This window comes from Clostridium neonatale (assembly GCF_900465025.1).
Lineage (GTDB): Bacteria > Bacillota > Clostridia > Clostridiales > Clostridiaceae > Clostridium > Clostridium neonatale.
Genome location: NZ_UICR01000002.1, coordinates 749728 through 865070 on the forward strand (window position 1 = coordinate 749728; position 115343 = coordinate 865070).

Below are 115343 nucleotides of genomic sequence, written 5' to 3' on the forward strand. Positions count from 1 at the left end.
TAGATTTAGATGTTCATTATGGCCAAGGATATTATTTGCAAAAACCTGCTGAGAAACTATTTCCCCTAAAGGATGAGATATATAAAAAAATAATTAATTTCAATATAATCAACAGTAATAGACCATCATATACTATAACTACTCTTTCAACTCCATCTAAAACAATAACCTCTAACATTTTGGTTAGTAAAGTAGATGAAGAGTTTAAAAAAAATACTAAATTACTTAGTATGTGCCTTGTTGACAATGATATTGTTAAAGGAACTGTTACTAGAAATTCATTTTATACCAAACTTGGTAGTATGTATGGCTATAGCCTCTATTCTTTTAAACCTATATCATCAATAATGAACAAAACCTTTCTATCTATATCAAAAGAAAATATTTTTTTCCTGTCCTTTAGAGGCGTTTAACAACAATCAAGCTAAGCGTAATACTTAGCTTGACAATTCGCCGTATAAAAAAAGCTGAAATTAAATATTATCTAATTTTCAGCTATATTTATTGTAGAAATCAAAGTCTCTCAATTATTCATTTAAATCTACATAAACTCCATCTTTTGAAAAAATAGTCCATTCGCAAATGTTAGTAACATGATCTGCTATTCTCTCTAAATACTTAATTACAAACAACATTTGTGCTCCATCATTAACCAACTCTTCATGTACCTTTATCTTTTTAATAATTTTATTAAATAAATTTTTGTAAAATGCATCTACTTTATCATCTTCTGCACAAATTTTATATGCCGCTTTAACATCATTATTTGTATAAGCTTCTACTGATGCTTTAATCATTTCTCTTACTTTTTGTTCCATATCCCAAAGTTCATTTATATCTCCATTAAAAGCACTTAAGTTTTTTCCCATTTTTTTAGTTATCTTACATATGTCAATTGCATGATCTGCCATTCTTTCTAAATCAGTAACTATTTTAGATGCTGCAAAAACTCTTCTAAGATCCTTTGCAAGTGGCTGTTCAGTTGCAATGAACTTAATGCATTCTTCTTCTATTTCCTTTTGCATATTATCAACTTCATCATCATTGTCAATAATTATATCTGCTTTTTCTAAATCATACTTTTTTAAGCAGATCATACTTTCATATATTTGTTTTTCAACTAGACTAGACATTGATAATAAATCCCTATGAATATTTTTTACCCTTATATGTTGTGAACCTCTTGTCATAATTTTACACCCTTCCTTTTAACCAAATCTACCTGTTATATAATCCTCTGTTCTTTTATCTCTTGGATTATAGAATATATCTTCTGTTTTTCCAAACTCTATAACTTCTCCATTTAAGAAAAATGCTGTTTTGTCAGCTATTCTACCTGCCTGTTGCATATTATGAGTTACTATTATTACTGTATAATTCTTTTTTAGTTCATCCATAAGATCTTCCATCTTTGATGTTGAAATAGGATCTAGTGCTGAAGTTGGTTCATCCATTAATATAACTTCTGGAGAAACTGCTAAAGTTCTTGCAATACACAATCTTTGTTGTTGACCACCGGACATTCCAAGGGCACTTTCTTTTAATCTGTCTTTAGTCTCATCCCAAAGTGCAGCACCTTTTAAGCTTTTTTCTACAATTTCATCAAGTACTTTTTTGTTTTTTATACCATGAATTCTTGGACCATATGAAATATTATCATAAATAGACATTGGAAATGGATTAGGTCTTTGGAATACCATACCTATTCTTTTTCTTAAATGTATTTCATCATAATCTTTATATATATCTTTTCCTTCAAATAAGACTTCCCCTGTAATTTTTACACTTTCAATTAAATCATTCATTCTATTTATTGTTCTTAAATAAGTCGATTTTCCACATCCTGAAGGACCAATTAGTGCTGTAACTTCATTTTTATTTATTTTCATATTAATATCTTTTAATGCTTGCTTCTCTCCATAATATAAACATAAATCTTTAGTTTCAATAATGCTCATGATTAACTCTCCTACTTTCGCCACATAAATTAACTCTATTTTTATTGTCCACCGTACTTTTTCATAATTCTTTTTCCTATTAATTTAGCTAATATATTGAATAAAAGAACTGATATTATAAGAACCGCTGCTGTTCCGTTTGCTATTTGGGTAGCATCTGCTACAATACCTTCCGAATTTAGCTTCCATATATGAACTGCTAATGTTTCTGCTGGTCTAAATAATGAAAATGCTGATTTACTATTAACCAGACTTATAGTATTAAAGTTTAAAGCTTTTGAGCTTAAACCTGCCGTATATAAAAATGCTGCTGCTTCTCCAAAAATTCTACCTGCTGCTAAAATTACACCTGTTAAAATTTCACCCATGGCACTTGGTACTGTAATTTTAACAAGAGTCTGCCATTTCGTAGCTCCAAGACCTAAAGATGCTTCTTTAACTCTTTTGCTTGCTGTTGCAATTGCATTTTCTGATATTCTCGTCATTGAAGGTATGTTTAATATTGTAACTGATAAAGCACCTGCAAGGATTGAATATCCCCACCCTAATTTATTTACAAAAATAAGCATACCGAACATTCCAATAACTATAGAAGGTAGAGAAGACATTGTTTCAAGGCACATTCTTATAAAATTAAGAACTTTTCCTTCTTTAGCATACTCTGATAAATATATACCTGCTCCAATACCAATTGGTACTGTTATAAGTAAAGAAATTAATAACATATAAAATGAGTTAAATAACTGTGGACCTATTCCTCCACCAGCTCCCGATATTTTAGGCTTTCCAAACAAAAAGCTTGGCTTTAACATGCTTCCACCTTTATATAATATATATACAATAAATAAACCAAGTAATAACACTATAAACGTACTTATTGCATAAAGTATAAATGTTGCAATTTTATCTACTTTTTTAGCATTCATTAGACAGCACTCCTTTTTTCAATTCTTCTCACAATCAATATGAAAATGAATGATATTATTAACAATATTAATGCTAATGTCCATAATGCATCATTCCATGCTGTTCCACTTACTGTGTTTGCCATGTCCATAGTTATTATACTTGTCAAAGTTGACATTGATGAAAGAATACCATCAGGTATCTTAACTGTGTTTCCTATAACCATTTGTACTGCTAATGCCTCTCCAAAAGCTCTAGCAATCCCAAGAACTACCCCTGTAAGTATTCCTGATTTTGCACCTGGAACAATAACCCTTGAGATTGTTTGCCATCTTGTTGCACCAAGGCCATATGATGCCTCAATGTGATCCATAGGTATAGTCTTTATAGCATCTATTGATAATGTTGCTATTGTAGGTAATATCATAAGTGATAGTACTAATACTCCTGCAAGTAACGAGTACCCCATACCACCAACATTATTTTTTATAAAAGGAACTAAAACAGAAATTCCTACCCATCCATATACAACAGATGGTATTCCAACTAAGACCTCTAATGATGGTTTTATTAATTTATTACCTATTCCTTTTGATATTACATTTACAAATATGGCTAAAGCTATAGCAATAGGCGCGCTTATAACAACTGCGCCTACACTAACCAATGTTGAGCCTAAGATGAAAGCCAAAGCTCCAAAAGAAGGAGAATTTTCTTGTCCAGGCTTCCAATTATTAGTGAATAGAAACTCTGATATGCTATAGTGATTTTGCGTAAATGTTTTTATCCCTTTAGATCCTATAAAAATTATTATAGCTACTGTGATTAATATAATGAGTATTCCACAAAAGTTTGCAAAAATCTGACCTATATACTCATTCTTAATCCTTTCCTTTAAACTTCTTTTTTCCATCTTAACTCATCCTCTAATTTAAAATTATTTATGTTTTTTTCTATTTTACTTTCATTTCTGATCCTGATATAAATCCTAAGTTTTCTAAGCTTTCATTATTTTCACTACTTGAAACAAATTCAATAAATTCTTTTGCTGGGCTTGTTGCTTCCCCTTTTGTATACATATGTCCATATGACCAAAATGGATATGATCCATCACAAATATTAGCTTTATCTGAACTTACTCCATCAATACTAACAACTGCCAATGCTTCTTTAGCCTCTTCATTGTTCATATATGCAAGGCCAACATAACTTATTGCTCCTTCATTTTCTCTCATAGCTGTAAGTACCGCACCGTTAGAATCCTGCATAACTCCAATTGAATCATTTTCAAGTGAAGCATCACCATCCAATATAGTTCTTTCAAAAGTAGCTCTTGTACCCGAACCAGATTTTCTATGAACTATAAATATTTCCTTATTAGGTCCACCAATTTCACTCCAATTAGTAACTTTTCCTGAAAATATATCCTTAATTTGATCTTTAGTTAAATTTGTAATTCCAAGACTTTTACTAACTACAACTCCAAACCCTTGTGCTACTACTTGATGATCAACTAGTTCTTTTGCTTTATCTGTATCTAATTTTTCTTCTGCCAATAGATCTGAATTTCCTATATCAACGCTACCTTCAAGTACTTGAGTAAGTCCTGTTCCTGATCCACCTGCTTGTGCACTTATTTCGACTTCTGAATATTTTTCATTAAACTTTTCAATTGATTGTTCCATTAATGGTAATAAAGCAGATGAACCACTTATTGTTAATGTACCACTTAATCCTTCTTGAGCTTCACCGTTGTTTGTGTCAGCACTTCCATTACCACCACAACCTATCATTCCAATTCCAATCATAGCTACAAGTAAAGTACCAACTATGTATTTTAAAGATTTCTTTTTCATTATTTTTCCTCCGTAAGCGATATGTTTTAACATCAATTTAATATACCTATTTATTTTGTCCTTTACAAAACTAATGATAAACTTTGAAAGTTAATAAATTATTAGAATAATGTTAAGATATTAGTCAGTTATGTTAATAAAATTTAACATAACGTTCTATATATGAATAGTTTCTATTTAAATAAAAAATACTTAGAAATATATTTCCTAAGTATTTTTTACAAATAAATATGTTTTTATTCACTCTAAAGATATGGTATTTTAATTTTAAATGTAGTCCCAACCCCAAGCTCACTTTCTACATCTATCTGACCGTTAAAAATCTTAACTATATGTTTAACTATAGCTAAGCCTAATCCTGTACCACCCTTTTTACGCGACTTATCTACCCTATAGAATCTTTCAAATATTCTTGGTATATCTTCTTTCGGAATACCAATTCCATCATCAATAATATCTAAACAATAATATTGTTCATCGTTATAGCTATTTATTGTTATTTTACCTTTATCATTAGAATATTTAACTGCATTTTCTATCAAGTTTAGCACCAATTGATGGAATTTATCCTTATCTCCTAAGATATTTTCACAATTCTCATCATTATATTCAATTTCCACATTTTTATTTACAGCTATTTTTCTCATTACATTTATGACATCTTCAATTATGTTTTCTGGTGAAAACTCCCCAACTTCTGAGACTAAATTACTTTCAATATTAGATAATACTAATATATCATTTATAAGGCGTGTTAATCTTTCAGCCTCTTTATTTATTATATCTAAAAATTTTTCTCTAGTTTCATCATCTTTAACTATCCTCAATGTTTCTGCAAAGCCTTTAATTGAAGTCAGTGGTGTCTTTAATTCGTGAGAAACATTAGCTACAAATTGCGTTCTCATAAGTGCAACTCTTTTTATATCAGTAACATCTTGAAATAAAATTACTCTTCCTATATTCTGAGAGTCATTTATTATATCAGATTTTTTTATTTTTATTTCCCTTTCTATTGGATGAAGAACTTTTATTTCCTCTTCATTTTTATCTTCGTTCTTCAAAAATGACTTTATATCATAATCACTTACATAATCAAATATACATTCACCAACTATATTTTTCTTTATGCCAAGTAAGGTTCCAACATATGGATTAATTAATATTACATTGCTATCTTCATCTATTGCAATTATTCCACTTTCTACACTATTTAATATAGATTCAACTTTATTCTGCTTATCAACCACTTCTTTAATTTTGATTTGAAGCTGTTCAGCCATTTTGTTAAATGTATTACTTAAAGTTCCAAGTTCATCATTACTTTTTATGTTTGACCTTATTTTATAATCACCATGACTCATCTTTGATGTTACTGATTCCAATTCTTTTATTGGCTCAACAATTATTCTAACCAACCTAAATGATAAAAATAATGAAAATACAATGACAACTGCAATTATAAATAAATAATATTTAAGATTAGCTTGTTCAAACATATTTACAGTACTTATTGGTATAGATGTCCTTAATACTAAATTATCACTGACTTTACTTGCATAATACATAAGTTTAGTATCTAAAGTCTCACTATACCTTATCTGATATCCACTTCCATCTTCAAAAGCTTTCTTTATCTCTAATCTTTCCTTATGATTTTCATTACTTTTAATTTCATTATCATATAATACGTCTCCATTTTTATTAACCAAAGTAATTCTAATTGGAGTATTATTGATTTTAACTTCGTTAAATTTGCTCAAATCATGCTTATCAAAATCCTCATTTTTACTTATAAGATAGTTTACGTTCACAAGTATTTGCTTTGTATTATTTATTTCTCTTAAATTAATTAATGTTATAAATGATGATGTTAATAATAATATAGCAAATAAAACAGTTACCATTACAGATGTTAGTATTTTGTTCCTCATATTATTCCTCTGGGTTAAATCTATACCCTACTCCTCTAATAGTCTCAATGAATCTTGGATTCTTATCATCCTCTTCTATTTTCTTTCTCAAGTATCTTATGTGTACATCAACAGTTCTTGTTTCTCCTATATATTCATACCCCCATATTTTGTCTAATAAAACCTCTCTTTTAAGTATCTTTCCTTTATTTTTAATTAATATTTGAAGAAGCTCAAATTCTTTTAGACTCAAGTCCACTTTATTATTATTTACTACTACTTCATGGCGCTCAAAATTTACAGTTAAGCTCTTTGATTTATATATTTCACTATCACTTTCGCTAAAAGTATTTGTTCTTCTTAGAACCGCTTTAACTCTTGCCAATAATTCTCTCACTGAAAAAGGCTTAGTTATGTAATCATCTGCCCCTAATTCCAATCCCAATATTTTATCTAACTCTTCGCCTTTAGCAGTAAGCATTATTATTGATGTATTTTTCATTTCATTATTTCTCTTAATTTCTTTACAAACATCAAAACCATCCATTCCTGGAAGCATTAAATCAAGAAGCATTAAACTTGGCTTATTCTCGTTTGCAATTTTTAATGCATCAATTCCATTATTAGCCTCCATCACTTCATATCCTGCACTTTGTAAATTAAATTTTAATAACTCAACAATATGTTCTTCATCATCAACTATTAGTATTTTTTCTTTAGACATATTTTTCCCCCCTATTTTAGGAATACAAAAGAAAACATTCTTCCATAAGCTCCTTCACTTTTTCTATATGAATATAACTTAATATCTTCATTACAATAAGTACATATTCCTAAAGTAAATATGTTTTTTTCATCTACGCCACTTTTTATTAGATCATCTTCAACGCAGCACTCTAAATTTAGATTTCTTCCATTAAATAATTTATTTTTATCAATATCATATTTTTTTTCTATAAATTTATCTTTAAGTTCTTCAGAAACTTCATAGCAACATTTTCTAATATGAGATCCAATATAGGCTTTAATATTTTTTTCATTGCATTTAAATTCATTCTTCATTTTTTCTATGGTCTTAAAGGTTATTGATTCAAATGTACCTCTCCATCCACTGTGTATAGCTGCTACTACTTTTCTCACTTCATCTACTAATATTACTGGCACGCAGTCTGCTGTAAAAATACCTACTGCTATTTTTTTTATGTTAGTTATTACCGCATCACCTTCCATGTCATTTATATCTTTTCCAGTGTACTCTAATATTTTATCACTGTGTATTTGTTTTAGATATACAACTTTTTCCAGATCAAATTCTCCACTTAAAGAATTCAAATACTTTTTTCCTTCCTCAGTAGCTCTGTTAAAGCTTCTATTTTTTTCTGCATTTGTAAACACAACTTGAAATTTATCACTATCTAAAATCAAATAATCCTCTTTCTTTATAAGAGAATCTAACAGAACTTTGTTCATTTAACTATATCCTCCTAGTCTTAACCCTTACATTATTAATATTAACATTATATATAATAATTAGTATATCTTTTAACTAATTTTTAACTTATTAATAACACAAATCATTTTTAATTATTTTTATATATATAAAAAGGATATTGAAGCTTACTTCTCAATATCCCAATTTTTTTTTATGTTGTAAGGTTTTTTATTTCTTCAAGAAAAGTATTAATATCCTTAAACTGTCTGTAAACTGATGCAAATCTAACATAAGATATTTCATCAAGCTCTTTTAATTTGTTCATAACCATTTCACCAATATCCTTAGATGGAATTTCTGTAAGCATGCTATTAGAAATTGTTTTTTCTATGTCATTTGCTAAATCTTCCATTTGTTTTCTTGATATTGGACGCTTTTGGCAAGCTATTATTAAGCCATTTATTATTTTTTCTTTATTAAAATTTTCTCTAGTTAAGTCTTTTTTTATTACCAATATAGGAAAATCTTCTATTTTCTCATATGTGGTATATCTTTTATTACATCTTAAACATTCTCTTCTTCTTCGAATTGTTGTATTGTCATCTGTTGATCTAGAATCAACCACCTTACTTTCTTCAAAAGAACAAAAAGGACACTTCATTTACATCACCTCTTAACTTTAGTGCATCAACTTTACTTATATATATTATAACGTCATTCTTCTTATATTGCTATATATTATTTATATCATTATCTATTTCACCTTGTGATTTCACCAGTATAACATCCGTCCCTATTTTCACTATATTTTTCCACGGTATTTCTTTTTCTTCATCCTTCCCAAACCATGATTTAACTTCTCCTGGTAATATTAAAGAAATTACTTTATTTGTATCACAGTCTATTTTCAAATCTCTAATAAATCCAAGTTTACTTCCAGTTAGTACATCTATAACTTCCATATTTCTCATTCCATTGATTGAATGTAATTCTAACTCCATCAAATCTCCCCCATAAATTTTTATTTTTTATGTAGTTTAATTAATCTATATTATTAAATATATGATTCATTTTCTTATTTATTATTGGCTTCTATACATATTTTTAATAAAGTTTACGAAATTTAAAAGACGTTCAAAATACTTTTGAACGTCTTTTTGTAATTAAACATGTTTTCTCATATGCTTTAATGCTGTTTTTTCTAGCCTAGAAACTTGTGCTTGGGATATACCAATTTCTTCGGCCACCTCCATTTGAGTTCTTCCATTAAAAAATCTTAAATTCAATATTAGTTTTTCTCTATCTGTTAATTTTTTCATAGCCTCCTTTATTGATATATTTTCAAGCCAGCTTTCATCAGTATTTTTTGTATCACTTATTTGATCCATTACATAAATTGCATCTCCGCCATCATGATATATAGGTTCAAATAAAGACACTGGATCTTGAATTGCATCCAATGCAAATACTACTTCTTCTCTTGGCAATTCTAACTCTTTTGCTATTTGAGAAACCGTTGGTTCTTTGTTATTATCTTTTATAAATTTTTCTCTTGTTATTAAAGCTTTATAAGCTATATCCCTTAATGACCTGCTAACTCTAATTGAATTATTATCTCTTAAATATCTACGGATTTCACCTATAATCATAGGTACTGCATATGTAGAAAATTTTACATTCTGTGATAAATCAAAATTATCTATTGATTTCATAAGACCAATGCATCCTACTTGAAATAAGTCATCAATATTTTCCCCTCTATTATTAAAACGTTGAATTACACTAAGTACTAATCTTAAATTTCCCTTTATAAATGTTTCTCTTGCATTTTTATCTCCTGCTTTCATTTGCAATAGCAATTGCTTTTTTTCTTTTTCTTTAAGTATAGGAAGTTTTGCTGTATTAACACCGCATATTTCCACCTTGTTAATTATCACAAAATTTTCCTCCTTTCGGAAGTAATGATATGTATTGCATTAATCATTATTTCCGATAGCAGATACTTTTATACTCAAAGACAACCTAAATCATTCTACTTATTTCTTTTTTTAATCTTCTAATAATTTTCTTTTCTAATCTAGATATATAAGATTGTGATATTCCAAGCATATCCGCAACTTCTTTTTGTGTCTTTTCTCTTGTTCCATTTAATCCAAATCTTAATCTTACAATTTCTTTTTCTCTATCATTCAAGCTTTTTAGTGCTATAAGTAAAAGCTGCTTGTCCACCTCATCTTCTATTAAATTATATACGGTATCATTATCTGTCCCTAATATATCTGAAAGCAATAATTCATTTCCATCCCAGTCAATATTTAATGGTTCATAAAATGATATTTCTGCTTTTACTTTGCTATTTCTCCTTAAATACATTAAAATTTCATTTTCTATACATCTAGATGCATATGTTGCAAGCTTTATTTTCTTTTCAGGATTAAACGTATTTACTGCTTTAATGAGCCCAATTGTTCCTACTGATATTAAATCTTCTACATTTACACCTGTATTTTCAAATTTTCTTGCAATATAAACTACTAGTCTTAAATTTCTTTCTATTAATATACTTCTAATACTTTCATCACTATTTAATTTATTAACTAAATCTTCCTCTTCATCCTTAGATAATGGTGGTGGAAGTGCATCATTACCGCCTACATAATATAATCCTCTTCTAAATACTTTTAACTTACTTATTAATTTATTTAATAATACAATTATCTTTTCCACTTTGAATCCTCCTATACTATTCCTCTTGATAATAATGCATTAAATGTACTATTTTTGCTGAATTGATCACTACATGGACATATTATTGCATCAATTTTTCTAAATTCTAATCCATGATCTTTTATATTTACATTATTAACTCTAATACCTACAAGTATTCCATTTGATTTTACTGTTCTATAAGGTATATGATATATATTATTTCCCTGGAAATTCACATCACCTAACAAGCTTTCTTCAACTATTATGCAAGGTAAGTTTGTTATTGGTTCTCTCAATTCATTTCCTGTGTCTAAAAATCCTTTAAATATATAGTTTTTATTTTCTATATAACACTCTACAGAAAATATGTAATTATTTACAAAATTTTGTTCTTTAATATAGTAACTAATTCTATCAATAACTATAAATAGTATCATAAAACTTAAAATCACATATTTAATTGAATACTTTGCAATACTAAATTTCTCCCCTAATATATATATATTTTCTTTTAGTGAAAACAGAAAACATATTCCACTTAATGTAAATGAAACCATTAAAAATATTGTAGTAGTCTTAAGTAAATTAATGATACTTGTTTTTCCATAAGTAATCCAAACCATTATTATTGCCATAATTATTTGAAATGGGAAGTAACTAAAAATCTTCAATTCTGGAATCAGTAATACCACTGTATATATGCTTCCTAAAAAACTTGAAAATATCATTATATTTGTCTTACATTTATGATGAATTAATTTCATAGTTAATAATAGCAGAAACAAATTTACTATAAAATTTTCTAATATTAAAACATCTATATATATTTCCATTTTTATTCCTCCATCATATGAATTCATTATAGACTCATCTGTCTTAAAAATTTGTCACAATCTAATAACATATTAATATTTTTTAACTTTAACTTTTTACATTTACTTACATCATTTTTTGTAGACTACTTTTTATATGATAAAATAACTTTTTATGATTTTTTTTACTTTTTCACAATTTAATTTGTAAAATAAAAAAGTGGCTTCGCCACGCTTTATACGTAAAATATAAACCTTAATACTATAAAATAAGCAATTACTCAAACACATTTTTAAATAAGAAGGCACTTTTGCGGGACTATAATTTATTTTTTAACGTATTGAACTATCTAAGTTACAGAAAGCCTCTATTCTTAAGGCTTTTCCTATTATAAAAATTTTATACTTTCCTATACGTTAAAAAATCGCCAAGGCGACTATGATATGATTCTCTATAAAATATAAATCCAATAGAATACAATAACTTTAATTTTAAAAATCGTTTACCCGTAGTTTTTTCATCGCATACTGTTTTTTCTGAGCAAGCCTGTGAAAAGGACAGGCGCATATAATTTATTTTTTATTCTTTAGTCTTTATATTTTATTTATTACAATATTATCAAAAATAACTTAGCCACTGGTTATCTAAATATATAAATTACTAAATAATAAAAAATTATAGCCTTAAAAGATAATTCTTTTAAGGCTATAATTTAAATATATAAAGAAGTAAATATTAATGTTTCTTTTGTCTTCTTAAAAATACAGGTATATCTAAATCATCTGATTCATAACTATTATTTGAAGTTATAATTGGTTCAACTGTAGGTTCTACTGTTGCTGCAACCTCTTCTTTAACAGAAGTATTATTTACTGGCTTAACACTCTCTTTAGTTATTGGTTCTATAGAAGGTTGACATTCAAATCCTGTTGCGATTACTGTAATTCTTATTTCTTCTTTTAAAGACTCATCAATTACAGCTCCAACAATAATATTAGCATCTGGATCAACCGCTTCACGTACTACATCTGCAGCATCATATACTTCTAACGCTCCAAGATCTGCTCCACCAGTAAAATTTATTATAACATCTGTAGCTCCATCGATTGAAGTTTCTAATAATGGTGATGAGATTGCCTGCTTAACTGCATCTTGTGTTCTTGTCTCACCCTTACCAAAACCAACTCCCATATGTGCTAATCCTTTATCAAGCATAACTGCTTTTATATCCGCAAAGTCTGCGTTAATAACACCAGTTATAGTAATTAAGTCTGAAATTGCTTGAACCCCTTGTCTTAGCACTTCATCAGCCAATTTGAACGAATCTAAAAGTGTTGTTTTCTTATCAGCCATTGTTAGAAGTCTTTCATTTGGTATTATAACTAAAGTATCAACTTTTTCTTTTAGATTTTCAATCCCCATTTCTGCATGTCTCATTCTTCTCTTTCCTTCAAATGGGAAAGGCTTAGTAACTACACCTACAGTTAATATATCCATAGATTTTGCTATTTCAGCAACTACTGGTGCTGCTCCTGTTCCAGTTCCACCGCCCATTCCAGCAGTAATAAATACCATATTAGCTCCTTTAATAGCAGCTGTAATTTCTTCTCTGCTCTCTTCAGCAGCTTTTTTACCTATTTCTGGATTAGCTCCTGCACCAAGCCCTTTGGTTAATTTTTCCCCAATTTGTATTTTTTGACTTGCATTAGAAAGCAATAACGCCTGTTTATCTGTGTTTATTGCTATAAACTCAACATTTTTTAATCCTTCAACTATCATTCTGTTAACGGCATTGCTACCACCGCCACCACAACCAATTACTTTTATATTGGTTAATTCTTGCATATCTGAATCAAAATCTAACAAATTAATTCCTCCCTTTAAAAAATCTTATCCAAAAAAGTTTTAATTTTTTTTAGAATATGACTTCCTTCCTCATTTTCGTCTAATAAAAATTCTGTTTCATTCGTTTGAATTTCTTCAACTATTTGAGGTTTATTACTATCCTCTAATAAATTTAATCTATCATATACTTCTTTTGCTAATGCTAAAGAAGTTATATTTTCTGAATTTTTTATTCCTAAGTCTACTTTGCTTACAATCTTAGTCTTTCTCTTAATAATAGCTTTTGCAAACGTATTTATATTTTCAAAATAGCTTAAACCATCTCCATATAAAATTATACTACAAATTCTATCATAATGACCAGTCTTTTTTAATTCAGTATTGACATGAATTAATATTTCTTCAATTCTAGCATTAGTTACTTCATAGAATAATTCTTTAGATACCTTAGTTGTCCCTACTTGTATATCATCATCAAGTGATTCATCTTTATATAATGATTCATAGTTTCCTGAATAAATTATTTTTATATTATCTGCTTCCATAAATGAAAATTTGCCACATATAGCTAAATCATTAGATATATTATTTCCACCAATCGGAATACTAGTTAAATTTTTAGGTATTCCATTATTAAACAAGCAAATATCAGTTTTTCCAGCTCCTACATCTACTAATACAACATCTCCCATTGCATTAGTACCATTCAAAAATATTTGCTTGCCTGAAAATATATTAAGGGTAATATATTTTATTGTATACTTAGTATTTTTAAAAATGTCATAATATTTTTGTATTTCATCTTTATCACCAATTAAAATTGTCAGATTTAATTCAAGTTCATTACCAGTTAAATTTATAATATCTTTATGTAATACTTTACCATCTAGAATATAAAAGTTGACCATTGTATCTACAATACATTCATTTTCTTTTAACATTATGGTTTCTTTTGCTTTTTTTATTCCATTAATAATATCTAGCTTAGTAACTCTCTCATTTTTTATTTTACAAAAGGTTCTTATTTCTTTAATTGATGTTTTCCTTGCTGAAATACCAATAGATATATTACCTATTTCTTTATTAGTACTTTCCTGTAAATCCCTTAATAAAGATAATATGGATATTCTACATTTTTCAATATCTGTCACCAGCCCTTTTTCTATCCCCATGGATTTACAAGACTTTACCCCTAATATATCCATTTCACCTTCTTTATTTGATGCTGCCATTGATGCTGACAACTTTTTACTTCCGAAGTCTATGGATGTTATTATTCCTTGCTGCATTTTTCTCTATCCTTTCTATGTAGAAAAAATCTACTAATAGAAATATATTCAACAAACTTCTATAAATTCCTCTTTAAACTTTGCAATATATTATATTTTTTTATATTAATTTTATCATATTTCAATGATTTTAAAATTATTTTCTTAAAATAAAAAATCAGGAAAATATATTATATATATTTCCCCAATTTTATACAACCCAAATTATGTTTCTATTCATAAGAAATAACTACAGATACCCTATCATTTTGTAAATAGTTCTTTCTTAAGTTTTTTTAATGCTTTTTTCTCTATTCTAGATACATAAGATCTTGATATTCCTAAATTAACAGCTATCTCTCTTTGAGTCTTACATTTTCCATCAATTAATCCATATCTCATTATCAATATTGAGCTCTCTCTTTTAGTTAATGATTCACCTAACTTTCTATATAAAGCTTTTACTTGTAAATTACGTTCTACATTTTCAAGTACACAATCCTTTTCGCTGCTTAATATATCTATCAAACAGAATTCATTACCTTCTTTATCAACACCAATTGGATCTTGAAGATAAACCTCACTTTTTTGCTTTTTATTATTTCTAAATAGCATTAATATCTCATTTTCAATACATCTTGATGCATAAGTAGCTAGTCTAGTACCCTTACTAGAATCAAATGAATCTATTGCTTTTATTAAGCCAACAGTACCAATTGATATCAACTCATCAACATCTTTGTTGGGAAAAGAATATTTTTTAACTATATGTGCAACTAATCTTAAGTTTCTCTCAATCAAAATGCTTTTAGCCTCTTTATCTCCATTTTTAAGTTTATCTAGATACATCTGTTCTTCTGTCTCATCAAGAGGTAATGGAAAAGTGTTGCTATTTGTGATATATCCTGTGAGTAATACTGAGTTGCATAGTAAATTAATTAAACTATTTAATACAAACACCTCGTTCCTCCATAACAGTGCTTGATATTATAATATGTTTATATTTTATAAAAGTTGCTTATATAGATTTATTTTTTTCCTAGCACCCTTTTTATATAATTTAAATTTAATTATTCAAAGCTAATACTATATCTTTAAATATAGGAGCTGCCGTATCACCACCACCTAATGATTGATCCTGGATTTCAGGTGTAAAAATTACCATTGTATATTCTTTGCCATTTAATTCAAAGTATCCTGCAAACCATCCATGTGTGTGATTATTATTTCCTGTAGCCGATCCGGTCTTTCCTCCTGTAAATATATCTTCTATATAAGCATTTTTTCCTGTACCATTAACTACAACTTCTCTCATAGCATTTTTTAGGATCTTAGAAGTAGTTTCACTATATATCCTTTTTTCTTCTGTCTTAAATTCTTTTATTGTATTATCATTTTTATCAATTATAGTTTCAACAATATATGGCTTAACATAAATTCCATTATTAGTTACAGTATTTATTGCTCCTAACATTTGAATTGGAGTTACATTCATACATTGACCAATAGATATGTTGTTTACTCCAGCCTCTTTTTGTGGTTTTATTCCAGCCGCCTCATTTTTATTATTACCTTTAAAATTTAATACCGGCTTATATAATCCTTGATTTTCCGAATATGCGACAAGTTTATCATATCCAACCATAGCCCCTATTTGAGCAAATGAATCATTGCATGATTTTTCAAAAGCCTCTTCTACTGATAAGTTTCCATGAACAGTTTTACAAATCTGTCCAGTACACGTAAAATGATTATTAATATTTAAAAGTCCCATATCTATTGCTGATCCCAGAGTAATTATCTTATATATAGAGCCAGGCTCATAGCCAATTTGTTCTATTCCCAAGTTAATATTCGCTTCGCTTTCATCTTTTTGCATTAAAGCCCTTATTTTCCCTGTATCGCTTTCTATTATACTTACTCCTACATTTTTTAACGAATTATATTTATCATCATCTAAAACTTTCCTAATTTTATCCTCAAAATTCTTATCTATAGTCAGTTGTAGGTTTTTATTATTTTCATTTATATTTACAGTATGTTTTGAATAAACTGCCCTATCATCTAAATAGAATTCACTTTTAGGTGATTCATTATCTTTTAACTCATCATATAACATTCCTTCAATAGAATCCTTCTCTATTTCTTTTTCATCTAATACATTTGATAACATACTACTGATATTCCAAGCTTTTTTAATATTTACAGAATCTTTTGTATATGTATATATTCCTTTTATATTTTTTAAACTATTTATCTTTTTATAAGTGTTTTCTGAAATACTATAATATATTTTTCCATTTTCTTTCATTATATCTGTATAATTAAATTGTGGATTCTCTGATTTCATAATAAAATTTAAAGCCATCAAGCTTTCCAATGTTTCCTCATAATTATTTAGACTGAATGGCTTTGTATCAATTACCAAAATGTATTGCTTATTATAATTCATTAGATCCTTACCATTTGTATCTAAAATCATATACTTCATATCACTTATATTCTCTTGCTGATGATTTTGATATGAAAGAACTACTTTTTCATTTGGATATATTTGAAGTTTAAATAATCTAAAAGTCAATACTACCAAGAATACTATAAATAAAGATAAAATTTGCATCAATCGTTTCTGCATATAAAAATTCTTAGTAAAAATATAAAACACCTACCTTCAACTAGATTCTAGCCTTATAGTAAGTGTTTTATTCATTCTAAATATTAAATTAACATTTTATAATTATTTCAATTCCAATACTGCATTAGACTTTACTAACATATCATTTGCTTTAAGCGGATGCTCAACTTTAGCTTTAAAAATCATATGAGCTCTATTGGCTACATTTGTCTTTATCTGCTTAGCTTCATCAAACATATTTTCAAGTCTTACAGTAAAATATGGAGAATTTGCACGTAATACCTCTACTTCATCATTTTCAAATACTCTATTTTTTTGAAGAATTGTAGCTGTTTTTGTTTCATCATCATATTCTTTAACTATTCCAACTATTTCATAATCTCTTACATATGATGATTCTTCATAATTTTGCTCGCCATTCTTTCCTAAATAGAAGCCTGTATGATATTGTCTGTGGCTTACTTTATTTAATATATCCATCCATTCTTCTTTGAATTCAAAGTTTTCTGGATCTTCCCAGTATGCATCTAAAGCTTCTCTATAAGCCTTAACTACTGATGCGACATAAAACTCGCTTTTCATTCTTCCTTCTATTTTAAATGAGTATATGCCACTTTTAACAAGTTCTGGTATATAATGAATCATACATAAATCCTTAGAATTCATTATATATGTTCCTTTTTCATCTTCTATGACAGGATAATATTGCCCTGGTCTTGTTTCCTCAACCAAATAATATTTATATCTGCATGCATTTGAGCAAATTCCCTTATTAGCATCCCTTCCAAGCATATAGTTAGATATTAAACATCTTCCTGAATAAGCTATACACATTGAACCATGTACAAAGGCCTCTATGTCACATCCTTCTGGAATATTCTCAGTTATTGTGTTTATTTCTCTAAATGTCAATTCACGAGCTAATACTACTCTTTTTACACCTTGCTCATACCAGAATTTTGTAGCAACCCAATTTACTGTATTAGCTTGAGTACTCAAATGTATTTCTAATTCTGGAGCAACTTCTTTTGTTATGGCAATTAGTGATGGATCTGCAATAATTACAGCATCTACCCCCATATCATATAGACCCTTTATATATTCTCCAGCACCTTTTAAATCATAATTTCGTGCAAATATATTCAATGTTACATAAACTTTTTTTCCTCTTTCATGACAGTAGTTTATTCCTTCTATCATTTCTTCATTAGAGAAATTATCAGAAAATGCTCTTAAATTTAATTTACCTCCACCTAAATATACCGCATCTGCACCAAAATCTATTGCTATTTTTAACTTTTCTAAATTTCCTGCTGGTGCTAAAATCTCCGGCTTTCTCTTATTCAAAAAAATTACCTCCTCTTGGTAACTGCAATTCCATCTCCCATAGGAATTACAGATGTTATTAAGTCTTTATCCTTAGTAACTAAATCTAAATATTCTCTCATTCTTTTTACTATCGTTATTTTTCTTCTTTTAACTAATTCCTGTGATGCAACCATACCTCTAAATAATACATTATCAGCCACTATTATTCCATCCTCATTTAAGAGTCTTAAGCAATGCGGCAAAAAGTGATTGTAATGTCCTTTTCCTGCATCCATAAATATTAAGTCAAAAGGTTCATTTAAAGTTTCTAAAATTTCTAAACAATCCCCTTTTTTGATTGTTATTTTTTTTGATAAATCAAACTTATCTAAGTTCATTGTAGCATACTCAATCATCTTATCATCTCGTTCAATGGTTATAATATCAGGATTAGTTCCTGATGATTCATACATCAAAATAGATGAAAATCCAATTGCTGTACCAAGTTCTAGTATTCTTTTAGGTTTTTTCATACTAGTAATAAACTCTAAAAATATACCTGTTTCTTTTTGTACTATAGGAACTTTATTTTCCAAAGCAAAATCTTCTATTTCTTTAAGTGTTCCACTTCTTTCTGGAACTAAGCTTCTTATATAGTCTTCCATATAGTCATATGTAATATTACTCAATTTAAGCCCTCCATGTCAACTAATATCCTAATTCTTTTTTCTTATTTAAAAAATCATTATATTCATTTGTAAAATAATGTGATTTATCTTCTTTCAAAATATAATATAAATAATCTGTCTTATCAGGCATGAGTGCCGCTTTTAGTGATTCTTTTCCCGGATTGCATATTGGTCCTACTGGTAGTCCTTTATATTTATATGTGTTATATGGTGAATCAGTTTCTAAATGTTTATACAATACCACATCTACATGCTCATTCATTGCATATAAAACAGTAGCATCTATTTGGAGCTTCATATCCTTTTCTAATCTATTATAAATCACCGATGATATAAGTGGTCTATCTTTATCAACTTGAGCTTCCTTTTCTATCATAGAACCAATAGTAGTTATATCATTTATTTTACTATTATCAAAGTTAACACCAGATTCTTCTTGTATCTGTGTTAAAATTTCCTCAAATCTTTCAACCATCATTTTGATTATATCCTTTAAATCAGTATCTTTTTCTATGAAATATGTATCCGGATATAAATATCCCTCAAGGTCATATCTTTTATTTTTATTTTTCTCTATAAACCATGGTAATTCATAATTTTCAACTGCTTTTATAAATTCTTCTTTACTAGCAATATTTTTTTCTTCTATAGCCTTTCCTATATCTTCTATTGTATAACCTTCTGGAATAGTCAATGAAATTAAATTTTCATTTACGCTTTTCCCCTCTAAAGCTTCTATAAGTTCATTTAGACTTAAATCTGTATTAATTTTATAAGATCCTTCTCTGAGTTGTATATTTCTACTATTTATGCTTAGGTTTACTTTAATCATAAATTTATTCCTAAGTATATTTTCTTTATCTAATATATTTATGACATCATAAAATCCTTGGCCTTTATCAACTTTTATTATTATCTCTTTTTCTTTTGATTTTATCGGTTTATTTACAGCACTGTTATAGGTTAGAAAAAAGCTTAAAAATATTATACATATAAAAAATATCAAAAAAAGTACTAATCTTTTAGGAAATTTCTTATGCCCCATATTTTCCTCCTAATATAATAAAGTAAATAGTCTAAAAGACCATTTACTTTATTATAGTTAATTTATTTAATATTTTGAAGTAATTGAAACAATTATTTTTTGTTTCTGCTTATCATTCTCTTTCTTTCAGCACTATCTAGAATTCTTTTTCTCATTCTTATATTTTCTGGAGTAACTTCAACTAATTCATCAGCATTTATGAATTCTAAACATTGTTCAAGACTCATTTCTATAGGTGGAGTTAATTTTAATGCTTCATCAGCACCAGATGATCTTGTATTAGTAAGTTTTTTCCCTTTACATACATTTATATCTATATCTTCTGCTCTTGCAGAAACCCCAACTATCATTCCTGTATATACTGGAACACCTGCACCTATAAATAATTGTCCTCTTTCTTGTGCATTGAATAATCCATATGCTATTGAATCTCCAGCTTCAAATGATACTATTGATCCTCTGCTTCTTCCTGGGATTTCACCTTTGAACTTCTCATATCCATGGAATACATGATTCATAATACCATTACCTTTTGTATCAGTCATAAATTCATTTCTAAATCCTATAAGACCTCTTGCTGGTACTGTAAATTCTAATCTTGTATATCCATTTACTGCTGATGTCATATTAACCATTTCAGCTTTTCTTGGTCCTAATTTTTCCATAACAGGTCCCATAAATTCTTCCGGAACATCTATTGTTAAGTATTCAATCGGTTCTTCTTTAACACCATTTTCTTCTCTAAAGATAACATTAGCTTTAGAAACTTGGAACTCATATCCTTCTCTTCTCATTGTTTCAATAAGAACTGAAAGATGTAATTCTCCTCTTCCTGAAACCTCAAAACAATCTGGAGTTATTTCTTTAACCTTTAAACTTACATTTGTTTCTAATTCTTTAAGTAATCTATCTCTTAAATGTCTTGATGTTACAAATTCACCTTCTTGACCTGCAAATGGTGAATCATTAACCATAAAATTCATGCTTAATGTTGGTTCATCAATTTTAACAAATGGAAGTGCTTCTGGACATGATGAATCTGCTATAGTTTCACCTATATTTGCATCAACTACACCGCTTACTGCAACGATGTCTCCCATTCCAGCTTCTTCAGCTTCTTCTCTTTTAAGTCCATTATATGTAAATACACTTGTTATTTTATAATTTGAAGATGATCCATCATGTCTAACTAATGCTACTGTTTGATTTCTCTTTACTCTTCCTCTTTCAATCTTACCAATTGCAATTTTACCTACGAATGCATTTGTATCTAATGTAGTTACAAGCATTTGTAAAGGTTCATCTAAGTAACCTTCTGGTGGTGCAACATACTTTATTATTGTTTCGAATATTGGTGTCATATCCGCATTATCATCTTCAACATTGTATCTTGCAAATCCTTCTCTTGCTGATGCATAAAGAATTTGGAAGTCTAATTGTTCATCGCTAGCACCAAGCTCTACAAATAAATCAAATACTTCATCTATAACTTCTGTTGGTCTTGCATCTGGCTTATCTATTTTATTTATTATGACTATTGGCTTTAATCCTAATTCTAATGATTTCTTAAGAACAAATTTAGTTTGTGGCATTGGTCCTTCATAAGAGTCAACAACTAATAAAACCGAGTCAACCATTTTAAGTACACGTTCAACTTCTCCGCCAAAATCAGCATGTCCTGGAGTATCTACAATATTAATTTTAACATCTCCATATTTAACTGCTGTGTTTTTTGAAAGAATTGTTATTCCTCTTTCCTTTTCAAGATCATTAGAATCCATTACTCTTTCTTCCACTTTTTCATTGCTTCTAAAAACATGGCTTTGTTTTAATAAAGCATCTACCAAAGTAGTCTTACCATGGTCAACGTGGGCTATTATAGCTATATTCCTTATATCTTCTCTTTTTGTTAATTCCATTTTTATTCCTCCAAACAGTATTAAACTGTGAATTTATAAATGTATAAATTGAAGTAATTTTACATATATACATTTACTATTTAGCTTCTAAAATATATATTTATATTATTTATGTAAACATATTCTTATTTTTTTCATAAAATAAAATTGGATACATAAAGTATCCAATTTTCTCACATAACCATATTGAATTTTACTATTTTCAGCATAAAAAGTCAAGTTAATAATAATTATATTAATCAAAATTCCATTATTATTGGTAAAATCATAGGTTTTCTCTTTGTCTTTTCATAAAGGAACTCTCTAAGTTCATCTCTCATTTTAGACTTTAATGTTGCCCAATCTGTAATTTGCTTTTCTTCACATTCAATTAAGACATCTTTCACGATATCTCTTGATTCTTCCATAAGGCCTTCTGATTCTCTAACATAGACAAATCCTCTTGAAATAATATCTGGTCCTGCTACAATTCTTCCACTTTGTTTTTCAATTGTTACAACAACAGTTAATATTCCATCTTGTGAAAGATGTTTTCTATCCCTAAGCACTATATTACCAACATCGCCTACACCTAAGCCATCCACAAATACTTGCCCTGAAGTAACAACTCCATTTTTCTTTATATAATTTCTTCCTACTTCAATAACATCTCCGTTTTCAGGAATAATAAGATTTTTTTCATCTAATCCAACACTTATAGCAAGTTCTCCATGCTTTTTCAAGTGTCTATATTCTCCATGAACCGGTATAAAGAATTTTGGTTTTGCTAGAGTATGCATAAGCTTTAACTCTTCCTGACAAGCATGCCCTGAAACATGAATCTTTTCTCCTGATTCATAAATTACTTCTGCACCTTTTTTAAATAATTGATTTACCACCTTTGAAACAAGCTTTTCATTTCCTGGTATTGGTGTTGCTGAAATTATAACAGTATCGCCTTCAATTATATTTATCTTTTTATGTTCTGAAGAAGCCATTCTAGTTAATGCAGACATTGGTTCTCCTTGACTACCTGTAGTTATTACAACAATTTTTTCATTTGGATATTTATTCATAGCATCAACTGGTATAAGTACATCTTCACCTGCATCTAAATACCCAAGTTCTATTGCTACTTGAACAATATTTTCCATGCTTCTTCCTGATACAGCTACTTTTTTATCATAAGCTTTTGCCGCTGTAATTATTTGTTGTATCCTATGAACATTTGAAGCAAATGTTGCAACAATTATTCTTCCTTTTGCCTTATTAAATAATTTAAAAAATGTTTCACCTACAACTCTTTCTGTTAAAGTATATCCTGGTCTCTCAACATTTGTTGAGTCTGCCATCATTACTAACACACCTTTTTTGCCAAGCTCCGCAATTCTTGCAAAGTCCATCATCTCTCCATCAATTGGTGTGTAATCAATTTTAAAATCTCCTGTGTGAAAAACAACCCCAAGTGGAGTATGGATTGCTATAGCCACTGAATCTGCAATCGAGTGGTTAGTCTTTATAAATTCTACTGAAACGCTATTTAACTTTATTATATCTTTGGGCTTTACTCTCACTAATTCACTTGTGCTTAATAGACCATGCTCTTTTAGCTTTGTTTCAACTATTCCAAGAGTAAGCTTTGTACCATATACAGGAACATTTAATTGTTTTAAAACATATGGTAATGCTCCTATATGATCTTCATGTCCGTGTGTTAAAAATATTCCTTTTACTTTTTCTGAGTTTTTTACAAGATAAGAGACATCTGGTATTACTACATCAATCCCGAACATATCCTCATCTGGAAACTTTAATCCACAATCTATTACTATAATATCATCTTTATATTCAATAGCTGTAATATTTTTTCCAATCTCATTTATACCGCCAAGAGGAATAATTTTAACCTTCGTCTTTTCGCCTTTCATGTTTCCCCTCCTTTTATATTAAATTTTTATAAATAAAGGTCTTTTCTTTATTGTTAAAAGTCCTTTTATTCCTCTTTTAAATTTTTTTGACATTCTTCGCATAAACCATAGAATTTCAAACTATGATCTAAAATTTTAAATTTATATTCTTTTTCAATATCTATTTCAAGATCGTCTAACAAATCATCTTTAACTTCCAAGACTTTATTGCAGACATTACAAATAAGATGATGATGTCTATGAGTTTCATTAGAATGAATTAATTCATATCTACTGCAACCATCGCTTAAATCTAATCTAGATATTATATTAAGCTCTTCTAATAAAAGTATAGTTCTATATACTGTTGCTAATCCTATTTCAGGGCACTTTTTTTTAACTTCATCGTATATCTCTTCTGCTGTTAAATGTTTACCTTCATTTTCAATAATTACATCAACAATAGATCTTCTTTGTGGAGTTAATTTATAACCTTTTTTCTTTAAATTCTCTTTTAAGGCATTCATATCAACTAAATTTGATTGATCCATTATAACACCTCTTTTCTTTTATAATTACAACAATCCATCTTCATTCATAAGAGTATCATATGTTTCTAGCACTAATTGGAATTCATCATCATCTTCTTCAAGTGCTACAAAAATTTCACTACCATCTTCATCTTCATAAATTTTAAATGCATAGGCTTCATCAGTATCTTCAAACGCTGGTGTTGCAATTATATATTTTCCTCCTATTTTCTCTATTTCAAAATATATAATCACCTCAAACTTAACGTCATTGCCATCTTCATCAGGTATATATACATATTTTTCGTCTTGATTCATAACCACATTCCTTTCATATCTCTTTCTATATTTATCTAATCATTATTTATATTAATTTTTAATATTCTATAAAAATTATTTTCATACTCAAAATCATATTTTATACAAATTTAATATTCATATAAAATAGTCTTATTTAATAAATCAAATTTATTATATATAATAAATTTATTTTTATACTTTGCAAATTATATATAGTTAGTCTTTCATCTTAGCATATTATGAACATACCATATTATTTTGATATCATATCTAAATATCCTTGCAATATATATGTAGCTGCTACTTTATCAACTATCTTTTTTCTCTTATTTCTAGACAAATCCGCTTCTAACATTGCCTTATGTGCTGCAACTGTTGTTAGTCTTTCATCCCAAAATTTCACTTCTATAGAAATCTTATCTTCACACAGCTTTCCAAACTCCATAGCAAGTTCCCCAGATGGCCCAATTGTTCCATTCATATTTTTAGGCAATCCTATAAGAAGTAATTCTGCATTATATTCAGCACAAATATTCTTAATTTCTTGAATATCATTTTCTTTATTAGTTCTTCTTATTGTTGTTAAACCTTGAGCAGTAAACCCCAATGGATCCGAAACTGCCACTCCTATATTTTTTTGTCCTAAATCTAAACCGATTATTCTCACTTTAATACTCCCAAAAATTAAGAGTACCCGTAAAACGGGCACTCTCTATTTTATCTCCAAATAAGATTTTAAAACTTCTTCTAGTAATTCATCTCTTTCGAGTTTTCTCACTAAAGCTCTTGCTCCGTTGTAATTTGTGATGTAAGTAGGATCTCCTGAAATCAAATATCCCACAAGCTGGTTAATCGGATTGTAACCTTTTTCTTGTAGAGAATTATAAACATCTGTTAAGATAGTTTTTGTAAGAGCTTCTTTATTCTTACTAACATCAAATTTCATTGTTTGTTCAATATCGTTACTCATACAACCCAGCTGCTTACGCAGCTTCACCTCCTTACATCTTTAAAGGAAACTTTCCTTATATTCATTATTTACTTAAAAATCTAAAATTATTCATTTAAACTATATTTAGATTATACCTCATATTTTTAAAAAAGTATACTATTTTGCTAAACTTTCAATTATTTTATAAGATTCATTTATTGCTTCACCTATCTTTTCTGGTGATTTTCCGCCAGCTTGAGCCATGTCTGGTCTTCCACCACCGCCTCCGCCAAGGATTGATGCAACTTCTTTTATAAGTTTGCCACAATGAGCCCCTTTAGATACTGCATCTTTAGTTGCCATTGCACATATTATAACTTTTTCATTATTCGAACTCATAAGTAAGACAATTGAATTTTCTACCTTATCTCTTACTTTTTCACAAACATCTCTTAATGTATCACTATCCACATCTTTCATTTCATAAGATACTACATTTATTCCCTTTATTTCTTTACTACTATTAATTATCTCATCAATATTCATTGATGCAAATTTTGCCTTTAGGATTGAAATTTCTTTATCTTTTTCTTTTAGTTCTTTGATGTTCGAATCAATTCTTGATAACAATTCTTTTTCTGAGCACTTAAATTTGCTTGAAGCTTCTTTTAATAAATCTTTCTTTTCATTTATTAAGTTATAAGCTTCTTTTCCTATTACTGCTTCTATTCTTCTTGTACCTGCTGCTATACCACTTTCCGATACAATCTTAAATAAACCTATTTTACCTGTATTATCAATATGTGTACCCCCGCATAATTCTTTAGAATATTCTCCAGCACATACTACTCTTACTTTATCTGCATATTTATCATCAAATATTCCTATAGCTCCGCTATTTTTAGCTTCTTGAAGATTCATTATTTTAGTTATAACAGGAGTTACACTTGTGATTGCTTCATTTACTAATTCTTCAACCTTCATTATTTCTTCTTCTGTCATAGCTTCAAAATGAGAGAAGTCAAATCTCAATCTATCATTACTTACATATGAACCTGCTTGGTGCACATGACTTCCAAGAACTTTTTTAAGCGCTGTATCTAAAAGATGCGTTGCTGTATGATTCTTTTTAATTTCTTGTCTTCTTTCTTTATCTACTTCTAGAGTTACTTTATCATTAACTTTTAACTCACCATTTAATACTTCTACAAAGTGTACTATTTTTCCACCAATATTATTTTTAGTGTCTATAACCTTTGCCTTAAAATTATCATTGTAGATAACTCCAGTATCTCCTATTTGTCCACCCATTTCTGCGTAAAATGGAGTTATATTGGTAACAATAACACCTTTTTCACCTTCAGAGATAGTATCCACAAATGCATCTCCACATATTAATACTTTAGCCTCAGCATCTAACACATCATTTTCATATCCATCAAAAACTGTTTCTATATCATTAGAGATTTCATCAGTTATTTTTAAATCTGTTCCCATATAATTAGAAGTCTTTCTTGCTTCTCTTGCTCTTTTTCTTTGAATATCCATTTCTTCATGGAAAGCTTCTTCATCTAAAGATAATCCTTCATCTTCTAGTATTTCTTTAGTAAGCTCCATTGGGAATCCAAAAGTATCGTATAATGTGAATCCATCTTTACCACTTAATACTTTTTTATTATTAGCTTTCAATTCTTTTATAAATCCATTAAGTATTTCTGTTCCAGAATCTAAAGTTTCTCTAAACTTATCTTCTTCTATCTTTATTACTTTCTTAATATATTCTTGCTTTTTAGCTAATTCAGGATAAGCATCCTTAGAGTCTCTAATAACTACATCACAAAGATTGCAAAGGAAGGCATCTTTAATTCCAAGTGTTTTACCGTGTCTTGCAGCTCTTCTTAAAAGTCTTCTTAGCACATATCCACGGCCTTCATTAGATGGCATTACATCATCAGAAATCATAAATGTTATTGATCTTATGTGGTCTGTTATTAGTCTTAAAGAAATATCTTTTTTACGATCTTCACCATATTTAACATTTGCAAACTTACCTACTTCACTTAATATATTTTCTAATGTATCAATTTCAAAGATACTGTTTTTATTTTGCATTACGACTGCTAATCTTTCAAGTCCCATTCCTGTATCTATATTAGTACTTGCAAGTTTTTCATAATTTCCTTTTCCATCCCCATCAAATTGAGTAAATACTAGGTTCCAGACTTCAATTATTTTATCTTCATCTGAATACTTAACAAATTCCTCAGCATTCTTTGGTTTAGCATCATCACTTCTTCTGAAATGTATTTCTGTACAAGGACCACATGGGCCTGCACCATGTTCCCAGAAATTATCTTCTTTTCCTAGTCTGAATATATGTGTCTTATCAACATCAGTTAATGAAGTCCAATACTCATATGCTTCATCATCATCTAAATAAATAGTTACATATAATTTTTCCTTTGGTAATTCTAAAACTTCTGTTAAGAATTCCCAAGCCCAAGGAATAACTTCTTTTTTAAAGTAATCTCCAAATGAAAAGTTACCAAGCATTTCAAAAAAGGTACCATGTCTACTTGTAATACCTACATTTTCAATATCACCAGTTCTTATACACTTTTGACAAGTTGTTACTCTACGTCTTGGTGGCTCTTGAAGTCCAGTAAAATATGGCTTTAATGGTGCCATTCCAGCATTTATTAATAATAAGCTTTTATCATTTTTAGGCACTAAAGAAAAACTATCCATTTTTAAATGCCCTTTACTTTCAAAGAACTTTAGATATGCGTCTCTAAGATCATTAGTCTTTGTAATTTTCATAAAATATTCCTCCAATTTGTAATTTTCAATTAAGAATCATCTTTTCTTAAATTTGCTTGTAATTTCAATATTTTTCTAAAATAAAAAGCTTTCATCCCAAAACAAAGGGACGAAAGCTGAAATTCCGCGGTACCACCCTAATTATGTATTAAATATACATCTCTTAGTTAATTATAGCTCCTAGGTAGCTTCGAAATACATAGTAAGAAGTTTTCACCAGACACTTCCTCTCTAAAATACATATTATATATCTACTCATCCTAATCATTGCTTGATATTTTATTATTTCATCAAAATTATATTTCAAATACATAATTATGTCAATATACAACATTACTTTATCAATTCAAAAACCTTTTATTTATTATATTTTATTTCTAATATTTTATTCACTTCTTCTCTATATGGAAGAGATTTTTCAGCTCCTGATTTTGTAGTTGTTAAAGCACCAACTACATTAGAAAATTCCAAAGCTTCTTCAATACATTTTCCTTCACATATAGCCACTGCAAGAGCACCATTAAAAGAATCACCTGCTGCGGTAGTGTCTCTAGCTTTTACCTTTATGCTTTCTGACAGTATTTCTTTTTCATTTGATAAATAATAGCTTCCCTTTTCTCCAATTGTTACAATAACTTCTTTCACGCCAGACTCCAAAAGTTTTCTTGCACCTAATTTAAGATCATTCTCACCAGATATTATTACAAGCTCAGTTTCATTTGGCGTTATAATATCCACATTTCTTAATATATTATCACTTAAAATCTTTGCAGGTGCTGGATTTAAGATTACTTTTGTATTATGCTTTTTAGCTAGCTCTATTCCATACTCAACTGTTTCAATAGGAATTTCTAATTGAAAAATAACAAAATCTGCCTTTATAATTGCATCCTCATTCTTATCTATAATTTCTTTATTCACACATTTGTTTGCCCCACCATAAACTATAATAGTATTATTTCCATTATTGTCTACAGTAATCATTGCATTTCCAGTTTCAGTATTAACAATTTCAATTCTTGAAGTATCTATCCCCACTTCATTCATTCTATTAATTATTTTTCTTCCATTGTCATCATTTCCGACAGAACCAATCATAACAACATCTGCGCCTAATTTTCTTGCTGCAAAAGCTTGATTTGCTCCTTTTCCTCCAATGGAAGTTTTAAAATCAATCGCATGAATAGTTTCTCCCTTTTTAGGTAAATTATCTGTAGTAAGTACATAATCCATATTCATGCTTCCAATTACAACTATATTCATTCCTATCTCCCCTTTTATAAAATCATTAACTCTCCGAAATTATTATTCTATTTCAGTATAATTATTATATCTTTAATTATATTTAAAATAAATAATAATTTATGTCGTCATATATAACTTTTATTATAACAGCAATTGGAACCACCAGTATCATCCCCATAAAACCTCCAAATTTATCACCTATAAGAAGCAATATAATTATCATAAATGGATGCATATTAATACTATTTCCTGTTATTTGTGGTGACAATATATTTCCTTCTATTTGTTGAATAACTATCATAGCAAGCATTATATATAACCCTTTAATTGGAGAATCTATGAACGCTACAACAACAGCTGGAATTGCTCCAAATATTGGGCCAAAATATGGTATTATATTAAACGCAGCATTCAATAGCGATATCCACAATGGAAATTTAACTTTAAAAATTATTAAAATAAAAAAAGTTAATACACCAATTATCATACACAAAAAAAACTGCCCTACAATATATCTACTAAGTACTTTATCAATATCATATAGAATCTTCTTAATGACCGCCCTTCTATCTGACGGTAATATTAATAAAGCTTTATTAAATAAAGTTCTTCCATCTGATAAAAAATAATACATAATAACAGGAATAACTGCTAAAGAAATAACATTATTAGTTGTAGCTAATATATTATCTATAGCTATAGAAGAAAAGTCATTCAGCATATAATTTCCTTTTTCTATGATTCTATTATATATATTATTCAATATAGGCAAATCATTAAGGTTTAGTTTACTATATAGATTTTCTAATAAAGTACCTATACTATCTAAAATATTACTTATAGTGGATATTTCATTAAATAAGGTAGGAATAAAAATAATTATAATACTTACTACTACCATAAGTATCATAAATATAATCATCATAGATGCAATATTAGCTCCTACCTTTAATTTTTCTTCAATAATATCTCTAATAGGCATTAATACATATGATAAAATAAATGATATTATTATGATATTAATTATATTTTTTATGGAATCATTAAATAAATATAATAGAAATAAGCTCAAAAGAAGAAGAATTGCTAGAGATTTAATTAATAATATTTTATGCCTTTTTTTCAACATACCAGTTCTTCATATTATGAGGCATTATTTTAAATAAAATATTTTCTTCTTTTCTATATAAAATATATTCTTCTCCTAATATGCAATCATTTAATAAAAAGATTTGTTTACCTTTTATCATCTTATCTATCAATCCCGAGCTTACTATAATACCTCTTATGTCATAATTTTCGCTATCTATTATCAGGTCTTCTACCGTGCCTCTAATTTTCCCATTTAAATCAATGACTTCCATATCTTTAATTTCTTCAAAATACAAGCCTCTTTTTTCTTCAACTTCTTTTATAATTATACTTTCTCCTAAAGAGATAAAATCCTCTTTAGCCACATAATTTTTTTTAGAGAATATATTATTTGTAGAGACCTTAAAACCAACTAATTTAGCATTAAAAAAGTCTATACAGAGATCTTCAACTATACCAACCTTTTTACCATCAGTTTTATAAACTTTCTTTAAATAAAAATCCTTAGACCTAAGCATATATTTATCCTCCTATAAATTTATATTATAATTTTATAGTATATTGCCCATTTTATAGGAAAATAATTCTTAAAATTTCACTTTTTAGTATAAAAAAATAATAGCAACAGAAAATCCGTTGCTATTATTTTATAGTATCTTTTCAATTATTCCGCCACCAACTACAATATTACCATTATAGAAAACTACTGATTGGCCTTTAGTTATAGCCCTTTGTTTATCTTCAAAAGAAACTTTAACTTTCCCATTTTCTAATGGATATAAAACTGCCTTTGCCGCTTTTGCAGAATATCTTATTTTAGCTTCTACTTCTAATTTACCTTCCAATTTATCAAACGGAATAAAATTCACATCAGTTGCTAATAAATCAGTTTTAAAAATGTCTTCTTCAGATCCAATAACAACTTCATTAGTTCTAGCATTAATATCAGTAACAAATACTGGCCTTCCAAGAGAAAGCCCTAGTCCTTTTCTTTGGCCTATTGTATAGTATACAATTCCCTTATGTTTTCCTAAAACATTTCCGTTTTTATCAACAAAGTTTCCTGGCTTAACTCTTTTCGGTTCTACTTCAGAAATATACTTTCCATGATTATTATCTGAAATAAAGCATATTTCTTCACTATCTTTTTTGTTATGAACAGCCAGCCCTATTTCTTTAGCAATTTCTCTTATTTTTGTCTTTTCATATTCTCCACATGGCATTAAAGTGTGCGCTAATTGGTCTTGAGTAAAATTATATAATGCATATGTTTGATCTTTACGATCATCTTCTGATCTAATCAGCAAATATCTTCCATCATGCTCCTCTATTTTTGCATAATGACCAGTTGCAACATAATCAGCGCCTATTCCTCTTGCTTTTCTTAAAAGTTCATCAAACTTTAAATGCTTATTACACGCAATACAAGGATTAGGCGTATTACCATCTATGTACTCTTGAACAAAGTAATCAATTACTTTTTCTTTAAAGGAATCTCTAAAATTTAAAACATAAAAAGGAATGTCTAATTTATCGCATACCCTTCTTGCATCATCTACTGCAGAAAGAGAGCAACATCCACCTTCACGTTCCTCAAATTCTTTATCTTCTTGCCAAATTTGCATTGTTGCACCAATAACTTCATATCCTTGTTCTTTAAGAAGATAAGCAGCTACAGAGCTATCTACTCCGCCGCTCATACCGACAAGAACTTTTTTCTTACCACTCAAAACTTATTCCCCGTGAACCATGTTGTGTAGTTCATCATGGTCATGTTCTTTCATAGGTATTATCTCCAACCCATTTTTTTGTCTATAATCGTTTATAGCCTTATGAATAGCTTCTTCAGCAAGAACCGAGCAATGCATTTTTACTGGTGGAAGCCCATCTAAAGCTTCTGCAACTGCTTTATTTGATAATTCCCAAGCTTCATCTATAGTCTTACCTTTTATCATTTCTGTAGCCATTGATGATGACGCTATAGCAGAACCGCAGCCAAAAGTTTTGAATTTAACGTCCTTTATTATATTATCTTCAACCTTTAGATATATTTTCATTATATCTCCGCACTTAGCATTACCTACTTCTCCAACTCCATTTGCATCTTCTATTTCTCCAACGTTTCTTGGATTTTGGAAATGATCCATTACTTTATCTGTATATATCATTTTATTTTTCCCCTTTCTTAATAAAGTCTTCCCATAATGGCGACATATCTCTCAATCTTTGAATTATAGGTGGTAACACTTCAATTACATAATCAACATCTTCTTCTGTTGAATCTTCACCTAATGTTAATCTTAATGATCCATGTGCAAGTTCATGAGGAACACCTATTGATAATAAAACGTGTGATGGATCTAACGACCCCGATGTACATGCACTACCGCTTGATGCACATACACCCTTAAAATCTAATGATAATAAAATAGATTCACCTTCAATAAATTGGAATCTAACATTAACATTCCCAGGTAATCTTTTTTCCCCTCTTGGTCCATTTAATGTTGTATATGGTATTTTTAATAATCCATCTATTAATCTATCTCTAAGTTTAGTTAATTTTTCTGTATGTTCTTTTAAATTATTTTCTGCAATTTCCATTGCTTTGCCTATTCCAACAATAGAAGCTATATTTTCTGTTCCAGCTCTTCTATTTCTTTCTTGAGCTCCGCCATGAATTAAATTATCAATTCTAACACCTTTTCTAATATATAATGCACCTATTCCCTTAGGACCATACACTTTATGTCCTGCTAAAGATAATAAATCTATATTCATTTCTTTTACATCTATAGGAACATTACCTACAGCTTGAACTGCATCTGTATGGAAAAAAACTTTCTTTTCTCTACATATTTCTCCTATTTCTTTAATTGGCTGGATTGTTCCAATTTCATTGTTGGCAAACATAATTGAAACTAATATGGTTCTATCTGTTATTGCATTTCTTAATTCCTCTAAATTTATAAATCCTTCTTTGTCTACATCAAGATAAGTAACTTCATATCCAAACTTCTCTAAAAACTCACAGCTATGAAGTACTGCATGGTGTTCAATTTTAGTTGTTATTATATGATTTCCTTTTTTTCTATGTGCAGTTGCTATACCTTTTATAGCCCAGTTATCTGCTTCTGAACCTCCACCTGTAAAATATATTTCCTCTGGTAAACACTTTAGTGTGCTTGCAACTTGTTCCCTTGCTTTATCTATTGCTCTTTTTGTTTCTCTTGATATACCATAAAACGATGATGGATTACCAAACTTTTCTGTAAAATAAGGCATCATCTCTTCTAGTACTTCTGGCTTAACATATGTTGTTGCAGAATAATCCATATATACATTTCTCATATACTAAAATCGCTCCCATCTATAATTTGTATCCCATTTTTCTTTTCTTTTGCCTTCTCATAGTCATCTACTATATCTTGTAAAGTAATTGAATTTAAAACATCATCTATACTTTTCTTAACTTTAGCCCATACTGCTTTGGTTGTACAATCATTTTCACTGGCACAGCCTATCCCATCTATACAGTCAGCAACTTCTATAGGACCTTCTAAAACAGTCATAATATCACCAACCGTTATTTCTGACGGTGCCTTACATAATACATACCCTCCTTGAGCTCCTCTAATACTACGTATCAAGTTTGCACGTCTAAGTGGACTAAACAGTTGTTCTAAATAATATTCTGAAAGATTTTCCTTCTTTGAAATTGTCTTTATAGACATAGGGGTACCACCATAACTTAATGCTAACGCAACCATTGCTCTAACACCATATCTTCCTTTTGTTGATAATTTCATATAGCAACACTCTCCCCTTATCAGAATTTTAATTATATCTTATCAAAATACTCGGACTTTGTCAATTTATTTTCTTTTGAATATGGTATAAAAAACATAATATATAAAATCTTTAATAATCGATATTTATTATATCATTTTATTAAAGATTTTATAGACTCTTTTTATAATTTATCTAAATTCTTTTTATATTTTCCCAATATTTTTTTATACTGTTTTCATATTTATTATTCTGCTCTTCATAATATTTTTTATTCCTTAATTCCCTTGGTAAATATTCTTGTTTCACGTAATGATTTTCAAAATTATGTGGATATTTATATCCACCGACCCCTAAAGATGTTGCTCCAGAGTAATGAGCATCTTTTAAATGCATAGGAATATCACCGCAATTTGAATTTTCCAAATCACTTAAGGCTTTATCTATTGCCAAAATCGCACTATTAGATTTAGGTAATGTAGCTAAATATATAACCATTTCAGACAAAATTATTCTAGCTTCCGGAAAACCTGTCTTTAATGCTAGTTCTATTCCTGAATTTATTACTGTAAGTGCACTTGGTGTCGCCATCCCTATATCTTCTGCTGCTATAACAGCAATCCTTCTAACTATTGCACTTAAATCCCCAGCCTTTATGAGTCTTGCTAAATAATGAATTGCTGCATTAGGATCACTTCCTCTAATGCTTTTCTGGAGGGCACTTAATGAATTATAAAACTCATCTCCACTACTGTCTGCTCTCATACTGGATTGTTCTAACGTTTCTATATATTCAACAGTTATATTTCTTATATGTTTAATCTGTGAATTTATAGCCAATTCTAAAATATTGTATGATTTTCTATAATCACCTTGTGATATTTCGGCTATATATTTTAATGCTTCTTCGCTATAAGTTACTTTAATACCTTCCTTAATTAATTTTTCTAATGATTTTTTTAGTCCAATTACAATATCATCACTATCTAGCGGTTTAAATGAAAATATGTTACATCTACTTATGATAGCCTTATGTATAACAAAATAAGGATTTTCAGTTGTACTAGCTATTAATGTTATTCTTCCATCTTCAATAAATTCCAATAATGATTGCTGCTGTTTTTTATTAAAATGCTGAATTTCATCTATATAAAGAACAACGCCACTATAACTTAAAAGATTATCCATATTATTTGTTATATCTTGTATATCTTTTACACTTGCTGTTGTTGCATTTAATTTATAAAATTTCTTATCTACATAATTAGCCATTATATTGGCTAAAGTTGTTTTTCCTGTTCCTGGTGGGCCATAAAAAATACAATTACATATATTTTTACCTTCTATTAAATTATAAAGGGGTTTGCCCTTGCTTAATATTTGTTTTTGTCCTACAAAATCTTCTAATTTACTTGGCCTCATTAAATCTGCTAATGGTCTCATCAATACACCTCATTACGATATCAAATAACCTATAATTAAAATATTATCATAAAATCAAAATATATTACATATCTATAATAGTTCTGCTTTAAAGGAAAATTAATAATTGAATAGTAATTAATCCAAAAATAAAAAATCAGACAAGCATTTACTGCCATCTGATTTTTAATATAAATTATGCAAATAATGTTCTATCACTTAATTCATCTGTCACATTAGCTTTGTCAAAAAGAGCCATCAATTTGGAATTATCAAGCTTTTCTTTTTCTGAACCTTTAACATCAAATAATATTTTTCCCCTATGCATCATGAAAAGCCTGTTTCCATTTTCAAGGGCATGTTTTAAGTTATGTGTTACCATCATCGTTGTTATCCCACTATCTTTAACAATATGTCTTGTTATATCCATTATTTTTTCTGATGTTTTTGGATCTAATGCTGCTGTATGCTCATCAAGTAAAAGTAATTTAGGTTTAGACATAACTGCCATAAGTAATGTTAACGCCTGTCTTTGTCCTCCTGATAAAAGCAATACTTTATTGTATATTTTATCTTCTAACCCCAAATTCAATTCACTAACCATTTCTTTATAGTAATCTATTCTTTTTTTATTTATTCCAAAGCTTAAACCAAATGTTTTATTTTTATTATCAGCTAAAGCCATATTTTCTAATATGGTCATATTAGGTGCAACTCCCATTGATGGGTCTTGAAAAACTCTTCCAATATCTTTACAACGAATATATTCTGCTTTATTTATAACCTCAGTTCCATCTAATAATATAGATCCCGAATCTGCTTCTATAGTTCCTGATATCATGTTTAATAAAGTCGATTTTCCAGCACCATTTGAACCTATTATGCTGATGAAGTCTCCTTTATCAACCTCTAAGCTTAACTTGTCAAAAACTCTATTTTCATTTATTGTATTTGGATTAAATACCTTGGACAGTTGTGTTACTTTTAGCATCTTCTCCTGCACCACCTTCTATAATTATTTTCTTCTTAAACTTAAATACTCCATTATTAGAACATAGTGCTATAACTACAATTATAGCTGTCATTAACTTCAAGTCATTTGCAGTCAATCCAATAAATCCTCCGTATTTTAATACAAGTGCTATTGCACATTTATAAATAACTGCTCCTAAAATAGATAATGTGGTTGCTTTAATAAACGAAAATCTCTCAAATAACGAACTTCCAATTATTACGGCTGCAAGTCCCATTACAACTGTTCCAGTTCCCATTCCAACGTCACTAAATCCATTATATTGAGCTGTCAATGCTCCTGCCATAGCGGCAAGTCCATTACTTATGGTAAGTCCTAAAACTTTAACTAAATTTTTATTCACTCCAATAGAAGATACAACTTGCTCATTATCACCAACTGCTCTAAGTAAAAATCCTGATTTTGTTTTTAAATATAAATCTAATATTATTTTTACAATAATAAGTACAATTAAGATTATTATGATTTTAGGAATTTTCAAATCAAATATCTTATCAACACTGAACAAAGGTATATTAGCTTTATTTGACATAATTCTTAAATTTACTGAGTACAGTGCTATCATCATAAGTATTCCGGCCATTAAGTTATCTATTTTTAATTTAACATGTAAAAATCCTGTTATTGATCCAGCAATGGCACCACCAATAGCTGCAGCAACAATTGTTACTATTGGATTAATTCCTTTTACAATAAGTGCTGCTGAAATAGCAGCACCCATAGGAAATGTTCCATCTACAGACATATCTGGAAAGTCTAATATCTTATATGTTATATAAACAGCAATGGCAACAATTGAAAATAGCAGTCCTTGTTCTAAAACATTAATTAAGACTCCCACTATTTAACGCCTCCAGTTACTTTTTTTGCATCTTTTAATATATCATCTGGAATTGTAATTCCTAATTTTTCTGCAACATCAGTATTTATAGTAAATGACATTTCACTTAATGTTGTAATCTCAATATCTGATGGCTTTTTGCCTTCTAATATTTCTACTGCTTTATACCCTGCTTCTTGTCCTAATTTATAATAATCAATACCTATAGATGCTAGTCCACCTTTATCTACAACTGCTTCTTCAGCACCTATTATTGGTACGTTATTTTCAACGCATAAATTACCAACCAAAGCATATCCTGATGCTACAGTATTATCAGTTGGTGTATATAATACATCAATATCACCTAAAGCACTTGATAAATTTTGGTTTATTTCATTAACATTTGTTACTCCAATTTCTTTTACACTTAACCCTTTAGCTTCAGCAGCCTTTTTTAATTCATCTACTTGAATCACTGAATTAGCTTCTGATGTATTATAAATTACACCTAATGTTTTTGCATCTGGGATTAATTTTTTTAATAAATCTATTTGCTGATCTACTGGAACTTTATCAGAAGTACCAGTAACATTTGTCCCAGAGCTCTTCCAATCATTTGCTATTTTAGCTGCAACAGGATCAGTTACCGCTGTGAAAACTATTGGAATGTCTTTAGTTGAATTGTATGCTGCTTGTGCTGCTGGTGTTGCAATTGCAAAGATTAAATCCTTTTTTGCATCAGTAAACTGACTGCAGATTGTCTGTGCATTAGCTTGTTCACCTTGGGCATTTTGTTGCTCTATTGTGATATTCTTTCCTTCTTCATATCCCTTTTCTTTTAACGCATCTACAAATCCTTTATTTGCTGAATCCAAAGCATCATGCTGAACTAGTTGAACAATTCCTATATTTTTCTTTGCTTCATTATTTCCTGCGGATTGTCCGCTATTATCTGCTGTGCTATTTCCACATCCAATCAGGCCTGTACCCATTAATAGCATGCCTAATATCATAGCTATTTTTCTTTTTCCTACCATAATTCTATCCTCCTGTTTCTACTTATCACCTTTATGCCTTCAGTACTACAATAAACTACATTATTAATTTTGTGTTTATTTTTATGTTATATTCTTAACATAAAGCATTATAATTTAAAAATATTTTAATTAATAATATCATAAATTAGTATATTTGTAAAGTTGACCATTGAATCGCTGTATATTCTTTAATATTTATGTAATAAAATTATATTTTTATTTTTTAATACTTTATTTAGTACAAATATCAATTATAACGGTAATGATCTATGACCTATTCCAATTACTACTTCATCTAAATGTAATAAACCTATATTTAAAAATATACAAACAGATATATGTTCTCCACCTCTTGCAATTCCTATTTTCCCTCCAATATTTTGGTTACTTGCTCTATTATAAATCTGCATTATTGCATCTCTTGTTGCTCCTATAACTGCCCCCTCATGCAGATGTTCTTCTCTTATTAAATTATTTCTTTTAGCAGCAACTAATGCACTTTCTAATATCTTTCCTATTGATGTATTTATATTTCCTCCAATATTAACAGCAGTTACTTGTATATTTTCATTCTTATATAATCTCTTTAGCTCTTCCTCTTCTTTTCTATCACATATTGCCATCCTTGTTGCTATCTTAGCTATTTTAGTACTATTGCTTTCCATTACACTTACTCCTTCTATAATTAATTAGATACAATCAAATTATATAACATAACACAATTTATTGTTAGTTCTTTAGTTAATCTTATAATTTCTTTGTTTTAAGATTACAGCTTAGATTCTCTAAAATTTTATTATTTATATAGTTCATTTATTTTTAATACTACTTTATAAAATAAAAGACTGAGAAGTCTAAAATCTAACTTCTCAGTCTTAAATGGATACTAATAAAAATTTCCCATCTTTCTAAATTTATCATATCTATTTTGGATTAGAACATCTAAATCAATATCTTTTATATCACTAAGCCAATTTAATATTTCATCTTTAATGCTTTCAGCAGCCTTTTCAGAATTCTTATGTGCTCCGCCTCTTGACTCTTTTATAATATCATCTATAATACCAAATTCTTTTAAATCTTTAGCTGTAATTTTCATAACCTCAGCAGCTTCTTTTACTCTAGTAGAATCTTTCCATAAAATTGATGCAAATCCTTCTGGTGAAAGAATTGAATAAATAGCATTTTCCATCATAAGAATTTTATCTGCCACTGCTAAGGCTAGTGCTCCACCACTTCCACCTTCACCTGCTAATATTGAAAGTATTGGTGTTTTTAACTTGCTCAGTTCAAAAAGATTTTTAGCAATAGCTTCTCCTTGACCTCTCTCTTCTGCACCCTTTCCTGGAAATGCCCCCGGAGTATCAACAAAACATATTACTGGTCTCTTAAATTTCTCAGCTTGTTTCATAAGCCTTAATGCCTTTCTATATCCTTCTGGACTTGGCATGCCAAAATTTCTCTCTATATTTTCACTTGTATTAGACCCTTTTGATATAGCTATAATAGTAACAGGTAGATTGTTTATTGAAGCTATGCCACCAACTATAGCTTTATCATCTCCAAAATTTCTATCACCATGAAACTCAATAAAATCTTTAAATATTTCATTTATATAAAATTTTCCAGTAGGTCTATCTTTATGCCTGGCTATTTCAACCTTTTCCCAAGCACTTAAATTTCCTTTTATAAAGTCTTTATTCATAACTTCTCACTCCATGTAAAACAAGAATCTTATATATGCATGTTCTCATATGCGTTCTTGGAACAATAGCATCAATAAATCCTTTTTTTAATAAGAATTCTGCACTTTGGAAATCATCTGGAAGGCTCTCATTTATAGTATTTTCAACTACTCTTCTTCCTGCAAATCCAACCAATGCTCCTGGCTCACTTAAGATTATATCACCCTCCATAGCAAAGCTTGCAGTTACTCCTCCTGTAGTTGGATCTGTAAGGACTGTTATATAAAGAAGTCCTGCTTCATCAAACTTTGCAAGTGCTGCACTTACTTTTGCCATTTGCATAAGTGAAAATATGCCTTCTTGCATTCTCGCTCCACCAGATGTTGTAAATATAACTAATGGCAATTTAGCGTCTATAGCATATTCTATTAATCTAGTTAATTTTTCTCCTACAACTGTTCCCATACTTCCCATCATGAAGAAGCTATCCATAACAGCACAGGCAACCTCTATGCCATTTAATTTTCCTATGCCAGTAACTACTGCTTCATTGCTGCTTGTGGATTTCTTGCTCTTCTTAAGCTTTTCTTCATATCCATCAAACTCTAATGGATTTGTAGTTTTAAAGTCCTTATATAGCTCATTAAATGTATCCTTATCTAAAAACATTTTTATTCTTTCTTTAGCTGTAAGCCTAAAATGATAACCACATGATGTACATACAAATTTATTATTTTCCAGATCATCATGATACATCATAGTATTACACTTTTCACATTTATTCCACATACCTGAAGGAATATTCGGTTTTTCTTCTGTTTCAGCTTTCTTTAAAACAGAAGGATTAACAGTTGCATATTGTCTTTTACTAAATAAATCCTTAAGCATCCTTCTTCACCATCATTTCTGATAAAAATGTTGTATCATAATCGCCTTCTAAAAATTCTTTAGTTTGAAGTATTGAAAGATCAAAATCAATGTTAGTTTTTACTCCACCTACAGCAAATTCAGATAATGCTCTATTCATCTTTACAATTGCTTCTTCTCTAGTATTTCCAAATGAAATTACTTTAGCTATCATTGAATCATAACAATGAGGAATCTTATATCCAGCAAAAATTGCACTATCAATTCTTACCCCCATTCCGCCTGGAACACAAAGTTCTTCAATCACTCCTGGGCAAGGTCTAAAATCATGTTCTGGATCTTCAGCATTAACTCTACATTCAATGGCATGGCCTTTAATTTTAATATCATCTTGAGTAAATCTAAGCTTTTCACCAGAAGCTATTCTTAATTGTTCTTTAACTAAATCTATGCCTGTAATCATTTCAGTAATTGGGTGCTCAACCTGTATTCTTGTATTCATCTCCATGAAATAGAAGTTATTATCTTTATCAAATAGAAATTCTATTGTTCCTGCATTTTTATAATCAACTGCAAGAGCTGCTCTCTTAGCAATTTCCCCCATCTTAGTTCTAAGTTCTTCATTTAATACATTAGATGGAGCCTCTTCTAATACTTTTTGATTCTTCCTTTGCATAGAACATTCTCTTTCACCTAGATGTACTATATTTCCATACTCATCAGCTAATATTTGAAATTCAATATGCTTTGGTTTTTGAATAAACTTTTCTATATATAATGTATCATCACCAAAACATGCTTTAGCTTCTGCTTTAGCAGTTTTATATCCCATAAGAAATTCTTCTTCATTATAAGCAATTCTTATACCTTTTCCGCCACCACCAGCAGCAGCTTTTATCATTATAGGATATCCAATATTTTCTGCTATTTCAAGTGCATGCTTCTCATCTCTTATTTCGCCTTCATAACCTGGAACAACTGGAACATCTGAAAGCTTCATTATTTCTCTTGCTTTTGCCTTATTTCCCATATATTCAATTGTTTCATAATCAGGACCTATGAATTTTATATTACACTCTCTACACATCTTTGCAAACTTTGGATTTTCAGATAAAAATCCAAAACCTGGATGTATAGCTTCTGCACCACTTAAAACACAAGCACTTAAAATGTTTGCCATATTCAAATAGCTATCTTTAGGCATCGCTGGACCAATGCATACAGCCTCATCAGCTAATTGAGTATGAAGTGCTTCCTTATCTATTTCAGAATAAACAGCTACTGTTCTTATGCCCATTTCTCTGCAAGCTCTTATTATTCTAACAGCTATTTCTCCCCTGTTTGCAATTAGCACTTTTTTAAACATAACATCACCTTATCCTATAGCAAATAGTATTTCTGCTTCACAAACTGTTTTACCATCTACACTTGCAATTCCTTTACCAATTCCTATAGGTCCTTTAATTTTCACTATTTCACAATATAAATCCAATCTATCACCTGGAACTACTTTATTTTTAAATCTAACTTTATTAGTTCCAGCAAATAACGGTGTTTTTCCTTTAAATTTTTCCATAGAAAGAATTGCAACAGCACCTGCTTGAGCCAATGCTTCTATTTGAAGAACACCTGGCATAATTGGTTCTTCTGGATAGTGGCCTTGGAAAAATGCTTCATTAGCTGAAATGTTTTTATATCCTTTAACATACATTTTTTCTTCTATATCCATTTCAAGTACTCTGTCTATTAATAACATAGGATATCTATGAGGTAAAATCTCCTTTATTTCCTTTATATTCATCATAGGTTATTCCCCCTTTATTTTAAATAACGGTTGACCGTACTCTACCATGTCACCTTCATTTACTAGACATTTTACGATTGTTCCATCATATTCACTTTCTATTTCATTCATTAACTTCATTGCTTCAATTATGCATAAAACTTTGCCCTTAGAAATTTTATCTCCAGCGCTTACAAATGTTTCACTGTCAGGAGATGGCTTTGAATAAAATGTTCCAACCATTGGTGAAGTTATAACAATAGTATCATCGTCATCACTATTTTCTTCTGAATTTATATTACTTTCATTTTTTGCTACGCTTTCATTTTTGCCTACTATATTTTCTGCAATATTTTGTACAGTAGGTACACTATTTGTAGCACTACTTTGGGCAGAATTCTCACTTACATTTCTATTTAAAGATTTATCCATTTTTATATGTTCACTTTGTGTATTAATTTCAAAAAAAGCTAATTCTGATGAATCAACAAGTTTTATAAGCTCTTTAATTTGCTCAAAATCCATGGTATCCCTCCTAAAAGTCTACTTCCACTTCTTTAAAAGTAAAGTTGCATTATGACCACCAAATCCTAATGAATTTGTTAATGCATATTCTACTTTTTCTTTTCTACCTACATTAGGTACATAATCTAAATCTAATTCCTCATCTGGAGTTTCATATCCTATTGTTGGAGGTATGAAATCCTCTTGAACAGCTTTTGCACAAACTATTGTTTCAATTGCACCTGCTGCTCCAAGTAAATGTCCAGTCATTGACTTTGTTGATGATATTGCAACCTTTGTCTCATCTCCAAACACTGTCTTTATGGCAGCTGTTTCAAATTTATCATTTAATGCTGTTGATGTACCATGTGCATTTATATATGAAACATCTTCTGGTTTAATTCCAGCTTCATCTATAGCTTGCTTCATAGCTTTTGCAGCACCGCTTCCATCTGGAGCTGGTGATGTAATATGATAAGCATCACAAGTTGTTCCATATCCAACAAGTTCTGCTATAATATTAGCGCCTCTAGCCTGTGCATGTTCTAATGACTCTAGAACTACAACACCTGCACCTTCTCCCATAACAAATCCGCTTCTATTTTTATCAAATGGAATAGATGCTTTTTCAGGATTATTACTTGTATTTAGCGCTTTCATTCCATTAAATCCACCAACACCGATCCTTGTAATTGGAGCTTCTGCACCACCTGCGAGCATTACATTTTCATATCCATGTTTAATTAATCTATATGCATCACCTATACTATTTGTACCTGTTGCACATGCAGTAACAACAGCTGTACATGTACCTCTTAGTCCGTATTTAATAGCAACATTTCCTGCTACCAGATTTGAAATAGCCATTGGTATAAAGAATGGCGACACTCGTTTTGAAGCGCCTGTATAAAGCTTTGTTCCTTCCGCTTCAATTGTTCCAAGACCACCAATTCCGGATCCTATTATTACACCAATCTTATCTAGATCTTCTTTTTCTAAATCCAAGCCTGAATTCTTTATTGCTTCATCAGCTGCATATAATCCAAATTGTTCAGCTCTATCAAGTCTTTTAGTCTCTTTTTTACTTATTATAGGTTCTGGATTAAAATCCTTAACTTCACCAGCTATTTTTACATCTATTAAATCATTATCTAATAATTTTATAAAGTCTATTCCTAGTTTTCCTTCTTTTGCATTGCTCCAAAATTCATTAACGTTGTTTCCAATAGGAGTCACAGCTCCCATTCCCGTAATAACGACTCTTCTATCCATACTAAAAACCTTCCTTACTACATTAACATTCCGCCATCGACTTGAATAACTTGACCTGTTATATAATCTGAAGCTCCACTTGCTAAAAAAGCTACACATTCAGCTACATCTTCAGCTTTTCCAAATCTCTTAAGTGGAATATTTTTTTCTGCTTCTTCTTTAACCTTGTCACCTAAAGTATTTGTCATGTCTGTTTCTATAAATCCTGGTGCTACTGCATTTACATTTACACCTCTAGAGCCTAACTCTTTAGCTAAAGATTTTGTCATTCCAATTATTCCTGCTTTTGATGCTGAATAATTAACTTGACCTGCATTTCCTGCAATCCCTACAACTGAAGAAATACTTATTATCTTTCCTTGTTTTTGTCTAACCATAACAGGAGTTATTGCTTTCATGCAGTTAAATACACCTTTTAAGTTTACATCTATAACACTATCAAAATCTTCTTCTTTCATTCTTAAAATTAAAGTATCTTTTGTTATACCTGCATTATTAACCATTATATCTACAGACCCAAATTTTTCTTTAGCAGCCTTTACAAGTTCTTCAACTTCATCAAGCTTTGAAATATCTGCTTTTACTGTTAATACTTCAACACCTAATTCTTTTATTTCATTTGCAACTTCTGCTGCTTCCTTTTCACTACTTCTATAATTTAGAACTATGTTCGCACCAAGAGATGCTAACTTTAAAGCTATTGCTTTTCCTATTCCTTTAGCCGCTCCTGTAACTATAGCACATTTACCTTTCAACATAATACCTCCTTGTTTCCTTATACTTTTATTAGATATATTCTATTCTCACTTAAATATTTATCCCATAGCATTTACTTCATATTTTTTATTGTATCAACAGTAACATTTAAGGATGCAACATCTTCTACATTTAGAAGATTCATATTTTTATTTATCTTTTTAACAAATCCTCTCAATGCTTTTCCTGGACCTACTTCAATAAAAGTATCTACACCATTATCTATCATATGATTTATGGTTTTATCAAAAAGTACAGAACTTCTTATATGTCTTTTTAATAATTCTTTAACATCATCATCATTTGTATAAGGCTCACCTTTAACATTTGAATAAACAGTTTTGTTAAATTCTTTTATTGTTGCAGTTTTTATTGTATTATAAAATTCTTCACTTGCTTCTGTAAGCAATGAGCTATGAAATGGACCACTTACCTTTAAAGGTATTCCAAGTCCACCTAATTCCTTTGCAATCTTAACAGCTTCTTCTACAGCTCTATTTTCTCCTGATACAGAAACTTGACCTGGACAATTGAAGTTAGCACCTTCTATAACTCCAAATTCTCCTGCCCTTTCTAATAATTCACTAAACTTTTCATCATCAAGCTTTAGTATTGCCGCCATTTTGCCAAGGCCTTCTGGAAGTGCGCTTCCCATTATTCTTCCTCTTTCTTTTATAAGTAGAAGACCATCTTCAAGAGATAATGCGCCACCATAAATTAATGCAGCATATTCGCCTAAGCTAAGTCCAGCACAATAATCTGCATGTATATTGTTAATCTCTAAAGCCTTTAGTGCCATAAGTGATGCAACTAATATAGTTGGCTGTGCATTTTCTGTTGCAGTTAAAACTTCTTCAGGTCCTTCAAACATCATTTTCTTTAAAGGCATCTTTAAAATATCTTCACTACACTCTAAAATCAATTTACATTCTGGTATATTATCATAGAGATCTTTTGCCATTCCAATAGTTTGAACTCCTTGACCTGGAAAAAGAAAAGCTATCCTATTACTATTCATTTTTACCCCCAAAAAGTTTGAATCTTTCATTTGCTTCTTTAAACATTTCTTCAATTATTTCTTTGCAAGTTTGTTCTTTATTAACAAGCCCTGCAATTTGACCACACATAAGTGATCCATTTTCAACGTCACCTTCAACTACTGCTTTAGCTAAGCATCCTATTCCTATCTTTTCAATTTCTTCGACACTAGCTCCCTCTTTTTCTAACTTCAAATAAGTTCTTGAAAGCTTATTTCTTAAAACTCTTACTGGATGTCCTGTTGACCTTCCTGTTACTTCAGTATCAATATCCTTTGCTTTTAATACTTTATCCTTATAATTTTGATGTATATTACATTCTTTTGCCACCAAAAATCTAGTACCAACTTGAATACCTTCAGCGCCTAACATAAAAGCAGCTGCAATACCTCTTCCATCACCAATACCGCCAGCTCCTATTACTGGAATACTAACTGCATCTGCAACTTGTGGAATTAAAGTCATTGTTGTTAATTGCCCTACATGGCCACCTGATTCAGTACCTTCTGCCACAATTGCATGAGCTCCTGATTTTTCCATTCTTTTAGCTAGCGCTACAGATGCAACTACTGGTATAACTTTAATGTCATGCTCTTTCCATTTATCCATATACTTCCCCGGGCTTCCTGCTCCAGTTGTTACTACTTTTACGCCCTCTTCACATACTAATTCTGCAATCTCATCAACATTTTCCATTTGAAGCATCAAGTTTACTGCAAATGGTTTATCTGTTAATTCTTTTGCTTTTCTAATTTGCTCCCTAACCCATTCAGTTGGAGCTGCGCCAGTGATTATTCCAAGTCCACCTGCATTACTTACTGCTGCTGCTAATGATGCATCTGCAATTCTTGCCATAGCTCCTTGGAATAATGGATATTTAATACCTAATAATTCACAAACTCTATTTTCTTTCACAAAAATTTCCTCCCACAATTGAAATGTAAAATAATATTTCAATGTAATATTTAACTACCATCCCAAATAAACTCTTAAAAAACATATTATAACCAATTTTACTATTACATCGTCTTATTATCAATTGTACTAATTAAAAATTAAAAATAAATTCATATAATTCCTACTTTGCCTTTTGCTCTACATAATCAACTACATCTTTAACATTCTTTAAGCCTTCAACATCTTCGACTTGTATATTATATTTTTCTTCTAATTCAATTACTATTTGGAATAAATCTAAAGAATCTGCTTGCAAGTCTTCAAATGTAGTTTCTAAAGATACTTCATTCTTTTCAATTCCTAGTTGTTCACAAATAACTTCTCTAATTTCTTCAAATAACATATATATTCCCTCCATGAAATATTTCTTTTCATATTCAATGTAATTTTAATATTTTAGATTTATTTATTTTATTACTTTCAAATTTCTTATTTACTAGAATTCCACTAATGTAGCTGCATGAGTTAGTCCACCACCAAATGCAACTAAAATAATCTTATCGCCTTCATTTATAAGACCTTCTTCCATCATTTCATTAAGAGCTAAAGGTACTGATGCTGATGATGTATTTCCGTATCTATCTAAATTAATATAAAATTTTTCTGTTTCAACATTTAGTTTCTTTGCTGCAGAATTTATTATCCTATAGTTTGCTTGGTGCGGAACTATATATTTAATATCATCCAATGTTAAATTAGAATCTTTCAATATTTCTGTAACACCATCTGCTATTGCTGTTGTTGCAAATTTAAAAACTTCTCTTCCATTCATTTTTATTACTCTATCTTTTTCTTTATTTTCTTTTGCAAATGGTGTTTTAAAGTCTGCTGCTTCTATTGTTAATGCTTCTCCTCTTGAGCCATCTGATCTTAAATATGATTTAATAATACCGCCTTTTTCACACCTTGTTAAAACAGCTGCGCCTCCACCATCACCAAACAATATACACGTTCCTCTATCAGTCCAATCCATTAACTTTGAAAGTGTTTCTGATCCAATTACTAAAGCATTTTTATAATTCATAGATTTCATCATACTATTAGCAATTTCAAGACCATATAAAAAACCTGAACATGCAACATTTATATCGAAACATGCTGCTTTATGTGCATTTAATTTGCTTTGAACTAGACATGCAACAGATGGTATAAAATTATCTGGAGATATTGTTGCAACAATTATAAGTTCTAAGTCTTCTGATTTTATATTTGCTCTGTCCAAAGCAATCATAGCTGATTTTACCGCAAAATCAGAAGTATCTTCTCCTTCAGATATTCTTCTTTCTTTTATACCTGTTCTTTCTTGTATCCATTCGTCATTAGTTTCAACAAGTTTACTAATATCATCATTTGTAACAACTAAAGATGGTGAATATGCCCCAATCCCGGCAATTTTTATATTATTCATAACGTTCTCCTCTATTACTAATTAAGCCAATTCATATTTTTCCTTAAAGAATTTATTTATTTTATCTAATGAAGAAATTAAAACTTCTTCTTCTTCTTCACTTAATCCATCAATGGCTGTATTTACCATGTCATGATGAAATTTTTCATGTATTCTATATGCAAGCTTACCTTTCTTTGTAAGTTTAACTAATACAACCCTTCTATCTTCTTCTATTCTCTTTCTCTCAACATATTCTTTTTTTATTAATTTGTTGATGGCAGTTGTTAAAGTTCCAACCGTTATTTTTAAGATTTGAGCTACTTCAGACATACTCTTTTCAGCATACATGCCTATTGCTTCAATTGTATGTATTTCTGTTATTGAAAGATCTGAAATGATTCCTTCTTTTAAACTCTTTTCTTCAATCTGCAAAATATCATTAAATAATTGAACCAACAATTCATTAATTGTTATTGTTGATTTATTCATCTATGTGCTACCTCCAATTTCCTATAAAAACATAATTAATAATATCTATTAGTCTTTTACTAAAACCATTTAACATTTTGAATTCTTAGATCATTAAATAGTTTGACAATCAAAATATACTATAATCAAAATAAATTGTCAATGACCTCCCTCTTCATCTAAAACATAATAAATCCTTTTAATTCAACACCTTATATGTTATAATTAGTTAAAATATCTACTAAAATGTCGTATATATAGGAGGTTAATTATAATGACAAAAAAATTAATTATTGCTACAGTTTTAATATTAAGTGTTACTTTAGTTTCTTGTAAATCTAAATCGAATACAGACGAAATTAATAAAAATAACACTAAACCTACTGTAGAAGACAACTCAGATAATAATTCTTCTGATAATTCTAAAGACGATAATAAAGATAACAAAACAGACGATAATAAAAATACTGATAATACTGAAAATCCATCAAATAAAGAAGAACTTTCTATTTATACTATAGATGATAATACATTAGAGCCAAATGAGTCTTCTAAAATAGAATTATCTACAGATTCTTCATTAGAAGATAAAGTGCAACAATTGTCAAATACTGTTTCAAAAAATTTCTTCGACAATCTACCTATAAAAGTAAAATCTATAGATACAATTGATGGTAAAAAAATTGCTACTATAAACTTACTTGATGATAACAATAATAAGTGGATCAATAAATTCCAAGGTTCAACTGGTGGACAAATAACTTCAAATACATTAATTGAAAATTTCCTACAAGTTTCTTATAAAGGAGAATGGATTGATGGTGTTAAATTCCTATATAATGATGAGCCTATAGAATATGATCATGTATATGAATTATCTGAAACAAAATATAGAAACTAAAATATAGAAAAAGGACGTTTGGAAGATTTTAATCTTACAAACGTCCTTTTTCATTCACTTCCATACAAAAACAAATCAGTGGTTATATCTTCATATTTGAAATAAACTTATACTAAATATTAAAAACATTATTCCAATAGTTATAAATTTACAACATATAGATAATATATGCTGTTTTTCTGTTATTTCTTTATCATCCATTCCACCTATTGAAAGTGATAATGTTCTTAGTTTATTTTTGAATAAATTTATTCCAATAGCTGTACATATTACCCCACAAATAAATAATAAAAAACTAGCCATAAATAATCACCTAAAGTATAATATGAACTATTTATGACTATTGTTAATAAATTCTATTAATTGTAATAGTATTCTACTATTTCTCCAAAATATAGTACATGTTTTGCATCCTTTTCATAACATGCTTTTACTATTGCTTCATCCATATTTTCAAGATTTATATCTTGTTTAAAAACAATCCTACATTCAAAATATTTGCTGCATCCATCAACTACTGGCGTATTAACCTTTTTAGATGGAATAAATTTTATGTTAGCTTCCTTTTCTTTGTCAATATCTCTTCCTGATTTTTTACCACAAATAGAAATTGCTTCTGACATTTCTTTATCATAAGGTATACTAATTGTATATTCACTTCCATTTTCTAAAAATTCATTTGTATATCTTGAGGTTCTTACTAATACCATAAACATTGGCTTTCCCCACATATATCCAACACTTCCCCAGCTGATAGTCATAGTATTGCATTTTTTATCATCACCAGCTGTTAAGAATGCTCCTCCTTTATGTAAGTTGTCCATAACTTCTTCTAATCCTTCGGTAAATGTATCTTTCACGTTTATATGCCCCCTATAACAAATTTATAAATATTGTAAATATCATTAATTAAATTTTATAATATTTAATATATTTCTTCATTATTTCTTATTATATTTTAGAATATCTTTCAACTAACTTTATGTATTCTGAATATTTTCTTATGTTATTAAGCTCTTTATCTTTTTTCATATAATCAAAAAATATATCATTTAATTCTATACTTTTTTCAACATCATTTATAGCTTTAATATCCTCATTAATATTTACATAAAAACAAGCTCTATTATAGTACAAAAATCCTTCATCTGGATTTTCTTTTATTCCTACATCTATTACTTCTATTGCTTTATGAAAATTTTCTTCTTCTCTATAGCTCACAGCTAAGTTTAAATAACTATATGGATAGCTAGGATTTTCTTTTATAGATTTTCTATAATACTCTCTACTTTCTTTTACTCTTTCTAGCTTTTTTAATATAACACCCTTATTAAATAGTATTTTATAATTAGAATCATCAATTTTTAAAGCTTTTTCTATATATATAAGTGCTTCTTCATCTCTACCGCTTTCTTCTAAAATACATGAGATATTTGCATACGCCCATATTTCCTCTTTATTTATCTCAATTGCTTTTTTATAATTTTCTATAGCTCTATCTTTATCATCAAACTGATCATAAATATTTGCTAAAAAGAAATAAGCCTTGTCATAATTAGGATTTTTTTCTATTGCCTTTTTATAATATTTTTTTGCAATTCCTAATTTATCTTCATCATCATATATAATAGCTAACCCGTAATACGCTCTTGCTTCATCTTCATCTAACTTTAACACTTCTAAATATTTATCTTCAGCCTCTTTTTTTAATCCAACTTCATCATACAATAATGCCATATCCAAAAGAAGTTCAACATCTGTCTTTCCAACATCTAATTTGTATGCTTTTTTATAAAAACTCAATGCCTTTAATAAGTTTTTTTCTGTTCTTAAATTTCTAGCCATATTTAAATAATTAATATATAAATAATTTTTATCTTCCATAATTATTCACCTTCATATAAAATAAGTATCATATTATCTAATATACTATAACTTCAAAATAAAAAATAGTTGTTGCACATAAAATAAATAAGGGACGTAGAAAGTTTAGCGAATAACACCCGAAATAAAGCTCTCAGATTCGGCTCGCTTGCTAGAAAAATGGGACTTTAGAATTTTTGAATGCAAGACACTGCCGAACATGAGAGCTTTATTTCTTTGTTTTATCTAAATTCAGAGTATCGGTATTATTGTTGCTATGCATAAATACATTTTTAAATTAAGGAATAGTTATTTATAGATGTTAAAGATTTAAAAAGTTAATATTTTATCATTTTTTAAAAGATATAAATTTATAAATATCAGAATATATATTCTTACGAATTTGCTTATTCTATGCTGGTTAAAGTGATTTTTATGGGTAACTTCATAAGTTACCTTCATTGATTAGAAGATATACTTTAAGGCATAGAATATAAAAAACATTAATCATAATTAAAATAAATTGGGTATATATGATTTTAGAGAAAAACAAAGAAATTCAATATATGAATAGGCGTAGTATTGTATTGGAAATTTCAGCTTTTAGATTCTTTGGCAGAGGCTGTTCCAAAATTGTTTGTCCAAACACTTGCTTTTGGGAGCAAACATTTTTAGGTGCAGCCTCTGCCATTAGAACTTTGGTACTCTATAAGTGTAGATACAAATCATAAATATATGATTTAACATCTGCACTTATTTTAATTTATAATAAAGGGAGTAATTTGGTATGACGACTTTAGAATTGGGTTTTAACATCCGTAGCTAAAACTGTCAGCCATCCCTTATTATAAAGATTCGATTAAGCAGGTTGAAACCGTACGGCTTTCGTGTAACTAACCAAAATGAATTGTAATAAGTGTGGGTGGATTAAAATTACAATAATTTTTTAGGAGGATTAACATGATTAGTGTTGGAATTGATGTTTCAAAAGGAAAAAGTACAGTATGTATATTGAAAGAATATGGTGAGGTTATTAGTGAACCACATGAAATAAATCATACTGAAGCTGATTTAAAAGCATTAGTTGAATCTATTTCTGAATTAAATGAAGAAACTAGAGTTGTTATGGAAGCGACCGGTCAATGTCGTCAACTTAAGTAATTTGTAAATATAAATCACGATTATTTTTAGATGATATATTTAAATTTCTTCTAAAAAATGGTACACTAAATAAATCCACTGGTTAAAGTGAATTTTGAAATATGCAATTATTTGTAATTTAAATGCATGATTTTTTATTGTGATGATGCTTTTTCCTTGGATGTTTGTTTTTTCGCTCACGAGAACGATTGGGACGTATTTGTGAGCGAATTTTTTTAGATTTTTCTAATATTATTTCTAAAATTTTTCTTGTTAATTTAGCATTAACTAATAAATTAATAATTCTATTAAAAACTTGCCCAAGTATAAAATTTCGATTTGCTTGATACATTGATTTTAAATTCTTATCTTTAATTTCATCTGCTATCGCAGCATCGGCCTCATCTTTTATAAGAGCTACAACCATTGATAAATAAATAGAAACAAAAAAGTCTTGTTCTATAGAAATTGGTTTTGTTCCCGAAAATTCTTCTATCTGAATACTACTTTTTAACTCTTTGTATTTACTTTCGACTCCCCATCTAAGGAAATACAACTCTTTAAATTCATCATATTTAATGTTTTCATCAAAAATATTAGTGACTAATATTTCTGTAATGTTGTTTGAAAGCTCTATTTTTATAACACGCAATTTTCTGTATTTTCTCTTTATTTTATATTCCAAAATACAATCATTGGAATCAATATTTTGTACTGTTTTAAATGATGATGGTACTCTCATTAAGAAAAGCATATTTTTAGTATCTAAATAGTCAAACATCTCATAAGAAGGGTATCCTCTATCAAATATTACAATACTGTTTTTTGATAATTTTTCATTGTTGATTTGATCTAGATGTTGTTTTGCTAATTCTCTTTCACTAGTTTTAAATTTAGTTATTGAAGCATCAATTATAATATCATTTAATATATCATATAAGGCTGATGCCGTCGCAACTGCTGTTTGAGTTTTATTTTGATTTTTACTTACTCCAAAGTATTTACCACATTCAATAGTATCAGGAACTTGTATAGATGTTCCATCAACTGCAAGAATATTAAATCCATGCCATTTATTCAATTTCTTTTTTGAATTATAAAAAGAATCAACAAATAATCTACATAGTTCTTTAAAGGCTTCAGGTGAAATATTTTGTCTTGCTTTAGAAAATGCTTGCTTTGATATATTAGGAAAGTTTAAACATGTATGATTTTCAATAAAATTATCTATTTCTAAAGGTATAGACTTTCGTAATACAGAACAAATTAAATAAACTACATTAGAAAACGATAGTTTTCTTTTCCTTGAAAAAGAATTTCCTAAACTATATGACTGCTTATATTCATCTGAAACAATTAATTTATTTGTTCGTTTTAAAATTTGTGATAGTAATTTAATATTTTTCATAAAATCAAACCTCGCTATAAATTTAATATCTATAGCGAGGCTGCATTTTTTTACCTATTGTCAAGTGTTTTTTATTAAATTTTCTATATTTTCTTAAGTTGACGACATTGAGCGACCGGTGCATACCATTTGCCACTACTTACTTATCTTAAAAATCATGGTATATTTGTAGCCGTAATAAATCCATTAATTATGAAAAAATATTCTGCTATAGGATTAAGGAAAGGTAAAACTGATAAATTAGATTCTATCAAAATAGCTAATTATGGAATTGATAATTGGTTTAAATTAACTGACTATGAAGCAACAGATGAGGTGTATTCTGAATTAAAATTATTAGGTAGGCAATATTCTCATTATATAGCTATGAGAATAGAGAGCAAACTTGTACTAAGTAATCTATTAGATAGAACAATGCCAGGAATTAAAAATCTATTAAAAAATAGATCCGATAAGCCAGAGAAAGATAAATTAAATGATTTTGTTAAAGAATACTGGCATTACGATAATATTACCAAGAAAAATGAAAAGCAATTTATAAATAGTTATTTTAAATGGGCAAAAAATAAAGGATACCATCAAAGTGAAACAAAAGCAAAACAGATATATGCTTTAGCACAAGAAGGCATCCCTACACTATCTTCTAGTACCCCATCAACCAAAATGTTAGTATTAGAAGCTGTTCGAGTTCTTAGCGAAATAGATAGAACTCTATCTATGATATTATCACAAATGCAAGAATTAGCAAGTAGTTTAAAGGAATACAATGTTGTTAGAAATATGCCTGGAGTTGGAGATACATTGGCTCCACGCTTAATTGCTGAAATCGGTGATTTAAAACGCTTTTATAATAAAAAGGCTTTGATAGCTTATACGGGTATTGATTCACCTCCTTTTGAGTCGGGACAGTTTGTTGCAAACAAACGTCGTATTTCTAAAAGAGGTTCTGCATTATTACGAAAAACTGGATATGAAATTATGAAATGTATCAAAAGTGCCAAACCAAAGGATGATCCTATATTTTTATATATGTTAAAAAAAGAAGCAGAAGGAAAACCTAAAAAAGTTGCTAAAATTGCTGCATTAAATAAGTTTCTAAGAATATACTACGCTAGAGTAAAAGAAGTCTATAATACTTAAATTTAGATAGTATCTATATCTAAATTAAACAGAATTTCTGTTTAATTTATTTGTCATGCAAAAAATATATAAAAAACCTGCTAAAAAAAACTTGATTTTTCTTAGCAGGTTTTAGCTGAAATTTCCCTACAATCGAGCCTATCATATATTGAATTTCGGTGTTATCCACTAAACTCTGATTTTACGTCCCTTATTTATGTTGTGAATCATCCATATTTATTATTATTTTAATTTTATTTCTTCTCCAAATTTGTATCTATCACTAAATTGAATAAGATCATCTATACCTACTATCATATTCCTATCTTTATCTACATTTGTGAATTCTACCACATATCCATTATCATCATTTTTATCTTTATATATAGTCTTATAGTAATCTTCATCGTAATAGTATTGTTCATTTTCATCATATTTAGGATATATATCCATTGTACTAGCCATTAATAAACTTTTTTCTTTAGAATTCCCTTTACAATATAACTTTACAATATCATTATCTCTTTCAATTTTATATATTTCACCTTTACTCTTATCAGAAAAATCAAATTCCTTCACAAAAGATACACTTTGTTCAGTTGTATAATCTTCTTCATTCACTTCATAACCATCTTTATATTTCTCATCATAAAATTTATTTGATTCATTATAAGTAATATCATTAGAAATAGGAATAATACTGATTGCATCGGTAGTTGTAACTTTATCATAAGTTGCATCTTTTGAATAATACGTTCTATATTCTAAATCATTATCTTCATTATAACTGCCCCAATTTGCACCGCCATAACTGTTTGCTACATATATTTTATCTCCAACTTTTAATAATACTATTGGATCATGAACTTCATTATCAAAATCACTATTTGAGTAATTTTGTGATTTTTGAATATAGTATATATTAGTTCCCAATATATCACTTTCTACCTTTTTAATATTAACATCCAAATCTTTCACGTAAATTGATACTTCATTTTCTTTTACTTTTGCAAATTCACTTGTGAAATCTACAGGAATATTCATTCCAATATTAACTTTATAGTATGGAACAACTATATCTAATCTATAATCACCATTAGATTTATATTCACTATTGTCTTCACACTCATCTTCAATTTCCACTATCAATGTATTGTCGTCAATATTTGATGTACCTTGTCCTCCTCCCCAGCTTTCCTGCATATTATAAATACCTTGAACAAATAATCCATTCTTTTTTTCGTCTTGAAGACCTTTACTGCATTCTAATTTTATATTTGCTTTTATTTTATGCTTTGTTGCAACAACATCTAATAGAGTTACTTTAACTCCGTTTTGTTCAACACTCTTATTTATAATTTTCTTGTAGTCTTTAGTACTGTTTTGAGTTATAGCTGTAGAGCTTGTACTTACTTGATCAGCAAATGCTGATGTTGTGAAAACTCCAGTAAGTAACATAAAACTCATTATCCCTGCTACTGGTCCTAATAATTTAACTATTTTTTTCTTCTTCATTATATCCCCATCTTTCTTTTATAAATATAACTGAATACTTTCTTATGATACACTCTACTGTAATATAATAACATATTTTCAATTTAAATAAACTTAATTCATCCTTAAATATAGCAAAAAATTATAATACTTTAAAAATAAATAAAACCTCTTTCTATTAAATCATTTTCAGATATATTCTTTATAACAACATTTTATGTTTTAAAAAATATCTTTAAGTTAAAATTTCTAAAATACAAAGAAACTAAAAATAAAGTTAATTTAAGTTAACCTTATTTTTAGTTTCCTGGATGATTATTATAATACTTCGATTTCTTTTTCCTTTAGCTTATTATTTATCCATTCTTTAAATAGATTATATACCACTGATATTAATGGAACAGAAATAAGCATTCCTATAACTCCCATTAGTCCACCACCAACTGTTATTGATAATAGAACCCATATGGAAGGTAGCCCCACCGAATTTCCAACAACTTTAGGATATATAAGATTTCCCTCAATCTGTTGTAATACTAGAAATAAAGCTATAAAAATTATTGCTTGCATTGGACTCTGTACAAATATTAAAAATGCTCCTATAATACAGCCTATAAATGCGCCTACAATTGGTATCAGCGCTGTAACGGAAATTAACACTCCTATTAGTAAAGCATAAGGTAATTTTAATACAGACATTGATATGAAAAACATTATTCCCAAAATTATCGCATCAATACATTGTCCATTTATAAAATTAGAAAATGTTTTATAACTTAATCTACCTATATATAGGACATACTCTGCTTTTTCTTTGCTTAAAAAAGCATATAGTACTTTTTTAAATTGTCTAGCTAAAGCCTCACGCTGTAACAAAATATAGCATGCGAAAATTATTGAAATTATAAAATTCACTACTACTCCTACAATTGATACTGAAGAGGATAGTAATGTAAGAGCCCCGCTTTTAAAAAATATCAACCCACCATTCATAATACTCTTTATATCTATTTCTGCACTTTCAATAAATTTAATAAAACTTTTATTATTTTCAAATAACTCCATTAACCATATTTTAACTTCTGGTATAGCTTTTTCAATACTATCTCCCAAGTCTACTAACATATTAATAAGATCAGGTAAAACAATTGATAAAGCAATATATAGTATAGCTATTACAAAAAATATTGAAATTATCAAACTTACTGGTCTAATGATTTTATATAATCTTTTATTAGTTTTAACAACATTAATTTTAATAATATTTCTTTCAATCATATTCATTGGTATATTTAATATAAAGGCAATAGCACAACCTAATAAAAATGGAAGAAATATATTTAAAATTGTAGTTAAAATATTTAATATATTACTTATATTTTGTGATATAGTATATAATACTACAGCAAAAAATATCACTAAAACTATCTTTTTAATACCAGTACTTTCTTCTTTCATATCTTTATAACCCCCATATATAGAAATCTATTTTCTATATTGTATTTAATATATTAATTTTATATTATGCTCCATCAAATAACAGAAAAAGCAATTAATATTACATATATTTATAGTAACTAAAAAATCTACAAAATGATTTACATGTTGATTTTGATTTCTTCATATTATATCTTCTCCTCTATTAATTGTCAAAGAGTAATTTCTTTAATATATTACAATTGTCCAATAGCTCTTAAAAAACTCTAGAAAACACAAAAAGCTCAGCATAAAACTCTCTTTTAATGCTAAGCTTTTCTTAATCTTACTTATGAATTCCAATATCAGTTCTGCAGTATGAATCCTTAAAGTTAACATATTTGATGTTTTCATAAGCTTCTTTTCTAGCTTCCTGAACATTGCTTCCACAACCGATAACTGATAATACTCTACCACCATTAGTTTTTAAAACACCATCTTCAAGCTTTGCTCCAGCTAAGAATACCTTGTCTTTTACTTTTTCATCTATGGTAATCTCATATCCTTTAGTAAAGTTTCCTGGATATCCATTAGATGCTAAAACAACATTTATACATACTCCATCTTTCCACTTAACTGTAGTTTTATCTAATTCTTCTCTAAGTGCAGCTTCAATTAATTCAACTAAATCACTTTCCATTAAATAAAGTACTGATTGAGTTTCTGGATCGCCCATTCTTACATTATATTCAAGAAGATAGACACCCTTTTTAGTGATCATTATTCCAAAGAAGATAATTCCTTTAAAATCAAATCCTTCTTCTCTTATTCCTACTAATGTGTTTGCCATTATGTTTTCTTCAAAATCTTTCATAACTTCTTCTGTAACATATGGATTAGGAGCCATAACTCCCATGCCTCCAGTGTTAGGTCCTTTACCACCATCAAAGATCTGTTTATGATCCTTTCCTGATAAGAATGGAATTATTGTCTTTCCGTCAGTTATTGAAAGAATAGATGCTTCGATTCCTTCTAAAAATTCTTCAATTACAATTGTTTTACCTGCATCTCCAAAAGTATCATCAACCATACAAGTATTAACTGCTTCTATAGCCTCTTCTTTATTTGCGCAAATTATAACGCCTTTTCCTGCTGCAAGTCCATCAGCTTTTACTACTGTTGGATATGAACATGTTTCTAAATACTTTAATGCATCATCAACATTTGTAAATGTAGCATATTCAGCAGTTTTAACATTATATTTCTTCATGAAATCTTTTGAAAAACTCTTACTTCCTTCAAGCATCGCACCATTTTGAGCTGGCCCAAATATTTTTAAACCTGCTTTTTTAAATTCATTAACAATTCCCTTAGTTAATGGATCTTCTGGTCCAACAACTGTTAAATCAATATTTTCTTTAATAGCAAAATTTATCAAATCTTTTATTTCAGTTATATTTACGTTTTCACATTTATTTTCAATTGCAGTTCCACCATTACCTGGTGCTACAAATATTTTTTCAACCTTTGAACTTTGTGCCATTTTCCAAGCTAATGCGTGTTCTCTCCCGCCACTACCTATTAAAAGAAGTTTCATAATATAATATACCTCCTAAATTAAATTATGCCCCTGAGGTTTAAAGCCCCAGAGGTATTTTATATTTGTAGAATGAATTGTGAACTAAAATTAATTTTAATGTTTAAAGTGTCTAAGTCCAGAGAATACCATTGCTATTCCATATTTATTACAAACATCAATAGATTCTTGGTCTCTTATAGATCCACCTGGTTGAATTATTGCTTTAATGCCTGCTTTAGCAGCTAATTCTGCAACATCTCCAAATGGGAAGAATGCATCTGATGCAAGTACTGTTGCACCTTTTCCTCTCTTTAATGCATCTTCAGTTGGCCATACTCTATTTACTTGGCCTCCGCCAATTCCTACTGCTACTCCATTATTTACTGTAACAATAGCATTCGATTTAACATATTTAACAACCTTCATACCAAAAAGTAAATCTTTCATTTCTTCGTCTGTAGGTGCTTTTTCAGTTACTACTTTTATCTCATCAATAAGTTTCTTATCTTCCTCTTGAACAAGCATTGCTCCATCAACAGTTACCATATATTTATCAGCTTTTGGAGTATTATGGAATTTAAGAACTCTCAAGTTCTTTTTAGTCTTTAATACTTCTAATGCATCATCATCATAATCTGGTGCTGCAATAACTTCTAAGAATATCTTAACCATTTCTTCAGCTGTAGCTTTATCAACTTTTCTATTAAATCCGATTATTCCACCAAAAATTGATGTTGGATCTACTTCATAAGCTTTCATATAAGCTTCATAAGCACTTTCTCCTGTTGCAACTCCACATGGTGTGTTATGTTTTAATGCACAGCAAGCTGGCTCATCAAACTCATTAGCGCATTTCCAAGCTATATCTACATCCTTAAAATTATTGTATGATAATTCCTTACCATTTAATGTTTCAAATGTATTCATAGCTCCATCAAGCATTGTTGATGAGTAAACTGCTGCACTTTGATGAGAATTTTCACCATATCTTAAGCTTTGCATCTTTTTATATGATACTGAAAGATACTCTGGATATTCTTCTTCACCTTCAAGCATAAAGTTTGCAATAGCTGCATCATATGCACTCATAAGATTGAATACTTTACCTGCAAGTTTCTTTTTAGTTTTAAGACTTGCTTCACCATTTGATTCTATTTCTTCCATAATTACTTTATAATCTTCTTTATTAGAAATAACAACAACATCTTGAAAATTCTTAGCTGCTGCTCTTAGCATTGTTGGTCCACCAATGTCTATAAATTCAACTTTTTCTTCGAATGTTAAATCTTCTTTCACCTTTTCAAAGAATGGATAAAGATTAACAACAACATAATCTATTGTCTGAATATCTCTAGATTTTAATGTATCCATATGCTCTTTATTATCTCTTATAGCTAAGATTCCAGCATGAACTAGTGGATGTAGTGTTTTAACTCTTCCATCAAGCATTTCAGGGAAGTTAGTCACCTCATTTATTTCTATTACATCTATTCCATTTTCTTTTAAGTATCTATAAGTTCCACCTGTTGATACTATTTCAACATCCTTTGAAACTAAAAATTTAGCAAAATCTAAAACACCATCTTTATCAAATACACTTATTAAAGCTCTCTTTTTCACGAAAAGACCTCCATTTACTTTTAATCATTTATTTTTACTTTATTGTTCACAAATTCTACTTTACCTTCACTTATTAATTTAATTGCTTTAGGAAGCAGAATATGTTCTTTTTCAAGAATTCTCTTTTGAAGAGTTTCCGCATTATCTTCAAAATATACTGGAACGGCTTCTTGAAGAAGTATTGCTCCACCATCTACTTTAGAATTTACATAATGTACTGTACAGCCTGAATATTTAACTCCATATTCAATTGCTGCTTCATGTACTTTAAGCCCATACATTCCAGGTCCACAAAATGATGGAATAAGTGATGGATGAATATTTATAATTCTATTTTCAAATTCATCTAATATTTTTCCATCTAATATAGATAAAAATCCTGCAAGAACTATTAAATCCACTTTATCTTTTACAAGCTCTAATATCTTATCACTAGATTCTTCTTTATATTCTTTTCTAGTTACAACATGAGTTTCTATTCCATGCTTTTTAGCTCTTTCAATTGCATATATATTGTCCTTGCTTGCTATAAGCATTTCAATTTTTATGTTTAATTCTTTGTTTTCTACAGCATCAATTATAGACTGGAAGTCTGTACCTCCACCTGAAGCTAAAACTGCTATTTTAAACAAATACCTTCACCTCCAGATGTTACATAACCTATTTCATAAGCTTTTTCTCCCATTTCCTCTAAAGCTTTTAGTATAGGTTCAACATCTTCTGCATCAACAGCAAGCACAAATCCTATTCCCATATTGAAAGTGTTATACATATGTTCTTTATCTACACCTTTTTCAATAATCTTTTCAAAGATAGTTGGAAGCGGATATGAATCTTTATTTATCACTGCTGTAAGCTCTCTACCATTAAACATTCTTGGAACATTTTCTATGAATCCACCACCAGTAACGTGTGCCATTCCCTTAATATCATAATTTTCTAGTAATTTAAGAACTGGCTTAACGTATATTTTAGTTGGAGTAAGTAAAGTTTTCCAAATTGGTTCGCCATTAAAATCTTCATTTAAATCTGTAAATATTTTTCTAACTAATGAATATCCATTAGAATGAATTCCAGAAGAAGCAATACCTATAAGCTTATCTCCTTCTTTAATCTTGCTACCATTTATTATCTTATCCTTATCAGCTATACCTACTGCAAAACCTGCCATATCATATTCGCCTTCATCATAAAATCCTGGCATTTCTGCTGTTTCTCCACCTATTAATGCACAATCAGAATATAAGCATCCATCAGCTATTCCTTTAACTAAATCTGAAGAAACTTCAGCTTCAAGCTTTCCACATGCAATATAATCAAGGAAAAATAATGGTTTAGCGCCATGGCATAAAATATCATTTACGCACATAGCAACACAATCAATTCCAACTGTATCATACTTTTTATTCTTAAATGCTATTTCAAGTTTAGTTCCAACACCATCTGTTCCAGAAACAAGTACTGGTTTTTCATATCCTGATGGAAGTTCAACCATTCCTGCAAAGCTTCCAAGTCCATTTAAAACATACTCGCTCATTGTTTTAGCAGCATATTCTTTTATAAGTTTAACACTTCTGTATCCTTCTTCTATATTAACTCCTGCTTCTTTATAAGTAATCATTAATAAACACTCCTTTTGGCGGTTTTCAGTTAACAGCTTCCAGTTGGCAATTTAACTCTTTTAACTGTCAACTGATTAGCTGTCAATTTTCAACTAAATATTATTCAGCTTCTACTGGTGCTGCTACTGGATAAATTCCATTAAAGCATCCCATACAAAATCCTTCTTTACCCCTACAACTTATTCTTACGCCTTCTTCACTTAAATAACCTAAATAATCGGCACCTATAATATCTCGTATTTCTTCTACACTATTATTTGCTGCAATAAGTTCACTTCTATATGGTGTATCTATTCCAAAATAGCATGGATATTTAACTCCTGGGGAAGCAATTAAAAAGTTAATTTCTCTGACTCCAGCACGTCTAAGTGAATCTATTAAATGTTTTGAAGTCGTTCCTCTTACAATAGAATCATCAATTAAAATAACGCTTTTCCCTTCTAGATTAACTTTTAATGGATTTAATTTAACTGCTACTGCTCTTTCTCTTATTTCTTGAGACGGAGAAATAAATGTTCTTCCAACATATCTGTTTTTAATAAATCCAGTATCATAAGGAATTCCTGAAGCCTTTGCATATCCAATTGCTGCAGGTATACCTGAGTCCGGAACAGCTATAACTACATCTGCCTTTATAGGATGTTCTTTAAATAATTGCTCTCCTGCTCGTACTCTTGAAGTATGAACATCTAGTCCATCAATTGTTGAATCTGGCCTTGCAAAATAAATATATTCAAATGCACAAGTTTGGCATTGAGTATTTTCCGAATATCTATATGAATGTATTCCATTTTCATCTATAATAACAATTTCCCCCGGTTCTATATCACGTACAAGTTCAGCGCCTATTGCATCTAAAGCACAACTTTCTGATGTTAATATATATCCCTCATCGATCTTTCCTAGTGAAAGTGGTCTTATTCCATGAGGATCTCTTGCCCCTATTAATTTATCTTGTGACATTATTGTTAATGCAAATGAACCTCTTATAGCTGACATTGCATCAACAACAGCCTTTGCTAAACCTTTTTTAGCGCTTCTTGCTATAAGACATGCTATTACTTCTGAATCACTTGATGTATGAAATATTTGACCTGCATCTTCAAGTAATTCTTTTATTACATCATCATTAACTAAATTCCCGTTGTGAGCCATAGCTATTGAACCAATTTTAGATGTAGTAACTATTGGCTGAGCATTTTCAATTCCTTTCCCTCCAGCAGTTGAATACCTAACATGGCCTACAGCAATATGTCCTTTTAGTCTTTCTAAATCTTCCTGCGTAAAAGCATCAGTAAGTAAACCTAAACCTTTATGGACTTCAATTTTTTCTCCATCTGCTACTGCAATCCCTGCACTTTCCTGCCCTCTATGTTGAAGAGCATAAAGTCCATAGTAAGTCATTGAGGCTACATCCATAGGTTGTGTACAATATACACCAAAAACACCACATTCATCTTTAAATTTATCCAAGCTTGGATCCATAATTAATTCAAAATCTGAATTTGTCATGTATTTAATCCTTTCACTTAAAAATATTTTAATAATTTTGAAATTCAATGCTCAATTAGTTATTGTAATTGAGCATTTCTTTATTATGATTTTATAATATTATTTTGAAATTCTCTTTAATATTTCAATATATGCATCTTCAACATTTCCAAGATCTCTTCTGAATCTATCTTTATCTAGCTTTTCTCCTGTTGTAGCATCCCAGAATCTACAAGTATCAGGTGAAATTTCATCAGCTAGAACTATTTCCCCATCTGCAGTTTTACCAAATTCAATCTTGAAATCAATTAAGTTTATGTTTTCTTTTGCAAAAGCATCTTTTAATATGTTATTTATTTTACCAGTCATTTCTAAAATAGTATCAATTTCTTCAAAAGTTGCTGCTCCAATTGCTACTGCATGATAGCTGTTTATTAATGGATCGCCTAGTTCATCATCTTTATAAGAAAATTCGAATACTGTAGTCTTAAGAGCTGTTCCCTCTTCAAGACCTAATCTCTTAGCCATACTTCCTGCTGCTACATTTCTTACGATTACTTCAAGAGGAATAATTTCAACCTTTTTACATAATTGTTCTCTATCATTTAATTTTTTAATAAAGTGAGTCTTTATTCCTTGTGCTTCTAATTGTTCAAATAGTATTGAAGTTATATTGTTATTCATAACTCCTTTATCGTGTATTTGACCTTTCTTTTCTCCATTAAAAGCTGTTGCATCATCTTTATAATAAACTATTACTTCATCTTCCTTGTTAGTTCTATATATTTGTTTTGCTTTTCCTTCATATAACATTTCTAATTTTTCCATTATAATTCCACTCCTTCAGCATTATCTTCAATAAATTTCTTTTTCATATTTGTTCTATATTCTTTAAGCCTAGCTTTTAAGTCCTCATTATTTACTGATAACATTTGTACAGCAAGCATTCCTGCATTATAGCTGTTATTTATTCCAACTGTTGCAACTGGAATTGACTTTGGCATCTGCACTATAGAGTAAAGTGCATCTAATCCTTCAAGAGCTGCTTTAACTGGAACTCCTATTACAGGTAATACAGTTTTTGATGCTATAACACCTGGTAAATGTGCTGCAAGTCCAGCACCAGCAATTATAACCTTACATCCTTCTTTTTCGATTTCTTCTAAAGTTTCTTCTAATTTTTCTGGTACTCTATGAGCTGATAAAACAAATGCTTTATAATTTATTCCAAACTCTTTTAATGCATTTGCAGCTCCTCTCATAACTTCTGTATCAGATTTGCTTCCAAAAAATATTGCTACTTCCATTTTTGAAAAGCTCCTTCCTTAATTATATATTTTTACCTCAATCCCTCATAAAATAAGCATATTCTTAAATTCTTAAATTCTTAAATTCTTAAATTCTTAAATTCTTAAATTCTTAAATTCTGGCGATTTTTTCATTCTTCAAATATTTATTCAAGCATTTTTACTTTTTATATTAAAAATGTTTTGTTTCTATTAAAATATAACCTCAAAAAACTCATATTACTTATAGAAAATCTATAATCTCTTCCTTAATTAACCACCTGTCTCTAGATGTTCACTTTCAACTATTTAAAGTATTTAACCCCAGATTCAAATATCTTTTGATCGTAATTTCCTGGAATATTCTTAAAGATATTTTCACCGCTTCTTTCTGAGTGAGCCATCTTTCCTAATACTCTTCCATCCGGACTTGTTATACCTTCAATTCCATACATTGATCCATTTGGATTATATGGCATATTTAATGATACATTTCCTTCTAAATCAACATATTGTGTTGCAACTTGACCATTATCAATTAATTCTTTAATCAAACTTTCTGGTGCAACAAATCTTCCTTCACCATGAGAAATTGCAACTGAATGTATATCTCCCACATTTGCTTCACTAAACCATGGTGATTTATTTGATGTAACTCTAGTTCTTATTATTGAACTCATATGTCTATTAATATTATTGTAAGTTAATGTTGCCATATCTTCTTTAATATCAACAATTTCTCCATATGGTACAAGTCCTAATTTAATTAATGCTTGGAAGCCGTTACAAATACCAAGAGCTAAACCATCTCTATTTTTAAGAAGTTCCATTACAGCATTAGCTATCTTTTCATTTCTTAATGCATTTGCAATAAACTTACCTGAACCATCTGGCTCATCACCTGCTGAGAATCCACCAGGAATCATAAGTATTTGAGCTGTTGATATTTCATTAGCTAGTCTATCTATAGAATCAACTAATGCTTCCTTAGTAATATTTCTAAATACTACTTGTGTAACATCTGCTCCTACTTTTCTAAATGCTCTTTCGCAATCATATTCACAGTTGTTTCCTGGGAATACTGGAATGACAACCTTTGGTTTTGCTACTTTTATTACTGGAGATGCATAAGATTTAACTTCATATAATTGAGTATCAATCTTTTCTTCAACATCTTCTGTTTTAATTCCAAACACTTTACTTAACTTCTTCTCATAAGTTTCTTCTAAATATTCAACGTCTAAATTCAAATCATATTCTTTACTTATAATTGAAGATTTTTCTATTGTTTTACCTATAACTTTATATAAGCAATCTTTAAATTCTTCTTCTATATTTACATCTTTACGAACTTCTAATACTGAACTTCCATAGTTGAAAGCAAATAAATCTTCTTTAGTTAAATTCTCAATTTCTACACCTATTCTATTTCCAAGTGCCATTTTAGTTATTACTTCAGATACTCCACCAAACTTAATTGAAGAAGCTGAAATAACTTTACCCTCTTGAATTAATTTATATAAAACATCTAAGTTATTCTTAAACTTATCCATATTTATAGTTCCATCTTCAAGCTTTTCTGCAAAAAGTAAAACTAACTTTGAATCTGCCTTTTTAAACTCTGGCGAGATAATTTTATCTGCCTTTTCAACACCAACTGCAAATGATACTAATGTTGGAGGTACATCTAAATCGCCAAAGCTTCCAGACATTGAATCTTTACCACCTATTGCTGCAATTTCAAGTTCCATTTGTGCTTCATAAGCTCCTAGAAGCGCTGCAAATGGTTTTCCCCATCTTGCTGAATCTTTTCCAAGTCTTTCAAAATATTCTTGGAATGTAAGATGAGAAGTTCTGAAGTTTCCTCCCATACATGCAAGCTTTGTAACACTTTCAACTACTGAATAATATGCCATATGATATGGGCTCCACATTCCAAGTTCTGGATTAATTCCAAAAGTCATAAGTGTTGCATCTTTACTTTCACCATTTGGTACTGGAATTTTAGCTGCCATACCTTCTGTTGGAGTTTTTGCATACTTACCACCAAATGGCATAAGTACTGTTCCTCCACCAATTGTTGAATCAAATCTTTCACTTAATCCCTGCTCAGATGCTACATTTAATTTCTTTAAGTTGTTTATCCATTCTTCTTTAACATTTTCAACTTTAACACCATATGGATAAGCATCTGGAGCTTTAACAACTACTTCTGTTCTTTGAGTTGCTCCATTTGTATCTAAGAAAGTTCTCTTTAAATCAACAATAGTTTTTCCTCTCCAAACCATTCTTAATCTATCAGTATCTGTAACATGAGCAACTATAACAGCTTCTAGGTTTTCTTCATTAGAAAGTCTTATAAATTCTTCTGCATTTTCCTTAGTTACTACGACTGCCATTCTTTCTTGTGATTCTGAAACTGCAAGTTCAGTCCCATCTAATCCTTCATATTTCTTTGGTACTTTATCTAAATCTATATCAAGACCTCTACAAAGTTCTCCAATTGCAACTGAAACTCCACCAGCACCAAAGTCATTACATCTTTTAATCATTTTTGCCGCAGAAGGATTTCTAAATAACCTTTGAATCTTTCTTTCTGTTGGTGCATTTCCTTTTTGAACTTCTGCTCCACATTCATTTATAGAATCAACAGTATGCTCTTTAGATGAGCCTGTAGCTCCTCCTACACCATCTCTACCTGTTCTTCCACCAAGTAATATTATTATGTCTCCAAGTGCTGGTTCTTCACGAACTACATTTTCTTTAGGTGCTGCTGCAATAACAGCTCCTACTTCCATTCTCTTTGCAACATAATTAGGATGATATACTTCTCTTACTTCACCAGTTGCAAGTCCAATCTGATTACCATATGAACTATATCCATGGGCAGCTCCAAGAGTTATCTTTCTTTGAGGAAGTTTTCCTTCTAATGTATCTTCAACTGGAACTGTTGGATCTGCTGCTCCTGTAACTCTCATTGCTTGATATACATAAGTTCTACCTGATAATGGATCTCTTATTGCTCCGCCTAAACATGTTGCTGCACCACCAAATGGTTCAATTTCAGTTGGGTGATTATGAGTTTCGTTTTTGAACATTACTAAATAATCTTCTAATCCATTATTAGTTTCAATTTTTACATTTATTGAACATGCATTTATTTCTTCTGATATATCTAAATCATTAAGCTTTCCTCTTTTTTTAAGTTCTTTCATTGCAATTACTGCAATATCCATAAGAGTTTTGCTTCTTTCATTATTTCCATAAACATAGTCTCTTGATTTTAAATACTCTGTATAGCTTGTCTTTATTGGCTCTGTGTATTTTCCTTCTTCTATATGTATATTTTCTAATACTGTAGAGAAAGTTGTATGTCTACAGTGATCTGACCAATAAGTATCTATTACCTTAATTTCAGTTATACTAGGTTCTCTATTTTCATTTTTAAAATAATTTTGAATCATTACTAGATCATCTATACTCATTGCAAGCCCTAGCTCACCGTGAATTTTTTTTAGTTCTTCAATTGTTTTTTGGGTAAATCCATTTAAGATTTCAACGTCATTAGGTATGTTTGAGATTGCTGCTAAATCTTTGTTGTCTATATCAACTTCTCTAGAATCGACTGGATTGATGTAGTATTTCTTAATTTTTTCTACATCATTTTTTGAAAGGTTTCCTTTTAATATAACTACTTTAGCTGACTTTATTTCTACCTTGTCTTCTGCTGTTAAAAGAGCTAAACATTCAGAAGCCGAATCTGCTCTTTGATCGTATTGCCCTGGTAAAAATTCTACTCCAAAAGCTATTTCTCCTTCACTAATTGGTAACTTATCTTCATAAATCTTGTCTACTGTAAGTTCAGCAAAGATTGTATGTAACGATTTATTATAGTACTCTTCAGATATATCTGAAATAAGGTACTTATTAATAATTCTTACATCTTCAAGATTTGTTAATCCTAAATTCTCTTTAAAATCTCTTAACAAACTTTGAGCTTCTACATTAAACCCTTGTTTCTTTTCCACAAATATGCTTCTAATATTTGACATCTTAATTCCTCCAAAATATTATGAGATTTAGCTTATTATCACATCATTGTAATATGCGAATATTATTCTGTCCTTTTTTCTTAATTTTCGTATCAACAATTTAAGATTATCATTTAAGACGTACGATGTCAACTTGAAATATGATAAATTTTCTTTAAATTTAAGAAAAATCCGAATTATAGCTTTTTATTTTTTTGCTATAATTCGGATTAATTGTTTTTTTAACCATAAAATCTACTTTAAACTAAATGATATCATTTTGCGCTTGTATTTATATACTCAGCCTTCAGTTTAGAATAAACTATTTTTTGACTACTATAAAGGCTATAATATCCAGATAACATATAACTTACTCCACAAGCAATTGAAAATAATATTACTCCATCAGCCCCAAAAAGTTCAATACTTAATATTATAGAACTTATAAGTGTATTAACAACTCCACAAAATAACGCAATAAGCCCTATAGCAGCTCCAAACCCAGGATCAATACCTAAAAATTTAGCTGCTACACATCCAAAAGTAGAACCTATAAAAAATGTTGGAACAATTTCTCCGCCTTTATACCCAACACTAATTGTTATAGCTGTAAAAATTATTTTTAAAAAGAACGCCTCATACTTTGCTTCACCATTAATAGCTTTAGATATAATATTCATTCCAGTGCCATTATAATCTGTGTTTCTAAGCATCATTGTAAGTATTACTATAACCAAGCCACCTAAAGCTATCCGTAAATATTCATTTTTTATATACTTTTTTACAAACCTACTTGTCTTGTGAAGTGATTCACAAAAAACTATACTAACTATAGCACACAACGCTCCTAATACAGTGACTTTAATTACACTACTAGCAGAAATTGCAGGTATTATCTTTAAATTAAAGTAAACAGGTTCTAATCCAAAAAGTAAGGATATTTTATATGCAACTATTGAAGATACAATACATGGTATAAAGCTTGAATAATAAATTATTCCTACACTTATTACCTCCATTGCAAAAAATGTAGCTGTTAAAGGTGTCCCAAACAATGCTGCAAATACTCCGCTCATCCCACACAATGTAATTGCATGCATATCTTTTTCATCCAGCTTTAGCATATTTCCAATTTGTGACCCTATACTTCCGCCTAATTGAAGTGCAGCTCCTTCTCTACCTGCTGAACCACCAAAAAGATGAGTTATTACTGTGCTTACAAAAATAAGAGGTGCCATAGCAATTGGAACTTTTCCATCTGTACGAATTGAGTCTATTATTAAATTTGTTCCTATATTACTATCTAATTTAAATAGCTTGTACAAATATACTATAATAAGCCCTCCAAATGGTAAGGCAAATATAATCCATTCATTTGCTATTCTGATTTCTGTCACATATTCTACGCTTTTATGAAAAAAACTACCTACAATTCCTCCACAAGTTCCTGTTGCCACAGCAATAGCAACCCATTTTATAAAAGTAATTAAATAGCTTTTAATATATTTTAACTTTTGAATTATTTCTTCCATAGATATCCCTCAATTGACTAATTAAATGGTTGATTACAACATTTTAATTTTATCACTAGTTTTATATAATAAAAAGGTCATAAGATAAAAATCTTATGACCTGAAATTCACTATCTGTCAAAGTTTCTATTGTTTCTTTGAGCTTTTCTTGCTTTTCTGCATTCTGGGCATCTAACTGGATCGTTATCGAATCCTTTTTCCTTGAAGAATTCTTGTTCACCTACTGTGAATATAAATTCCTTACCACAATCTTTGCATACTAAAGTCTTATCTTCCATTATAAAAAATCCTCCTTGTTTCAAAGATTATAACCTGATACTATGAGCAATCTCTGAACCAGAGGCGTAAGTAGTACTGATTAAATCTTGAATTATATTACGTTTTCATTATACTATACTAAAAAATATTTTTCAACAAATTTATTACAATTAATCCTCAAATATTAAACCTTCTTTAAGTTTTCCATTATCCATAGAAACTATCCTATCTGACACTTTTTTGGCAAATTCCATATCGTGAGTTATTATCATCATACTCATTCCATTAGTGCCTAAATTTCTTATAAGATTTGCCACTTCTCCTGTGAGTCCAGGATCAAGTGCTGATGTAGGCTCATCAAAACACATTATCTTAGGTTCTAACATAAGAGCTCTTCCAATTGCCACTCTTTGTTTTTGCCCCCCTGATAATTCGAATGGATAATTATTTTTTTTATCTAACAGCCCTAAAAATTTAAGTGTTTCTTCTGCTTTTTTAACTGCTTTTGACTTTTCAACACCAAAAACTCTTTGTGGTGCTTCAATAAGATTTTCCAAAACGCTCATATGAGGAAATAAATTAAATGTCTGAAAAACAAGGCCAATATCTTTTCTTATATCTTTTAGTTCTTTCTTAGATACATATTCTCCATCTTTGCATAATACTTTTCCGTTAATCTCAATAGTACCTTCATCACAGAATTCAAGTGCATTTACACATCTTAATAGTGTAGTTTTTCCTCCACCAGATTCACCAACTATAACAAGTATTTCTCCGCTTTTTATTTCAAGATCAATACCTTTCAAAACTTCCACATTCCCAAATGTTTTTCTAACATTACTTATTTTAAGCATTTTCTTCTTCCTTTCCTATTTATAGTAGTCATATCTTTGTTCTACTTTTTTAAGAATAAAGCTTACAACTGCTATAACTATTAGATATGCTATTCCAACTACTAAAAATGGAATTAATGAAACATCACGATTAGCTGCTGTCTTTGCTATTTTTAGCATCTCTTCTAGTCCTAAAACATATATCAACGATGTATCCTTCACTAAAGTTGTTATTTCATTTGTAATTGGAGAAATAACTCTTTTAAATGCCTGTGGTAATGTTATTCTGAAAAATATATCTTTTGTACTTAATCCTAATACCTGTGCACCTTCAATCTGACCTTTATCTATTGATATTATTCCTCCTCTAAATATCTCACCAAAATATGCTCCATAGTTAAGTGTAAAAGCTAAAATACCTGCTGGGAACCTTTCAAACTTGATTCCTATTATAGATAATCCAAAGTATATAAAAATTATTTGCAGCAAAAGAGGAGTTCCTCTCATTACAAGAACATATGCACCACTTATATTCTTTAAAACTAATGACTTCGAAGTTCTCATAAGTGCAATTAATATTCCAAGTGGAATAGATAAAATTAATGTGAGTCCAAAAACTTCTAATGTAACTTTAAGACCTTCTAATACTTGTGGTATTAATTCAAATATATATTCCAATGTCTAACCCCTCCTAAGATTTATCTTCATGCTACAAAATATAATACCAATTTATTATTTAACAACAATATCTTCACCGAACCATTTTTTTGATATTTCTCCAGCTGTTCCGTCTGCTACAACTTCATCTAAAGCCTTATTAAATGCATCAACAAATTCTGTATCACCTTTTCTTATTCCAACTCCGTATTGTTCATCACCAAAGTTTTCATCTAATATTTTATATTTTTCAGAACCTCTTGCTTCAATATAATATCTAGCTAATATTTCATCAACAACAATTGCATCCAATCTTCCTGCTTCCAAATCCATCAATGCATCATTATTATTCTCAAATGTTACAAGATCTCCACCATCAAATTTTTCAATTATATTGCTTTCATCAGCTTTAACAGCATCAACAGCTGTTGATTGATTTTGTGCGCCAACTTTTTTCCCTTCTAAATCTGCCTTTTTATTTATACTAGAATCGGCTAAAGTTACAATAATTTGCTTATTATCTAAGTATGGTTTTGAAAAGTCAACTTTTTCTTTTCTTTCATCACTAATTGAATAACCATTCCAAATCAAATCTATATTACCACTATTAAGTTCAGTTTCTTTCATGCTCCAGTCAATTGCTTGAAACTTATATTCTTTACCAAGCTTTTCGCAAACTACTTTCGCAAGTTCTACATCAAATCCTACTAATTCTCCATTCTCATCTTTAAATCCCATTGGGACAAATGTATCATCTAATCCAATAACTAATTCTTTCTTTTCTATAGTTCCTTTTGCTTCTGTTTCTTTTCCACTACTTTCACTTGAAGCTTGACTACTGCTTCCCCCACACGCAATTAAACTTGTCCCCAAAACTCCTATAATTCCTAACGTAGCTATCTTTTTTATTAACTTCTTAGCATTCATAATATTTACCTCCTAAAATTAAAACATTCTTAAATAGAATCTATAATCACTGCTTTTCTCTTTCATTACTTTAACACACTAAAGTAAAACAGTCAAGCATTTTTACTATTTATATTAACAACATCTTCAATTAAATAAATCTTTCAAATTATTTTTATACAATTTAATTATTAATCACTATTTATACTTTGAATAATGATATTTTTTAAGTTTGTTTCTTTCAATATATTTTACTAAAAAATAGCACCCCAAATCATAATGATTCGAGGTGCTATTTATACCTATTCTGATTTTTCTGACTTTAATGTATCCTTTAATGTATCTGCAATTGCAGCTATATTTCCAAGTGATGATAAAGTTTCATTTGGAAGAATAAGCTTATTAGCTGGATTTAATGCCATTTCCTTAAGAGCTTCCACCTGCTTTAATGCTATAACTCTCTCATCTGTTCCAGAATCAATAATTGCCTTGTTTACTTTTCTAATTGCTTCTGCTTCTGCAATAGATATTTGTTCAATCGCCTTTGCCTTACCTTCAGCTTCTAATAATTGTGATTCTTTTAAACCTTCTGCTCTTCTTATATTAGCTTGCTTTTCAGCTTCAGCTCTTAAAATTTGTGATTGTTTTTCCCCTTCAGCTTTTTCAATTTGAGATTGTCTTTGTCCTTCTGCTTGAAGAATCATAGCTCTTTTATCTCTTTCTGCTTTCATTTGTTTTTCCATAGCTTCTTGAATTTCTTGTGGTGGAACTATATTTTTTATTTCTACTGATAATATCTTTATTCCGTAAGCATCTGTGACTTCATCAATAATATTTAATAAGTCTGAATTGATTTTATCTCTACCTGATAAAACTTCATCTAAGCTCATATTACCGATTAAATTTCTTATATTAGTTGTAGCAGAATATACAATACCTGATTTATAATCTTCTATATTATATACAGCATCTCTAGCATTTAATAATTTAAAAAATATAACATTATCAACAGATATTCTAACATTATCTTTAGTAATAACTGATTGTGGTGGTACATCTAATATTTGTTGTTTTGTTGAAACTTTTCTTCTAACAAAATCTACGAATGGAATTATAACATGCCATCCTGGTTCTAATATTCTATCAAATTGACCAAACCTTTCTACAACACATAAGTACCCTGTGTTAACAATTTTAATTGAGGATACTATTACTATTAATAAAAGTAATAGTATAATTCCAAAAATTATCATTAATAACATAAAATAAGCCTCCTAAATTCTTTTTATTTTTAATTTTATTCCATCAATACCTGTTATCTCAAATTTTTCGTTTTTAGTAATCTTTTCACCTTCATTTACAGCGGTCCAATACTCTCCTCCAACCTTAATTTGAGCTTTAGTTTCTATGTCTTTTTCAGCTATAAGAATCTTTCCTATATATGTTTCTTCCATTAATGGTATTCTTTTATGCATCATTTTATACTTTTTCTTTAACCACGGATATCCAAAAATCATAGCTATCAAACTTATAATAGAAAAAACTATTATTTGATATAAAAACGGAACTCCAAGCCCCGCGCATATAGCGGCTACTATTGATCCAATCGAAAATAGCACAAAGAAAAAATTACTAGTTAAAACATCAATTGCTCCTGCTACTATTGCTATAATCAACCAAACTATTACCCATCCCATTTATATCCCTCCTTTATACTATATATTATATCAATCTTTCCATTCTTAGTATACTTTTCAAAGTCTGCTTTAAGATTTTTTTAATGTTCAATATTAAAGAAGTACTTTCTTTATATTCTCATTATACAGTATCATCACTTTCTTTTCAAGTTATTTATTATTGTTTTATAATGTATTTAATACTATTTATTTAGTTCTATTCATTTTTAAATTAATATATTTCATGAGAGGTTTTCCATTATTGCCATAAGCACTATTAGAGTTTAAAATAATTGTATAAATTAAAGAATAAATTTATATAAAAATCCACTTACTATAATATATAATTTATCTTTTAATATATTTAACAAGGAGTGATTTCATGGATTTTATTAAAGTAGGTGCTGCGTGTCCTACAACTAGAGTATCTGATATTAATTATAATATATCAAAAATCTTAGACTGCATACAAAATGCTGAAAATGAAAAATGCAAATTCTTAGTATTTCCTGAACTTTGTATAACATCATATACTTGTGGCGATTTATTTTTACAGGGATATTTAATAGAAAAATCATTAGAAGCTATAAAGACAATATTAAACGAAACAAAAAATACAGATATGTTAATAACTGTTGGCTCTCCTTTCTTACATAATAGCATATTATATAATGTTGCTTTTGTATTCTATAAAGGATCTGTCCTTGGAATAGTTCCCAAATCATATATTCCAAATTATAGTGAATTCTACGAGAAACGTTGGTTTAGTGAAGGATTAGATATTAAAAATGCGACTGTAGATTTACCTTTTCAGAAAAATGTTCCATTTGGAACAGATTTAATTTTTTCATCACAAATTGCAAACTTTGGTATAGAGATTTGTGAAGATCTTTGGGTAACTATTCCACCAAGTTCATATTTGTCACTAATGGGTGCTCATATAATAGGTAACCTTTCTGCTTCTAATGAACTGGTAAGCAAAGCTGACTATAGGAAAAGTCTAATTTCCAATCAAAGTGCACGTTGTATGTGCAGCTATATTTACTCATCTGCTGGTGTTCATGAATCCACAACAGATGTGTTATTCAGCGGTCATTTATTAATAAGCGAAAATGGTTCATTATTAAAAGAAAATAAACGCTTCCAAAGAGAAAATGAAGTTATCTATTCTTATATAGATGTATTCAAATTAAAATCTGAAAGAATGAAAAATCTAAGTTTTAGAGATGCAACTAAAAATTTATCATTAAGCCCTAATTTTATTAAATTTGAATTTGATAATATATCCATTTATAATTTTGATAGATTTATTGATAAGCATCCTTTTGTTCCTTCATCTGAACAGGAATGTGATGTAAGATGCAAAGAAATATTTAATATTCAAGCTGCTTCTTTAGCCAAAAGATTAGAACATACTAGATGCAAGAAAGCTGTTGTTGGAATTTCAGGTGGACTTGACTCTACTTTAGCTCTTCTTGTTATTGTTAAAACATTTGAACTTCTTAAGTTAGATAAAAAGAATATAGTTACAATCACAATGCCTGGATTCGGAACAACTGATAGAACATATAATAATGCAATTGAATTATGCAACGAATTAGGCACAGACTTAAGAGAAATAAACATAGTAAAAGCAGCTCTTCAACACTTTGAAGATATTGGTCATGATAAAGACATACATGATGTAACATATGAAAATGTTCAAGCAAGAGAAAGAACTCAAATATTAATGGATATAGCTAACAAAGAAGGCGGGTTATTAATTGGTACAGGTGATTTATCAGAACTTGCACTTGGGTGGTGTACATATAATGGTGATCATATGTCAATGTACTCTGTTAATCCATCAATTCCAAAAACTCTTGTAAGATATTTAGTAAAATATGTGGCTCAAAATGAATCTAATAATGTTGTAAGCGAAACCCTTATGGATATTTTAGATACACCAGTTAGCCCTGAATTATTACCAAAAGATTCGACTGGAGAGATAACTCAAAAAACCGAAGACATTGTAGGTCCATATGAACTTCATGATTTCTTCTTGTATCACTTTATAAAGCATGGGTCAACAAAAGATAGAATTTTCTTCTTAGCTAATCATGCATTTAAAGATGATTATAGTGAAGAAGAAATTCAAAAATGGTTAGATAAATTTATGTATAGATTCTTCACACAACAATTTAAAAGAAGTGCTCTTCCTGACGGTCCTAAGGTTGGTAGTATTTCATTAAGTCCAAGAGGAGATTTCAGAATGCCTTCAGATGCAGAGCCTTGGAAATAGTAGGCCTCACCTTTCAACTTTTTATTATTATGATAACAAATATGCCGATTATATATTAATTTAATATATAATCGGCACATTTAGAAGTAATATTTTATCATTTCTTTCTTTCAATTAATATTTTTATATTGTTTTGTGGAATTTTTCTTTAAATAGTGATAAAATGATTCTATTAAATAAAAAATGGCGATAAGCCTATATAATAAAGGGAGGTGAATTGTTGCCAAAACTTATCACGCGTTATAAGACATCTTTGTTTTTAATTTGAAAATTCGCCTTATAAAAGTGCATATTTTTAGCAACAAACTAACATGGGGAAAAAAGTTGATATCGATTGGAGCAAACTAGGATTTGATTATATTAAAACTGATTATCGTTATGTTTCAATTTGGAAAGACGGAAAATGGGATGATGGTAAACTTACAGAAGACAATATGCTTCGTATGAGTGAAGCTTCTACAGTTTTACATTATGGGCAAAGCTGCTTTGAAGGTTTAAAAGCTTATACTACTAAAGAAGGTAAAATTCAATTATTCAGACCTGATAGAAATGCAGCTCGTATGAACGAAAGTTGTGACAAGCTTCTTATGCCACATGTTCCTGTAGAAAAATTTATAGATGCTTGTATGCAAGTAGTAAAAGCTAATAAAGAATGGGTTCCTCCATATGGAACTGGAGCAACTTTATATATAAGACCTGTACTTATGGGTGTTGGGGATAATATAGGTGTAAAACCAGCATCTGAATATATCTTCACAGTTTTCTGCATGCCAGTAGGACCTTATTTCTCAGGTGGATTAAAGCCTTGTAACTTTGTAGTTCAAGATGAATTTGACAGGGCTGCACCTCATGGTACTGGTAAGCAAAAGGTTGGCGGAAATTACGCAGCTTCATTACAAGCTCATAAAAAAGCTGCTGAAGCTGGATATGCAGATTGCATATACTTAGATCCTGCAACTCATACAAAAATTGATGAAGTTGGTGCTGCTAACTTTATAGGTATAACTAAAAATGGAGAATTCGTAACTCCTGCATCATCTTCTATATTACCAAGTATCACAAAATATTCTTTATTATACATAGCTGAACATTATTTAAAAATGCCAGTATATGAAAGAGATGTTTTTGTAGATAAATTAGATGAATTTGCTGAAGCTGGTGCTTGTGGTACTGCTGCTGTTATTACACCTATCGGTGCTATAGACTATAAAAACAAGAGATATGTTTTCCATAGTGAAACTGAAGTTGGACCTACAATAAAGAAATTATATGATATTCTTTATGGAATTCAAATGGGTGATGTTGAAGCTCCTGAAGGATGGATATACGAAGTTAAATAATTTTTATAACTATAAAGGACTGCATTGAAAAATAAATTCAATGCAGTCTTTTAAATACGTTTCTTTATATTTATTATTAAATATAAGTTTCATCTAAATATGAAACAGCACTTAAAGCCGCGATATTCCCTTCCCCAGCAGCCTTAATATATTGATATGGTGCTCCAATACAATCACCAACAGCAAAACACCCAGGTATATTAGTTTCCATCTTCCTGTTTGCAATTATATGATTATTTTCAATTTCCAATCCTGGCACAAGTTGTTTAGGTGATAAGCTTTCTCTTAATAAAAATACTCCATCGGTAAATATAACTCTATTTTGCATTGTAAGTTTTTTTACCACTTCTGTTCCTTCTATTTTTGTAGGCCTATCTATTACAACCTCTATTCCTTCTTTTAATTTATATTTTCCTTTGTACATAGGTATATAATAAACTTTTTCTGCTATTTCCTGTACATAGTTTGCATCCTTTTCTCCATCTTTATGATACGATATAATAGATACTGTTCTACCTTTGTACAATGGTGCATCACATGTTGCGCAATAACCCACTCCATGACCTAAAAACTCTTCTTCTCCTTCAATTTCTTTATTAAAATCAATACCAGTTGCTAAAATTATAGTCTTTGCCTCATAATATTTATCATTTACTGCTAAGAGAAAACATTCCCCCATAGAATATATAGAGTCTATTCTCTCTTCTGTTATTTGTATATCCATTTGCTTCATATGCTCGTGAAATCTTTTCTTTAACTCTTCTCCCGATACATTATAAAATCCCAAGTAATTATTAACCTTTGGTGCTCTTTCTAATTTAGAGCTTAAATTTGAACTCCCAAAGAGTATAAATTTCTTGTTTCTAATTTTTATATTTAGTGCTGCTGATATTCCTGCTGGTCCACTCCCTATGATAGCTATATCATATTTTTCATTCATTTTAGAATTCCTCATCTATATATTGTTCAAGATTTCTATTTATCACTTCTTCAATTTGTCTTTTAGGAACAAATCCAATTATTTCATCAACTACTCTACCATTTTTAAAAAATTTTATATTAGGTATACTGTTTATCCTATATTTTCTTGAAATAAACGGACTTACATCCACATCCATTTTTACTATCTTAACATTATCATTTTCATAAGCAATTTCTTCTAAAATAGGAGCAACCATTTTACATGGTCCGCACCAAATAGCTGAAAAGTCTACTAATACTAGTTTTTCTTCATTTAATACTTCCTTCATAAAATCTGTATCGTATATATTAGGTATCATATAATCCTCTCCATAATAAAAACTTTATATATAATACTATTCATTTATGCCTCTTTTAGTTCTAATTATTAATAAATCTAGTAAATAAAATATGGGATAGCGCATTAAATAATCTGCGACATCCCATATCTATTTTAATCTTTTATTTTTAATACTATTCTATACTTTAATCATTTTATATCATATTTTTTTACAATTTAAAATGATGATATTTTATGCAATTTGCTATAAGTTCCACCTAATTCAATTAATTCCTCATGAGAACCCTTTTCTATAATACCTTGCTTTCCAAGAACAACAATCTCATCAGCATTTTTAATTGTAGATAATCTATGCGCAACAACAATAGTAGTTCTACCTTTACATAATCTCTCTAATGATTCTTGAATTATCTTTTCAGTAACATTATCAAGTGCCGAGGTTGCTTCATCTAAAATAAGTATTGGCGGATTCTTTAAAAATACTCTTGCTATAGATATTCTTTGTTTTTGTCCACCTGATAGTTTAACTCCTCTTTCCCCTATATAAGTGTCATATCCATCCTCAAGACTTTCTATGAATTCATGTATATTAGCCATTTTAGCGGCATTTATAAGTTCCTCTTCTGTAGCATTTTCTTTACCATAAAGAATATTATCTCGTATAGTACCTGTAAATAAAAATACTTCCTGCTGTACAATTCCTATGTTTGATCTAAGTGAATCTAATTTAACATCATATATACTTTTACCATCTATTAATATATCCCCACTATCAACATCATAGAATCTTGGTATAAGGTTACAAAATGTTGTTTTTCCTCCACCTGATTCACCAACTAGTGCAAGCATTTCACCCTTTTTAATTCTTATAGATATATTTTCAAGTACATTTTTCCCTTCGTAACTGAAATTAACATCTTTAAATTCGATTTCACCTTCTACAGTATCAAGTTTTATTGCATTTGCTTTATCTTTCTCTTTATTTTCATCCATAATTTCCATATATCTTTGAAAACCAGTTATGCCATTTTGATATTGTTCCATAAAATTAATAAGCTTCTTAATAGGATCAATAAATGATTTTATAAAAAGCATATATGCCATAAAGTCTCCTACACTTATAAATCCTTTAAATGTAAATATTCCTCCACCTATAAGTCCTACATAATTTAATATATCAATTCCAAAATTAGCACCAGAAGAATATTCAGCCATAACCTTATATGCTTTTTCACGAGCTACTATAAATTTATTATTTCCTTCTTCAAACTTTTTTTGTTCTGATTTATGACTTACAAAAGCTTTTGATATTTTTATTCCCGAAATACTATTTTCTAAATTTGCATTTACTGCACCAGTTTCAACTTTACTATTTAAAAATGCTTTATTCATTCTTTTTCTTTGATATAAAGTAAACCACACAATTAAAGGAATAAATGCAAAAATAAGAAGTGTTAAAGGTAAATTGATTGTACTTAAAAATATGAATGACCCTGCAAGCATTATTATTGAAATAAATATATCTTCTGGACCATGATGTGCAAGTTCTGAAATATCCATAAGATCATTTATTATTCTCGACATAATGTCACCAGTTTTATTACTGTCAAAAAAACTATTAGGAAGCTTTTGAAGATGATTAAATATCTTACTTCTCATATCTCCCTGCATTCTAACGCCAACAACATGTCCCCAATATTGCATAAAATATCCACACGCTGCTTTTACTAAAAATATAATCAATAATGATATTGCAAAAACAACTATCATTCTTAAATTTTGATTAGGTATTGAATCATTTATAAGTTCTCTTGTCATCATCGGATATACTAAATCACACAATGCAGCTATAAATGCAACAAATAAATCCAATGTAAATAACATCTTATAAGGCTTATAAAATGATATAAACTTTTTTATCATTTGAGTTCTCCTTTTGGTATATTTTTCCTAAAGCTTGTATATAATTTAATATCTATCTTTATAATACAAATTAAATTATTTCATTCTTTAGTTACTTAATAATATCATATATATTTTTTTCAGTAAAATTAAATAGATTTTATTATTAATTGAATTCATATGATATTTTTAAATAATATACTAAATTCTTAAATGAGGTGGTGTATGTATGATTAAACATTTAAACATAATAAATATTATTTTTTCATTTATTTTATTATTTTTATTTTCTAATTTAATACTTAGTAGTAGTTCAGACACAACTAATATATTTTCTTTTTTATTTATATTCATTGGACTTTTTCAAGTATATATTGGGATAAAACTATTAAATTCAAAAAGAAAAATATTGAGTACAGCGACTTTTATGCTTAGCTTTTTCTTTCTTAGCCTGGTTGGTATAAAAATATATTTAAATATATAAAATCACTTACTTTTATTTAAATTTTACATTTAAAATCAAAATACTATTGAACGTGAAATAAATATATTACGTAATATCAAAGTTTAGTGGATAACACCGAAATTCAATATATGATATGCTTGATTGTAGAAAAATTTTAGCTAAAACCTGCTAAGAAAAATCAAGTTTTTTTTAGCAGGTTTTTTATATATTTTTTGCATGACAAATAAATTAAACAGAAATTCTGTTAAATTTAGATATAGATACTATCTAAATTTAAGTATTATAGACTTCTTTTACTCTAGCGTAGTATATTCTTAGAAGCTTATTTAATGCAGCAATTTTAGCAACTTTTTTAGGTTTTCCTTCTGCTTCTTTTTTTAACATATATAAAAATATAGGATCATCCTTTGGTTTGGCACTTTTGATACATTTCATAATTTCATATCCAGTTTTTCGTAATAATGCAGAACCTCTTTTAGAAATACGACGTTTGTTTGCAACAAACTGTCCCGACTCAAAAGGAGGTGAATCAATACCCGTATAAGCTATCAAAGCCTTTTTATTATAAAAGCGTTTTAAATCACCGATTTCAGCAATTAAGCGTGGAGCCAATGTATCTCCAACTCCAGGCATATTTCTAACAACATTGTATTCCTTTAAACTACTTGCTAATTCTTGCATTTGTGATAATATCATAGATAGAGTTCTATCTATTTCGCTAAGAACTCGAACAGCTTCTAATACTAACATTTTGGTTGATGGGGTACTAGAAGATAGTGTAGGGATGCCTTCTTGTGCTAAAGCATATATCTGTTTTGCTTTTGTTTCACTTTGATGGTATCCTTTATTTTTTGCCCATTTAAAATAACTATTTATAAATTGCTTTTCATTTTTCTTGGTAATATTATCGTAATGCCAGTATTCTTTAACAAAATCATTTAATTTATCTTTCTCTGGCTTATCGGATCTATTTTTTAATAGATTTTTAATTCCTGGCATTGTTCTATCTAATAGATTACTTAGTACAAGTTTGCTCTCTATTCTCATAGCTATATAATGAGAATATTGCCTACCTAATAATTTTAATTCAGAATACACCTCATCTGTTGCTTCATAGTCAGTTAATTTAAACCAATTATCAATTCCATAATTAGCTATTTTGATAGAATCTAATTTATCAGTTTTACCTTTCCTTAATCCTATAGCAGAATATTTTTTCATAATTAATGGATTTATTACGGCTACAAATATACCATGATTTTTAAGATAAGTAAGTAGTGGCAAATGGTATGCACCGGTCGCTCAATGTCGTCAACTTAAGTAATTTGTAAATATAAATCACGATTATTTTTAGATGATATATTTAAATTTCTTCTAAAAAATGGTACACTAAATAAATCCACTGGTTAAAGTGAATTTTGAAATATGCAATTATTTGTAATTTAAATGCATGATTTTTTATTGTGATGATGCTTTTTCCTTGGATGTTTGTTTTTTCGCTCACGAGAACGATTGGGACGTATTTGTGAGCGAATTTTTTTAGATTTTTCTAATATTATTTCTAAAATTTTTCTTGTTAATTTAGCATTAACTAATAAATTAATAATTCTATTAAAAACTTGCCCAAGTATAAAATTTCGATTTGCTTGATACATTGATTTTAAATTCTTATCTTTAATTTCATCTGCTATCGCAGCATCGGCCTCATCTTTTATAAGAGCTACAACCATTGATAAATAAATAGAAACAAAAAAGTCTTGTTCTATAGAAATTGGTTTTGTTCCCGAAAATTCTTCTATCTGAATACTACTTTTTAACTCTTTGTATTTACTTTCGACTCCCCATCTAAGGAAATACAACTCTTTAAATTCATCATATTTAATGTTTTCATCAAAAATATTAGTGACTAATATTTCTGTAATGTTGTTTGAAAGCTCTATTTTTATAACACGCAATTTTCTGTATTTTCTCTTTATTTTATATTCCAAAATACAATCATTGGAATCAATATTTTGTACTGTTTTAAATGATGATGGTACTCTCATTAAGAAAAGCATATTTTTAGTATCTAAATAGTCAAACATCTCATAAGAAGGGTATCCTCTATCAAATATTACAATACTGTTTTTTGATAATTTTTCATTGTTGATTTGATCTAGATGTTGTTTTGCTAATTCTCTTTCACTAGTTTTAAATTTAGTTATTGAAGCATCAATTATAATATCATTTAATATATCATATAAGGCTGATGCCGTCGCAACTGCTGTTTGAGTTTTATTTTGATTTTTACTTACTCCAAAGTATTTACCACATTCAATAGTATCAGGAACTTGTATAGATGTTCCATCAACTGCAAGAATATTAAATCCATGCCATTTATTCAATTTCTTTTTTGAATTATAAAAAGAATCAACAAATAATCTACATAGTTCTTTAAAGGCTTCAGGTGAAATATTTTGTCTTGCTTTAGAAAATGCTTGCTTTGATATATTAGGAAAGTTTAAACATGTATGATTTTCAATAAAATTATCTATTTCTAAAGGTATAGACTTTCGTAATACAGAACAAATTAAATAAACTACATTAGAAAACGATAGTTTTCTTTTCCTTGAAAAAGAATTTCCTAAACTATATGACTGCTTATATTCATCTGAAACAATTAATTTATTTGTTCGTTTTAAAATTTGTGATAGTAATTTAATATTTTTCATAAAATCAAACCTCGCTATAAATTTAATATCTATAGCGAGGCTGCATTTTTTTACCTATTGTCAAGTGTTTTTTATTAAATTTTCTATATTTTCTTAAGTTGACGACATTGACCGGTCGCTTCCATAACAACTCTAGTTTCTTCATTTAATTCAGAAATAGATTCAACTAATGCTTTTAAATCAGCTTCAGTATGATTTATTTCATGTGGTTCACTAATAACCTCACCATATTCTTTCAATATACATACTGTACTTTTTCCTTTTGAAACATCAATTCCAACACTAATCATGTTAATCCTCCTAAAAAATTATTGTAATTTTAATCCACCCACACTTATTACAATTCATTTTGGTTAGTTACACGAAAGCCGTACGGTTTCAACCTGCTTAATCGAATCTTTATAATAAGGGATGGCTGACAGTTTTAGCTACGGATGTTAAAACCCAATTCTAAAGTCGTCATACCAAATTACTCCCTTTATTATAAATTAAAATAAGTGCAGATGTTAAATCATATATTTATGATTTGTATCTACACTTATAGAGTACCAAACTTCTAAAGGCAGAGGCTGTGCCCAAAACCATTTGCTCCAAAAACAAGTTTTGGACAAATAATTTTGGAACAGCCTATATCTAAGAAGTTAAAAGCTTAAATTTCTTAATGCAATACTACGCCTATCATATATTGAATTTCTTTGTTTTGCTCTAAAATCATAGATGTCTAACTTTTTTTAGTTATAATTTATGTTTTTAGGAATATTACAAGTCTAAAAATATAGTTTTCAATCACTTGTAATAATTTAGGAAGCTACTTATAAAACACCGGTATCCACCAATAAATAAGCAAAGATCCGAATTGCAGCATAGCTGCTCTTCTTATAAGTGCACATTTGTAAGAATTTAAATTCATATATTTATAAAAATATATCTGGATACTCAGAGTTTATATGGAATAAAGAAATAAAGCATTTATGTTGGCGGTGTCTTGCATTGAAAAATGAAGCTTTAAAATTTTTCATCAATGATTGTTCCAAAATTGTTTGTCTAAAAACTTGCTTTTTGGAGCAAACATTTTTGGGCACAATCATTGATGGTTAAATTTTTAGCTTCATTTTTGTAGCAAGCGAGCCAACATAAATGCTTTATTTCGGTTGTTATCCACTAAACTTTGATTCTACGTCCTTTATTTATTTTCTGCAACCTAAGCTTCTTATATTACATTAAATTTATAATATTTTCTTTATTTCCAATAATATTTGCATCAAATTTCCCCTTTACTAGAGCAGGTTCTCCACCAAATACAAATATATTTCCTTGGAAATATATAGCCTCATCTAAATCATGAGTAACTACAATGACCATCCTTTTTCTGTTCTTTAGTATATTTTTAAATTCATCAATTATTATATATTTTAGTTTATAGTCTAAAGATTTAAATGCTTCATCCATCAAAATTATTTTTGATGGTTTTCCAAAAGCCCTTGCTATATTTACTCTTTGTTTCATGCCTCCACTAAGTGCACTCGGATATTTATTTTTCACTTCCTCGAGTCCAAGTAAATTTAATAATTCATCTATCTGGTCTTTTAGCTCATGTTTTTTATAATAGGATTTTAGTGTTAACTCTAAGTTTTCATATATAGTAAGATATTCTATTAATCTATCTTCCTGAAAGACATAACTTATATCACCATTATTAATTCCCACTACTTCTCCACCATCTATATCTGTCAATCCACTTATGATATTTAAAAAGGTACTCTTTCCGCAACCAGACTGTCCGACTATGCAATTTATTTTTTCATCATTAAAATCGAGATTAAAATCTTTAAAGACAATCTTGTTTCCAAAACTTTTATTTAAATTATTAACACTTATCTTCACTATCTTTTCCACCTATACACTCTTTTTCTTAATATTGAATTTATTAATTCAAAAATCAAAGATATTAAAACTATTATAATAATCCATGCAAATATTCCGCTTGTATTAAAATTAACCTTTTCTATTTGTATTTGTGATCCCATTCCATACTTTGGCTGTCCATGTACCTCACCAGCAATAACAACTTTAAATGCTAGAGAAAATGTAGATACAAATATACTCATAAGATAAAATTTAATCTTAGGCAAATATATCTTTTTTAATTTATCTATAAAACTCACTTCATAAATTTTAGTCATTTCTATAATATTTTTGTCTATCTCTTTAAAACTATTTCTTATTCCCTCATAAAGTATAGGCAGAACAATAGCAAATCCAACTATATATGGTGCTTTATCTTTATCAAACCAAACAAGTGCAAGTACTATTAAAACTAATGTAGGTATAGTTTTAAAAAGTGAATTTATAGGATTTAATAAATAATAAAATAAGGGGCTTGCATATGACAATACCCCGAATATTACTGCTAGAACTAACGCTATTAAATAGCTTAACACAGTTCTATAAAATGTACTTAATATAATTCTTATAAATTCTTTATCTGAAACTATTTCTTTAGTAGAACTCAATATACTTTCAATCTTAGGTAAATAAATCTCGTTATTAATTGATGTAGCAATAAATTCCCATATCAATATAAATATTATACATGATAATAAATTATATATCTTATTTTTCCATGAAAATTGCTTCATCTGGCACTTTGCCTCCTATAGTTTTAGGATCAAATTCATTTAATTTTTCAAAATATGTTTCATATTCTTTATAGCTATCTTTTATTGATACATATTTAATATTTGATCTGTCTATAGCTTTAACTATAATAGGCTTCTTTGCAGAAACTCCAATTTCTTCACAATAAGATCCTAATGTATCTTTATCCTTATATACAAATTCTGTACTTTCATTTATCTTATTTAAAAGTGCTTTTACAAATTCATTGTCATTATCTATTAAATCTTTTTTTACTATAACAGTAGCCTGAGGATACCCATATTCTGAATTATTTATACTTTTCCATTCTTCATTTAAATCTAAAATAACTTTAAAGTTTTCATTCTTAGTTTGAACTGTTGATAAGGCTGGTTCTGGTATTACCGCATATTCTGCTTTTCCTGCCAAAATAATAGGTGCAAGTTCACTTACTCCATCAACGTAACTAAAATTAATATCATTATCTACATCAATTCCTTTATCTTTAAGAATTGCTCTTGCAGTTATGTCTGGTGTTAAGCCTTTTCCTATGTTATAAACTTCCTTACCTTTTAGATTTTCTAAAGTTGCTTCAGGATTAGTTGAGCCTAAATAAAAAGATCCCCATCCAGTAGTACCTGCTATCTTATACTCTCCATTTGTTTTATTATAGGCTGTTGCAGCAAGATTTGATGGCACTATAGCCACATCTGGCTCGCCTTTCATTACATTAGTAGCTAAACTTTCTGAACTTTGTTCTATTGTATATGTGACATCGTATCCTTTAACTATTTCTGGTTTTTCCCTTATCATCTTTGCAATTCCTATTGCTGGTAATCCATCTGGTACTGCAAATGTTATATTTTTAGGTTCTGATGCTTCTTCCACCTTTGACTGAGTATTATCATTATTAATGCTTGTACTATTTCCACACCCTATAAAAGTAAATAATGCTAAAATCATTGTTAAAACTAAACATATATTTTTTTTCATTTTATATACCTGCTTTCTTAAATTCACAATTTTTAAATACATATTCCTTAATTCAAAATTAAAAATATATATAAATATTAGTTTTTATCTCAATTATACATCTCCCCTATAGGTAATCTAAAGGGCATGCATCTTTAATTATGAATTTATGACTTATCTATACATATCAACAATCATGCCTTGTATTTCATCTATGGTTGCTGCAATGTTTATATTTTCTTTTTGATCACCTAATACAGCTTGTGTTAATTCTTCAAGCTTGCCATCAACAGTATCCACTGTTACAAAATATTGCGTCTGCCAAAAACTTATATCTTTTTTTGTTTCATACATATATTTTAATACAGATTCTAAGTACTCTTTTATCATTTTTTTATACATAACTACATCTACATATGTCTTAGTCAGTATAAGCTTGTTTCCTCTCTTTTTTATATCATCAACTAGCTTTTTTAATTGTTCTTCAGATTTACGTTGTCTTTCCTTATTAAAGCTTTGTGAAAAATCTTTCTTTTCTGAAACAGATTTTCTTTCCGGAGTAACAGATCCTCTTCTTACTCTACCAATTTCCATTGCAATCAATCCTTTCTCATTCTACCTTAAATTATATCAAAAAATAGCATTATTCTCTACTTAAATTATGTAATGTAATTGATAATATAAACTTACTAAGTAAGCTATTTTACAAATTATTTTTTCTTAACATATTTCTTTATTTTACATTATCTTATTAACAGTCTATAAACTCATTATTTCCCATGTATATATTTTTATATTTTTTCTAATATATATAGTATGTATAATAATATTTTATTGGAGGTATGAAAATATGTGGTTTAATAAATCTGTCGATGATATCTCAAAAGAATTAGACAGTAATTTAACTTCTGGTTTATCAACGGTAGAGGCAAAAAAAAGACTTGAAAAGTATGGTGAAAATAAGTTAAAATCCTCTACACAAAAAAGTATTCTTCAATTATTTTTTTCTCAAATTAATGATGTAATGATTTATATACTTATTATTGCAGCTATTATTTCTGCTTTTATGAAAGAATATAGTGATTCTGTTATTATTCTTATCGTTATTTTAATAAATGCAGTAATAGGTGTTGTTCAAGAATTTAAAGCAGAAAAATCATTAGAGGCATTGAAAAAATTGTCAACACCTAAAGCAATAGTAAAAAGAGATGGAACAGTTCAAGAGATTTCATCTGAAGAAGTCGTTCCTGGAGACATTGTTATTTTAGATGCTGGCCGCTATCTTCCTGCTGATTTAAGATTAATTGAAAGCGCTAACTTAAAAGTAGATGAATCAGCTTTTACTGGTGAATCAGTACCTGCTGAAAAAAACTCTGATATTATAGGTGCTACTGACAATGTTCCAATTGGAGATCAGTCTAACATGTGCTTCATGTCAACTTTAGTTACTTATGGACGTGGAAGTGGCATTGTTGTTGGTACAGCAATGAATACAGAAATAGGTAAAATTGCAGATATGCTTGATAAAGAAGAAGATAATACAACACCTCTTCAAAAAAGACTTGCCTCTCTTGGTAAAACTTTAGGAATTGGTGCTGTTATTATATGTGTAATAATTTTTATAATTTCAATGTTTCAAGGAAGAGATTTATTTGAAATGCTATTAACCTCAATTAGTTTAGCTGTTGCTGCTATTCCAGAAGGCCTTCCAGCTATTGTTGCTATCGTACTAGCACTTGGTGTTCAAAGAATGATAAAACAAAATTCTATAGTAAAAAAACTTCCTGCTGTAGAGACCTTAGGTTCTGTAAATATAATTTGCTCAGATAAAACAGGTACTTTAACTTTAAATTTAATGACAGTAAAAAAATGTTTTATAAATGATTCTTTAATTCAAATAGATAAATGTGATTTAAATAATGAAGATACTAAAACACTATTTGAAGGGATGATTCTTTGCAGTGATGCTACAATAAAAGATGGAAAAAAAGCTGGTGATCCAACAGAAATAGCTTTAATAGATGCTGGGCTTAAATTTAATTTATACGGTGAAGATCTTAATTCCGCTCATCAAAGAGTTGATGAAATTCCTTTTGATTCAGATAGAAAGCTCATGACAACAGTAAATAAATATGATAATAAATTTAAAGTATTTACTAAAGGTGCTATAGATAATTTACTTAAAATATCTACTAAAATTTTAATTAATAATGAAATAGTGGACCTTTCTGAAGATAAAAAGAAATATATACTCGATCAATCAAACTTAATGTCTGATGAAGCTTTAAGAGTTCTAGCTCTAGGTTTTAAAATAATTGATACTATGGATGTTAAATTAGATTCTCTTGAAAATGATTTAATTTTTGTTGGATTTATGGGTATGATAGACCCTCCACGTGAAGAAGTGAAACCATCAATAGAACTATGTAAAAAGGCAGGTATAACTCCTGTAATGATAACAGGTGATCATAAGAACACTGCATTTGCCATTGCGCATGAGCTTGGCATAGCAGATAAAATAGATGAATGTATGTCTGGATTTGAAATAGATAAATACAGTGATGAGGATTTTAAAAAAGTTGTAAGTAAATATAAGGTTTTTGCAAGAGTATCACCTGAAAACAAAGTTAAAATTGTTAAAGCTCATAAAGCAAATGGTAATATTGTTTCAATGACTGGTGATGGAGTAAATGATGCACCTTCTTTAAAAGCTGCTGATATTGGTGTTGCTATGGGCATAACAGGTACTGACGTTGCCAAAAGTGCTGCTGATATGATTTTAACTGATGATAATTTCACGACAATTGTTAACGCTGTTGAAGAAGGACGAAATATTTATACCAACATAAGAAAGTCTATAATTTTTCTTTTATCATGCAACCTTGGAGAAATTGTTGCTTTATTTATAGCTATTTTATTTAACATGAATGCACCACTTCTGCCTATTCATATTTTATGGGTAAATTTAATAACTGACAGTTTTCCTGCATTATCATTAGGAGTCGATCCTAGAGATCCTAGCGTAATGGATCAAAAACCAAGAAATCCAAAAGAATCGCTTTTTGCAAATCATATGGGCACTTACGCAATAATCAATGGTATCATAATAGGAGTATTAACTCTAATTGCATTTAATCTTGGAGAACATTTATATTCAAATTCTCTAATGCATGCTCAAACATTATCATTTGTTGTTTTAAGTTTTTCACAATTATTCTTTTCTTTATCAATGAGAAACAAAGAAAAGTCGTTATTTAAAGTTGGAATCTTTACAAATAAATACTTACTTTATTCCATTTTGCTTGGAATTCTAATACAATTATTAATAATAACTATTCCATTTTTATCTTCAGTCTTTAGTGCATATACTTTGACTTTAAGAGACTGGGCTTTGTGCATTGGCATTTCACTTATTCCTTTTGTACTTAATGAACTATTTAAGGTATTTAAATATTCAAATAAATAAATTTAAAGAAGCTGTTTTAAACTATAATTTTTGAAGCAGTTTCTTTTTTGATTATATGACCTTCTCTATAACTTTAACATTTATATCTTTTTGACTCATATATTTTATTATTCTTTCTATTATCTAATCTACACATGTTCCCATATATACAGTATAAGATTTTAGAAATAACTATAAAATAAAAATCTAAGTTCTATAATTTCAACTTTAAGCACAGTATAAGTTCTATAAATTTATACTATTTTTTTCTATGTTTTTTATAACTATTTATAAAGATTGCTTTTCCTTGGCAATCTTTATTGAATTATGTAAAGGTTTGTACTAAAATTTATTTATACAAAATTATTTTTTAGGAGGGATTGGGATGATCGTAAAATGTATAGATGATACTCTTTGTTCAACATTAACTTTAAATAAAGAATATATTGTTATTGAAGAAGCACCTGAATACTACGTAATCTTAGATAATAAAAATGAAGAAATAACTAGTAGAAAATCAAGATTCACAGTAGTTGAAGATGGTGATTTAACAAAGAAAGCTAAAGCTACAATTAATGAACTAAGTTATCAGCTAGATAATGATTTTAAAGATATTAAGCAATTCTCAATTAGAAAAAATTCTAAGGGAGAAATTAAAGAAATTTCTATAAAATTCAAATATGAATAAATTCTAAAGATTAAAGACCATCACTATATTTAGGATGGTCTTTAATCTTTTTAACTAACTTATTATAATAAAATATTTATATTATATTCTTCAAGCCATATATTCATTTGAACTAAATAAGCAATTAATTGAGGTCCTGTCATTAATTGACCATACCATGGTGATTTATAACTTTCTCCCTTTGTTCTTATAATTTCTCTTATTACCTCTTCATCAATAATTTCATGAACTGGGGAAGATTTTTTATCTAATATCTCAGTCATCATTTTGCATACTATATCTGTATATATTGGATTATGAGTTTTAGGATATGGACTCTTCTTTCTATATATAATATCTTCTGGAAGTATTCCTTCAAGTGCTGCTCTTAAAAGTCCTTTTTCTCTACCTTTATAAAGCTTAATATCATGTGGCATATTAAAAGTATAATTTACTAATCTTATATCTGCAAAAGGAACTCGTACTTCTAAGCTGTTATACATACTTACCCTGTCTTTACGATTTAAAAGATTTACCATAAACCATTTTAAATTTAAATATGACACTTCTTTGAGTCTATAATCTTTTTTAGTCTCATTATCTAAATGAGGTACCTCACTTAAAGATTTATCGTATTGTGCTTTTACCATTTCATCAATAGGCATTTCTTTTAATTTCTTACTTACTATTTCTTTTCTGCTATTAACAAATCTAGACCAAGGAAATGTATCTAAATAAAACATTTCATCTCTAGTAAACCATGGATATCCTCCAAATATTTCATCAGCACATTCTCCTGAAAGTCCAACAACGAAATCGTTACGTATTTCTTTGCAAAATAAAAGTAATGATGAATCAATGTCAGCCATGCCAGGCAGATCTCTTGCAAGTACTGCATCTCTTAAAGCAAATGCCAAATCTTTATGATTTAAAACAACTTTTTTGTGATCACTATTTATAAACTTAGCCATTTCCTCTGCATAAAATTCATCTGATGTTGGCTGAAATAATGATGATTTAAAATATTTATCATTGTCTTCATAATCTATAGAATAAGTTGTGAGCTTTTTACCTTTTTCTTTAAAACTATTAGCTGCTATAGCACTTATTGCTGATGAATCAAGCCCCCCTGATAAAAAGGTACAAAGAGGTACATCGCCAACTAATTGTCTTTGTATAGCATCTATTAATAATTGTCTTGTATGCTCAATTGCTTCTTCCGCATTTTCTTTAAATTCCTCAGCTTTGACAGTCCAATATTCCCATACTTTAATATTATTGTTTCTATCAACTAAAACACAGTTTGCTGGAGCTACTTCTTTTATATCCTTATATACAGCACTTCCTGGAATTGTTGCAGGGCCAAGTGCAAATATTTCTGTTAAGCCTTCAATATTTACTTCTCTCTTTATATTCGGATAAGCTAATATGGTTTTTATTTCTGACCCAAAAACTAAAGTATTATTGCAAATTGCATAAAATAATGGTTTTACTCCCATCTGATCTCTAACCAAGAAAACTTCTTGTTTAGCTTCATCAAAAACTGCAAAAGCAAATATTCCTATGAGTTTATTAACACAATCCTTTCCATAAGCAATATATGCAGTAAGCAAAACTTCTGTATCTGAATATGAGTTAAATGTAAATCCTTCTTTTATAAGATCTTTTCTTAAATCTTCAGTATTATATAATTCTCCATTATAAACTATTGTGAATTTTTTACCCTCTATAGTTTTAGTCATAGGCTGAATTCCACCTTCTGGATCTACAACAATTAATCTTCTATGTCCAAGTAAAACATTATTTGAGATATAAAATCCCTCAGTATCTGGGCCTCTTCTCTCTAAAGTTTTCACCATTTTTTTTAGTATATTTATATTTTCTACTATGTTTGCCTTAAAATTAATTAATCCAGCAATACCACACATAAACTTCACCTCTATATAAATTCATATTATTAAAATATGATACTATATATATGTTGTGCAGAATTAATTGAAGTTCTATATTTAATTCCACTTTTTTATTATTTTCTTTATTTTTTTAAATCCCACTTCTCCAATATCAATTATTTCTGACGCAAATTCATACATAATATTTTTCCTATTCATTTTTCTCATATTTCTTTTTATTCTATCTATTTTAGTTATCTTTCTTATTTTCATATTTAACACCAGCTTTCTCCTATAATAATAGTAGTATCTGTATTAATATTATTTTAATACTAAAATAATATTAATGATTTTTTCTATAAATTAATATGAATAAGTAATATTTAAAATATGAATACAAATTTACATAATTGCCATACTAATTATATGCAATATTCAAATGTTGAAAGAAGGTGTATTTCTTGAATGTATCATCTAGTTTTAAAGAAAATATTAAATTAATGCATTCAAATTTAGTTATTGATAAAAGCTATGATATAGTTGAAAGAATATTTAAAATTGGAGGCAAAGACACTGTTTTATACTATATAAATGGCTTCATAAAAGATGACATAATGGAAGAAATTTTGAAATCATTCATTAGTATCTCTGTTGATACTATGAATTCTTATAAGACAATAGAAGAATTTACAACACATCAAGTTCCACATGTTTCTGTTGAAAAACAAAGTGATTTAGAAAAAGTTATAGATGCACTTTTAACAGGCCAGACTATATTTTACGTGGATGGTTATAAATATTTTATAGTTCTAGACCTACGTACATATCCTGGCCATGATTCTTCAGAACCTGAAAAAGAAAAAACATTAAGAGGCTCTAGAGAGGCTTTTATAGAAAAGCTTGTATTTGATTCTGCTCTTCTAAGAAGACGTATACGGGATCCTAGATTAATTTTTGAAATGCATTCTATTGGCACAATTTCAAAAACTGATGTATGTGTCGCATACATAGATGGTGTAGCTGATGAAAAAATACATAAGATGATAGTTGACAGTCTTCAGAAGGTAGATATAAACGCCCTTACTGTTGGTGATCAAACATTAATTGATGTAATGTGCAGGCGTAACTGGTTTAATCCATTTCCAAAAGTACGTTATACTGAGAGACCTGATGTGGCAGCTGCTCATATAGTTGAAGGTAAGTTTGCTATAATCGTTGATAATTCCCCTAACGTATTAATACTTCCAACTGGCATTTTTGATTTTCTTCAAGATGCTAATGATTACTACTTTCCTTTATTTACAGGAAATTATTTAAGACTTATTAGAAACTTAATAATACTTGCAACAGTATTTGTAACTCCACTATATTTATTGTTTATAAATGGAAATATTTCAGCGCCAGCATATTTAGACTTTCTAAAACCCAAGGATAGTTATTTTGTACCTATGAGTATACAATTTATTATACTTGAATTTGCTGTTGATGCTTTAAAACTGGCATCATTAAACACACCAAATGCTCTTGGAAGCTCTCTATCATTAATAGGTGGATTAATTATAGGTGAATATACTATAGATAGTGGATGGTTTACAAGTCAATCAATATTATATATGGCAATAGTTGCACTTGGTGGATTCTCTCAAACAAGTGTTGAAATGAACTACGCCTTTAAATTTATGCGTATGCTGCTTATAATATTATCTGCACTGTTTGGATTCTATGGATTTATTGGTGGATTAGTAATTATGTTTATAATCTTAGTTTCCACTAAAACAATAGCTGGAGACCATTACTTCTATCCTCTATATCCATTAAATCTTAAAGCGCTTAAAAATGTATTATTTAGAGCTAGAACTTCTAATAAAGTTCAATAAAATTTTATATTTTAATAATAAATTTAAGAGGTTATATCATAATGAGTATTTCATTTAGATATAACCTCTTAAATTTATTATTATATACTTATTACGTTAACTATTAAAAGAAGCTTGTTACTCTTCCTTTTCTTATATAATTTACACCTCTCATTTTAAATCTTTCTAATTGCTTTGAATAATAAAAATTATATAAATCTATTGCAAGAAATAACCCATCCATAACTGAATATTTTACATCTTTTAAAAATATCCCATTTTCTTCTTCAATTTCTACTTTGTTTGTCTCTTCCATTAATCTTTCAAATTTTTGTTTGCTTTCAGTAAGAATATTCATTATTTCTTCTTCTTCATAGCCTTCAAAATTTTTATTGATAATGTCATTAACAAATTTTACATACTCACTATTTACTGTTATGTATTCATTGAAAATATCGTTTAAACTCATCTCAAGTTATCCTCTTTCTTATAAAAGTCTTGTTCCTTCTTTATCTTGTGTTATTAGTTTCTTTTTCATTAGTCCGCCAAGAGTCATTTTAAAGTAATTTTTACTTGTATTGAATTCTCTTTTAATTTCTTCTGATGAACTCTTATCATTATATGGCATATATCCACCATTTTCTCTTAAATACTTAAGTATTACTTCACTTAATTCTTCTCTTGCATCTAAACGTTTCTTTCTTGTAGTAATTCCAAGTATTCCATCTTCATAAACTCTTTTTATTCTAGCACTTATTTCTTCACCTGGATATATGTACTCTAAATGCTCATTAGGCAATATAAGTCCTATATATTCTCTATCAACAGCAATCTTTAAAGTTCCATTTTCAGCAGTATCATATACTATAACCTTAATTTCATCATCAACCTTATACTTACCTTCTTCTGCAATATCTAAGTATTCATGAATCTTAGTAGTACCTGCTAACCTGTCTGTTTTATCAATATACATATAAAATAAGTATTTTTTTCCCGTCTTTAATTTAAATGCCTGCTCTTTTAAAGGTATAAATAAATCTCTTTCAAGTCCTATATTAACAAAAGCACCAATTTCACTTTGAGATACAACCTCTAAGTATGCAATATTTCCAACAGTTAATAAGGGTCTTTTTAAAGTAGAAATCAATCTATCTTTAGAATCTCTATAAACAAAAACTTCTAAACTTTCACCTACTTCTACTTTGCTACCTTTCGCATTACTATTTGGTAATAGCACCTCATCTCCAAATTTATCTTCTAGATAATAACCAAAATCCACTTTTTTCTTTACCTTTAATTTATTAAATTGTCCTATATTTATCATATTTTATCCTCCATAGAGTTATTTGCTAACTTTCTATATTTATTTAAATTCATTGCTTAAATTTACATAATTCAAGCTAGACTTTTTATTACTTTCAATTTCCTCTTGAGTTAATTTTCTAATCACTTTTGCTGGATTTCCAAGTATTAAAACATTATCCTCAAACACCTTATTAGATGTTATTAAACTTCCAGCCCCTATAATAGTATTATTGCCAATTTTAGATCCATTTAGTATTATAGAGCCCATTCCAACTAGAACATTATTTCCTATTTCACACCCATGTATTATTGCTCCATGACCTATAGTACATCCTTCACCTATAACAACTTTGTAATCTTCATCCGTATGTATAACTGTATTTTCCTGAATATTAGTATTTTTCCCTACTACTATATTTTCAAGATCACCTCTTAGTACTGCTCCAAACCATATATTTACATTTTCATCCAAATTCACATTACCTATTATGACTGATGTTTCTGCTATATATGTATTCTTATGGATTTTAGGCTCCTTATTCTTAAAATTCTTTATCACTTATGATCACCTCATTTAGATTATTAAAATTATTTTATCATTACAATTGCTTATTGTCATTATTTTAACTACTTCTCTAATAATATATATTATAAATAATTTTTAGAGGTATATTTTTTTGGCTAGTAAAAAGAGTGATAAAAAAAATGAATTTGATATAAAAGACTTAAAATTTTATTATGGAATACCACATGCACATTCGGGATTTTCCACTGGACACGGCACCCCAATAGAGGCTTTTGATTATGCCAGACATAATGGCTTAAATTTTTTAATATTAACCGATCATAATAATTACCTTACAAAAAAGGTTCGGGTTAAGGGAAATGAATTTACAAAATGGGATGCAAGTAAATATTTATCTTATAGATATAATAAAAAACATGAAAATTTCCTATCTATCATAGGTTTTGAAAGTAAAACTAATCCCTTTGGTGATATGAACATAGTAAATTCTGATACCTTTTTTACAGGTACAGTTAATAATCTCCAGCTTATATTATTATGGATGTTAAATAATCCACATGCTTTTATTTCAATCAATCATCCCCATAAACAGATACAGTATTTAGAATATAATCCTGTATTGAATAAACTTATAACCTCCATAGAGGTTGGAAATGGTTCATATCCAAATAGATATATACGATATGAGCGGTATTATTATTACTTGTTAGATAAAGGATGGAAATTAAGTGCAATTAATGGACAAGACAATCATCGAATGAACTTTGGTGACACTGAAAATTTAACTTGTGTTATCGCAAATAATTTAAATACAAACGCTCTTGTTGATGCCTTCAGAAAACATAGAACCTATTCTACTGAATCAAGAAGCTTAATAATGCATTTTACTATTAATAATACTTTTATGGGAGACACACTTTCAAAAGATATTAATTCTCTTCAATTTTCTATATATGCTGAAGATCAAAATTATCTTATTAAAGAAATACACATCATTTCATATAATGGTAGCGTAATAAAGAAAATAACTGATTTGAATCTTCATAGAATAAGATATATTTACAAACATAATCCTAAGTCAAACGAAACTTGGTTTATCATTAAAATTTTACTTGATAAAAATAAACTTGCAATAAGTTCTCCTATTTTTAGGCATTAAAAAAGTCGGTAAAGTTAACCGACTTTTTATTTATCTTTGTTTTTAACTCTATTTGGCTTAGCTTTTGGTCTTATTTGAATTTGTTTTTCTTTTTTCTTAACTCCCCCTGTTTGCAGTATATCCATGAACCATAAGAAAAATAGTACTGCTAATATAGAGAGTCCATAATTTACAAATACATTAACTTTTCCTGCAAACAATTGTATAATAAATAATACTATTGATATTGCAAGTGGTATGTATTTATTTATACGTATCTTAGAAAATACATACATTCTGCAAAGTGCAAAACATACAAGTATAAGTATAAACATTAATACAAACATGAGAATTGAAGATAAAATAGCCATAGCTTAAGTCCTCCTAAAAAAATCTATCCAATAATTAATATTAATTTATATTCAGAATATTATCAAGCATTATAAAGATTTTTATAACTTTCCATATTTACTATTCAGAATACATAAGTGTAAAATTTTATTAAAATATCAATATTTCAAAAATATTTTTCTAAATCGTTATTTTCTTCTTTAAATTTAACATAATATTTGATAAAATAAAAATAAATTATATAAAATTAATTTGAGGTGATATTATGGGTAGTATATCTAACGCTAATTTAGATGAATTAGATTTACAAATACTTGATTTATTAATAAAAGATTGCAGAACTCCTTATTTAGAAATTGCAAGAATCTGTCATGTAAGTGGCGGAACAATACATGTTAGAATGAAAAAGATGGAGGACCTTGGTATAATTAAAGGTTCTAGAATAATTTTAAACTTACCAAAACTCGGCTATGATGTTTGCTGCTTTGTAGGTATCTACGTTGATAAAGCATCATCATTTAATTCAGTATTTGAAGAAATGTCTCATATTAAAGAAGTTGTGGAATTACATTTAACTACTGGTAATTTCTCTATGTTTGCTAAAGTAGTTTGTAGTAATATTTCTGACCTTCAAGACGTGCTTCTTAATAAAATAAATACTATTACAGGCATTCAAAGAACTGATACATTTATTTCATTATCTCAACCAATAGATAGAAATATTTCATTATAAAGAAGAAAGTTAAATTTCTTCTTTAATTTTTGTTAAAATATGGCCTATACATTGCTTTAACAAATGTAATTTATTTATAATGCATAAAATATATACCACTAACGCATACTATTCTTGAATTAAATTATTAATTTTATTTTTTAAATTTAAGGAGTGTGTTTTTAATGAAAGTATTAGATACAATTGCACTTATATTAGTTATAATAGGCGGAATTAATTGGGGATTAATTGGATTCTTTCAATTTAACCTAGTTGGATCTCTTTTCGGATCTTTCTCAATGCTAAGTAGAATTATCTACGCTTTAGTTGGCATTGCTAGTCTTTATAGTATTTCATTCTTTATGAAGGATAAAGTTTCATAAGATAATACATTCTAAAATAAAATAATTTATTATATGTTTTAAATATTGGATATACAATAAATTAAAATTAAAACAACAAGCATGACGTATTAATTACTTTCATACATCATGCTTGTTGTTTTACAAATTAATTTTTTATTTTTTTACTCTTTTAATTTCATCAAATAATTCTATTGCTGCACTTCTAGGACCAGTTTTTTCTTGCCCTTTAACACCCAAACATGTTTTAATTTGACCAACTTTGACTTGATTAGATTTGAACATTAAATCAAAATATTCATCTATTAATATATCAGTTTCTATTTGCTTTTGTGCTGGTCCAAATGGATTTGCAAAATATGATTCTACAAGGCCTTTTTCTGTTGTTGTTCCTTTAGCAATTCTGGCACCTGCTTTAAATGTCTTTTTAGCATCATCCACATTTTCAAAGTAATTAAGATATTTATCGCCTTCTCTTACTTCATCATAATTATTTGCATAGAAGAAGAAATCTATTGGATAGCCCTTAGTTATTTCTTTGTATGATGCAACTGGCATAACTAATCTTGCATTAATCTTATCAGGATTCATAAATATACTTCTATCTATTTCCTTGAATGCATAACCTTGATCTAAGTCATCTAATCTTACAAATGCGCCTATTTCTGTTCCGTAGCCTTTTATTACGCCATCTTCAATCTTAAATGTTCCCATATCATCAAAGATTATTGTCATATCTGAAATATAATCTTCACTTAAACTTCTAAAGGCTTCTAAGCTTTCTGATTTACCAGCGCCACTGTCTCCCATAATAACTACATTAGCAACATCACCGCTCTTTAATACAATGTTAACCATAGAACCATGGATTGGTAAGTAGCCACGCTTAATCATAAGAAGATTATAAAGAGTTAATGTCATCTTCTTCATATAACCAAAGTAATCTATTTTCTCTGAATGATTTACATATCCAAGCATTATATCATTTTTCTTATCATCATAGAAAACTGTTTGAAGCTCTTCTCCGTCATCTTTAGCGCCAAAAACATATATCATTTCTGGCTTTCTTCCTCTAGTTTCTTCACTTCTAGCCATTTCAAACAAGTTACATAATGTTATTCCATGTTCCATAAAATCTCTATGGAAGTATATGAAAATTAGCATCCCACCTATTTTAGCTGGATAGCAGAACCAATGCTCTTTATTTATTTGTGCATATTTTAATGGATTGTAGTCAATCTCAGTAAACATTCCGTCTCTTGTATTTCTCTTAGGATATGTTATAAATGGAGTCTCTAAAAGAATTTTATCTATAAATGGAATATCTTCTAATAGCTCATATCCTTGTGGTCTAGCCCATTCCATTTCATGTATCATAACACATGCATTTCCACCTGCAGGTATTTGTCTATATACTTGTGGTTCATATCCAAGCATGCTCTTTTCTATTTTTCTATACAATTTTAATATTAATACCGAAAAGTTATCATTAGCTTCAGTAAAACTTGCTGCTGCGAGTCCTTCTTGCACTTTATATCTATGAATTATTGTGTACCTCTCAAGTCTTCTCCAGAAAAGATAAAAATCTTCTACAAAAGCTATAAAATCATCTTTTAAACTTAGTAAATCTAAAAACCTTTCATTATGCTCAATAATTTCTTCCACACTCATAACTGTTAAATATTTAATTATCTGAATTATATCTCTTCTTACATCTATTAAGCTATCTGTATTTAATGAATTACTTAAATATCTATATGATTTAGAATTTTTCTTTTTAGATCTTCTTAAATAGATATCTAAAATTCGTCTAAATCCGTCACTTTCTAATACAGCCTCAAAGCTATCACAATACTTTGCAGTAAAGTTAATCATAACTTTGTCATTACTCATTGAAAATTCTTTTTTCATTTTTCGTCCCCCCATTATGAATTTTTTATATCAAAAAAATTTCATTTTATTTCACTTTGCCACGTTCTTATAACATTATACCATATTTTTTGCAATATTCAACCTATCAATTTTTCATTTGTTGCATTTTTCATTTAAAACTTTCTTACTTCATTTAGCTATTTTAGAGTGAAATACGCAGTTTGTAATTATATTTTCATTCAATATATTAATCTTATGCTAAATGAATAATTAATGTGATTTTAAGAACGTTAATATATTTTTCAAACTTTTTATTCGCATTTCATATTTTTCCTTAATATTCTAATTCTTTTTATAATCCTTCCATTCTTGTTAATTTAATGGTAAAATATTCCTAATTCATTATGTATTATTTTTTACGGAGAGAACTTTATGAATAAAAATAAATTATTTAGAAAAAGACACATTTCCTTATTTGCAAATATTTTCATATTAGTTGCTTTATTAATATTTGTTAAACTTTCTTTTAACTTTAATAATTATTCTAATACTTATAAAAATGCCATGCTCGTTCACTATATTGATGTAGGTCAAGGTGATTCTGTTCTTATTCAAGTAAATAATAAGAATCTTTTAATTGATTCTGGACCGGAGTCCAATAAGAATAATCTATTAAAATATTTAAAAAATCTTAATATTGATACATTAGATTATGTAATAGCAACCCATCCCCACGAAGATCATATAGGAAATATGCAGCATATAATAAATACTTATAATATCTCAGCTTTTTATGCACCAAAAGTTACAACTAGCTCTAAAACCTTTGAGCAAATGATAGATTCTTTAAAACGAAAAAATTTAAAAATAAATGTTATAAAGCAAGGTATATCATCCATAGATTTAGGTAATAATACTAAAGTTACAGTCTTCTCACCTAACCATGATAGTTATGATAATTTAAATAACTATTCTCCAATTATGAAGATAGAATATAAAAATACTTCATTTTTATTTACTGGTGATGCTGAAGAAGAAGTTGAAAGTGAAGTTTTAAAGAATAATTTCCCTTTATCTTCTGATGTATTAAAAGCTGGGCATCACGGTTCCTCTACTTCAACCAGCGCTTCTTTTCTTAATGCTGTTAATCCTAGTATATGTGTGATCAGTGCTGGTATAAATAATAATTATAATCATCCAAATCCTACTACATTAAAAAAGCTACAAAAAAATAAATGTATTATTTATAGAACAGATAAACTTGGAGATATATTGCTTATTTCTGATGGAACTACTATTAAAAAAAAATAGTACATGTGACTATTTTCTTTCTATTTACTAAATATAAATTTAATAAAATACCAAAAATAATACTGCGTTGTTAATACAAGAAATATTGACATAAAAAGACCATTGAGATATGATAAAAGTATTGTTAAAATGCAAGTTAATTATTAGAAATTGGGAGTGAAAAACATGGCAAATAAAATTAGAACAAGATTTGCACCTAGTCCAACTGGGTATATGCATGTTGGTAATTTAAGAACAGCTCTTTATGCATACCTTATTGCAAAGCATGAAGATGGTGATTTCATATTAAGAATAGAAGATACTGATCAAGAAAGATTAGTTGAAGGTGCTACAGATATAATCTTTAACACTTTAAAAATGACTGGACTTAATCATGATGAAGGTCCAGATATAGGTGGTCCAGTTGGTCCATATGTTCAAAGTGAAAGAAAAGATATTTATCTTGAATATGCTAAAAAATTAATTGAAAAAGGTGAGGCTTATTACTGCTTCTGTTCTAAAGACAGATTAGATATGCTTAAAGAAAATGCTGAAGCATTAAAGAGACCTTTTAAATATGACAAACATTGTGCTCACTTAACAAAAGAAGAAATAGAAGAAAATTTAGCTAAAGGACTTCCTTATGTTATAAGACAAAATAACCCAACTACAGGTACAACAACTTTTGAGGATGTCATTTACGGAAAAATATCTGTTGATAACTCAGAACTTGAAGACATGATTTTAATAAAATCTGATGGTCTTCCAACTTACAATTTTGCAAATGTTGTTGATGACCACTTAATGGGAATAACTCACGTAGTTAGAGGAAATGAATATCTTTCATCTTCACCTAAATATAACAGATTATATGAAGCATTTGGATGGGATGTTCCAGTTTATGTTCACTGTCCTCCAATAATGAAAGACCAACATAATAAGTTATCTAAGAGAAATGGTGATGCTTCATTTGGTGACCTTATAGATAAAGGCTATTTAAAAGAAGCTGTACTTAACTATATAGCTTTACTTGGATGGAACGATGGATCAAATGAAGAAATATTCAGTTTACAAGAATTAACAGAAAAATTTGATTATAAAGATATAAGTAAATCACCAGCTATTTTTGATAGTGCTAAGCTTAGATGGATGAATGGAGAATATATAAGAAAACTTTCTTTAGATGAATTCCATGAACTAGCAATGGTTCAATATAAGAAAGTATTACACAAAGATTTTGATTTTAAATTTATATCAGAATTATTACATACAAGATGTGAAGTATTAACTGATATACCAGAACAAATTGATTTCTTAGAAGAACTTCCTGAATACTCTACAGATCTTTATGTTCATAAGAAAATGAAGAGCACTGTTGAAACTTCGCTTGAAAATTTAGAAAAAGTATATCCTGTTATTGAAGCTATAGGTGAAGATAACTGGAATATTGATTATTTACATGAAAAAGTATTTGAATTAATTAAATCTTTAGAAATAAAGAATGGTACAATGCTATGGCCTATAAGAACTGCTCTTTCTGGCAAATCATTTACACCAGGTGGTGCTTTTGAAATTGCTATTCTTATCGGAAGAGAAGAATCACTTAAGAGATTACAAAAAGGTATTGAACTTTTAAAAGCATAATAAAAAGGGACCTCTAAAAAAGAGGCCCCTTTTTAAAAGTAAAGTACTGTTTACTTCTAGAAAGAATCTGTGTTTATTCTGTTTATTATTCTATAATCTTTAAGCTAAATTATCCTTTATATCTTCTTTATCTATCTCAACAATAACTTCTGCATTATCATCATCATCTTCTTCAATTTCTTCTATATTTTTTATTTCATCAATATCTTCTATTTCTTCTTCAACTTCTTCAAAAATATATTTTTTCCAATTGACATAAATATAATATAAATTAACTACATCTTGTTCATTATATTGAAGTATTTTATCAATTTTTTCTTGAGGCATTCTTTTAAAATAACTTCTATCTTTAATTACTTTATGAAAAGTTTTAGCTAAATTAGATCCGCTAATTACTTCTCCTTCTCTTACAATATCAAATATTTTTTCAAGATTTTTAAGACCTATTGATGAATTTTTATCTTTTTCATATTCCTTTTGGATATCAATAGAATCAAATTCATCTTCAAAATTATAATATATCTCCTGTTCTTTAAACAGATAGTTAATCACCGTAAAATCATTATTGCCTGAAAAAGTAACTATTGCCTTTTTACCTTTTTCTTTCATATTCACAAAATACTTTTTTGCAAGATATAGTATATACGTTGCTTCGTATTTGTCCTCAATCATATATTGAGTAACTTTGATTTCTTTACTTTTCTTATCATATTCACATGCACCAAAAACCCCTATACATTTGGGCTTTTTATATACGTAGTGCTCAAGGTCAAAAAATATTAATTCTTCTGGTTTATATTCCCTATCTTCAGGTTTTATCATAAATTCATCGCTGTATTCTTCTACCTTCACATTGTTCTCTCGAATAATCACAGTACCACTCTTTCCTATACAAACTGTATATCTTCAATATCTAAATTGTATATTACATCTTTTCTCTCAACAATAACATTAACTTTTTTTATTAACTCTCTATCACTTATAACTTTTTGAAGCAGCTCTTTTGTAGCATTCATACAATATGGGTACTTAACACTCTTAAACATAGTGTAATCTCCAGATGTATCACCATAAGCATAGCTTTTTGATAAATCTATATCATATTTATCTACAAATTTTTGTATAGATTTTTCTTTGCTTTTACTGTCCCACATTGGAATAACTTCACCAGTATAAATATTATCTTCATTTACTATATAGTTAGCTCCAACATAGTCTGTAAATCCATATTTTTTAGCCATTTCAGCTACCATTTCCGAAGGTGAACCTGAGATTATTATTAAGGTATGATTATTATCTTTATGCCATTTAATTCTATCTCGTGTAAAAGTGTAAACTCTATCACCTTTTTGTTCTACTATTTTCTTAGCTATATACTCCATTTGGCTCTTTTCTAAACCTTTAATTGATTCAATATAAATATCTGTCATTTTCAAAAGATAATCATCATAATCTCCCTGCCTCTTATCCCATTTTAAATAATCTGGCCTAACATCATTATACCATCTTTCAGTCTCTATTATTTCATACTTAACCATCTTTTTGAATATTTCTGTTATAAGCCCTTCTCTATATAGTGTTCCATCTAAATCAAAAAATGCTGCTACATTTGACATATTTAATCACACCTTTCTTTTAATAATTTTAATAAGATGATTTATCTATAGTTTTATTATAATAAAAAGATTTAAAAATCTAGATTTTTTTAATATTTATTTTTATTCTACTATATTATATATATTAACATTAAGTATGGAACTACATATATTATAGTTTAACTATATTTATTCAATAAATGTGTAAATCTCACTTATATCTTTTCTTATCTTTTTTCTAACTTCAGTATTTTCTGGATATCCAATAGAAATTACTAATCTTATTCTTTTAGTTTTATTTAATTTTAAAAGTTTTTTTAAAGCTTTTTCATTAAACCATCCAAGAATACAAGTACCAAGTCCAAGCTCCTCTGCCTGAAGACATATATGTTCAGTAGAAATCCCAATATCAACAGATCTATAATCTTGATTCTTTACTAGTTCTCCTGTCCTTGAAGTGATATTTCCATTTTCTTCAACAACTACAATAAAAGCTGAACATTCTTCTGTAAACTTGTTCATAATCTTGTCCCTTATGCACTCAGAAACCTTAAGAGACATTTCTTTATTATTTACTATTAAAAAGTGCCAAGGCTGACTATTACATGCTGATGGAGCTAATCTAGCTGCTTCTATACATTGTATTATTTTTTCTTTTTCTACAGCTTTATTTAAATATTTTCTACAGCTTTGTCTTCTAGAAACCAATTCAAAAAAACTTTCCATATTTATTCCTTCCATTCTCTTCTTAATATGACAATCCCATAACATATATGTTATATATGATTTTAAATTTAGTCAACATATCTTTATTTTATCTATAATAATAAGGCTTCATTTCTTTTAACAATTCGAAGAAATGAAGCCTGTTAATATTTTCACTTTTTCTTACTAAATATATTTGGATTTTTATTTTTAAAATTACTTACCATTCTAGAATAATATATATTTATAGTTGCCATAGTAGGTGATGCCAAAAGCATTCCTATGGTTCCAAAGAATCCTCCACCAACAATTACAGCGAATATAATTCCAAAAGCACTTACCCCCACTTTTTTCCCTATAAGTTTTGGATCAAGATACCATGCATCAAATTGTTGTATAGCTAGTAATAATAAAAATACCACAATTGCTTTTATCGGTGAAGCAAAAACTGTTACTAAAGCACCTACTATTTCACCTATTAAAGGCCCAAAATAAGGTATCATATTAGTTATCCCAACAACTACTGCTATAAGTATAGCATAAGGTGCATCTATAATTATTAATCCTACAAACGCTATTATAGCTATTATTAAAGAGTCTACAGCTTTTATCCCAATATATCTTCCTATCATTTTATGATAAGTATTTAGTACGCTTAATATATTATTTGCGGCCTTTTCTTTAAAAATCATATATATTATTATTTTTGCATTGTTCAATAATTTTTCTTTATCTATCAAAACATAAATTGATATTAAAAATCCCAATAATAATTTAACTAAATTAGCCGTTATTGAAAACACTGAAGATATTGAATTTTGTAATAACACAATTGTAAAATTACTAATTTTCGTAAATATCATATCTACCTTTTCAATAAAAGCTCCCTGTGTAATAAACTCATTTAATTGATAATTTTGAAATATTGTATCTGACCAATTTTGAATTTTTTCTATATATGATGGTATTTCAGAACTCATATTAACTATACTTTCAATCAAACTTGGTATTGTAAAAAATAATGCAATAAAAATTAGTGCTGCCAACAAGCAATATGTAATTGATATTGATATCGCCCTATTAAATTTTAGTTTTTTTTCAAATAAATTCACTACTGGATTTAAGATATAAGCACATACTAAAGCATATATAAATGGTGATATAATAGATACAAAGTTCTTTATTATATTAAAGAAATAATTATAATTGTCTATTATCTTATATGTTATAATGGCTATCAAAGCCAAAATAAATATATCAAAATATTTATTATTTTTGTTTATCGTCACTTCTCTATTCTTCATTCCTTTCATAATATAATAAAAATCGATTTATGTTATTATATCACACATGATTTATTTGGTTTGCTATATAATTATTAATTTTTTATTAATGATTTTCTTTATTGTGCAATTGCTTCTAATGTTATAATTATATCCTCTAATAAGACTTTAAATCATTATTTTCTAATATTATATTAATATAGCAAAACCAGATTACATAATAATTCGTCTTTAAAATCTCCTAAATATTCGAAATAACAATCATCATAAATCAATTATTTAACGCGTATAAATATGTATTAAAATAATGTTGTTATCATTTTCCTAAAAATATCCACTTTTATGTAATTACATATCATTTATAATAATCAAATTGTAGACATAACAACATTTATTTAAAACATTTGTACATATAATTAAATATGTATAATATCCCCAAGAATCCATATTAAGTTTATCCATAAGAATATACATAATCATGCAAATCATAAAATTACTATCTAATGTATAGCAAAGAGGTTATACATAAAATATGCATAACCTCTTTGTTATATATTACATTTTTTCAACCACATCTATACCTAGTAATTCTAATCCATTTTTAATTACTTGTAAGCTTGCTTTAACTAAAGCTAATCTTGTAGCCTTTAAATCCTCATCTTCTAAATTTAATACTGAATGTGCATTGTAGAATTTATTGAATCCTTTTGCCACTTCAATAACATATCTAGTTAATATAGATGGCTCTAACTTTTCTAATGCCAATGCTATCATATTATTGAAATTAGCAATACTCTTAACTAATTCAAATTCTTCTTTTGAACTTAACTTGCTATAATCTACAGTTCCTTTTGTTTCACCTGCTCTATTAATTATGCTGTTTCCTCTAGCATATGAATATTGTACATATGGACCTGTTTCACCTTCAAATGATAAAATTTCCTTCCAGTCAAATACAATATCTTTTTCTCTTGAATTCTTAAGATAAGTGAATACAACAGCTCCAACACCGATTTTCTTAGCAACTTCCTCTTTATTTTCAAGATCTGGATTCTTTTCATTGATAACTTCCACAGTCTTTTCTACGGCTTCTCTTAATAAATCATCAAGTAAAACTATTGAACCATTTCTAGTTGAAAGCTTTCTATCTGCAAACTTAACTAATCCAAAGCCTACATGAACACAGTCTTTTGCCCATTCATGACCTGCAAGATCTAACACTTTAAATACTTGTTTAAAATGAAGTGCTTGCGGAGTACCAACTACATATACACATTTATAGAAATCATAAGTCTTCTTTCTGTACATAGCAGCTGCTAAGTCTCTTGTTGCATATATTGAAGCACCATCAGCTTTTAAAACTATGCATGGAGGCATATTATAATCTTCAAGCATAACAACTTGTGCTCCATTACTTTCTACAAGTAATTTCTTTTCTTTTAATTCTTTAACAACGGCATCCATTTTATCATTGTAGAATGCTTCTCCATTTAATGAATCAAATTTAACACCTAATATATCATATACTCTTTGGAATTCTTTTAAGCTTAACTCTCTAAATCTAGTCCAAAGTTTAGTTACTCTTTCTTCTCCATCTTCTAAAGCTTTAAAGTTTGCTCTTGCTTCATCTTCCAAACTTGGGTCTTTTTCTGCTTCTTCATGGAATTTAACATATATTCTTAATAGTTCATCTATAGGGGCCTCTTCTAAAGCCTCTTCATCAACCCATCTGTCATATGCTGATATAAGCTTACCAAATTGTGTTCCCCAGTCTCCTAAATGGTTTAATCCTACTGTGTTATATCCTTCTTTCTTAAACATCTTATATAAAGAGTTACCAATTGCTGTAGTAAATAAATGACCTACATGGAATGGCTTAGCTATATTAGGTGAAGAATATTCAACACATACTGTTTTTCCTTCTCCCACATTAGATGAACCATAACTATCACCTTCTTGTAACACTTTTTCAATTGTATTTTTTGCAAATACACCTTTATCTACAAAAAAGTTTAAATATGGTCCTAAATTTTCTATTCTTTCAAAGCCATCCGTAGACATAGCATTCTTTAATTCTTCTGCTATCATATTAGGAGCTTTTCTCATAACCTTTGATAATTGGAAACATGGGAATGCATAATCACCCATTTCTGGCTTTGGTGGTATTTCTATTAATTTTTCTATTGTTTCACTATCTAAGTCAACATGATTTTTTATAAGTTCTGAAACTTTAGCTTTATAATCCATAAAATCCTCCTTAAACAATTCACAATTCACAATGCACAATTCACAGTTTAGGATAAAATCACTATGTGATTTTCTATTTTTATTATCTAATACTTAACAATGCTAAACTAAAATAATTCCTTTCTGATTTTTGTATAATGTTCTATGTGATTATATTTTTAATTTTTTATATAAAAAAATCATCTCTTATAAACAAAGAGACGATTAAATCGCGGTACCACTCTCATTGTATTTTACCTTACGTAAAATACCACTCAACATTTAACGCATGTTTATCTGCGATCATTTAATATAACTTTACCAAATGATTTCTCAAAGGCTCTCTTCCTTTATTCTATTCTATAGGACTTCCACCATAGCTCCTACTCGCTTAAGACATCAAATAAAGTACTCTTCTTTTCTTAGAATTTTTCTATATTAATCTTCATACATTATACGAATATAATTAAAATTTGTCAACTAAATACTATAAGATTTACAATATTAGATAACCATCTTATGACTAAATTTGCAGGTGCTGATATAATATTTCCCGCAAAATATACTGCTCCAATCAATAATAGTGGTCTAATCTGCCATAACTTCTCTTCAATATTATTTAGCCCTCCTCTAAAAAGATCTTTTAAAGCATGAAATCCATCAAATCCAGGTATAGGCAACAAATTAAAAAATCCAAGAAGAACATTAAGAGTTATCACTTCATTTATCATATCATAAAAAACATTAATAGCACTGTTTTGTGACATATTTATATCCACATATTTTAAAAAGAATGCAAAAATAATCGTAAAAAGTATACTTGTTAGAAAATTAGCAATCGGCCCTGCAATACTAACCCAGAAGTCATCTCTATAATAATTTCTATATGCTGATGGATTAGTCCTGACTGGTTTTGCCCATCCAAATCCGAATATTATTATCATTAAAAATCCAACTGGTTCAATGTGATTTGCTGGATTTAAAGTAAGTCTACCTTCATATCGTGGAGTATCATCTCCTAATTTATCTGCCACAAACGCATGTGCAAACTCATGAAATGCAAATGCAATTAATATAGCTGGTATCATTATTGCTTTATCATAAATATTAAAATTCCCCATTATTCCTCCTCATAAAAATTAATATATAAAATTATAGATGAAAGCAAATTTTAAAAACTAATTTTGCTTTCATCTATTGTCATTAATCAAACTATTTATTTTCTTCTAAATCCATGTATTTTAGATTTCCATTATTATCGACAGTTGCTATGAAGTCCTCTTTTATTTCAATAAGCTTTCCTTCATATTCAACTTCTTTTCCTGTCATTAAGTTTTTAACTTTTCCCTCTAAATTATGATTTATTAATATTTCACTTTTTTCATTAAAATACAAATCATTTTTATTAACTACATCTTCCAGGTCAATTTTCTTCCATGTTGAAGTATCTTCTTCAGGTTTTCCATAAGTTATACTTGATACTTTTTCACCATCAAGTTCACCTATATAAACAACACCTTCTTTATCTATTCCGAGTAATGCCAAATTTTTATTTGAGTTAAATTCTAATCTATCGCTTGGATTTGTTATATAGAACTTATTATTAATTCTATCTTCATAAACCAATCTATCTTCTCTTGGAATTACTTCTATATTTCCAAGAACGTCAGCTCTTATACTTTCTCTTGTCAACTTATCATTTCTATCAATTCTATAAAGAACACTCTTCATACTTCCTTTATAAACATCAATATAGTATACACCAGTAAGAACAGATGCACTGATCTTATTTATTTCCATATTATCTTGATAGTCACATATTGTTTTAACTACAATTTCAGAATTATCTTTTGGATCATATGTAATAAGTTGAATAACATTTGTACCATCTTTCATTATCTTTTCAGCTATTATAAGTCTATTTCTGTCAGATAACCACTTATGATACATTATTTCTCCATTATCTTGCGTCACAACTTCTTGTATAGTACCACTTTTAGCTTCTTCAACAAATAATTTGCCATTTTCTACATATGTAAGATATTTTCCATTGAAAGATATTGTTATTTGTTCTGCAGTACCTGGTACTGTTCCTTTAACATTTTCAGCTTTACCTTTATTTAAATCAAGATCTTCTGAATTAATATTTGAG

The 115343-nt window shown here is 28.7% G+C and carries 106 protein-coding genes, 4 pseudogenes and 2 other annotated features (2 of these 112 only partly in view); of the genes and pseudogenes, 14 read left to right on the forward strand and 96 right to left on the reverse strand.

Features of this window, described 5'->3' with window-relative positions; genetic code table 11:
- Positions 1 to 413, forward strand: partial view of an EAL domain-containing protein gene (locus tag CNEONATNEC86_RS15020; RefSeq protein ID WP_159136592.1) — the final stretch only. 418 nt of this gene lie to the left of the window's left edge; the window shows 413 of its 831 coding nt (coding positions 419–831); the start codon falls outside the window, past its left edge; its stop codon occupies positions 411 to 413.
- A gap of 114 nt (positions 414 to 527) precedes the next feature.
- Here CNEONATNEC86_RS15020 and phoU read toward each other — a convergent pair whose 3' ends face one another.
- The 51 genes from phoU to CNEONATNEC86_RS15275 all read right to left on the reverse strand — a co-directional run bounded on the left by phoU (position 528) and on the right by CNEONATNEC86_RS15275 (position 49941).
- Complete coding sequence (phoU, locus tag CNEONATNEC86_RS15025; RefSeq protein ID WP_058295997.1) at positions 528 to 1190, reverse strand: phosphate signaling complex protein PhoU; 663 nt, start codon at positions 1188 to 1190, stop codon at positions 528 to 530.
- 18 nt (positions 1191 to 1208) lie between these two features.
- On the reverse strand, positions 1209 to 1958 hold the full coding sequence (gene pstB, locus CNEONATNEC86_RS15030; protein ID WP_058295998.1) for a phosphate ABC transporter ATP-binding protein PstB: 750 nt from the start codon (positions 1956 to 1958) through the stop codon (positions 1209 to 1211).
- Between the two features lie 41 nt (positions 1959 to 1999).
- Positions 2000 to 2884: a phosphate ABC transporter permease PstA gene (gene pstA, locus CNEONATNEC86_RS15035; protein WP_058295999.1), complete on the reverse strand. Its 885-nt coding sequence runs from the start codon at positions 2882 to 2884 to the stop codon at positions 2000 to 2002.
- Complete coding sequence (gene pstC, locus CNEONATNEC86_RS15040; RefSeq protein ID WP_058296000.1) at positions 2884 to 3777, reverse strand: phosphate ABC transporter permease subunit PstC; 894 nt, start codon at positions 3775 to 3777, stop codon at positions 2884 to 2886. Before pstC ends, pstA begins: the two co-directional genes overlap by 1 nt.
- Positions 3778 to 3817: 40 nt before the next feature.
- A complete protein-coding gene (locus tag CNEONATNEC86_RS15045) occupies positions 3818 to 4720 on the reverse strand; it encodes a phosphate ABC transporter substrate-binding protein (RefSeq protein ID WP_159136322.1) in 903 nt (300 codons plus the stop codon).
- A gap of 245 nt (positions 4721 to 4965) precedes the next feature.
- Positions 4966 to 6651 (reverse strand): sensor histidine kinase, encoded by a 1686-nt coding sequence (locus tag CNEONATNEC86_RS15050; RefSeq protein ID WP_159116615.1) that lies wholly within the window; start codon positions 6649 to 6651, stop codon positions 4966 to 4968.
- A gap of 1 nt (position 6652) precedes the next feature.
- Positions 6653 to 7354 (reverse strand): response regulator transcription factor, encoded by a 702-nt coding sequence (locus CNEONATNEC86_RS15055; protein ID WP_058296003.1) that lies wholly within the window; start codon positions 7352 to 7354, stop codon positions 6653 to 6655.
- Between the two features lie 11 nt (positions 7355 to 7365).
- Positions 7366 to 8100, reverse strand: coding sequence for a peptidoglycan editing factor PgeF (gene pgeF, locus CNEONATNEC86_RS15060; RefSeq protein ID WP_058296004.1), 735 nt, complete (start codon positions 8098 to 8100; stop codon positions 7366 to 7368).
- Positions 8101 to 8273: 173 nt separating this feature from the next.
- Complete coding sequence (gene nrdR / locus CNEONATNEC86_RS15065) at positions 8274 to 8723, reverse strand: transcriptional regulator NrdR (protein ID WP_058296005.1); 450 nt, start codon at positions 8721 to 8723, stop codon at positions 8274 to 8276.
- Between the two features lie 70 nt (positions 8724 to 8793).
- A complete protein-coding gene (locus CNEONATNEC86_RS15070; RefSeq protein ID WP_125148761.1) occupies positions 8794 to 9063 on the reverse strand; it encodes a YlmC/YmxH family sporulation protein in 270 nt (89 codons plus the stop codon).
- A gap of 162 nt (positions 9064 to 9225) precedes the next feature.
- Positions 9226 to 9999, reverse strand: a complete 774-nt coding sequence (sigG, locus tag CNEONATNEC86_RS15075; RefSeq protein WP_058296007.1) for an RNA polymerase sporulation sigma factor SigG — start codon at positions 9997 to 9999, stop codon at positions 9226 to 9228.
- An 85-nt stretch (positions 10000 to 10084) separates the two neighbouring features.
- A complete protein-coding gene (gene sigE / locus CNEONATNEC86_RS15080) occupies positions 10085 to 10789 on the reverse strand; it encodes an RNA polymerase sporulation sigma factor SigE (RefSeq protein ID WP_058296008.1) in 705 nt (234 codons plus the stop codon).
- A gap of 11 nt (positions 10790 to 10800) precedes the next feature.
- Positions 10801 to 11604: a sigma-E processing peptidase SpoIIGA gene (locus CNEONATNEC86_RS15085; RefSeq protein WP_125148762.1), complete on the reverse strand. Its 804-nt coding sequence runs from the start codon at positions 11602 to 11604 to the stop codon at positions 10801 to 10803.
- A 715-nt stretch (positions 11605 to 12319) separates the two neighbouring features.
- Positions 12320 to 13450: a cell division protein FtsZ gene (gene ftsZ, locus CNEONATNEC86_RS15090; RefSeq protein WP_125148763.1), complete on the reverse strand. Its 1131-nt coding sequence runs from the start codon at positions 13448 to 13450 to the stop codon at positions 12320 to 12322.
- A 14-nt stretch (positions 13451 to 13464) separates the two neighbouring features.
- Entirely contained in the window at positions 13465 to 14718 is a 1254-nt protein-coding gene (locus CNEONATNEC86_RS15095; protein WP_125148764.1) for a cell division FtsA domain-containing protein, read from the reverse strand.
- 243 nt (positions 14719 to 14961) lie between these two features.
- Positions 14962 to 15657: an RNA polymerase sporulation sigma factor SigK gene (sigK, locus tag CNEONATNEC86_RS15100; RefSeq protein WP_058296012.1), complete on the reverse strand. Its 696-nt coding sequence runs from the start codon at positions 15655 to 15657 to the stop codon at positions 14962 to 14964.
- Positions 15658 to 15763: 106 nt separating this feature from the next.
- Positions 15764 to 17317, reverse strand: a complete 1554-nt coding sequence (locus CNEONATNEC86_RS15105; RefSeq protein WP_230132204.1) for a penicillin-binding transpeptidase domain-containing protein — start codon at positions 17315 to 17317, stop codon at positions 15764 to 15766.
- A gap of 117 nt (positions 17318 to 17434) precedes the next feature.
- Positions 17435 to 18679 carry a peptidase U32 family protein gene (locus CNEONATNEC86_RS15110; protein ID WP_125148766.1) on the reverse strand — a complete coding sequence of 415 codons (1245 nt, stop codon included), beginning with the start codon at positions 18677 to 18679 and terminating at the stop codon, positions 17435 to 17437.
- A 5-nt stretch (positions 18680 to 18684) separates the two neighbouring features.
- Positions 18685 to 19329, reverse strand: coding sequence for an O-methyltransferase (locus CNEONATNEC86_RS15115; RefSeq protein ID WP_159136323.1), 645 nt, complete (start codon positions 19327 to 19329; stop codon positions 18685 to 18687).
- 19 nt (positions 19330 to 19348) lie between these two features.
- Positions 19349 to 20374, reverse strand: coding sequence for an endolytic transglycosylase MltG (mltG, locus tag CNEONATNEC86_RS15120; protein ID WP_159136324.1), 1026 nt, complete (start codon positions 20372 to 20374; stop codon positions 19349 to 19351).
- Positions 20375 to 20466: 92 nt separating this feature from the next.
- Positions 20467 to 22293: a translational GTPase TypA gene (gene typA, locus CNEONATNEC86_RS15125; RefSeq protein ID WP_058296017.1), complete on the reverse strand. Its 1827-nt coding sequence runs from the start codon at positions 22291 to 22293 to the stop codon at positions 20467 to 20469.
- Between the two features lie 239 nt (positions 22294 to 22532).
- Positions 22533 to 24200, reverse strand: coding sequence for a ribonuclease J (locus CNEONATNEC86_RS15130; RefSeq protein ID WP_159136325.1), 1668 nt, complete (start codon positions 24198 to 24200; stop codon positions 22533 to 22535).
- 65 nt (positions 24201 to 24265) lie between these two features.
- Positions 24266 to 24730, reverse strand: a complete 465-nt coding sequence (locus tag CNEONATNEC86_RS15135) for a Fur family transcriptional regulator (RefSeq protein WP_058296019.1) — start codon at positions 24728 to 24730, stop codon at positions 24266 to 24268.
- A 24-nt stretch (positions 24731 to 24754) separates the two neighbouring features.
- Positions 24755 to 25027 (reverse strand): DUF1292 domain-containing protein, encoded by a 273-nt coding sequence (locus CNEONATNEC86_RS15140; RefSeq protein ID WP_058296020.1) that lies wholly within the window; start codon positions 25025 to 25027, stop codon positions 24755 to 24757.
- 235 nt (positions 25028 to 25262) lie between these two features.
- Complete coding sequence (ruvX, locus tag CNEONATNEC86_RS15145) at positions 25263 to 25676, reverse strand: Holliday junction resolvase RuvX (protein WP_058296021.1); 414 nt, start codon at positions 25674 to 25676, stop codon at positions 25263 to 25265.
- A 45-nt stretch (positions 25677 to 25721) separates the two neighbouring features.
- Positions 25722 to 25979, reverse strand: a complete 258-nt coding sequence (locus CNEONATNEC86_RS15150) for an IreB family regulatory phosphoprotein (RefSeq protein WP_058296022.1) — start codon at positions 25977 to 25979, stop codon at positions 25722 to 25724.
- Between the two features lie 138 nt (positions 25980 to 26117).
- Positions 26118 to 28760 (reverse strand): alanine--tRNA ligase, encoded by a 2643-nt coding sequence (gene alaS, locus CNEONATNEC86_RS15155; protein WP_159136326.1) that lies wholly within the window; start codon positions 28758 to 28760, stop codon positions 26118 to 26120.
- A 102-nt stretch (positions 28761 to 28862) separates the two neighbouring features.
- Positions 28863 to 29037: a binding site (T-box leader), on the reverse strand.
- Positions 29038 to 29117: 80 nt separating this feature from the next.
- A complete protein-coding gene (gene rbsK / locus CNEONATNEC86_RS15160) occupies positions 29118 to 30023 on the reverse strand; it encodes a ribokinase (RefSeq protein ID WP_159136327.1) in 906 nt (301 codons plus the stop codon).
- Between the two features lie 82 nt (positions 30024 to 30105).
- The gene (locus tag CNEONATNEC86_RS15165; RefSeq protein WP_058296025.1) at positions 30106 to 31134 is read right to left on the reverse strand and encodes an AI-2E family transporter; all 1029 of its coding nucleotides are present in this window, start codon (positions 31132 to 31134) and stop codon (positions 30106 to 30108) included.
- Positions 31115 to 31615: a PRC-barrel domain-containing protein gene (locus tag CNEONATNEC86_RS15170; protein WP_058296026.1), complete on the reverse strand. Its 501-nt coding sequence runs from the start codon at positions 31613 to 31615 to the stop codon at positions 31115 to 31117. Before CNEONATNEC86_RS15170 ends, CNEONATNEC86_RS15165 begins: the two co-directional genes overlap by 20 nt.
- Positions 31616 to 31744: 129 nt before the next feature.
- On the reverse strand, positions 31745 to 32827 hold the full coding sequence (mnmA, locus tag CNEONATNEC86_RS15175; protein ID WP_083498839.1) for a tRNA 2-thiouridine(34) synthase MnmA: 1083 nt from the start codon (positions 32825 to 32827) through the stop codon (positions 31745 to 31747).
- A gap of 3 nt (positions 32828 to 32830) precedes the next feature.
- The gene (gene nifU, locus CNEONATNEC86_RS15180; protein WP_058296027.1) at positions 32831 to 33265 is read right to left on the reverse strand and encodes a Fe-S cluster assembly scaffold protein NifU; all 435 of its coding nucleotides are present in this window, start codon (positions 33263 to 33265) and stop codon (positions 32831 to 32833) included.
- Between the two features lies 1 nt (position 33266).
- Positions 33267 to 34448, reverse strand: a complete 1182-nt coding sequence (gene nifS, locus CNEONATNEC86_RS15185) for a cysteine desulfurase NifS (RefSeq protein ID WP_159136328.1) — start codon at positions 34446 to 34448, stop codon at positions 33267 to 33269.
- A complete protein-coding gene (locus tag CNEONATNEC86_RS15190; protein ID WP_058296029.1) occupies positions 34445 to 34906 on the reverse strand; it encodes an RrF2 family transcriptional regulator in 462 nt (153 codons plus the stop codon). The genes nifS and CNEONATNEC86_RS15190 overlap by 4 nt, the downstream gene beginning before the upstream one ends.
- 175 nt (positions 34907 to 35081) lie before the next feature.
- Complete coding sequence (locus CNEONATNEC86_RS15195; protein WP_159136329.1) at positions 35082 to 36329, reverse strand: replication-associated recombination protein A; 1248 nt, start codon at positions 36327 to 36329, stop codon at positions 35082 to 35084.
- Between the two features lie 175 nt (positions 36330 to 36504).
- Positions 36505 to 37299 (reverse strand): ABC transporter ATP-binding protein, encoded by a 795-nt coding sequence (locus CNEONATNEC86_RS15200; RefSeq protein WP_058296031.1) that lies wholly within the window; start codon positions 37297 to 37299, stop codon positions 36505 to 36507.
- Positions 37265 to 38182 carry an ABC transporter permease gene (locus CNEONATNEC86_RS15205; protein WP_058296032.1) on the reverse strand — a complete coding sequence of 306 codons (918 nt, stop codon included), beginning with the start codon at positions 38180 to 38182 and terminating at the stop codon, positions 37265 to 37267. The genes CNEONATNEC86_RS15200 and CNEONATNEC86_RS15205 overlap by 35 nt, the downstream gene beginning before the upstream one ends.
- On the reverse strand, positions 38182 to 39201 hold the full coding sequence (locus tag CNEONATNEC86_RS15210; RefSeq protein ID WP_058296033.1) for an ABC transporter substrate-binding protein: 1020 nt from the start codon (positions 39199 to 39201) through the stop codon (positions 38182 to 38184). Before CNEONATNEC86_RS15210 ends, CNEONATNEC86_RS15205 begins: the two co-directional genes overlap by 1 nt.
- Positions 39202 to 39452: 251 nt before the next feature.
- A complete protein-coding gene (locus tag CNEONATNEC86_RS15215) occupies positions 39453 to 39866 on the reverse strand; it encodes a HutP family protein (protein WP_058296034.1) in 414 nt (137 codons plus the stop codon).
- 221 nt (positions 39867 to 40087) lie between these two features.
- Positions 40088 to 40906, reverse strand: a complete 819-nt coding sequence (locus CNEONATNEC86_RS15220) for an acetyl-CoA carboxylase carboxyltransferase subunit alpha (RefSeq protein WP_159136330.1) — start codon at positions 40904 to 40906, stop codon at positions 40088 to 40090.
- Positions 40899 to 41774: an acetyl-CoA carboxylase, carboxyltransferase subunit beta gene (gene accD / locus CNEONATNEC86_RS15225; RefSeq protein ID WP_125148772.1), complete on the reverse strand. Its 876-nt coding sequence runs from the start codon at positions 41772 to 41774 to the stop codon at positions 40899 to 40901. Before accD ends, CNEONATNEC86_RS15220 begins: the two co-directional genes overlap by 8 nt.
- Entirely contained in the window at positions 41767 to 43119 is a 1353-nt protein-coding gene (locus CNEONATNEC86_RS15230) for an acetyl-CoA carboxylase biotin carboxylase subunit (RefSeq protein WP_159136331.1), read from the reverse strand. The genes accD and CNEONATNEC86_RS15230 overlap by 8 nt, the downstream gene beginning before the upstream one ends.
- 9 nt (positions 43120 to 43128) lie before the next feature.
- Entirely contained in the window at positions 43129 to 43557 is a 429-nt protein-coding gene (gene fabZ / locus CNEONATNEC86_RS15235) for a 3-hydroxyacyl-ACP dehydratase FabZ (RefSeq protein WP_159136332.1), read from the reverse strand.
- Between the two features lie 3 nt (positions 43558 to 43560).
- Entirely contained in the window at positions 43561 to 44061 is a 501-nt protein-coding gene (gene accB, locus CNEONATNEC86_RS15240; RefSeq protein ID WP_125148775.1) for an acetyl-CoA carboxylase biotin carboxyl carrier protein, read from the reverse strand.
- Positions 44062 to 44079: 18 nt separating this feature from the next.
- Entirely contained in the window at positions 44080 to 45312 is a 1233-nt protein-coding gene (fabF, locus tag CNEONATNEC86_RS15245; RefSeq protein WP_159116627.1) for a beta-ketoacyl-ACP synthase II, read from the reverse strand.
- Positions 45313 to 45329: 17 nt separating this feature from the next.
- On the reverse strand, positions 45330 to 46070 hold the full coding sequence (gene fabG / locus CNEONATNEC86_RS15250) for a 3-oxoacyl-[acyl-carrier-protein] reductase (protein WP_058296041.1): 741 nt from the start codon (positions 46068 to 46070) through the stop codon (positions 45330 to 45332).
- Positions 46071 to 46141: 71 nt separating this feature from the next.
- Positions 46142 to 47086: an ACP S-malonyltransferase gene (fabD, locus tag CNEONATNEC86_RS15255; RefSeq protein WP_159136333.1), complete on the reverse strand. Its 945-nt coding sequence runs from the start codon at positions 47084 to 47086 to the stop codon at positions 46142 to 46144.
- Positions 47079 to 48020: an enoyl-[acyl-carrier-protein] reductase FabK gene (fabK, locus tag CNEONATNEC86_RS15260; RefSeq protein ID WP_058296043.1), complete on the reverse strand. Its 942-nt coding sequence runs from the start codon at positions 48018 to 48020 to the stop codon at positions 47079 to 47081. The genes fabD and fabK overlap by 8 nt, the downstream gene beginning before the upstream one ends.
- A gap of 163 nt (positions 48021 to 48183) precedes the next feature.
- A complete protein-coding gene (locus CNEONATNEC86_RS15265; RefSeq protein WP_125148778.1) occupies positions 48184 to 48405 on the reverse strand; it encodes an acyl carrier protein in 222 nt (73 codons plus the stop codon).
- A 93-nt stretch (positions 48406 to 48498) separates the two neighbouring features.
- Entirely contained in the window at positions 48499 to 49470 is a 972-nt protein-coding gene (locus tag CNEONATNEC86_RS15270) for a beta-ketoacyl-ACP synthase III (RefSeq protein ID WP_125148779.1), read from the reverse strand.
- Positions 49471 to 49491: 21 nt separating this feature from the next.
- Positions 49492 to 49941 carry a MarR family winged helix-turn-helix transcriptional regulator gene (locus tag CNEONATNEC86_RS15275; protein WP_058296046.1) on the reverse strand — a complete coding sequence of 150 codons (450 nt, stop codon included), beginning with the start codon at positions 49939 to 49941 and terminating at the stop codon, positions 49492 to 49494.
- 253 nt (positions 49942 to 50194) lie between these two features.
- Here CNEONATNEC86_RS15275 and CNEONATNEC86_RS15280 point away from each other — a divergent pair, with 253 nt between their 5' ends.
- Positions 50195 to 50821, forward strand: a complete 627-nt coding sequence (locus CNEONATNEC86_RS15280) for a hypothetical protein (RefSeq protein WP_058296047.1) — start codon at positions 50195 to 50197, stop codon at positions 50819 to 50821.
- Between the two features lie 90 nt (positions 50822 to 50911).
- Here CNEONATNEC86_RS15280 and CNEONATNEC86_RS15285 read toward each other — a convergent pair whose 3' ends face one another.
- The 3 genes from CNEONATNEC86_RS15285 to CNEONATNEC86_RS15295 all read right to left on the reverse strand — a co-directional run bounded on the left by CNEONATNEC86_RS15285 (position 50912) and on the right by CNEONATNEC86_RS15295 (position 52705).
- The gene (locus tag CNEONATNEC86_RS15285) at positions 50912 to 51124 is read right to left on the reverse strand and encodes a hypothetical protein (protein ID WP_058296048.1); all 213 of its coding nucleotides are present in this window, start codon (positions 51122 to 51124) and stop codon (positions 50912 to 50914) included.
- Positions 51125 to 51180: 56 nt separating this feature from the next.
- Positions 51181 to 51681, reverse strand: coding sequence for a flavin reductase family protein (locus CNEONATNEC86_RS15290; protein ID WP_159136334.1), 501 nt, complete (start codon positions 51679 to 51681; stop codon positions 51181 to 51183).
- A 91-nt stretch (positions 51682 to 51772) separates the two neighbouring features.
- Positions 51773 to 52705 (reverse strand): tetratricopeptide repeat protein, encoded by a 933-nt coding sequence (locus tag CNEONATNEC86_RS15295; protein ID WP_125148782.1) that lies wholly within the window; start codon positions 52703 to 52705, stop codon positions 51773 to 51775.
- Positions 52706 to 53644: 939 nt separating this feature from the next.
- Between CNEONATNEC86_RS15295 and CNEONATNEC86_RS15300 the strand changes: the two are divergent.
- A pseudogene (locus CNEONATNEC86_RS15300) lies at positions 53645 to 53824 on the forward strand (IS110 family transposase); the annotation flags it as partial.
- A 139-nt stretch (positions 53825 to 53963) separates the two neighbouring features.
- Here the strand turns inward: CNEONATNEC86_RS15300 and CNEONATNEC86_RS15305 are convergent.
- A complete protein-coding gene (locus CNEONATNEC86_RS15305; protein WP_125147759.1) occupies positions 53964 to 55232 on the reverse strand; it encodes an IS4 family transposase in 1269 nt (422 codons plus the stop codon).
- Between the two features lie 111 nt (positions 55233 to 55343).
- Between CNEONATNEC86_RS15305 and CNEONATNEC86_RS15310 the strand changes: the two are divergent.
- Positions 55344 to 56372: pseudogene (locus CNEONATNEC86_RS15310) on the forward strand (IS110 family RNA-guided transposase); the annotation flags it as partial.
- Between the two features lie 222 nt (positions 56373 to 56594).
- Here the strand turns inward: CNEONATNEC86_RS15310 and CNEONATNEC86_RS15315 are convergent.
- The 17 genes from CNEONATNEC86_RS15315 to CNEONATNEC86_RS15395 form a co-directional block, all read right to left on the reverse strand.
- Positions 56595 to 57866: a DUF4179 domain-containing protein gene (locus tag CNEONATNEC86_RS15315; protein ID WP_159136335.1), complete on the reverse strand. Its 1272-nt coding sequence runs from the start codon at positions 57864 to 57866 to the stop codon at positions 56595 to 56597.
- Positions 57867 to 58163: 297 nt separating this feature from the next.
- Positions 58164 to 59303 carry an AI-2E family transporter gene (locus CNEONATNEC86_RS15320; RefSeq protein WP_159136336.1) on the reverse strand — a complete coding sequence of 380 codons (1140 nt, stop codon included), beginning with the start codon at positions 59301 to 59303 and terminating at the stop codon, positions 58164 to 58166.
- Positions 59304 to 59607: 304 nt separating this feature from the next.
- Positions 59608 to 60858, reverse strand: coding sequence for a phosphoribosylamine--glycine ligase (gene purD, locus CNEONATNEC86_RS15325; protein ID WP_125148783.1), 1251 nt, complete (start codon positions 60856 to 60858; stop codon positions 59608 to 59610).
- Between the two features lie 96 nt (positions 60859 to 60954).
- Positions 60955 to 62460 (reverse strand): bifunctional phosphoribosylaminoimidazolecarboxamide formyltransferase/IMP cyclohydrolase, encoded by a 1506-nt coding sequence (purH, locus tag CNEONATNEC86_RS15330; protein ID WP_058296054.1) that lies wholly within the window; start codon positions 62458 to 62460, stop codon positions 60955 to 60957.
- Between the two features lie 20 nt (positions 62461 to 62480).
- Positions 62481 to 63092, reverse strand: coding sequence for a phosphoribosylglycinamide formyltransferase (purN, locus tag CNEONATNEC86_RS15335; protein ID WP_159116633.1), 612 nt, complete (start codon positions 63090 to 63092; stop codon positions 62481 to 62483).
- The gene (gene purM, locus CNEONATNEC86_RS15340) at positions 63080 to 64081 is read right to left on the reverse strand and encodes a phosphoribosylformylglycinamidine cyclo-ligase (RefSeq protein ID WP_159116634.1); all 1002 of its coding nucleotides are present in this window, start codon (positions 64079 to 64081) and stop codon (positions 63080 to 63082) included. Before purM ends, purN begins: the two co-directional genes overlap by 13 nt.
- Positions 64082 to 64181: 100 nt before the next feature.
- Positions 64182 to 65594, reverse strand: coding sequence for an amidophosphoribosyltransferase (gene purF, locus CNEONATNEC86_RS15345; RefSeq protein ID WP_058296057.1), 1413 nt, complete (start codon positions 65592 to 65594; stop codon positions 64182 to 64184).
- A gap of 99 nt (positions 65595 to 65693) precedes the next feature.
- Positions 65694 to 66401: a phosphoribosylaminoimidazolesuccinocarboxamide synthase gene (purC, locus tag CNEONATNEC86_RS15350; RefSeq protein WP_058296058.1), complete on the reverse strand. Its 708-nt coding sequence runs from the start codon at positions 66399 to 66401 to the stop codon at positions 65694 to 65696.
- Entirely contained in the window at positions 66401 to 66880 is a 480-nt protein-coding gene (purE, locus tag CNEONATNEC86_RS15355; protein ID WP_159116635.1) for a 5-(carboxyamino)imidazole ribonucleotide mutase, read from the reverse strand. Before purE ends, purC begins: the two co-directional genes overlap by 1 nt.
- A gap of 284 nt (positions 66881 to 67164) precedes the next feature.
- Positions 67165 to 70911 carry a phosphoribosylformylglycinamidine synthase gene (locus tag CNEONATNEC86_RS15360; protein ID WP_159136337.1) on the reverse strand — a complete coding sequence of 1249 codons (3747 nt, stop codon included), beginning with the start codon at positions 70909 to 70911 and terminating at the stop codon, positions 67165 to 67167.
- 254 nt (positions 70912 to 71165) lie between these two features.
- Positions 71166 to 72422, reverse strand: a complete 1257-nt coding sequence (locus CNEONATNEC86_RS15365; RefSeq protein ID WP_159116637.1) for a chloride channel protein — start codon at positions 72420 to 72422, stop codon at positions 71166 to 71168.
- Between the two features lie 110 nt (positions 72423 to 72532).
- The gene (locus tag CNEONATNEC86_RS15370) at positions 72533 to 72700 is read right to left on the reverse strand and encodes a zinc-ribbon domain-containing protein (protein ID WP_058296062.1); all 168 of its coding nucleotides are present in this window, start codon (positions 72698 to 72700) and stop codon (positions 72533 to 72535) included.
- 150 nt (positions 72701 to 72850) lie between these two features.
- Positions 72851 to 73534: an amino acid ABC transporter ATP-binding protein gene (locus CNEONATNEC86_RS15375; RefSeq protein WP_058296063.1), complete on the reverse strand. Its 684-nt coding sequence runs from the start codon at positions 73532 to 73534 to the stop codon at positions 72851 to 72853.
- A gap of 15 nt (positions 73535 to 73549) precedes the next feature.
- A complete protein-coding gene (locus CNEONATNEC86_RS15380; RefSeq protein WP_058296064.1) occupies positions 73550 to 74191 on the reverse strand; it encodes an amino acid ABC transporter permease in 642 nt (213 codons plus the stop codon).
- A gap of 54 nt (positions 74192 to 74245) precedes the next feature.
- Positions 74246 to 75097: an amino acid ABC transporter substrate-binding protein gene (locus tag CNEONATNEC86_RS15385; RefSeq protein WP_125148789.1), complete on the reverse strand. Its 852-nt coding sequence runs from the start codon at positions 75095 to 75097 to the stop codon at positions 74246 to 74248.
- Between the two features lie 281 nt (positions 75098 to 75378).
- Positions 75379 to 76338, reverse strand: coding sequence for an SPFH domain-containing protein (locus CNEONATNEC86_RS15390; RefSeq protein WP_058296066.1), 960 nt, complete (start codon positions 76336 to 76338; stop codon positions 75379 to 75381).
- Between the two features lie 12 nt (positions 76339 to 76350).
- A complete protein-coding gene (locus tag CNEONATNEC86_RS15395) occupies positions 76351 to 76773 on the reverse strand; it encodes an NfeD family protein (RefSeq protein WP_058296067.1) in 423 nt (140 codons plus the stop codon).
- 361 nt (positions 76774 to 77134) lie between these two features.
- Here CNEONATNEC86_RS15395 and CNEONATNEC86_RS15400 point away from each other — a divergent pair, with 361 nt between their 5' ends.
- On the forward strand, positions 77135 to 79033 hold the full coding sequence (locus tag CNEONATNEC86_RS15400) for an NAD(+) synthase (protein WP_159136338.1): 1899 nt from the start codon (positions 77135 to 77137) through the stop codon (positions 79031 to 79033).
- A gap of 311 nt (positions 79034 to 79344) precedes the next feature.
- Positions 79345 to 80373, forward strand: coding sequence for a branched-chain amino acid aminotransferase (locus CNEONATNEC86_RS15405; protein WP_058296069.1), 1029 nt, complete (start codon positions 79345 to 79347; stop codon positions 80371 to 80373).
- 76 nt (positions 80374 to 80449) lie between these two features.
- Here CNEONATNEC86_RS15405 and CNEONATNEC86_RS15410 read toward each other — a convergent pair whose 3' ends face one another.
- From CNEONATNEC86_RS15410 to CNEONATNEC86_RS15455, 10 genes and pseudogenes are all read right to left on the reverse strand, one after another.
- Positions 80450 to 81313: an NAD(P)/FAD-dependent oxidoreductase gene (locus CNEONATNEC86_RS15410; protein WP_159136339.1), complete on the reverse strand. Its 864-nt coding sequence runs from the start codon at positions 81311 to 81313 to the stop codon at positions 80450 to 80452.
- Between the two features lies 1 nt (position 81314).
- On the reverse strand, positions 81315 to 81653 hold the full coding sequence (trxA, locus tag CNEONATNEC86_RS15415) for a thioredoxin (protein WP_058296071.1): 339 nt from the start codon (positions 81651 to 81653) through the stop codon (positions 81315 to 81317).
- A 197-nt stretch (positions 81654 to 81850) separates the two neighbouring features.
- Complete coding sequence (locus CNEONATNEC86_RS15420; RefSeq protein WP_058296072.1) at positions 81851 to 83557, reverse strand: ABC transporter ATP-binding protein; 1707 nt, start codon at positions 83555 to 83557, stop codon at positions 81851 to 81853.
- 718 nt (positions 83558 to 84275) lie between these two features.
- Positions 84276 to 85304: pseudogene (locus CNEONATNEC86_RS15425) on the reverse strand (IS110 family RNA-guided transposase); the annotation flags it as partial.
- 140 nt (positions 85305 to 85444) lie between these two features.
- A complete protein-coding gene (locus CNEONATNEC86_RS15430; RefSeq protein WP_125147759.1) occupies positions 85445 to 86713 on the reverse strand; it encodes an IS4 family transposase in 1269 nt (422 codons plus the stop codon).
- Between the two features lie 110 nt (positions 86714 to 86823).
- Positions 86824 to 87003, reverse strand: a pseudogene (locus CNEONATNEC86_RS15435) (IS110 family transposase); the annotation flags it as partial.
- 925 nt (positions 87004 to 87928) lie between these two features.
- A complete protein-coding gene (locus CNEONATNEC86_RS15440) occupies positions 87929 to 88597 on the reverse strand; it encodes an ATP-binding cassette domain-containing protein (RefSeq protein WP_159136341.1) in 669 nt (222 codons plus the stop codon).
- Positions 88597 to 89352, reverse strand: a complete 756-nt coding sequence (locus tag CNEONATNEC86_RS15445) for an ABC transporter permease (protein ID WP_159116640.1) — start codon at positions 89350 to 89352, stop codon at positions 88597 to 88599. The genes CNEONATNEC86_RS15440 and CNEONATNEC86_RS15445 overlap by 1 nt, the downstream gene beginning before the upstream one ends.
- Complete coding sequence (locus CNEONATNEC86_RS15450; protein ID WP_058296076.1) at positions 89327 to 90343, reverse strand: ABC transporter substrate-binding protein; 1017 nt, start codon at positions 90341 to 90343, stop codon at positions 89327 to 89329. Before CNEONATNEC86_RS15450 ends, CNEONATNEC86_RS15445 begins: the two co-directional genes overlap by 26 nt.
- A 153-nt stretch (positions 90344 to 90496) precedes the next feature.
- Positions 90497 to 90916, reverse strand: coding sequence for a YaaR family protein (locus tag CNEONATNEC86_RS15455; protein WP_058296077.1), 420 nt, complete (start codon positions 90914 to 90916; stop codon positions 90497 to 90499).
- A gap of 256 nt (positions 90917 to 91172) precedes the next feature.
- Here CNEONATNEC86_RS15455 and CNEONATNEC86_RS15460 point away from each other — a divergent pair, with 256 nt between their 5' ends.
- Both CNEONATNEC86_RS15460 and CNEONATNEC86_RS15465 read left to right on the forward strand, forming a co-directional pair.
- Positions 91173 to 93788 (forward strand): calcium-translocating P-type ATPase, PMCA-type, encoded by a 2616-nt coding sequence (locus tag CNEONATNEC86_RS15460; protein WP_159136342.1) that lies wholly within the window; start codon positions 91173 to 91175, stop codon positions 93786 to 93788.
- Positions 93789 to 94152: 364 nt separating this feature from the next.
- The gene (locus tag CNEONATNEC86_RS15465; protein WP_058296079.1) at positions 94153 to 94455 is read left to right on the forward strand and encodes a hypothetical protein; all 303 of its coding nucleotides are present in this window, start codon (positions 94153 to 94155) and stop codon (positions 94453 to 94455) included.
- Between the two features lie 62 nt (positions 94456 to 94517).
- Here CNEONATNEC86_RS15465 and asnB read toward each other — a convergent pair whose 3' ends face one another.
- The gene (gene asnB / locus CNEONATNEC86_RS15470) at positions 94518 to 96362 is read right to left on the reverse strand and encodes an asparagine synthase (glutamine-hydrolyzing) (protein WP_159116643.1); all 1845 of its coding nucleotides are present in this window, start codon (positions 96360 to 96362) and stop codon (positions 94518 to 94520) included.
- An 81-nt stretch (positions 96363 to 96443) separates the two neighbouring features.
- Positions 96444 to 96608: a hypothetical protein gene (locus CNEONATNEC86_RS15475; protein ID WP_157065787.1), complete on the reverse strand. Its 165-nt coding sequence runs from the start codon at positions 96606 to 96608 to the stop codon at positions 96444 to 96446.
- Positions 96609 to 96787: 179 nt separating this feature from the next.
- Here CNEONATNEC86_RS15475 and CNEONATNEC86_RS15480 point away from each other — a divergent pair, with 179 nt between their 5' ends.
- Positions 96788 to 98203, forward strand: coding sequence for a spore germination protein (locus CNEONATNEC86_RS15480; RefSeq protein WP_125148203.1), 1416 nt, complete (start codon positions 96788 to 96790; stop codon positions 98201 to 98203).
- A 103-nt stretch (positions 98204 to 98306) separates the two neighbouring features.
- Here the strand turns inward: CNEONATNEC86_RS15480 and CNEONATNEC86_RS15485 are convergent, their stop codons facing one another.
- The 3 genes from CNEONATNEC86_RS15485 to CNEONATNEC86_RS15495 are packed head-to-tail and all read right to left on the reverse strand — an operon-like array spanning position 98307 to position 100046.
- Positions 98307 to 98651 carry a hypothetical protein gene (locus tag CNEONATNEC86_RS15485; RefSeq protein WP_058296082.1) on the reverse strand — a complete coding sequence of 115 codons (345 nt, stop codon included), beginning with the start codon at positions 98649 to 98651 and terminating at the stop codon, positions 98307 to 98309.
- Between the two features lie 18 nt (positions 98652 to 98669).
- Positions 98670 to 99506 (reverse strand): CvfB family protein, encoded by an 837-nt coding sequence (locus CNEONATNEC86_RS15490; protein ID WP_159136343.1) that lies wholly within the window; start codon positions 99504 to 99506, stop codon positions 98670 to 98672.
- 39 nt (positions 99507 to 99545) lie between these two features.
- Positions 99546 to 100046: a gamma carbonic anhydrase family protein gene (locus CNEONATNEC86_RS15495; protein WP_125148202.1), complete on the reverse strand. Its 501-nt coding sequence runs from the start codon at positions 100044 to 100046 to the stop codon at positions 99546 to 99548.
- A gap of 118 nt (positions 100047 to 100164) precedes the next feature.
- Here CNEONATNEC86_RS15495 and CNEONATNEC86_RS15500 point away from each other — a divergent pair, with 118 nt between their 5' ends.
- The gene (locus tag CNEONATNEC86_RS15500) at positions 100165 to 101172 is read left to right on the forward strand and encodes a CehA/McbA family metallohydrolase (RefSeq protein ID WP_159136344.1); all 1008 of its coding nucleotides are present in this window, start codon (positions 100165 to 100167) and stop codon (positions 101170 to 101172) included.
- 26 nt (positions 101173 to 101198) lie between these two features.
- On the opposite strand, the gene CNEONATNEC86_RS15505 is transcribed toward CNEONATNEC86_RS15500, so the two are convergent.
- Complete coding sequence (locus CNEONATNEC86_RS15505) at positions 101199 to 101522, reverse strand: hypothetical protein (protein ID WP_058296086.1); 324 nt, start codon at positions 101520 to 101522, stop codon at positions 101199 to 101201.
- A 245-nt stretch (positions 101523 to 101767) separates the two neighbouring features.
- On the opposite strand from CNEONATNEC86_RS15505, the gene CNEONATNEC86_RS15510 reads away from it, so the two are divergent.
- Both CNEONATNEC86_RS15510 and CNEONATNEC86_RS15515 read left to right on the forward strand, forming a co-directional pair.
- Positions 101768 to 102235 carry an Lrp/AsnC ligand binding domain-containing protein gene (locus CNEONATNEC86_RS15510; protein WP_058296087.1) on the forward strand — a complete coding sequence of 156 codons (468 nt, stop codon included), beginning with the start codon at positions 101768 to 101770 and terminating at the stop codon, positions 102233 to 102235.
- 164 nt (positions 102236 to 102399) lie between these two features.
- A complete protein-coding gene (locus CNEONATNEC86_RS15515; RefSeq protein WP_058296088.1) occupies positions 102400 to 102597 on the forward strand; it encodes a DUF378 domain-containing protein in 198 nt (65 codons plus the stop codon).
- Positions 102598 to 102732: 135 nt separating this feature from the next.
- Here the strand turns inward: CNEONATNEC86_RS15515 and CNEONATNEC86_RS15520 are convergent, their stop codons facing one another.
- Positions 102733 to 104487, reverse strand: coding sequence for a phosphoenolpyruvate carboxykinase (ATP) (locus CNEONATNEC86_RS15520; protein ID WP_058296089.1), 1755 nt, complete (start codon positions 104485 to 104487; stop codon positions 102733 to 102735).
- A 393-nt stretch (positions 104488 to 104880) separates the two neighbouring features.
- On the opposite strand from CNEONATNEC86_RS15520, the gene CNEONATNEC86_RS15525 reads away from it, so the two are divergent.
- A complete protein-coding gene (locus tag CNEONATNEC86_RS15525; protein ID WP_058296090.1) occupies positions 104881 to 105759 on the forward strand; it encodes a ComEC/Rec2 family competence protein in 879 nt (292 codons plus the stop codon).
- 165 nt (positions 105760 to 105924) lie between these two features.
- Positions 105925 to 107382, forward strand: a complete 1458-nt coding sequence (gene gltX, locus CNEONATNEC86_RS15530) for a glutamate--tRNA ligase (protein ID WP_058296091.1) — start codon at positions 105925 to 105927, stop codon at positions 107380 to 107382.
- A gap of 99 nt (positions 107383 to 107481) precedes the next feature.
- Here gltX and CNEONATNEC86_RS15535 read toward each other — a convergent pair whose 3' ends face one another.
- From CNEONATNEC86_RS15535 to CNEONATNEC86_RS15565, 7 genes are all read right to left on the reverse strand, one after another.
- Positions 107482 to 108255, reverse strand: a complete 774-nt coding sequence (locus tag CNEONATNEC86_RS15535; protein ID WP_058296092.1) for a ribonuclease H-like domain-containing protein — start codon at positions 108253 to 108255, stop codon at positions 107482 to 107484.
- A gap of 14 nt (positions 108256 to 108269) precedes the next feature.
- Positions 108270 to 108998, reverse strand: coding sequence for an HAD-IB family hydrolase (locus tag CNEONATNEC86_RS15540; RefSeq protein WP_058296093.1), 729 nt, complete (start codon positions 108996 to 108998; stop codon positions 108270 to 108272).
- A 168-nt stretch (positions 108999 to 109166) separates the two neighbouring features.
- Entirely contained in the window at positions 109167 to 109703 is a 537-nt protein-coding gene (locus CNEONATNEC86_RS15545; RefSeq protein WP_125148197.1) for a nitroreductase family protein, read from the reverse strand.
- Positions 109704 to 109855: 152 nt separating this feature from the next.
- Positions 109856 to 110971 carry an AI-2E family transporter gene (locus CNEONATNEC86_RS15550; protein WP_159136345.1) on the reverse strand — a complete coding sequence of 372 codons (1116 nt, stop codon included), beginning with the start codon at positions 110969 to 110971 and terminating at the stop codon, positions 109856 to 109858.
- 549 nt (positions 110972 to 111520) lie between these two features.
- On the reverse strand, positions 111521 to 113212 hold the full coding sequence (gene argS, locus CNEONATNEC86_RS15555; RefSeq protein ID WP_058296095.1) for an arginine--tRNA ligase: 1692 nt from the start codon (positions 113210 to 113212) through the stop codon (positions 111521 to 111523).
- A gap of 193 nt (positions 113213 to 113405) precedes the next feature.
- Positions 113406 to 113624 (reverse strand) — a binding site (T-box leader).
- Positions 113625 to 113667: 43 nt separating this feature from the next.
- The gene (locus CNEONATNEC86_RS15560; RefSeq protein ID WP_058296096.1) at positions 113668 to 114312 is read right to left on the reverse strand and encodes a site-2 protease family protein; all 645 of its coding nucleotides are present in this window, start codon (positions 114310 to 114312) and stop codon (positions 113668 to 113670) included.
- Positions 114313 to 114403: 91 nt separating this feature from the next.
- A protein-coding gene (locus CNEONATNEC86_RS15565) for a hypothetical protein (RefSeq protein ID WP_058296097.1) crosses the window boundary here: on the reverse strand, positions 114404 to 115343 show its 3' portion. Its footprint extends 98 nt past the window's final position; the window shows 940 of its 1038 coding nt (coding positions 99–1038); the start codon falls outside the window, past its right edge — the gene reads right to left on this strand; its stop codon occupies positions 114404 to 114406.

Coding starts and splice junctions, on each gene's coding strand:
- phoU (WP_058295997.1), bottom strand. CDS start 1,190: ATGACAAGAGGTTCACAACATATAAGGGTAAAAAATATTCATAGGGAT.
- pstB (WP_058295998.1), bottom strand. CDS start 1,958: ATGAGCATTATTGAAACTAAAGATTTATGTTTATATTATGGAGAGAAG.
- pstA (WP_058295999.1), bottom strand. CDS start 2,884: ATGAATGCTAAAAAAGTAGATAAAATTGCAACATTTATACTTTATGCA.
- pstC (WP_058296000.1), bottom strand. CDS start 3,777: ATGGAAAAAAGAAGTTTAAAGGAAAGGATTAAGAATGAGTATATAGGT.
- CNEONATNEC86_RS15045 (WP_159136322.1), bottom strand. CDS start 4,720: ATGAAAAAGAAATCTTTAAAATACATAGTTGGTACTTTACTTGTAGCT.
- CNEONATNEC86_RS15050 (WP_159116615.1), bottom strand. CDS start 6,651: ATGAGGAACAAAATACTAACATCTGTAATGGTAACTGTTTTATTTGCT.
- CNEONATNEC86_RS15055 (WP_058296003.1), bottom strand. CDS start 7,354: ATGTCTAAAGAAAAAATACTAATAGTTGATGATGAAGAACATATTGTT.
- pgeF (WP_058296004.1), bottom strand. CDS start 8,100: ATGAACAAAGTTCTGTTAGATTCTCTTATAAAGAAAGAGGATTATTTG.
- nrdR (WP_058296005.1), bottom strand. CDS start 8,723: ATGAAGTGTCCTTTTTGTTCTTTTGAAGAAAGTAAGGTGGTTGATTCT.
- CNEONATNEC86_RS15070 (WP_125148761.1), bottom strand. CDS start 9,063: ATGGAGTTAGAATTACATTCAATCAATGGAATGAGAAATATGGAAGTT.
- CNEONATNEC86_RS15085 (WP_125148762.1), bottom strand. CDS start 11,604: ATGGAAATATATATAGATGTTTTAATATTAGAAAATTTTATAGTAAAT.
- CNEONATNEC86_RS15095 (WP_125148764.1), bottom strand. CDS start 14,718: ATGCAGCAAGGAATAATAACATCCATAGACTTCGGAAGTAAAAAGTTG.
- CNEONATNEC86_RS15105 (WP_230132204.1), bottom strand. CDS start 17,317: ATGCAAATTTTATCTTTATTTATAGTATTCTTGGTAGTATTGACTTTT.
- mltG (WP_159136324.1), bottom strand. CDS start 20,374: ATGGGGCATAAGAAATTTCCTAAAAGATTAGTACTTTTTTTGATATTT.
- typA (WP_058296017.1), bottom strand. CDS start 22,293: ATGGAATTAACAAAAAGAGAAGATATAAGGAATATAGCTATAATAGCC.
- CNEONATNEC86_RS15130 (WP_159136325.1), bottom strand. CDS start 24,200: ATGAAAGGCGAAAAGACGAAGGTTAAAATTATTCCTCTTGGCGGTATA.
- CNEONATNEC86_RS15135 (WP_058296019.1), bottom strand. CDS start 24,730: ATGGATCAATCAAATTTAGTTGATATGAATGCCTTAAAAGAGAATTTA.
- CNEONATNEC86_RS15140 (WP_058296020.1), bottom strand. CDS start 25,027: ATGAATCAAGACGAAAAATATGTATATATACCTGATGAAGATGGCAAT.
- CNEONATNEC86_RS15150 (WP_058296022.1), bottom strand. CDS start 25,979: ATGAGTAACGATATTGAACAAACAATGAAATTTGATGTTAGTAAGAAT.
- alaS (WP_159136326.1), bottom strand. CDS start 28,760: ATGAAAATTACAAAGACTAATGATCTTAGAGACGCATATCTAAAGTTC.
- rbsK (WP_159136327.1), bottom strand. CDS start 30,023: ATGAATATAGTTGTAATTGGAAGCATGAATATGGATTATGTACTTACT.
- CNEONATNEC86_RS15165 (WP_058296025.1), bottom strand. CDS start 31,134: ATGTTGAAAAAAAGGCATAAAATATTATTAATTAAATCTCTAGCAATT.
- CNEONATNEC86_RS15170 (WP_058296026.1), bottom strand. CDS start 31,615: ATGCTTAGGTCTAAGGATTTTTATTTAAAGAAAGTTTATAAAACTGAT.
- nifU (WP_058296027.1), bottom strand. CDS start 33,265: ATGATATATACAGATAAAGTAATGGATCATTTCCAAAATCCAAGAAAC.
- nifS (WP_159136328.1), bottom strand. CDS start 34,448: ATGAGAAATGTATATATGGATTATTCTGCAACAACATATGTTAAGCCA.
- CNEONATNEC86_RS15190 (WP_058296029.1), bottom strand. CDS start 34,906: ATGAAATTATCAACAAAAGGAAGATATGGTGTTAGAGCAATGGTTGCG.
- CNEONATNEC86_RS15195 (WP_159136329.1), bottom strand. CDS start 36,329: ATGAGACCATTAGCAGATTTAATGAGGCCAAGTAAATTAGAAGATTTT.
- CNEONATNEC86_RS15200 (WP_058296031.1), bottom strand. CDS start 37,299: ATGCTAAAAGTAACACAACTGTCCAAGGTATTTAATCCAAATACAATA.
- CNEONATNEC86_RS15210 (WP_058296033.1), bottom strand. CDS start 39,201: ATGGTAGGAAAAAGAAAAATAGCTATGATATTAGGCATGCTATTAATG.
- CNEONATNEC86_RS15215 (WP_058296034.1), bottom strand. CDS start 39,866: ATGGAAAGCAATAGTACTAAAATAGCTAAGATAGCAACAAGGATGGCA.
- CNEONATNEC86_RS15220 (WP_159136330.1), bottom strand. CDS start 40,906: ATGAATAAAGACTTTATAAAAGGAAATTTAAGTGCTTGGGAAAAGGTT.
- accD (WP_125148772.1), bottom strand. CDS start 41,774: ATGCTTAAGGATTTATTTAGTAAAAGACAATATGCAACTGTTAATCCT.
- CNEONATNEC86_RS15230 (WP_159136331.1), bottom strand. CDS start 43,119: ATGTTTAAAAAAGTGCTAATTGCAAACAGGGGAGAAATAGCTGTTAGA.
- fabZ (WP_159136332.1), bottom strand. CDS start 43,557: ATGATGAATATAAAGGAAATAAAGGAGATTTTACCTCATAGATATCCT.
- accB (WP_125148775.1), bottom strand. CDS start 44,061: ATGGATTTTGAGCAAATTAAAGAGCTTATAAAACTTGTTGATTCATCA.
- fabF (WP_159116627.1), bottom strand. CDS start 45,312: ATGGATAGAAGAGTCGTTATTACGGGAATGGGAGCTGTGACTCCTATT.
- fabG (WP_058296041.1), bottom strand. CDS start 46,070: ATGTTGAAAGGTAAATGTGCTATAGTTACAGGAGCGGCTAAAGGAATA.
- fabD (WP_159136333.1), bottom strand. CDS start 47,086: ATGAATAGTAATAGGATAGCTTTTCTTTTTCCAGGTCAAGGAGTTCAA.
- CNEONATNEC86_RS15265 (WP_125148778.1), bottom strand. CDS start 48,405: ATGTTATTTGAAGAAATTAGAGAAGTTATTTGTGAACAACTAGGAATT.
- CNEONATNEC86_RS15270 (WP_125148779.1), bottom strand. CDS start 49,470: ATGAATAATATAAAAATTGCCGGGATTGGGGCATATTCACCATCTTTA.
- CNEONATNEC86_RS15275 (WP_058296046.1), bottom strand. CDS start 49,941: ATGAATAAATCAACAATAACAATTAATGAATTGTTGGTTCAATTATTT.
- CNEONATNEC86_RS15280 (WP_058296047.1), top strand. CDS start 50,195: ATGACAAAAAAATTAATTATTGCTACAGTTTTAATATTAAGTGTTACT.
- CNEONATNEC86_RS15285 (WP_058296048.1), bottom strand. CDS start 51,124: ATGGCTAGTTTTTTATTATTTATTTGTGGGGTAATATGTACAGCTATT.
- CNEONATNEC86_RS15295 (WP_125148782.1), bottom strand. CDS start 52,705: ATGGAAGATAAAAATTATTTATATATTAATTATTTAAATATGGCTAGA.
- CNEONATNEC86_RS15305 (WP_125147759.1), bottom strand. CDS start 55,232: ATGAAAAATATTAAATTACTATCACAAATTTTAAAACGAACAAATAAA.
- CNEONATNEC86_RS15315 (WP_159136335.1), bottom strand. CDS start 57,866: ATGAAGAAGAAAAAAATAGTTAAATTATTAGGACCAGTAGCAGGGATA.
- CNEONATNEC86_RS15320 (WP_159136336.1), bottom strand. CDS start 59,303: ATGAAAGAAGAAAGTACTGGTATTAAAAAGATAGTTTTAGTGATATTT.
- purD (WP_125148783.1), bottom strand. CDS start 60,858: ATGAAACTTCTTTTAATAGGTAGTGGCGGGAGAGAACACGCATTAGCT.
- purM (WP_159116634.1), bottom strand. CDS start 64,081: ATGATTACTTATAAAGAAGCAGGAGTTAATATAGAAGAAGGATACAGA.
- purF (WP_058296057.1), bottom strand. CDS start 65,594: ATGACAAATTCAGATTTTGAATTAATTATGGATCCAAGCTTGGATAAA.
- purC (WP_058296058.1), bottom strand. CDS start 66,401: ATGGAAAAATTAGAAATGTTATATGAAGGAAAAGCAAAACAAATATAT.
- purE (WP_159116635.1), bottom strand. CDS start 66,880: ATGGAAGTAGCAATATTTTTTGGAAGCAAATCTGATACAGAAGTTATG.
- CNEONATNEC86_RS15360 (WP_159136337.1), bottom strand. CDS start 70,911: ATGTCAAATATTAGAAGCATATTTGTGGAAAAGAAACAAGGGTTTAAT.
- CNEONATNEC86_RS15365 (WP_159116637.1), bottom strand. CDS start 72,422: ATGGAAGAAATAATTCAAAAGTTAAAATATATTAAAAGCTATTTAATT.
- CNEONATNEC86_RS15370 (WP_058296062.1), bottom strand. CDS start 72,700: ATGGAAGATAAGACTTTAGTATGCAAAGATTGTGGTAAGGAATTTATA.
- CNEONATNEC86_RS15375 (WP_058296063.1), bottom strand. CDS start 73,534: ATGCTTAAAATAAGTAATGTTAGAAAAACATTTGGGAATGTGGAAGTT.
- CNEONATNEC86_RS15385 (WP_125148789.1), bottom strand. CDS start 75,097: ATGAATGCTAAGAAGTTAATAAAAAAGATAGCTACGTTAGGAATTATA.
- CNEONATNEC86_RS15390 (WP_058296066.1), bottom strand. CDS start 76,338: ATGTTATTAATGATAATTTTTGGAATTATACTATTACTTTTATTAATA.
- CNEONATNEC86_RS15395 (WP_058296067.1), bottom strand. CDS start 76,773: ATGGGATGGGTAATAGTTTGGTTGATTATAGCAATAGTAGCAGGAGCA.
- CNEONATNEC86_RS15400 (WP_159136338.1), top strand. CDS start 77,135: ATGGATTTTATTAAAGTAGGTGCTGCGTGTCCTACAACTAGAGTATCT.
- CNEONATNEC86_RS15405 (WP_058296069.1), top strand. CDS start 79,345: ATGGGGAAAAAAGTTGATATCGATTGGAGCAAACTAGGATTTGATTAT.
- CNEONATNEC86_RS15410 (WP_159136339.1), bottom strand. CDS start 81,313: ATGAATGAAAAATATGATATAGCTATCATAGGGAGTGGACCAGCAGGA.
- trxA (WP_058296071.1), bottom strand. CDS start 81,653: ATGATACCTAATATATACGATACAGATTTTATGAAGGAAGTATTAAAT.
- CNEONATNEC86_RS15420 (WP_058296072.1), bottom strand. CDS start 83,557: ATGATAAAAAAGTTTATATCATTTTATAAGCCTTATAAGATGTTATTT.
- CNEONATNEC86_RS15430 (WP_125147759.1), bottom strand. CDS start 86,713: ATGAAAAATATTAAATTACTATCACAAATTTTAAAACGAACAAATAAA.
- CNEONATNEC86_RS15445 (WP_159116640.1), bottom strand. CDS start 89,352: ATGAAGCAATTTTCATGGAAAAATAAGATATATAATTTATTATCATGT.
- CNEONATNEC86_RS15450 (WP_058296076.1), bottom strand. CDS start 90,343: ATGAAAAAAAATATATGTTTAGTTTTAACAATGATTTTAGCATTATTT.
- CNEONATNEC86_RS15455 (WP_058296077.1), bottom strand. CDS start 90,916: ATGGAAATTGGTAGAGTAAGAAGAGGATCTGTTACTCCGGAAAGAAAA.
- CNEONATNEC86_RS15460 (WP_159136342.1), top strand. CDS start 91,173: ATGTGGTTTAATAAATCTGTCGATGATATCTCAAAAGAATTAGACAGT.
- CNEONATNEC86_RS15465 (WP_058296079.1), top strand. CDS start 94,153: ATGATCGTAAAATGTATAGATGATACTCTTTGTTCAACATTAACTTTA.
- asnB (WP_159116643.1), bottom strand. CDS start 96,362: ATGTGTGGTATTGCTGGATTAATTAATTTTAAGGCAAACATAGTAGAA.
- CNEONATNEC86_RS15485 (WP_058296082.1), bottom strand. CDS start 98,651: ATGAGTTTAAACGATATTTTCAATGAATACATAACAGTAAATAGTGAG.
- CNEONATNEC86_RS15490 (WP_159136343.1), bottom strand. CDS start 99,506: ATGATAAATATAGGACAATTTAATAAATTAAAGGTAAAGAAAAAAGTG.
- CNEONATNEC86_RS15505 (WP_058296086.1), bottom strand. CDS start 101,522: ATGGCTATTTTATCTTCAATTCTCATGTTTGTATTAATGTTTATACTT.
- CNEONATNEC86_RS15510 (WP_058296087.1), top strand. CDS start 101,768: ATGGGTAGTATATCTAACGCTAATTTAGATGAATTAGATTTACAAATA.
- CNEONATNEC86_RS15515 (WP_058296088.1), top strand. CDS start 102,400: ATGAAAGTATTAGATACAATTGCACTTATATTAGTTATAATAGGCGGA.
- CNEONATNEC86_RS15520 (WP_058296089.1), bottom strand. CDS start 104,487: ATGAAAAAAGAATTTTCAATGAGTAATGACAAAGTTATGATTAACTTT.
- CNEONATNEC86_RS15525 (WP_058296090.1), top strand. CDS start 104,881: ATGAATAAAAATAAATTATTTAGAAAAAGACACATTTCCTTATTTGCA.
- gltX (WP_058296091.1), top strand. CDS start 105,925: ATGGCAAATAAAATTAGAACAAGATTTGCACCTAGTCCAACTGGGTAT.
- CNEONATNEC86_RS15540 (WP_058296093.1), bottom strand. CDS start 108,998: ATGTCAAATGTAGCAGCATTTTTTGATTTAGATGGAACACTATATAGA.
- CNEONATNEC86_RS15545 (WP_125148197.1), bottom strand. CDS start 109,703: ATGGAAAGTTTTTTTGAATTGGTTTCTAGAAGACAAAGCTGTAGAAAA.
- argS (WP_058296095.1), bottom strand. CDS start 113,212: ATGGATTATAAAGCTAAAGTTTCAGAACTTATAAAAAATCATGTTGAC.
- CNEONATNEC86_RS15560 (WP_058296096.1), bottom strand. CDS start 114,312: ATGGGGAATTTTAATATTTATGATAAAGCAATAATGATACCAGCTATA.